This window comes from Streptomyces sedi (assembly GCF_006335015.1).
Classification (GTDB): Bacteria; Actinomycetota; Actinomycetes; order Streptomycetales; family Streptomycetaceae; genus Streptomyces; species Streptomyces sedi.
In genome coordinates this window covers 111,916-227,258 of sequence record NZ_VDGT01000003.1, presented here as the reverse complement: position 1 = coordinate 227,258, position 115,343 = coordinate 111,916, and the positions used below count along the sequence as shown (strand labels likewise).

Below are 115,343 nucleotides of genomic sequence, written 5' to 3'. Positions count from 1 at the left end.
GCCGATGACGCGAGCGCCGTCGGCGTCGAACACATTGCTTGCCTTCATTATCCCGCATGAATGGGTCCCGTGACCAACATTGGCCGGTCTCCCTTCGGCAACGCACACACGCAAAACCACTCAATTCGGGGACTGTCCGCGTTACCGGGGTTCTTCGGGGAGGTTCTCGGGACGCGCGGGTCACGGGCGGTTCGGCGGGTCCTCCGGGGGCCGCGTGCGCGGAAGACGAAGGAAGGGAGCGGGCGCGCGAGGGCCGGCACTTCCCGAATCCCGCAGGTCCGAACGGGGAATCCGATTCCTTCACCGCCGGGCGGGTCGGACGCCGATCGGCGGGCGCCTCAGTCGCGTTCGCCGGTCTCCTCCTGGCGCTCGCTCCTGGCCTTCTCCAGCATCGCCCCGAGGTCGGCGATCCTCGCGTCGCGCTCGGCGAGTTCGGCGGCGACACGGTCCAGCACGTCGTCCACCTCGACCATCCGGTAGCCGCGCGGCGCCACCGGCAGGCGCACCCGGATCAGGTCGGCCGGCGTCAGCGGGCGGTCCAACGGCAGCGGGTCCGCCGACCGCTCGGGCTCGGCGTCACGCAACCCGCCCGTCGCCGGCGCGCCGGAGCCGTCGCCGCTGCTGAGCACCGCGAGCGTGACCGCGGCGATCACGACCACCATCGCGACCATCAAGAACCAGAACACCGAAGCCTCTCCCCTGTGAGTCCTGCCCTGGAGTCTCGCACGGGGGGTGGCACCGTGGTCCGGGTAGGTTCAAGGGGTGGCAAAACCCGGGCCGACGCCCCGGTTGGGCCCGGCGGGGTGGCCGGAGCCGCCGGGAGCCGCGCCCGCGAGCGAGACCGCTTCTCCGTCGAGGGAACCCGAGAGAGGGCTGAACGTGCTGTTGCGCCTGGGCAAGCGGGAGTTCGCCGCCCACCAACCGGTGATCATGGCGATCGTCAACCGAACTCCGGACTCCTTCTACGACCGGGGCGCCACCTTCGGCGAACGTGCCGCGCTGGAGCGGGTGGCGAGGGCGGTCGACGAGGGCGCGGACATCATCGACGTCGGCGGGGTCAAGGCGGGACCCGGCGAGGAGGTGGACGCGGCCGAGGAGATCCGCCGCACCGCCGGCTTCGTCGCGGAGGTCCGCCGCCGGCACCCGGACGTGGTGATCAGCGTCGACACCTGGCGCCACGAGGTGGGCGAGGCGGCCTGCGCGGCCGGTGCCGACCTGCTCAACGACGCCTGGGGCGGCGTCGACCCCCGGCTGGCCGAGGTCGCCGCCCGGTACCGCGTCGGCCTGGTCTGCACCCACGCCGGCGGCGCGGAGCCGCGCACCCGGCCGCACCGGGTGCGGTACGACGACGTGATGGCGGACATCCTCCGCGTCACGGTGGGACTGGCCGAACGGGCGGTGGCGCTGGGGGTGCCGCGCGAGGGCGTGTTGATCGACCCGGGCCACGACTTCGGCAAGTCGACCCGCCACTCGCTGGAGGCGACCAGGCGGTTGCCGGAGATGACCGAGACCGGCTGGCCGGTGCTGGTCTCGCTCTCCAACAAGGACTTCGTCGGCGAGACGTTGGACCTGCCGGTGCGGGAGCGGCTGCTGGGGACGCTGGCCACCACGGCGGTCTCGGCCTGGCTCGGCGCGCGGGTGTACCGGGTGCACGAGGTCGAGGAGACCCGGCAGGTGCTGCGGATGGTCGCGGCGATCGCCGGCCACGGGGTACCTGCGGTGGCCAGGCGGGGTTTGGCCTGACCCCCCGCCGGGGTGCCCCCGACGACCCACCTTGCCGGTGCCCGACCGTGGTCGTCCGCACCTGAGCGCCAACGCCCACCACGACCAGGGGCGCGGGGAACTGCGCGGGCAACCCACCACCGGGCTGAGGACGACAACCCACCCAGCTCCGATGCTCCGTAGTCGGCCAACCCCCGCCACACAGCACTCGCGCAGTTCCCCGCGCCCCCAAGCCGCCCACCGGCAGTGAAGGGGCGCGGGGAACGGCGCGAGCAACCCACCACCGGGGCGCAGACGACAACCCACCCAGCTCCGATGCTCCGTAGTCGGCCAACCCCCGCCACACAGCACTCGCGCAGTTCCCCGCGCCCCCAAGACCGCCACCGGGGCGAGGACGACAGCCCACCCCGGCCGGGGAGACCTGCCCCGGACGGCTAGTCCTTCGTGACGAGGCGGATGGCCTCCTCCACGTCGTCCGTGATCCGGAAGAGGTCCTCGTCGTGGGGCGACGCCTTGCCCTGGGCGATGACCGTGTCGCGCAGCCAGTCGGCGAGGCCGCCCCAGTAGGCGGAGCCGTAGAGCACGATCGGGAACCTGGTCACCTTCCGCGTCTGGACCAGCGTCAACGCTTCGAACAGCTCGTCCATGGTGCCGAGTCCGCCGGGAAGGACCAGGAAGCCCTGCGCGTACTTCACGAACATCGTCTTGCGGACGAAGAAGTAGCGGAAGTTGATCCCCACGTCCACGTGCGCGTTGAGCCCCTGCTCGAAGGGCAGCTCGATGCCGAGCCCGACGGAGACCCCGCCGCTCTCGCTGGCGCCGAGGTTGGCGGCCTCCATGGCGCCGGGGCCGCCGCCGGTGATCACCGCGAAGCCGGCGTCGGCGAGGCCGCGGCCGATGCGGCGCGCGTCCTCGTACTCGGAGCTGCCGGGCGGTGTGCGGGCCGAGCCGAAGACGCAGACGGCCGGGCCGAGTTCCGCGAGCGCGCCGAAGCCCTCGACGAACTCCGACTGGATGCGCAGCACCCGCCACGGGTCCTGGTGGACCCAGTCGGACGGTCCCCTGGAGTCCAGCAGCCGCTGGTCGGAGGTGCTGGTCATCACCTGCTGCCGTCGCCGCACCACCGGGCCCAGCCGCTGTTCGCGCGGCTGGTCGTCCCCGCCGGTCCGCTCGTTCCGAGGCCCCTCGTCGGGCACATCCGTGCTCCCGCTCATCCCGCGCTCCTCACCTGTGATCGTTTTCACGTCCTCGTCTCCCGGCCGGGACCTCCGGCCGGGACGTGTTCTCGCCGGCCGGTCAGCCGCCCAGCCAGGCGCGCAGCCGGCGCTCGCAGGCCAGCACGGACTCCGTGGGGACCCGTTCGTCCTGGCGGTGGGCGAGGCTGGGGTCGCCCGGGCCGTAGTTGACCGCCGGGACGCCAAGCGCACTGAACCGGGAGACGTCCGTCCAGCCAAACTTGGGGCAAGGTTGGCCGCCGACGGCCTCAAGGAACGCCCGTGCCGCCGGGTGTGAGAGCCCGGGCAGCGCGCCCGGCGAGTGGTCGTCGACCACGAACTCGGCGACGCCGCAGTCCGCGAAGACCTCCCGGACGTGGGCCAGCGCCCGTTCCTGGTCCAGGTCGGGCGCGTAGCGGTAGTTGACGGTGATCTGGCAGGCGTCGGGGATGACGTTGCCGGCGACCCCGCCGGTGATGCCCACCGCGTTCAGGCCCTCGCGGTACTCCAGGCCGTCGATCTCCACCCGGCGCGGGCGGTAGTCGGCGAGCCGTTCCAGCACGGGGGCCGCCGCGTGGATCGCGTTGACGCCCATCCAGCTCCTGGCGGAGTGCGCCCGCTGGCCGGCCATCCTCAGCAGCACCCGGAGGGTGCCCTGACAGCCGCCCTCCACCTGGCCGTTGGACGGTTCGAGCAGCACGGCGAAGTCCGCTTCCAGCCAGTCGGGGTGGGCGGCGGCCAGCCGGCCGAGGCCGTTGCGCTCGGCCTCGACCTCCTCGTTGTCGTAGAAGACGAACGTCAGGTCGCGGTTGGGCCGGGGCACGGTGGCCGCGATCCGCAGCTGCACCGCGACGCCGGACTTCATGTCGCAGGTGCCGAGTCCCCACAGCACGCCCTCGTCGTCCAGCCGGGACGGGAGGTTGTCGGCGACCGGAACGGTGTCCAGATGGCCGGCGAGCACCACCCGTTGGTCCAGGCCGAGTTCGGTGCGGGCCACCACGTTGTTCCCGAAACGGTCCACCCGCAGCCAGTCGAGGCCGGCGAGGGCCTCGGCGACCGCGTCGGCGAGCGGCTCCTCGGTGCCGCTGACCGAGGGGACGTCCACCAACTGGGCGGTCAGGGCCGCCGCGTCGAGTCCGAGGTCGAGTCGCTGGCGGGGGGCGGCGGTGCCGGATGCGGGTCGTTCCATGCGGTCACGGTACCCGCGCCGAACGGTCACCGAGGGACAGCCGCTACTCTCATCGCGTGCCCGAACGGACGACCACCTCACGACGCCGGCGCCGTCTGTTGCGCGGCGCCTCCGCCACCCTGGTGCTGGCGGGCGTCGCCGCCTACGCCGTCGTCCAGTACGACTCGGGCAGCCGTGCCAGGCCACACTGCGAGTCGCGGGGCGCGGACCCGGAGTCCGAGACCCACTCCCTCACCCCGGCGCAGGCGGCCAACGCGGCCACCATCGCCGCCGTCGGCAACTCGCGCGGGCTGCCCGAACGGGCCGTGACGATAGCCCTGGCGACCGCGATGCAGGAGTCCAGCCTGCGCAATCTCGACCACGGCCACCTCGACTCGCTGGGTCTCTTCCAGCAGCGCCCCTCGATGGGCTGGGGCGACGAACAGCAGGTCCAGGACCCGGTGTACGCGGCCAACGCGTTCTACACGAAACTGCTGGAGATCCCCGCGTACGAGGAGCTGGAGCTGACCGTGGCGGCGCAGGAGGTGCAGCGCAGCGCCTTCCCCGACGAGTACGCCAAGCACGAGGACAACGCGACGCTGCTCTCCGGCCCCCTGACCGGTCGGGCACCCGCGTCGTTCACCTGCGTCACCGACAACGACCCGACGCCCGCCGATCCCGAGCTGCTGCGGGAGCGGCTGGAGGAGGTGTTCGGTGGCCGCGCCTCGGTGGAGCGGCGGGGCGACGACGACTTCGAGTGGGCGGTGACGCTGGACCGGGCGGGGGGCGAGGCCGACGGCTCCCCCGGGTGGGAGCTGTCGCACTGGCTGGTCGCCCAGGCGGGGGTGCTGGGGGTCGCCGAGGTCGTCCACGACGGGCGGCACTGGGTGTCCGCGCGCTCGGACCAGGGCTGGCGGACGGCCGAGGGGGGCACGGCCGATTCCGGGGCATCCGGGGATTCCGGTGACTCCGGGGGGAATTCACTCGAAACGGTCCTGCTTTCGCTGGTCCCGAGCGTGGAGTGACCGTCCGAATACGTTCGCCACACGTCCCCGGAAAGCGTCGGCTACCGCGCGGACTTTCGCGCGGGAAGCACGCGCGGCGACAACTCCGGTAGCGTTTACGGCTTTTGCCCGCGCGGTCGGCGAGCGCGTTTCCCGTTCCCCCGAATTCCTCCCCGAACGCCCCCTGGAATCTCCCCGAAACACCTTCCTCCCGTTCAACGGGGCGGCACCGTGCCGTGCTTGGGGGGCGGCCGGCGGGGCGTCGGCCGGCCGGCGTATTACCGATTCTTTACCCGGGCGGGCCGCAACCCGAGGCGGCCGGTGGCCGATAGGCACGGGGGACACACCGTGCTCCCGACGTCCACCACGAGGAGAGAAGCCATGTCGCACCCCGTTCGCAAGACCCTGGTCCGGGCCGCCCTCTGCGGAGCCGCCGGCGCCGCCGGCCTGTTGGGCACCGCGTCGGTGGCCCAGGCCGCGCCGCTGGCCAACCTCTCGTCCGACACCGAGCAGGCCGACATGGTCGGGGACACCGTCAACGGCCTGGGCAGGTCGGCCGTGGGCGTGGTGAACGAGGCCGGCGCCGATGTCGCGCCGCACCTCCAGGAGGGCGCGAAGGCCGGTGGCGCGCTGCTCGGCGGGGTGACCGCTCGCTGAGCGGGCTCGACAGCGGAACGCGGGAGGGGGTCGCCGGCGCGGCGGCCCCCTCCCGCGTGCGCGCGCGTGGTCAGGCCAGGCGGGCCACGGCGCCGGCGACGCGTTCGTCGGTCGCGGTGAAGGCGACCCGCACGAAGCGGTCGCCCGCCGCGCCGTAGAAGTCGCCGGGGGCCACCAGGATGCCCAGCTTGCTCAGCTCGGCGACGGTGTCCCAGCAGGGCTCGTCGCGCGTGGCCCACAGGTAGAGCGACGCCTCACTGTGCGCGATGGTGAAGCCGCGCGCGGTCAGCGCCGTGCGCAGCGCCTCGCGGCGGGCGGCGTAGCGGGCGCGCTGCTCGACCACGTGCTCCCGGTCGCCGAGCGCGACGGCCATCGCGGCCTGCACGGGGGCGGGGAGCATCATGCCGGAGTGCTTGCGGACCCCCAGCAACTCCCCGATGACCGCCGGGTCGCCGGCCAGGAAGGCCGCGCGGTAGCCGGCGAGGTTGGAGCGCTTGGAGAGGGAGTGCACGGCGACCAGGCCCTCGTGGCTGTCGCCGCAGACGTCGGGGTTGAGCACGGAGACCGGCTCGGCCTCCCAGCCCAGCTCCAGGTAGCACTCGTCGCTGAGGACCAGCACACCGTGCTCCCGCGCCCAGGCGACGATCGCGCGCAGCTCGGCGACGTCGAGGACCCGACCCGTCGGGTTGGCCGGGGAGTTGAGCCACAGCAGCCGCAGCCCCCGCGGGTCGAGCTCGGTGGGCGAGCCCCGGTAGGGCACGGGCTCGGCGCGGGCGAGGCGGGCGCCGACCTCGTAGGTCGGGTAGGCCGGCTCCGGGTAGGCGACGCGGTCGCCGGGTCCGAGGCCCAGCTGGGCGGGCACGGAGGCGACCAGCTCCTTGGAGCCGATCACCGGGAGCACGCCCCGGTGCGCGAGGCCGACGGCGCCGGTGCGGCCGGTCACCCAGGCGACGATCGCGTCCCGCAGCGCGGGGGTGCCCCAGACCGTCGGGTACCCGGGGCTGTCCGCGGCCCCGGCGAGGGCGCGTTGGACCAGCTCGGGAACGGGGTCGACCGGGGTACCGACGGAGAGGTCCACGATGCCGTCCGGGTGCGCCGAGGCGGTGGCCTTGTAGGGCTCCAGTCGGTCCCAGGGAAAGACCGGCAGTCGGGCGGAGACGGCGGACGGCACGGGTGGCACTCCTCGGTGGGGTACTGCGGGTGGCGCGTTGCTACCGGTGGAGGGGAACGGCCCCGGACGGTGCCGAGGCCGTTCCGCTCACTCGTCGTGGCTCTGCGGCGGCAGGGCGGCGACCAGCGGGTGGTCGCGCTCGATCAGGCCGAGCTTGCTGGCGCCGCCCGGGGAGCCGAGCTCCTCGAAGAACTCGACGTTGGCCTTGTAGTAGTCCTTCCACTCCTCCGGGGTGTCATCCTCGTAGAAGATGGCCTCGACGGGGCAGACGGGCTCACAGGCGCCGCAGTCCACGCACTCGTCGGGGTGGATGTAGAGAGCGCGCTGCCCCTCGTAGATGCAGTCGACGGGGCACTCCTCGATACATGCCTTGTCCTTGAGATCCACACAGGGCTCGGCGATCACGTAGGTCACGCTGTCAGTCCTCCTCGTCGTGGCGGTGGGTCCGCCGGCGCACGTGGGCGCGGTGTCGCTGATGCTCCGACCTAGTATCGCCGTTGCGGAGCCATGCGCACACCTGAGGGGTTGGCTAGCGGGATGGAATTCACTGCCGGGGCCCGACTTGAGGTTCGGATCACCCCCGATGACGTGGGCAAACGCGTCTCGGTACGCACCGCTACCGGTGCGGGCGAGGGCGGGGGGCGGTTCACCGACACCCTGGGGATTCTCACTTCGTGGACGGGCGGGGTGCTGACGGTGACCCGGCGGTCGGGGGAGACCGTGGGGTTGGCGGAGTCGGCGCTGGTCGCGGGCAAGGTGGTGCCGCCGGCGCCGGCGCGCAGGCGGGGCGTGCCGGCGGCCTCCGTCGCGGAGTTGACGCATGTCACGACGCGCGCCTGGCCGGCGCCCGAGACGGAACGGGTCGGCGACTGGCTGCTGCGGGCCGCGGGCGGCTGGACGCGGCGGGCCAACTCGGCGGTCCGCCTCGGCCCCGCCGATCCCGAACTCGACCGCGTGGTGGCCTGGTACGCGGCGCGCGGGCTGCCGCCGCTGGTGCGGGTGGCCACGGGCGGCGGCGAGGGGGACGAACGGCTGGTGGCCGCGTTGGACGCGCGGGGCTGGCGCCCGGTGGGGTTCGCCCTCCAACGGGTCGGGGCGTTGGCGCCGCTGGCCGACCGGGAGCCGGACGGGCGGGTGACGGTCGGCCGGGAGCTGACCGCGCGGTGGCTCGCGGGCAACCCGTCGGCGGGGCGCGATCCGGCCATGGCGCGGCGGGTGTTGGCCGCGGGCCCCTCGGTGCTGTTCGCCGAGGTCGCGGGCGGGGAGGGTGAGCCGCCGCAGGCCGTGGGGCGGTGCGTGGTGGACGGCCGGTGGGCCGGTTTCAGCGCGATCGAGGTGGCGCCGGCGCATCGGCGGCGCGGGCTGGGGACGGCGCTGATGGCGGAGTTGGCCAGGGCGGCGCTGGCCGAGGGCGCCTCGGCGGGCTGGCTCCAGGTGACGCCGGGGAACGAGGCGGCCAACGCGCTCTACGAGCGGCTGGGCTTCGCCGAACACCACCGCTACCACTTCCGGGCGGCGCCCACCGGCTGAGCGGTGGGCGCCGCCCGGTGCGGCGGTGCGTGCGGCGCGGTCAGCCGAGGGTGGCGCCCTCGACCTCGGCGACCCTGCGTCCCGGCCCCTCGTCGGCGGTGGCGGTCTCCCGCAGCACCGGGATCAGCGCGGCGGCGGCGTGCTCGGGGGTCATCTCGACGAGGCCGCTGCCGGCGTCGATCATCACCCCGTCGAACGTGGTGCCGTACAGCTCGGCGAGGCCGTCGGGGTCGAGCACCGGCTGGAGGTTCCCCTGGTCGCTGGGCTCCATGGTGAGGACCCCGCTGAGCGTCTGCTGGCTGATGGGGAGTTCGCGGTCGGCGGCGACCAGCCACACCCAGCCGGACATCGCCGGCTCGCCGAACTCCTCCAGCGCCTGCTGGACCTGCTCCTCGCCGACCAGCGGGTCCCGTTCGGCGACGGGGAGTTCGACCGGGGTGTTCTCCCCGCCGGCGGCGCGCTCGCGGAACGCGGCCTCGACGGCGTCGCCGGCGGCGACCGGGTCGATGGCGGCGCCCGGCTGGCCGGCGCGGCCGATGGCCTGGCCGTCCTCGAAGACGACGGTGCCGTCCACGGGGCCGGCGCCGCCGGCTTCGGCGGTGCGCTCCTGGAGGGCGACGGTGAGCTTCTCGCGGTCGACGGAGAAGACCGCCTCGGCCTCGTGGGTGCCGCCGAAGAGCGAACCGATCACGGTGACCGGGCTGTAGTCCGTGCCGGACGCCTCGCGGGCGGTGGCCTCGGTGTCGACGGCGAGGCCGGCGACGCTGGGCTTCAGCTCGATCTCCTGCCCGTCGACGACCAGGATCAGCGGCTCGTTGTTGGCCGCGTCCAGCCGCTCGTCGAGGGCGGCGTGCGCCTCCTCGGTCGACATCCCGCCGATGTCGACGCCGAGCGCCTGGGTGCCCTTGGGCACGTCGTCCTGGTTGAGGAAGAGGCCGGCGCCGTAGGCGACGACGCCGAGGCCGACCAGCGCGACGACCAGCAGCTTGACCTTGGAACGGCCGCGCGGCGCCGGCTTGGCCGCGGCGGGCGCCGGGGGTGGCGGCGGCTCCTCGTCGGCCGGCGGGCGCGGGCTCGGCGGCGGAACGGCGGGAACGGCGCCGGTGTCGTCGTCGAAGTCGAGGCGCGGCATGGGCCCGGTGGCCGCCGGGTCGCCGTCGTGGACGCCGAGCGGCGGGGCGGGCGGGAACGGGCCGCCGAGGTCCATGGTCGTGCCGACCGGGTCGTCCTCGGGGGGCCGGCCGCCGGGGCGGGGTGCGGGGCCACCGGAGTCCAGGGTCGGGATCGGGCCCTGGGGGGTGGGCGCGGGGCCCTGCGGCGGGATGGTGGGCGGGCGGTCGTCGCCCATCGGGGTGGGCGCCGGCGGCACGCTCATCGGGCCGGTGGCGGGGCCCGTGGTGGGGCCGGTGGGGCGGACGGGCAGCGGGCCCTGGGGGCTGACGGCGGGCGGCTCGTCGCGTCCGCCGGGGAACCAGTCGGACGCGGCGGCCCGTTCGCCGCCGACGCCTGGCGTACCGCCGGGCGGGGTGTCGGCGAGCGGCGGGTGGCCGCCGGCGCGCGGGGCGTCGGGACCGGCAGGCTCGTGCGGGGGCTCGCTCAGGCCCGGCTCCTCGGCGCCGGCCTGGGGCGTCGCGCCGGTCTTCGGCGGCGACTTGCGCGGCTCGAACCAGGAGCTGGTCTTCTTGCCGGATTCCCCGCCCGTGGCGTCGCCCTGGCTCTTGCCCTCGGTGCGGGCGCCCGGCGGCGGCTTGGGGGTCCGGGTCGGCAGCGGCGGGGGCGCGGAGCGCGCGGCCTCCTCGTCGACGGTCTCCCGCACCACGATCGGTGGAATAGGCCGGGAACCAGGGATGTTGATCCGCGCACGGGTCGTCATCGTGGTCTCGGTCTTCTTCTCCTCCGCCGGCGGAGGACCCGGACGGGCCGCTGCTTCCCCCTCGTTGTGCTGGGGGTCACCCCAACCCCGGTTGTTGGGGGAATTGTCAGTTTCACGACTCAAGGCAGGATCTCCCGGTTGGGCTTCACCAGCCGCCCCGGAACGCATCCGGGTCGCGGCGGCTGGCCCCACGATACTGGGGTCGGCGACGCGCGATGCCGCCCGCACAGGATCAGCACATCAGTGCCCCACCCCGACACCCGCTCTCAGCAGCGGCGTTACCGGCCCGTTCCGCCCTGTGGCACGGCGAAGAGCGGGCGTTCGCTCGGGGCGAGAGTGGCGCACACCACGGCGACCGTCATCCCACCGAGGAGGTAGACGTAGCTTCCGGCGCCCGCCGCGTAGACGAAGTCGCCCTGCGGCCTGGTCACGGTGAGCACCAGCACGGACAGCACCCAGCCGCCGGCCGGCGAGGCCGCGCCGATCCGGCTGCGGGTGAGCAGCGCCCCGCCCCAGAAGAGGCCGGCGCAGCCGGCGAGCGCCAGCAGCACGCCGAACGGGAACCAGCCGCCCTGCACCAGCGAGCCGGCGACTCCCGCGACGACGCCGAGCACGCCGAGGCCGGCGTGGGCGGCGATCCTCACGGCTCCTCGCCTTCGGGCAGTCCGGCGAAGACGTCGTCGACCGCGCCCGGCGGCGGGGGCTGCCCGTGGCCGAGGGTGAAGTGTTCGGTGCGCCAGAGCGGTTGGGCCAGGCCGTTGGAGAGCGCGAACGTCTCCCCCTCGACCTCGATCTGGGTGGCGTGGGCGGCCATCGCGGCGCGCTTGGCGGCGTACTGCGCCTCGGTGCCGCGGACCGCGAGCACCGCCTCGGCGTCCGGGACGACGCCCGGCAGGTCGGCGGCGGTGGCGACGGCGGGGAAACGGCCGGGGCCCTCGCTCCGCAGCCGGGCCAGCCCGCGCTCCACCTCGCCCTCGGGGAGGCAGGTCCACAGCACGCGTTCCACCCGGTGGCGGGGGGCGGCGAGTTCCACGGCGCGCATGGCGACGCGGTGGGCCTGGATGTGGTCGGGGTGCCCGTAGCCGCCGTGGGGGTCGTAGGTGAGGAGCACCCGGGGGCGGGTCTCGACGATGATCTCGACGAGCGCGGCGGCGGCCTCGTCCACGTCGGCCCGGCAGAAGGCGCCCGGCCTGTCGTTGCTCGGCAGCCCGGTCATCCCCGAGTCGCGGTGGCGTCCCTCGCCGCCGAGCAGCCGGTGGTCGGTGACGCCGAGGGCGGCGGCTGCCGCCGCCAACTCCCCGGCGCGGTGCGGTCCGAGGGCGTCGTCCCGGTCGGCGGCCAGGTGGCGCAGGGCGGTGCCGATGACCTCGCCCTCCTCCCCCAGCGTGCAGGTGACCAGCGTGACCCTGGCTCCCGCGGCGACGCAGGCGGCCATGGTCACGCCGTTGGTGATCGATTCGTCGTCGGGGTGCGCGTGCACCAGCAGCACCCCGGGGCGGCCGGAACTCATGGGGGCAGCCTACGTCGCCCCCGGGCGGCCCCGGCCGGCACGGTCGGGGCCCGGGACACGGTCAGAAGCTCAGGGAGTTGATCATGTCCCCGATGCTGCTGCTGAAGTTGTCGATGGTGGGGGCCATGTTCGAACTGGCGAGATAGAAGCCGAGAAGCACGCAGACGATCGCGTGCAGAACCTTGAGCCCTGCCTTTCTGACCAGCAGAAAGACGATGATCAGCAACAGCAGGGAAGCTGAGATGGTGAGGCCCACCAGGATCACCCTCCAGTGACTCGTGCCTTGTGCGGACACGGTGGGAGGACCACCCGGCGAGGGGCCCGGCTTCCCGCCGTGCGCCACGGATCATAACGGCCCGTCAGAGCCGCACGGCGCGGTGCACGGGAGCAGATCAGGGGCGCACGCCCCCGGCTCATTCGAGCAGGACGGTACCTGCCTCCGGAAAATGACAGGCGGTCATGTGGCCCTCCTCGTTGCCCTCGATGCGCACCAGCGGCGGCTCCTCGGTGGCGCAGCGGTCCTGGGCCTTCCAGCAGCGGGTGCGGAAGCGGCAGCCGGAGGGCGGAGCGCTCGGCGAGGGGACGTCCCCCTCCAGGCGGATGCGCTCGCGGCGCGGGGGTCGCTCCTTCGGGGTGTCCTCGCCGGCGTCCCGGTCCTCCGCCATGGCCGGCCCCAGGTCGACCTCGGGGACGGCGGAGAGCAGCGCGTGGGTGTAGGGGTGGCGGGGCCGTTCGTAGATCGCCCGGCGGTCGCCGACCTCGACGATCTTCCCGAGGTACATCACCGCGATCCGCTGCGAGAAGTGCCGCACCACGGCGAGGTCGTGGGCGATGAAGAGGAACGCGATGCCGTGCTCCCGCTGCACCCGGCGGAGCAGGTTGATCACCTGCGCCTGGATGGAGACGTCGAGGGCGGAGACCGGCTCGTCGGCGATGATCAGCCGGGGTTCGAGTGCCAGCGCCCTGGCCACGCCTATGCGTTGGCGCTGGCCGCCGGAGAACTCGTGCGGGAAGCGGTTGTAGTGCTCCGGGTTGAGGCCGACGGTGTCCATCAGCTCGCGGACCCTGGCCTCCCGGCCGCCGGGCGGGTTGACGCCGTTGATCTCCAGCGGGGCGCCCACGATGCTGCCCACGGTCTGGCGCGGGTTGAGCGAGGAGTAGGGGTCCTGGAAGATCATCTGGATCTCGGACCTGATGGGCGCCAGCTCCTTGCGGCCGGCGTGGCTGATGTCCCGGCCGCGGTAGGTGAGGGTGCCGCCGGTCGGCTCCAGCAGCCGGGCCAGCAGCCGCCCGGTGGTGGACTTGCCGCAGCCCGACTCGCCCACCAGGCCGAAGCTCTCGCCCTCGCGGACGACGAGGTCGAGCCCGTCCACCGCCTTGACCGCGCCCACCGTCCGCTGGAACGGGAAGCCGCCCTTGATCGGGAAGTACTTGGTCAGCCCCTCCACGGTCATCAGGGCCGGCGGGGTCTCCCCGGCCGCCCCGGCCGCCTCCTCGGGCCCGGTCGGCCCCTCGTGTGCTGTGCTGGCGGTGGTCATGGCGCTGTCCTTTACCTCACGTGTCTCACGGGCGTCACGGTGCCGCGTCGCGTCCCGGCGGGACCCGCGCGCTACGCGAGCCTGGGCCTGATCCGCTCGCCGAAGAGCGTCCGCTGCCGCGCCTCGGTGAGGTGGCAGGCGGCGCCGCGCCCCTCGGGCAGCGCGGGGCGTTCGGTGGCGCAGCGCCCGTCGCCGACCTCGTCGACGAAGGTGCAGCGCGGCGCGAACGGGCATCCGGGCGGCGGGGTGAGCAGGCTGGGCGGGGAGCCGGCGATGGGCACCAGCTCCTTGTCGACGTCGGCGGTCAGCCGGGGCATCGAGGTCAGCAGCCCCCAGGTGTAGGGGTGTCGGGGCGCGGCGAGCACCTCGTGCACGGTGCCGCGCTCCACGGCCCGGCCGCCGTACATCACCAGCACGTCGTCGGCGACGCCGGCGATCACCCCCAGGTCGTGGGTGATCATGATGATCGCGGAGCCGAACTCCTGCTGGAGCTCCATCAGCAGGTCCAGGATCTGGGCCTGCACGGTGACGTCGAGGGCGGTGGTCGGCTCGTCGGCGATCAGCAGGTCGGGGTCGCAGACCAGCGCCATGGCGATCATGACGCGCTGCCGCATCCCGCCGGAGAACTGGTGCGGGTAGTCGTCGACGCGCTGCGCCGGGTGGGGGATGCCGACCTTGCCCAGCATCTCGATCGCGCGCTCCCGCGCCTCGCGGCGGGAGGCGCCGCGGTGCTTGCGGTAGGGCTCGGCGATCTGCCGGCCGACGGTGTAGTAGGGGGAGAGCGCGGTGAGCGGGTCCTGGAAGATCATGGCCGCGGTGTTGCCGCGCAGCCGTTCCAGGGCCCGTTCGGAGGCCCCGGTCAACTCGTCGCCGTCCAGGGTGATCCGGCCGGAGACGTCGGCCGTCTCGCGGCTGTGCAGGCCGAGGATGGCCTGGGTGGCGACGGACTTGCCGGAGCCCGACTCCCCGACGATGCCCAGGGTCCTGCCGCGGGCCACCTCGAAGGAGAGGCCGTCGACGGCCTTGACGGTGCCGTCCTCGGTGGAGAAGTGGACCCGCAGGTCGTCCACGGTCAGGAAGGGGCTGTTGGTGGTCATGAGTGGTCAGCGCTCCTAGGCAAGCCGCACCCGCGGGTCGATCAAGGCGTAACAGGCGTCCACGAGGATGTTGAACAGCACGATCATCGTCGCGGCGAAGAGCATCACGCCCATGAGCATCGGCAGGTTGGACTTGGTGACCGAGTCCACGGCGAGCCGTCCCAGGCCCGGCAGGTTGAAGGTGAACTCGGTGATCATCGCCCCACCGAAGAGCGAGCCGAGGTCGATGCCGAAGATGGTGACGATCGGGATCAGCGAGCCGCGCCAGGCGTAGCGGAAGAAGACGGTCGACCGCGACATGCCCTTGGCCCTCGCGGTGCGCACGTGGTCCTCGCGCAGCTGCTCGATCAGCGTGGCCCTGGCCATCCTGGTGTAGTTGGCCGTGAAGATCGTCGCCAGCACCAGCCAGGGCAGCAGCAGCCCGCCGAACCAGGCCATCGGGTCCTCGGAGATCGGCTCGTACTTCGGCTGGCTGAAGACCTGGTTGTTGTGGACCAGCAGCGCCAGGGCGAGCGGGCCGAGGAAGTAGATCTGCATCGAACCGAGCACCAGCGAGGCGGAGCTGAGCGACTTGTCCAGCAGCGTGCCGCGCCGCCAGGCGGCCAGCATCCCCATCGCGAGGCCGACCACCAGGAAGACCACGGCGCCGCCGACGGCGAGCGAGAGGGTGGTGGGCAGCCGGTCCAGGATGGTCTCCAGCACCGGGCGGTTGTCCGTGAACGAGTAGCCGAGGCACGGCGCGGGGCAGTGGCCGATCGGGTAGTCGCGGCCGGTGAAGATGCCGACCATGTACTCCCAGTACTGCACGGGCACGGGCTTGTCGATGCCCAGGTTCGCCTCGACGATGGCCAGTTGGTCGGGCGTGCAGGTCTTGCCGCAGGCCAGCAGGGCCGGGTTGCGCGGGATCGCGTAGAAGAGGAAGAACGTGACCGCGCTGATGATCAGCAGGATGACGATCGCGCCCAGCGATCGCCGCAGCAGGAATCGGAGCATCGGGTAGCAGCCCTTTGGGTTCGGTCGGCCGGGGTCCGGCGGGGGCGCCCGCGCGTGGCGGACGCCCCCGTCCTGACGACCGTCAGCCCTCGTCCTGGATGACGTAGATCCGATGCATGTCCACGGTTCCGAGGTCGTCGTTGAAGTCGGCGCCGCCGATCAACGAACCATGCAGGACGTTCATCTTGTAGTAGTAGAGCGGGACCTGGGTGAGCACGTCCTCGACGATGTACTTGTTCAGCTCGAACCACTCGGTGGCGGCCTCGGCCGGGTCGGTGATCTGCCGGATGCGGTCGATCTCCGAGTTGATCCGCTCGTCGTCGACGTGGCTGTAGTTGTTGGCCCCGTCCTGGATCTGCCGGCCGTCGAACTGCGGCGGGATCACCGTGGCGCTGGAGAGCCAGTCGTGGCCCCAGTTGCTGCGGTAGATGTCGTAGCCGTTGTCGACGATGCCGATGGTGTCGTAGTAGGAGGTCTGCGGCACCTCGCTGCGGTTGACCACGAAGCCCGCCTCCTCCAGCGCGTCCTCGACGGCCACGGCGGCCCGCGCGTCCTCGGTGGCGGTGTGGTGGACGTAGTTCAGCTCGTAGCCGACCGCGTCCGCCTCCTCCAGCAGCTCCCTGGCCCGCTCGGCGTCGCCCTGCGGGTTGGCGAGCTTGCCGTAGGGGTCGTAGCCCTCCTCGTAGCCCGGCAGCAGCGGGCTGATCAGCCCGCCGGCGTACTCGCCGCCGAACGCGCCGCCGTAGGCGTTGAGCACGCCGTTGAGCGGCAGCGCGTAGGCGATGGCCTGGCGCACCTTGAGGTCGGTGACCCGCTCGGCGTTGATCGCCATGGTGGCGACGAACGGCTGGTAGCCCTGCGCCAACCGCTCCTGGTACTCGGCGTTGGACGACACCTCGGGCGCGTTGCCCGGGTCCACGCCGTTGTTGAACGTGAGCGCGTAGCGGTCGTCGCCGTTGTCCGCCATCAGCCGCTGGGTCGAGTCGTCGGTGGTGTGCCCGAACGTGATCTCGTACCGGTCCGGGTAGGCGTTGCGCGCCGGGTCGGTGGCCGGGTCCCAGTGCTCGTTGCGCACCAGCGTCATCGAGCGGTCGGGGCGGAACTCCTCGATCACGTAGGGCCCGCTGGCCAGCGGCTCCTGGTCGTAGGCCTCGCGGGTGTCGCCGTCCTCGGGGACCAGCGCGTAGCCGACCATCGCCAACGCGTAGGGCAGGTCGGCCTGCGGCTCCTCGAAGTGGAAGACGACCGTCCTTTCGTCCGGCGTCTCCAGCACGCTGTCCGGCAGGTGGTCGCCCTCGTACGGCCCCTCGGGCAGCAGCTCGCGGTACTCGGCGCCGCCGCTGTTGGCCAGCCACTGCTGGAGGAACGTCGGCCCGTAGGTGAGGAACGGCGCGAAGGTGCGCTCGACGCTGTGCCGCACGTCGGCCGAGGTGATCGGCGAGCCGTCGCTGAAGTGGATGTCCTCCTTCAGCGTGTACGTCCAGGTCCGGCCGTCGTCGGAGGGGGTGCCGGAGTCGGTGGCGAGGTCGCCGACGACGGAGTACTCGCCGTCGTTGTCCATGCGCACGGCGGTCAGGCCGCGCTGCATGAGCTTGGCTATGTTCGACTCGGCGGCGGAGTAGATCTGCCCCGGGTCGAGATGGGAGGGCGAGGTCTCCTGGAGCACGTGGACCGTGCCGCCGGGGGTGGCGTCCGGCACCTCCTCGGCCGGCCCGGTGGACGCCTCGGCGTCGGCGAACGTCACCGCCTCCAGCGTCTCCGCGCCCTCCGTCCCGCCGCCGTTCGAGCCCTCGCCCTCGGGGCCGCCGCCGCCACCGCTGCTACAGGCGCTGAGCAGCAGCGCCCCGGTCAGCGCGACGGCCGCCCCCGCCAGGCGCGCTCGCCGCTGTGGTCGTTCACTCATGGTGCACCTGCCCGGTTCGTAGTGTCAGCGGTTGGTCTTGGGGTCGAACGCGTCGCGCACCGAGTCCCCCAGCAGGTTGAAGGCGACCACGAAGACCACCATCGCCACGCCGGGGAAGAACATGTAGGTGAGGTCGGCGCGGTATACCTCGGCGCCGATCGCGAACATCCGGCCCCAGTCGGGGGTCGGTTCCACCAGCCCGACGCCGAGGAAGGACAGCGCGGCGGCCGTGGTCACGAAGTTGGGCAACATGTAGGTGGCCTGCACCAGCATCGGCGAGACGACGTTGGGCAGCAGCTCCTTGCGGATGATCCGCCAGGGCGAGGCGCCGCTCACCTTGGCCGCCTCGACGAACTCCCGTTCGCGCAGGGCCATCGTCGCGCCGCGCAGGATGCGTCCGAGGGTCATCCAGCCGAGCACCCAGAGCACCACGATGATGGAGACCACCCGCACATAGGTCGGTGTCTCCTCGCGTGGGTCGACGAAGAGGGTCGTCACGATGGGCAGGAACGCCACGAAGAACAGCTGGTTGGGGAAGGCCATCAGCAGGTCGATGAACCGGCTGATCAGGAAGTCCGCCTTGCCGCCGAGATAGCCGGCGGTGATGCCGAGCAGGATCGCGGTCAACGTGGCGAGCACCGTGACGGCCAGCGCGATCAGCAGCGAGGTGCGGATGCCGTAGACGAGCTGGGTGAGGACGTCGCGGCCGAGGAACGGTTCGAGGCCGAACCAGAACTCGCCGTCGATCCCGCCGTTGGGCTTGACCGGGTAGCCGAACTCGTTGAGCAGTCCGGGCTCGATCTGGCCGTAGCGGGTCTGCGGGTCCTTTCCGTACAGCCAGGAGATGACCGGCGCGAGGATCCCGACGGCGAAGAAGAAGAGCACGACGCAGCCGGACACGACGCCCACCCGGTCACGGCGGAAACGGCGCCACATCAGCTGCCCAGGGGAGCGGCCCACCAGTTCGGTGGCGACCTGGGTATCGCTGGACATCAGATGGCCCCCCGATGGCGCTCTCGCGTGCGATGCGTGTAGATCGCGACTTTGGCAAGGGCGCGAGTTTCCCGTCAAGGGATAACAGAGGTACACACCTTTGAAAGGCGATTAGTAAGCGAAGTGCCGATGAACTGACATCGCTTCGCGCTTGACGTGATCCCGGGGGGCCAGAAATGTACGGACAAGAGGGGCGCACCCGGAGACGGTTGCCGTTAACAAGGCGGCAACGCCCCCGACCCTACAGGGATATCCGCGCCTCCCAGACTGAGGCGGTACGGCCGTGCGGGTGCCGTGACCGGGGCGGTGCGGCCTGTCCGCGCCGCCCCGGTTCCCGCGGGACCGCGGCCCGTCCACGGCCCTAACCGGCCGTCACCTCGGGCTTCTGGCCGGCGAAGTGGCAGGCCGACGGGTGGGCGACCGGCAGCCCCGCCTCCCGCAGATGACCGGGAACGGCCAGCTCCGGGTCGACCTCGGCGCACAGCGGCTGGGCCTTCCAGCAACGGGTCCGAAAATGGCACCCGGAGGGAGGATTGGCCGGGGAAGGCACATCTCCGGCCAGAATGATGCGTTCCCGGCGTTCGCTGGCGACCGGATCGGGCACCGGAACGGCGGAGAGCAGCGCCTGGGTGTAGGGATGCGTCGGATACCGGTAGATTTCCTCCTCGGTTCCGATCTCCACCACCCGACCCAGATACATCACGCCGACGCGGTCGGAGATATGGCGCACGATGGAGAGATCGTGCGCGATAAACATGTAGGAGAGGTCGAACTCGTTCTGCAGCCTTTCCATCAGGTTGATCACCTGGGCCTGCACGGAAACGTCCAGCGCGGAGACCGGCTCGTCGGCCACGATGATCTCCGGGTTGAGCGCCAGCCCCCGCGCGATGCCGATGCGCTGCCGCTGGCCGCCGGAGAACTGGTGCGGATACCGGTTGATGTACTCGGGGTTGAGCCCGACCACGTCCAGCAGCTCCCGCACGCGCTTCCTGCGCTCCCCCTTCGGCGCCACGTCCGGGTGGATCTCGAACGGCTCCCCGATGATGTCGCCGACCGTCATCCTCGGGTTGAGCGAGGTGTACGGGTCCTGGAAGACCATCTGGATGTTCCGCCGCACCGCGCGCAGCGCGCGCCCCGAGAGCTTCGAGATGTCCTCGCCCTTGTACCTGATCGTGCCCGAGGTCGGCCGCTCCAGGCTCATCAGCAGCTTGGCCACGGTCGACTTGCCGCAGCCCGACTCCCCCACGACGCCCAGGGTCTCCCCCGGGTAGAGGCGCAGACTGACCCCGTCCACGGCCTTGACCGCCCCGATCTGCCGCCGGAAGAGGATGCCCTGGGTCAACGGGAAGTGCTTGACCAGGTCCCGCACTTCGAGGATCGGCTCGCCCCGCTGGTCACTCACCGATCGTCTCCTTCCAGAAGTGGCAGGCGCTGGCCCGCCCGGGCCCCACCTCGTACAGCGGCGGCGCCGGGTCCTCCCGGCAGACGTCCCTGGCCAGCGGGCAGCGCGGGTGGTAGGCGCAACCCGCCGGAATCCGCGCCAGGTTGGGCGGCAGCCCGCGGATCGCGCGCAGCTCGCCCCCCTTGTGGTCCAGGCGCGGGATCGACTCCAGCAGGCCCTTGGTGTACGGATGCGCCGGACGCTTGTACAGCTCGTGCACGGGGGCCGTCTCGACGATCCGCCCGGCGTACATCACGGCGATCTCGTCGGCGACCCCGGCGACCACGCCGAGGTCGTGGGTGATCAGGATCAGCCCCATCCGGTACTCGCGCTGCAACTCGTCGAGGAGGTCCATCACCTGGGCCTGGACGGTCACGTCCAGCGCGGTCGTCGGCTCGTCGGCGATGATCAGCTCGGGTTCGAGCGCCAGCGCCATCGCGATCATGATCCGCTGGCGCATACCGCCGGAGAACTGGTGCGGGTAGTCGTTGACCCGCTCCTTCGCCGCCGGGATGCGCACCCGGTCCATCAGCTCGACCGCCCTGGCCTTGGCCTCCTTGCGGCTCGTGCCCCGGTGCACCCGGAACATCTCGCCCAGCTGGTAGCCGACGGTCAGCACGGGGTTGAGCGCGGAGAGGGCGTCCTGGAAGATCATCGCGATCTTGTCGCCCCTGATCCGCCGGCGCTCCTCGGCCCGCATGGTCAGCAGGTCGCGGCCCTGGAAGAGCACCTCGCCGCCGGCGATCCGCCCCGGCGGGGAGTCGATGATGCCCATCACCGCCTGCGCGGTCACGGACTTCCCCGAGCCCGACTCGCCGAGCACCGCCAGGGTCCGGCCGGCCTCGACGGTGTAGCTCACCCCGTTGACCGCCCGCACCAGGCCGTCCCTGGTCTCGAACTCCACGCGCAGGTCGCGCACTTCGAGCAGCATCGCGTTCCCTTCCCTTCGTCCCTCAGCGGAGCCTGGGATCGAGGGCATCGCGGACCGCGTCGCCCAGCATGATGAAGGCCAGGACCGCGACGCTCAGCGCGGCGGCCGGGTAGAGCAGGATGTGCGGCGCGTTGCGGAACTGCATCCCGTCCGAGGCCGCCGAGATGTCCACGCCCCAGGAGACCGTGGGCGGTCGCAGCCCGACGCCGAGGAAGCTGAGGGTGGCCTCCAGCGCGATGAACGTGCCGAGCACGATGGTGGCCATCACGATGACCGGGGCGATCGCGTTGGGCATGATGTGCCGCAGCAGCAGCCGGGTGTTGCCGGCGCCCAGCGCGCGGGCCGCCTGGACGTAGTCGTTCTGCTTGGCGGTGATCACCGCGCCCCTGGCGATGCGGGCGATCGGCGGCCAGCCGAGGGCGGCGATCACCAGCACCACGGGCCAGATGCCGCGCAGCGTGATCATGCTGAGGAAGACGATGGCGCCCAGCACCATCGGGATGCCGAAGAACACGTCGGTGACCCGTGAGAGCAGCGTGTCCCAGAAGCCGCCGAAGAAGCCGGCGAGGCTGCCGACCACCGCCCCCAGCAGCGCGACGCCCAGCGTGGCGCAGACGCCGACCGCGATCGAGGCCCGCGCGCCGTAGACCGTGCGGGTGTAGACGTCGCAGCCCTGGGTGTCGAAGCCGAACCAGTGGCCCGCGCTGGGCCCTTCGAGGGAACGGCCCAGCTCGCAGTGGACGGGGCTGCGCGAGGCGATCAGGGAGGGCCACAGCGAGATCAGCACCAGGAAGAGGATCAGCAGCGCCGAGACCACGAAGATCGGGTTGCGCCGCAGGTCGTGCCAGGCGTCCGACCAGAGCCCGCGCGGCGCGCCCTCGACCTCCTCGGCGGTGCCGACGGTCAGCGCGTCGGCGCTCGCCCTCTCCTGGGCCCCCAGCGGGTCCGAGCGGCCGGATCGGTCCGAACGGCGGTCAGGCATAGCGAATCCTCGGGTCGAGCACGGCGTAGAGCAGGTCAACCAGCAGGTTGGCGAGGAGGAAGATCAGCACCAGCACGACGACGAAGCCGACCACCGTGGGCGAGTTCTGCCGCAGGATGCCCTGGAAGAGCTGGTAGCCGACGCCCTGGATGTTGAAGATCCGCTCGGTCACGATGGCGCCGGCCATCAGGTTGCCGATGTCGGCGCCGAGATAGGTGACGACCGGGATCAGCGAGTTGCGCAGCAGGTGCCGCACGGTCACCCGCCGCCTCGGCAGGCCCTTGGCGACGGCGGTGCGCACGTAGTCGGCGCGGACGTTCTCCGCGACGGAGGTCCTGGTCAGCCGGGTGACGTAGGCGAGCGAGACCAGGGAGAGGATCAGCCCGGGCACGATCAGCTCGTCGAGGCGTCCCTCGGGGCCGACGGCCGGGTCGATCCAGCCGAACTCGACGCCGAGGAAGAACTGGAGCGTGGTGCCGAGCACGAAGGTGGGGATGGCGATCACCACCAGCGTCAGCACCAGCACCGAGGTGTCCAGCAGCCGGCCGCGGCGCAGCCCGGTGATGACGCCGAGGGTGATGCCGAGCAGGATCTCGAAGAAGAGCGCGACCAGCATCAGCCGGGCGCTGATCGGGAAGGCCCGGCCCATCAGGTCGGTGACCGGCTCCCCGTTGAACGCGGTACCGAAGTCGCCGGTGAAGATCTTCCCCATGTACAGCAGGTACTGCTGCCAGACGGGCTTGTCGAGGTTGAACTGCTCGCGCAGCGCGGCGGCGGTCGCCGGGTCGGGGCCCCGTTCGCCGAAGAGCGCGGTGACGGGGTCGCCGAGGGCGTAGACCATCAGGAAGATCAGGAAGGTGGCGCCGACGAAGACCGGGATCATCTGGAGCAGGCGCCGGATGACGTAACGTCCCATGGGTCCTCCGGTGGGGAGCGGCGCGGCGGGCTGGGGTCAGCCGGTCAGGAGACGGTGATCTCGGTGAAGACCGGGACGGAGAACGGGTTGAGCCGCACGTCGCTGACCCGCTCGGAGAAGCCGGCGGTGCCGTTCTGGTACCAGAGGGGGATGGAGGGCATGTCGTCGACGAGCACCTGCTCGGCCTCCTTGAAGAGGCGCACGGAGTCCTCCTCGTTGTCCGCCGAGTTGGCCTGGTCGACCAGGTCGTCGAACTCGTCGCTGCTGTAGCCGCCGTCGTTGGAGGAGGCGTCGGTGTAGTACAGCGGCTGGAGGAAGTTCTGGATCAGCGGGTAGTCCATCTGCCAGCCGGCGCGGAACATGCCGCTCATCTCGCGGCCGGTGATCTGGTTGCGGAAGTCGGCGAAGGTGGGCACCGGGTTGACGGTGCAGGCGTTCTCCTGCTCCAGCGCGTTGTTGACGCTGTTGCAGACCGCGTCGAGCCACTGGCGGTGGGAGCCGGTGTCCACGTTGGAGGAGAGGGTCACCCGGCCGCCGGGGAGGCCGCCGGCGTCCTCGATCAGCTGGCGGGCGCGCTCGGGGTCGTACTCGCAGACCTCGCCGCAGAGCCCCTCCTGGAAGCCGCCGTCCTCGCCGAGCACGGGTGAGGTGAAGTCACTGGCGGGGGTGCGGGTGCCGGAGAAGATCCGCTCGGTGATCTGCTCCCTGTCGATCGCCATGGAGATGCCCTGGCGGAGCTTGACGCCGTCCTCGCCCGACCAGGCGTCGTCGTAGAGGGGGAAGACGACCGTCTGGATGATGCCGGCCGGCTGGTTGAGGTAGCGGTCGCCGAGGTCGGACTCGGCGTTCTTGAGCTGGGAGGCGGGCACGTCGTCGATGACGTCGAGGTTGCCGGCCTGGAGGTCGGTGTAGGCGGTGTTGTTGTCGGTGTAGACGCGCAGGTCGACGCCGTCGTTCTTCGCCTTGTCCGGACCGTCGTAGTCGTCGTTGCGCACCAGCCGCATGGACTGGCTGCGCTGGTAGGAGTCGATCTCGTACGGGCCGTTGCCGATGGGCTTGGCCAGCCAGCCCTCGTGGTCGTCGAAGAACGCCTGGGGCAGCGGGGCGTAGGCGGCGTAGCCGAGCGTCTCCGGCCAGAGCGCGAACGGCTCGGTGAGCCGGACGGTGAAGGTGTGCTTGCCGGTGACCTCCAGGCCGCTGAGCGTGTCCGCGGTGGCCTCGGCGCCCTCCTCCTCGGGGTGTACCTCGTCGTAGCCCTCGATGAACTGGAAGAAGTAGCTGGCGATCTGCGCGTTCTCCAGGTGGGCGCCGTAGTTCCAGGCGTCGACGTAGGAGTCGGCGGTGACCTCGGTGCCGTCCTGGAAGGTCCAGCCCTCCTTGAGGGTGACCGTGAACTCCTGCTGGTCGTCCGTCTCGATCGACTCGGCCATCATGTCCTCGGCCTCGCCGGTCTCCGGGTTGTAGCGCTTGAGGCCCCGGAAGATCATGTCGAGGACCTTGCCGCCCTGCACCTCGTTGGTGTTGGCCGGCTCCAACGGGTGCTGGGGGTCGCCCCAGGAGGCGCGGACCATCCCCGAGCCGCCGCCGCTGCCGCCCGAGCCGCCTCCGCCGCAGCCGGAGGCGAGCAGCGCCAGGGCGGTGGCGCCGACCAGGGTCGGGGCCAGTCGGGTGCCGGCGATCATGGGCGCCTCCTGGGCGAGGGGACGTCTGCCAGTGGAGGGGACCACTGGCAGGGAGCGGCCTGTGCATCCCTTATATCCCTATTTACAGGAAATCGGACACTTGTCGCTCCGGAGTGTTGCCCGAAAACCCCCATATGCCGGACCGGCCCGCTGCGTTATGGTCTGGCCATGCCTCGCAGGTCTCCTCTCCCGCAGGTCCTCGTCCTCACCGCACTGACGCTGCTGAGCTGCACCTCCGCCGAACAGGCGACCGACGACCCGGCCGCCCACGGCACGCCCGGCGCCACCCCCGCGCCCGAGCCCTCGGCAGACCCCCCGCCGATCCCCTCCCAACCGCAACTTTCCGGCCAGGTCGCGCAGCTGAGCTTCGCCGGCCCCGACCACGCCGCCGCGCTGCTCGTCGAGTGCCTCCACGGAGCCACCCGGCACGAGGGCAACTGCTCCTACCGGGTGGCGGTCCTCGACGAGGACGAGTGGATCACCCACGACACCCCGCTGCCCACCACACCCGCCGCCAACAGCCTCTTCACCGTGGAGGCCGTGGGCGAGCGCGGGGTGCGGGTCTCCTCGGGACAGACGGACTGGCTCTCCACCGACGGCGGCGAACGCTGGCAGTCCGACAGCCCCAGCGCCGGCCCCGACGGGCGGACGTCCCGCGCGATCCCCGAGGGCGCGGTGCCGCGCCCGGCCGGGCAGGACCCCGACGAGCGCGCGCTTGAGGTGCTCTCCCCCGACGACGCCCGGCCGCGCCGGCTCGCCGGCCAGCCGCCCCTCACCGAGCTGGGCCGCCCCGGGCGGCTGCCCGACGGCGGCTGGTGGGTGGCCGGGCTCGACCCGGAGACCGGGCGACCCGACATCGCGATCACGCTGGACGCCGGCCGCGGATGGGAGCGGCTGCGGCTCCTGGACGAGGCGCCGGAGGCCGACCGGCGCTCGGTCAACTCGCTGGTCCTGGCCGCGGGCCCCGACGACTGGTACGTGCTGGCCAGCGGCAGCGCCACCCTGGAGCCCGGCAGCAGCTCGGCGCTGGCGACCACCCTGCTGGCGATCTACCGCGGCTCCGAGGGGGGCACCGGCTGGGAGCGGGCCTGGTCGCCCTCGGAGGGCCCCGGGCCGCACTCGTTGGTGGGCACGCCCATCGCGGCGGACGACGGCAGCCTCACCGTCTACTCGTTCGACGCCATCTACCGCAGCGACGACCGGGGGCGCACCTTCGAGGTGACCCGCCCCGGCGCGCCGCCGGAGCTGCCCGAGCTGACCCCGGCCGGCTATCTGCTGACCGACCTGAGCCAGCCGGGCCACTACCGGATCTCGGCCGACGGCTTCACCTGGCGCACCGTGGTGCTGGGCCGGCCCGACGTCGCGGTGCCGACCCAGCCCTGACGGCGGGAACGCGCCTCAGACGTGGACGACGTCCCGCTCCTCGGCGAAGTGGCACGCCGAGGGGTGGGCGACCCCGCCCTTCTCCTTGGCGAACCGCTCGGGGATCGCCAGCACCGGCACCTCCTGCGCGCACCGGTCCTCCGCCTTCCAGCAGCGGGTGCGGAAGCGGCAGCCCGACGGCGGGTTGGCCGGCGAGGGAACGTCCCCGGCGAGGATGATCCGCTCCCGGCTCTCCCGCACCTCCGGGTCCGGCTGCGGCACCGCCGACAGCAGCGCCTGGGTGTACGGGTGCGTCGGGTGGTCGTAGATCTCCCCGTCCGTGCCCAGCTCGGCCAGCTTGCCGAGGTACATCACGCCGACCCGGTCGGAGATGTGACGCACGATCGACAGGTCGTGGGCGATGAACACGTACGACAGGGTGAACTCGTCCTGGAGCCGCTCCATCAGGTTGATCACCTGGGCCTGCACCGAGACGTCCAGCGCGGAGACCGGCTCGTCGCAGATGATGATCTCCGGGTTGAGCGCCAGCCCGCGCGCGATGCCGATGCGCTGCCGCTGGCCGCCGGAGAACTGGTGCGGATACCGGTTGATGTACTCGGGGTTGAGCCCGACCACGTCCAGCAGCTCGCGCACCTTCTTGCGACGGTCGCCCTTGGGCGCCACGTCCGGGTGGATCTCGAACGGCTCCCCGATGATGTCGCCGACCGTCATCCTCGGGTTGAGCGAGGTGTACGGGTCCTGGAAGACCATCTGGATGTTCCGCCGCACGGCCCGCAGGGCGCGCGAGGAGAGCTTCGAGATGTCGTCGCCCTTGTACTTGATCGTGCCCGAGGTCGGCTGCTCCAGGTTCATCAGCAGCTTGGCCACGGTCGACTTGCCGCAGCCCGACTCGCCCACGATGCCCAGGGTCTCGCCCTGGTACAGCTCGAACGAGACGTCGTCCACGGCCTTGACCGCGCCGATCTGCCGCTTGAAGAGGATGCCCTGGGTCAACGGGAAGTGCTTGACCAGGTTGGCCACTTCGAGAATGGGTTCGCGGTCAGCCATGGATCGTCTCCTTCCAGAAGTGGCAGGCGCTCGCCCGGCCGCCGATCGGGCCGCCGTCCTGCTCCAGCACCTCGGCCAGCGGCGGGGTGTCCGTGAAGCACACGTCCTGCGCCATCGGGCAGCGCGGGTTGAACGCGCAGCCCTGGGGGATCGCGGTGAGGCTGGGCGGCAGCCCCTGGATCGCGTACAGCTCCTTGCCCTTGTGGTCGAGGCGAGGAATCGACTCCAGCAGGCCCTTGGTGTACGGGTGCGCCGGACGCTTGTACAGCTCGTGCACGGGGGCCGTCTCGACGATCCGCCCCGCGTACATCACCGCGATCTTGTCGGCGACGTCCGCGACCACACCCAGGTCGTGGGTGATCAGGATCAGCCCCATCTCGAAGTCGCGCTGCAACTCCGCGAGCAGGTCCATCACCTGGGCCTGGACGGTCACGTCCAGCGCCGTGGTCGGCTCGTCCGCGATGATCACGTCCGGCTCCAGGGCCAGCGCCATCGCGATCATGATCCGCTGGCGCATACCGCCGGAGAACTGGTGCGGGTAGTCGTTGACCCGCTCCTTCGCCGCCGGGATGCGCACCCGGTCCATCAGCTCGACGGCCTTGGCCTTGGCCTCCTTGCGGCTCATGCCCCGGTGCACCCGGAACATCTCGCCCAGCTGGTAGCCGACCGACAGCACGGGGTTGAGCGCGGAGAGGGCGTCCTGGAAGATCATCGCGATCTTGTCGCCCCTGATCCGCTGCCGCTCCTCCTCGGACATCTTGAGCATGTCCTCGCCGCGGAACAGGATCTCGCCGCCGGTGATGCGGCCGGGGGGCATGTCCAGGATGCCCATGATGGTCTGCGCCGTCACGGACTTGCCGGAGCCCGACTCGCCCAGGACGGCCAGGGTCTCCCCCGCGTCCACCGTGTAGCTGACCCCGTTGACCGCCTTGGCCGCGCCCTCCCGGGTGTGGAACTCCACGTGCAGGTCCCGGACTTCGAGCAGCGGAACGCCGGGGACCTCCGCCTTGGTCATCTCTATCGACACGCGCGTATCTCCCACTCAGCGCAGCTTGGGGTCGAGGGCGTCACGCACGGCGTCACCCAGCATCAGGAAGGACAGGATGGTGATGCTCAGCAGGATCGAGGGGTAGAGCAGCACGTGCGGCGCCACCCGGATCTGCTTCTGCGCCCTGTTGATGTCGCCACCCCAGGAGATCGCCGGATCCGAGAGGCCGATGCCCAGGAAGGAGAGCACCGCCTCGGCCGTGATGTAGCCGCCGAGCGCGATCATCGCCACCACGATGACGGGGGCCGCCGCGTTGGGCAGCACGTGACGCAGCAGGATGCGTCCCGTGCCGGCGCCCAGCGAGCGTGCCGCCATCACGTAGTCCGACTGCTTGATCGCGATCACCGACCCGCGCATCACCCTGGCGATCGTGGTCCACCCCAGGAGGGCCAGGGCCACGGTCACCGTCCACACGGTCCTGGTGTCGAACGAGACCAGGAACACCATGGCACCCAGCAGGAAGGGGATGCCCATGAACGTGTCGGTGATCCGGGAGAGCAGCGCGTCCAGCCAGCCGCCGAAGTAGCCGGCGAGCATCCCGATGGTGCCGCCGAGCAGCACCACCAGCACGGTCACCGAGACGCCGATGATGATCGAGGCGCGGGTGCCGTAGATCATCCGGGCGTAGATGCTCTGGCCCTGCTGGTTGTACCCCAGCCACTCGGGCTGGAAGAAGTGCGTCAGCTCCGGCTTCTGGAGGTAGCTGGTGGTCAGGTCGCCGCTGCGGGGACTGACGCTGGTGAAGAGTCCCGGCCAGGCCGCCATGACCAGCAGCACCAGGATGATGGCGGCCGATATCAGGAACGACGGCTTGCGGCGCAGGTCGTGCCAGGCGTCCGACCAGAGGCTGCGCGGCTTGCCGGGGACGGGACCCGACGCCGCCATCTCCGCCGGCTGTCCGTCCTCGGTCACCGCCGTGTCGGGCTCGGGTGCCTCGGAGGCGCGCACGGCCTTGTTGACGTTCGTGGCTTCGGCTTCAGGCATAGCGAATCCTTGGGTCGAGGACCGCGTACAACAGGTCGACGATCAAAGTGACGATGAGATAGACCAGGATGACGAACGAGACGATCCCCACCACCGTCGCCCCCTCGCGGGAGGTGAGCGCCGTGTAGACGGCCTGGCCGATGCCGTGGATGTTGAAGATCCCCTCGGTGACGATGGCCCCCGCGAAGAGGTTGCCGAGGTCGACGCCGAGGAAGGTCACCACCGGGATCATCGAGTTCCGCAGCAGGTGCACCCGGACCGCGCGGGACGGGGAGAGCCCCTTGGCGCGCGCCGTCCGCATGTAGTCGGAGCGCCGGTTCTCCGCGACGGAGGTCCGCGTCAGCCGCGCCACGTAGGCCAGCGACAGCGAGGCCAACACGATGGCGGGGAGCAGCAGTTGGCCCCAGTTCTCGGAGTCCTGCACGTTGGGGCTGACCCATCCCCAGCGGACGCCGAAGTAGGTCTGGTAGAGGTAGCCGATCACGAAGACCGGGACCGAGGTCAGCAGCAGGGTGATGAAGAGGATCACCCGGTCGGTCTTGCCCCCGGCGCGCAGGCCGGCGACGAGACCCATCGCGATGCCGATGCACGCGGTGAACAGGAAGGCCAGCAGGGTGAGTCTGACGGTCGCGGGCAGCGCGTCCGTGATCACGTCGATGACTTCGCGTCTGCTGGCGATCTGGGTGCCGAAGTCCCCCTGGACCAGCCCGGTGAGGTAGTCCCAGTACTGCTTGAGGATCGGCTGGTCGAGCCCGAGATCCGCCTTCATCGCGGCCATCTGGGCTTCGTCGGGGGCGCGTTCGCCCCACAGGGCTCTGATCGGGTCGCCGGGTAGGGCGTACATCATCATGAAGATGATGAACGTCGCGCCGATGAACACCGGAATCATCTGGAGCAGTCGCCGCACGACATAGCGCCCCATGGTTCCTCCATCTAAGTCGGCGGGACCGACGGGCCGCTCCGTGGTGACGGAGTGGCCCGTCGGCCCCCTTGCGCTGCTGGTGCCGTGCTGGCCTTACTTGACCGTGATCTCGGTCAGCAACGGCTGGCCGGAGGTGTCGAAGGACACGTTCTCCACGTTGTTGGAGTAACCGGCGTTGATGTTCTGGAACCAGAGCGGGATGGCCGGCATGGTCTCCCAGAGGACCTGCTCGGCCTCCTGGTAGGCGGCGACGGTCTCCTCCAGGGAGGCGGCCTGGTTGCCCTCGTCGAACAGCTGGTCAACCTCTTCATTGTCGAAGCGACCGTAGTTGGTCGACGCGCGCGAGTGGTACAGCTCGCTCATGAAGTTGACGTTCAGCGGGTAGTCGGCGAGCCAGCCACCACGGTAGAAGCCCTCGACCTCGTTGGCGTCACGCGCCTCCAGGTCGGTGTCGAAGTCCGGCTTCACGTCGGAACGGCACTCGATGTCGAGGTTGGCGATCAGGTTGTTGCAGACCGCGTCGACCCACTCCTGGTGGCCGCCGTCGGCGTTGAACTGCACGACGACCTCGTTGTTCGGGACGCCGCCGCCCTCCTCGACCAGCTCGGCCGCGCGCTCCGGGTCGTAGGTGGTGATGTCGCCGGAGGCGCCCTCCTGGTAGCCCAGCACGCCGGGAGGCGCGAAGCTGTCGGCCGGGGTGCGCGAGCCGTTCAGCACCGTGGAGGTGATGGTCTCCCGGTCGATGGCCATCGAGATGCCCTGGAGCACCTTCGGGTCGACGTCGCCCCAGTCGCCGTACTTGACCGGCACGATGGTCTGGATGCCGTTGTACGGCTGGGTGACGGCGCGGTCGCCGAGGTCGGTCTCGTAGACCGGCAGGTCCTTCGGGTCGACCTGGCGGATCACGTCCAGGTTGTCCGAGAGGAGGTCCTGGTAGGCCGCGTCGAGACCGGTGTAGGCGATGATGTCGACGCCACCGTTGACCGGCTTGTTGTCGCCGGCGTAGTCCTCGTAGGTCCGCAGCTTGATGGACTCGTTGTGGTTCCACTCCTCGAACGCGTACGGACCCTGGCCGATCGGCGCCTCGCTGAAGGCCTCGGGGTCGTCGTAGAAGCTGTCCGGGAGCGGGGTGAACGGCGTGTACCCGAGCTTGTAGTCGAAGTACGAGACCGGGTTGCTCAGCTCGACCGTGAAGGTCAGGTCGTCGACGACGCTCAGGCCGGACATCTCCTCGGCGGTGGGCTCCTCGCCCTCCTCCGGGTGGACGTCGGCGTAGCCGGCGATGTCGGCGAACCAGAAGCTGGTCGACTGGTTGTTGTCGATGTGGGCGGCCCAGTTCCACGCGTTCACGTAGTGCTGCGCGGTCACGTCGGTGCCGTCGTGGAAGGTCCAGCCCTCCTTGAGCTTCACGGTCCAGACGGAAGCGTCCTCGTTCGGCTCCACCGACTCGGCGGCGACCATGTAGATCTCGCCCTCGTCGTCGAAGTCGAGGAGCTTCGAGAACACGTTGTCCATCACCAGGGCGCCGTACTGCTCCGTGGTGTCGGACGGGATGAGCGGGTTCTGCGGCTCACCGCCGTCGACCCGGACTATGCCGGCCGAGTCCCCACCGGAGGCGTCGCCGCCCGAGTCGTCGCCGTCACTGCCGCAGGCGGTCGCGGCGAAGGCCACGACAATCGCACTGGCGACCCATTTGGCGCTACGCGCACCACGCATGGGCTTTGCCTCCTTGGGAGTCCACTGTCACTGCAAGAGAGAACCCCGGAGCGAGGACCAAGGTCATCTACCCGCGTCACACGCGTCCGGATCGCAATGCCCACAACTATTGGGCATAAAACCCGCGCTAACCACCGGTTCGCTATTTCAGTTTGATGAAGATGAGGGGGAGCAAAGCCGTCAAAGCGGACATTCAGCCGATGCGGGCTCTCCGTTATCCGGACCGATGTGACACAGGTCGCGCACCATGCTCCGGATAACGGACGAGCCACCGCATAGCCCCCCACAAACGGGCTTGACATGACCAACGTAAAAGTCGGTCATGTCGTCGAACGCCGCAGCTCAGTTCAGTTTCGCTTGGCCCTGGCGGTGGCCCTGGCGCGGTCCCGCTGGTCCAACACGACCTTGCGAATGCGCACCTCGGTCGGCGTGACCTCCACGCACTCGTCCTCGCGGCAGAACTCCAGCGACTGCTCAAGCGACAGCCTGCGCGGCGGCACCAGGTTCTCCGTGGTGTCGGACGAGGCGGCCCGCATATTGGTGAGCTTCTTCTCCTTGGTGATGTTCACGTCCATGTCGTCGGAACGGGAATTCTCGCCGACGATCATGCCCTCGTACACTTCGGTGCCCGGCTCGACGAAGATCACGCCGCGTTCCTGGAGATTCAACATCGAGTAAGGGGTCGCGGAGCCGGACCTGTCCGCCACCAGCGAGCCGCTCTTGCGGGTACGCAGCTCACCGGCCCACGGCTCGTGCCGTTCGAAGATGCTGTGCGCGATGCCGGTGCCCCGGGTCTCGGTCAGGAACTCCGTCCGGAACCCGATCAGTCCGCGCGACGGCACCAGGAACTCCATCCGCACCCAGCCCGAGCCGTGGTTGGTCATCGTCTCCATGCGGCCCTTGCGGCTGGCCATCAGCTGGGTGATCGCGCCCAGGTGCTCCTCGGGGGCGTCGATGGTCATCCGCTCCACCGGCTCGTGCACCCGCCCGTCGATCTCCCGGGTGACCACCTCGGGCTTGCCGATGGTCAGCTCGAAGCCCTCGCGGCGCATCTGCTCCACCAGGATGGCCAGCGCCAACTCGCCACGGCCCTGCACCTCCCAGGCGTCCGGACGCTCGGTCGGCAGCACCCGGAGCGAGACGTTGCCGACCAGCTCCCGGTCGAGCCGGTCCTTGACCAGTCGGGCGGTGACCTTGTGGCCCTTGCCGCCCTTGCCCACCAGCGGGGAGTTGTTGGTGCCGATGGTCATGGAGATCGCCGGCTCGTCCACGGTGATCAGCGGCAGCGCCTCGGGGCGCTCGGGGTCGGCCAGGGTCTCGCCGATCATGATGTCCGGGATGCCGGCCACCGCGCAGATGTCGCCCGGTCCGGCGACCTCGGCCGGCTTGCGGGTCAGCGCGTCGGTCATCAGCAGCTCGGTGATCCGCACGTTCGCCGAGCTGCCGTCCCGCTTCAGCCAGGCGACGGACTGGCCCTTGCGCAGCTCGCCCTGCTTCACGCGGCAGAGCGCGATCCGGCCGAGGAAGTTGTCCGCGTCCAGGTTGGTGACATGCGCCTGGAGCGGGGCGTCCTCCTCGAAGACCGGCGCCGGAACGGCCTGGAGCAGGGTGGTGAAGAACGGTTCGAGGCTGTCGCTGTCGGACGGCACGGTCCCGTCGGCCGGCTGGGTCAGCGAGGCGACGCCGTCCCTGGCGCAGGCGTAGACGATGGGGAACTCGATCTGCTCCTCGTCGGCGTCCAGGTCGAGGAAGAGGTCGTAGGTCTCGTTCAGCACCTCGGAGATCCGGGCGTCGGAACGGTCGGTCTTGTTGACGCAGAGCACCACGGGCAGCCGGGCGTGGAGCGCCTTGCGCAGCACGAACCGGGTCTGCGGCAGCGGGCCCTCGGAGGCGTCGACCAGCAGCACCACGCCGTCCACCATGGACAGGCCGCGCTCCACCTCGCCGCCGAAGTCGGCGTGGCCCGGGGTGTCGATGATGTTGATGACCACCGGGTCGCCGCCGCCCTTGGGGTGGTAACGGACGGCGGTGTTCTTGGCGAGGATGGTGATGCCCTTCTCGCGCTCCAGGTCACCGGTGTCCATCACCCGGTCGTCCACCTGCTGGTGGGCGGCGAACGCCCCCGCCTGCCGGAGCATGGCATCCACCAGGGTGGTCTTCCCGTGGTCGACGTGGGCGACGATGGCGACATTGCGAATGTCGTGACGCGTAGGCATGACTGGGCAGTTCTCCCGGGTTCGTGGCTGGGGCGGCGCGGCGGACTGCGCCCCACCCGGGTGTGTCCGCTGGGCCCCCAGACCCGCGCGCCGGGCAGACCGTGGCACCGGCCTCGGGTGCCATGGTACGGGGCGCGCGACCCACCACGCGGCTCGCGGGGTGCCGGGAGGCGTGCGCCGGCCGGGCCGCGCCGCCGGACATGGCCGGTTCCCGCAGGTCGGCGCGGGGCACGACGTGCGGGAACCGGAGTCGGGGTGCCGCGGGGGCGGGGTCAGCGGCGGTGGGGTGGGGTCAGCGGCGGAACCCGATGTCCTCGAAGCGCGGGGTGGCCATGCCGAAGGCGCCGACGCCCGCCAGGTCCCGGTGCACGGCGACGAGTTGCGGCCGCTGGTAGAGGGGCAGCGAGCCGGCGGCGGCCCAGATCCTGGCGTCCGCCTCGTCGAGCAGTCGCTGGTACTCCTCCTCGTCGAGCGCGCCGGCGGCCCGGTCCAGCAGCTGGTCGATGTGGTCGGTGCCGACCCTCGCGTAGTTCTGCTCGACCAGCAGCTGACCGCCGGGGAGCGGGACCGGCTTGGTGAACAGCGGCCTGGCGTCGACGGCGGGGTAGGCGGTCGCCGGCCAGGAGTGGAGGGCGAGGTCGAATCCGCCGGAGGCGATGTGGCGGTCGAAGTACTCGTCGGCGGGGACCTCGCTGATCTCCGTGCCGATGCCGACGGTGGCCAGCATGGCGGCGATCCGGCGGCCGACCTGGCGCAGCGGCTCGGCGTCGGCCCCGTCGGGCAGCACGAAGCGGAGGCTCAGCGGCTCGCCGTCCCTGGTGCGGACGGGGGTCCTGGCGGCCTCGCTCAGCGAGCCGGCCTCCCTGGCCGCCTCGTCGGCGAGCCGTCGTGCCTCGGCGACGGCCTCGCTCTCCTCCGCCGCCCGCGCCCGGTCGTTCCGGTCGGCGGTGGGGAGCGGGGCGGCCATCGGGAGCGGGCCGGTGCCGGCGGGGGCCGGTGCGCCGTTGGCACCGTCGGCCGGCTCCGCCTCCGCTCCCTCCTCGTTCTTCTCGCTCTCCTCGTTCTCCTCGCTCTCCTCGCTCTCCTCGCTCTCCTCGCTCTCCTCGCTCTCCTCGCCGAGCGGTGCGTCGCCCGGCTCCTCGGCGGGCTCGGCGAGGACGTCGGCTGCCTGGGCCAGCAGGCCAGCGCGCTGGTGGGCCGCGGGCAGGCCGGGGCTCAGCGGGGCGAGCGCCGCCGCCCGTTCGCCGGTCGCCTTGTCGTCGCTGGTCGTGTCCTCGGCCGGCAGCCGCCAGCCGGCCTCCTCCAGCAGCTCGGCCGCGCGTTCGGCGCCGCCCGCGCCGATCGCGTCGCTGGTGTCCTCGTATCCGTGCTGGCCGACGACCCGCAGATGGCTGCCGAGCGGCGCGGTCGGCAGCCCGGCCGGGCCATGAACCTGGCTGGCCAGTTTCTCGCGGTCCAGGGCCCGGGCGATGGCCCACCGCACCTGTTCGTCCTCCAGCACCTCGGAGCTTCCGTTGAGGGTGAGCTGGGTGTCGCTCGGGTGGTAGGCACGATGCACGGTGAAGTCGCTCAACTGTTCGCGCAGGGCCTCCTCGCGGGTGGCGAAGGCACGTTCCCTGGTCCGGTCGGCGCCGGCCACCGCCGCCGCGTAGCGCCGGCTGGCCTCCGCGCTCTCCCCGGCCCCGTCCAGCCGGGCGACGGCGAGGTCGTGCAGGGCGTCCAGGGCGGGCGAGGCACCGCCGGGCGCGTTGAGTTCACCCTCCCCGAGCCCCTCGCCCTTGCCGTCGTCCGCGTCCGCGCCTTCGGCGCCCTCGGCCGCGCCGTCGGCCGCCTCGATGCGGGCCGCCTCGGCCGGGCTGACCTCGGCGATGTCGACCGAGCCCGCGCGCAGCGCGGCGGCGCGCTCGTCGCGGTCCACGGCCCGCAGCACCAGCTCGTCGAGGAGCGCGGTCTCCCCCCACCACTCGGGGTTGCGCGCCAGGGTGACCGAGCGTTCCTCCTGGTTCACCGACTGAACGGTGAAGGGCCCGGCGAAGAGCGGGAGTTCAGTACGGGAGCCCTCGTTGAAGAGCGCGGGGTCGCCGGTCACCTCGGCCGGGTAGAGCGGGCTGAAGAGCGCCCGCCACTCGGCGGTCGGGCGGGTGAAGACCACCTCGACCTGGTGTTTCCCCGGCCCCTCCGTGATCTCCTCGATCCGGTCGTACCCCTGGGCGCTGGCCGACCAGTACTCCGTCTCCTCGCCGCGCAGCGCCTGCCACTGCGCGGCGAAGTCCTCGGCGTCCAACGGGCTGCCGTCGCTCCAGGCAGCATCGGGGTTCAGTGTGTAGACCACCCGTTGGCGCGGCTCGGTCGCGGTCACCTCGGCGGAACGCAGAAAGTCCTCGTTGAGTCGAGGGCGCCCCTCCTCGTCGACGGTGTGGAGCATCGGCAGGGTCGCGGCGGCGATCCGCACGGTGACCTCGTCGGCCTCGAACTGGTAGGCGTTCAGCGTGGCCGGCAGGGCGTCGACCGCCCAGGTGGCGGTGCCGCCCTCGCGCAGCCCGGCGCGGTCGGCGCCGGCCACGGAACGGGCGGCGTCGTCGACGAGTGACGGCTCCTCCCCGCCCCCGCAGCCGGCGAGCAGCCCGGCCGCCAGCAGCGGTCCGACGGTGAGCGCGGCGGTCCATCGGCCGCCGGCCCGCCGGATCCGACGGCCGGTGGTGGCCGGGTGCTCGCTGTTCGCTGGGACGCCTGCCATGGCTCGTACCTCCGCCGGACCTAGTCCGTTAAGCCGTTCATCACACGTATCCACCACTGAACGGGACCGGCGCCCCCCGGCCGGACCGACACGGCGTCCCGCCCGGGCAGACCACCCGCCCGGCCCAAGCCCGGAGTCGGCGAGGTGGCCGAGACGACCCCTTCCCAAGCGGCTGTGGCGCGCGTCACACTCGTGGTGGCGATGCACCACCAACGGAGGTGGCACGTGAGCCTGTCGCACGACGAACTGCGAGCCGCGCAACGCTGTGTCGACCAACTGACCGTTCATATCGACCGTCTGGAGCGGGAGTTCGGCACCGGTCTTGAGACCCGGCGGCTGCGCGCCGACGCCCGGCACCTGCGGGAGGGCCTGGGACTGCTGGCCGCCTCCCACGGCGACCGGCCCGACGCGTCCGGCACGTCCGGCACGTCCGGCGCCGAAACCATCGCGGTCCCCGAGGCGCCCTACGACCGCGACCTGTGGCGGGACGCCGACGACGAGGGGCTGGGCGCGCGACACGGCCCCGCCCGCCCCTGAGGTTCCGCGCACGCCCCGCGGCGCGCGCCGGACCACGTTCCATGCCCGCACGACCCCGACGAGCATCGGGAGCAATCCGTGGCAACCGAAACCGCATCGAACGCCCCGGCGGGCCGCGCGGCCGTCGGGGCGCGCCATCTGCGCACCGACCGGTGGTGGCTGGCGCCGGCGGCGACCGCGCTGGCGCTGCTGGCGTTCGTCGGCTACGCCAGCTGGCGCGCGTTCTCCGAGGCCGACTACTACGCGGCGCCCTATGTCTCCCCCTTCTACTCGCCCTGCCTGGCCGAGGCGTGCGAGCCGATGCGGGACGGACCCAACTGGGCGCTGGTCGGGGAGTGGTGGCCCTTCTCCCCCGCGCTGGTGATCCTGGTCTTCCCGCTCGGCTTCCGGATGACCTGCTACTACTACCGGAAGGCCTACTACCGTTCGTTCTGGGCCTCGCCCCCGGCCTGCGGGGTCGCCGAGCCGCACCGCTCCTACTCGGGCGAACGGCGCTTCCCGTTGATCCTCAACAACGCGCACCGCTACTTCTTCTACGCCTCGGCCGTCATCGCCTGCGTGCTCACCTACGACACGGTGCTCGGCTTCCGCGACGACGAGTACGCCTGGGGCCACATGGGCGTCGGCACGCTGCTCTTCCTGGTCAACATCGTGCTGGTCTGGGCCTACACCCTCTCGTGCCACTCCTGCCGGCACGCGATGGGCGGGCGGCTGCGCAACTTCTCCCGCCACCCGGTGCGTTACCGGCTCTGGACCTGGGTCAGCCGGCTGACGAGCCGTCACATGGCACTCGCCTGGGCCTCGTTGATCAGCCTCGGCCTGTGCGACCTGTATGTCTACCTGCTGGCCACCGACGTCATCTCCGACCCGCGGCTCTTCTGAACGGGCGGAACGCCGCCCGGCCAGCCGTCAGGAACCGTCAGCCCACGAGCGAGGAGTGACCGGAGTTGAGCAACGTGGCACGGCAGACGTGGGACGTCGTGGTGGTGGGCGCCGGGGGCGCCGGGCTGCGGGCGGCGATCGAGGCGCGTGAGCAGGGGCTGCGCACCGCCGTGATCTGCAAGTCCCTCTTCGGCAAGGCCCACACCGTGATGGCCGAGGGCGGCATCGCCGCCAGCATGGGCAACGTCAACGCACGCGACGACTGGCGGACGCACTTCCGGGACACGTTGCGCGGCGGGAAGTTCCTCAACCACTGGCGGATGGCCGAACTGCACGCGCGCGAGGCGCCGGACCGGGTGTGGGAGCTGGAGACCTGGGGCGCGCTCTTCGACCGGACCCGCGACGGGCGGATCTCGCAGCGAAACTTCGGCGGCCACGAGTACCCGCGCCTGGCACACGTCGGCGACCGGACCGGGCTCGAACTGATCCGCACCCTCCAGCAGCGGGTGGTCGCCCTCCAGCAGGAGGACTTCGCGGAGAGCGGGGACCACGAGGCGCGGCTGCGGATCTTCCAGGAGTGCACGGTCACCCGGGTGTTGACGGAGGGCGGGGTGCCGGGCGGGCGGGTGGCCGGGGTGTTCGGCTATGTGCGCGAGTCGGGCACGTTCCTGGTGCTGGACGCGCCGGCGGTGGTGCTGGCCACCGGCGGGATCGGCAAGTCGTTCAAGGTCACCTCCAACTCGTGGGAGTACACCGGCGACGGGCACGCGCTGGCGCTGCTGGCCGGGGCGCCGCTGGTGAACATGGAGTTCGTGCAGTTCCATCCGACCGGCATGGTCTGGCCGCCGTCGGTCAAGGGCATCCTGGTCACCGAGTCCGTGCGGGGCGACGGCGGGGTGCTGCGGAACAGCGCGGGCCGGCGGTTCATGTTCGACTACGTGCCGGAGGTGTTCCGCGCGCAGTACGCGGCGGACGAGGCCGAGGCCGACGGCTGGTACGACGATCCGGAGCACCACCGCCGCCCGCCCGAGCTGCTGCCGCGCGACGAGGTGGCGCGCGCGATCAACGCCGAGGTGAAGGCGGGGCGCGGCAGCCCGCACGGCGGGGTCTTCCTCGACGTGTCGACGCGGCTGCCGGCGGCCGAGATCGAACGCCGACTGCCTTCCATGCACCACCAGTTCAAGCAGCTGGCGGACGTGGACATCACGCGGGAGCCGATGGAGGTGGGCCCCACCTGCCACTACGTGATGGGCGGCGTCGACGTGGACCCGGACACCGCGGCGGCCACCGGGGTGCCGGGGCTCTTCGCCGCGGGCGAGGTGGCCGGCGGGATGCACGGCTCCAACCGGCTGGGCGGCAACTCCCTCTCCGACCTGCTGGTCTTCGGCCGCCGCGCGGGGCTGCACGCCGCGCTGCACGCCGGCGGGCTGGCGCCGGCGCGCCGGCCGCGGGCGGGCGACGCGGAGTTGGCGGCGGCCGAGGCCGAGGCGCTGCGGCCGTTCGGCGGCGCGGAACCGGCGGGCGGCGGCGCGGAGCCGGAGAACCCGTACACGATCCACACCGCGTTGCAGCGCACGATGAACGACCTGGTCGGCATCATCCGGCGGGACGCCGAGATGGCCGAGGCCCTGGAGCGGCTGGCGGCGCTGCGCGCGCGGGCCGAGCGCGTCGCCGTCGAGGGCCACCGGCAGTACAACCCCGGCTGGCACCTGGCGCTCGACCTGCGGAACATGCTGCTGGTCAGCGAGTGCGTGGCGTTGGCCGCGAGAGAACGCACCGAGTCGCGCGGCGGCCACACCCGTGACGACCACCCGGCGATGGACCCGGCCTGGCGCCGGGTGAACCTGCTGTGCGCGCTGCCCGAACCGGCGGCCGGGGTGCGGCTGACCCGCCGCGAGCTGCCGGCGATGCGGGCCGACCTGCTCGCCCTCTTCGAGCGGGACGAGCTGGCCAGGTACCTGACCGAAGAGGAGCTGACATGAGCGATTCCACGGGCGAGGACACGGGCGAGGCGACGGCCGACGACGGAACGGGGACGGGCGCGGACGCGGGGACGGGCGCGGACGCCGGCGCGCCGCGTCGGGCGCGACTGCGGATCTGGCGCGGGGACGGGCCTTCGGGGCGGCTGACCGACTACACGGTGGACGCCCACGAGGGCGAGGTGGTGCTGGACCTGATCCACCGGGTGCAGGCCACCCAGGCCCCCGACCTGGCGGTGCGCTGGAACTGCAAGGCGGGCAAGTGCGGTTCGTGCTCGGCGGAGGTCAACGGGCGGCCCCGGCTGCTGTGCATGACGCGGATGTCCCTGTTCGCTCCGGACGAGGTGCTGACGGTGACCCCGATGCGCACGTTCCCCGTGGTCAGGGACCTGGTCACGGACGTCGCCTTCAACTACGCCAAGGCGCGGGAGATCCCCGCGTTCGTTCCGCCGCCCGGCCTCGGCCCCGGTGAGTACCGGATGAGCCAGGAGGACGTGGCGCGTTCCCAGGAGTTCCGCAAGTGCATCGAGTGCTTTCTCTGCCAGGACGTCTGTCATGTGGTGCGTGACCACGAGGAGAACAAGGAGTCCTTCGCGGGACCGCGCTTCCTGATGCGGGCGGCCGAGCTGGACACCCATCCGCTGGACGCGGCGGGTGAGCGGGGGATGGACCGTGCGCGCGGCGCGCAGGAGGAGCACGGGCTCGGCTTCTGCAACATCACCAAGTGCTGCACCGAGGTCTGCCCCGAGTCGATCAGGATCACCGACAACGCGCTGATCCCCCTGAAGGAACGCGCGGTGGACCGCAAGTACGACCCCCTGGTCTGGCTGGGCTCGCGCATCCGGAGGCGCCGGCGCGACGACTAGGACGCGTCCGGCGTGGGGGCGCACGGGGGGAGCACGAGGCGTGCGCCGGCGCATCGCACCAACGCTGTGGCCTGAACCGTGTGCGCTGGGTAAGGCGCTGGCGTAAGGTCGGGCATATGCGGAGGTGGGGTGAGGGATGAACGGCAGCATTTTGCACCCGTGGCAGGTGATCCGTCAGGAGAAGAACGGCAGCCGCTACCGGATAGGGAGGTGCGCCACCAGGTCCGAGGCTCAGCGCCTCATCGAGCGGTTGCGCGCCGGCGGCGCCGAGGCGCCTCCGGCGCATCCGGACGCCGACTACCTCGTGGAGCGGGTGGAGGCCCAAGGACGCGGGCGCCGCTGACCCCAGGCACAATCGGGTATAAGGGACATTCATCCCTGCTTCGTCGGGTCTGCCGGCGAAGGCACCCGACGGGGGACGTGGAGCGTTGCACAGAGAACCGGCCCACCCGGACAACCCGTCCGGCGCCCAGCGCTCGCTGCTGGACATCCTCCGCTTCGGCTTCCTGATGCTGGACGAGGCGGACCGGGTCGTGCTGTGGAGCCCCGCCCTCAGCGAGATCCTGGGACGGTCCCAACAGCGGACCCTCGGCACCCGACTGGCCGAGCTGCTCGTCACGGATGACGGCGATGACGACGGGGACGACGGCGGCGGGGACGACGGCCGCGGGGACGACGGGAACGGCGACGGCCGCGGGGACGGCGGGGGCCCGCCCCTCACCCACCGCGGGGTGCTGGCCGAAGGCGGCTGGCGCGGGATGCTGCGGATGCGCCACGAGAACGGTTCGGGCGTGCTCATGGAGTGCCGCGCCTACCCGCTGGGCGAGGACGACGAGGGCCCACTCGTTCTGGCCAATCTCCTCGAAGTCGGCGAGATGCTCGACGTGGAGCAGGACCTGGCCGCCCTTGAGGGCCTGTTCACCGCCTCGCCGCTCGGCATCGCCATCTTCGACACCGAGCTGCGCTACGTACGGGCCAACGACGCGCTGCGCCGGTTGCAGGACGTCGGCGACCGGGAGCTGCGCGGCCGGACCGTGCTCGACGTGCTGCCCGAGCCGACCGCCCAGGAGCTCTACCGGGTGCAGCGCGAGGTGCTGGTCACCGGCCAGCCCGTCACCAACCTGATCCTCTCCTCCCCCGACGGCCAGGGCGCCCAGTCCCTCTCCCTCGGCCAGCTGCTCGGCAGGGACGGCCAGCAGCTGGGCGTCAGTTGCACCGTGATGGACATCAGCGACCGGCGCGAGGCCCTGGACAAGATCGAACGGGCCCGCCAGCGGCTGGCGCTCCTCAACGACGTGGGCAACGCCATGAGCGACCTGCTCGACGTGCGCCGGATCGCGGAGTCCCTGGCCAAGCAGCTCGTGCCCCGGTTCGGCGACTACTCCAGCGTCCAGCTCCTCGCCCCCCTGGCGACCGGCGGCGACCCCGTCCCCGTCGAGGTGCTCGGCGAGGCCGAGCTGGTGCAACTGAGCGTCGCCGCCAAGCGCCACACCGAGGCCATCGACCGGCTGCTCGGCGTCGGCAGGTCCGAGTCCTTCGCCCCGACCCCGCTGCTCGCCGGGGCGCTCGCCCGGGGCGAGTCCGACCTGACCGAGTCCCAGGAAGCCCTGGTGGAGGGGTTGCCCGAGGACTCCCCGATGGTCGAGTCCGTCGTCGGACTCGGCATCCACTCCATGCTCACCCTGCCGCTGCGGGCCCGCGGCACCACGCTCGGCGTGCTGCTGATCAGCCGCGCCGGGAAACGCACCCCGTTCGACCGCGACGACCTGGCCCTGGCCACCGAGGTCGCGGCCCGCGCCGCCGTCTCGCTCGACAACGCGCGGCTCTACGCCAGGGAGCGCGAGGGCGCGCTGATGCTGCAACGCAGCCTGCTCCCCCAGTGGCTGCCCGAGCTGCCAGGTGTCTCGGTCAGCCACCGCTACGTGCCAAGCGCCAGCGGCGCGGAGATCGGCGGCGACTGGTTCGACGTGATCCCGCTGGCCGGCGGTCGCATCGCGTTCGTCATCGGCGACGTGACCGGCCACGGCCTGCGCGCCGCCGCCACCATGGGCCAGCTGCGGACCGCGGTGCGCACCCTGGCCACCCTCGACCTGGCCCCCTCCGAGCTGCTGCGGCGGATCAACGACCTCGGCGAGGACATCGCCCAGCACCCCGACGCCCCGATGATGGCCACCTGCGCCTACGCCGTCTACGACCCGGCCAGCCGCATCTGCACCATCGCCAAGGCCGGCCATCTGCCGCCGGTGCTGGTCGGCAGGGAGGACGGCGACACCTGGCGGGCCCGGCCGCTGGACCTGCCGGCCGGGTTGCCGCTGGGGGTGAGCGGCACCTCGTTCGAGGAACGCCGCATCGAGCTTCCCGAGGACACCCTGCTCGTCCTCTACACCGACGGGCTGATCGAGACCAGGGACGAGGACCTGGGCGTCGGCCTGGACCGGCTGTGCGGCCTGCTGGAGCGCGTCACCGGCGCCGACGTGCCGCTCGGCCTGGTCTGCGACCACCTGATCGGCGCGCTGCGCCCCCACAACCAGGACCACGACTCCGACGACGTGGCCCTGCTGATCGCCCGCCTCGGCGGGCTGGCGGCCGACCGGCTGGCGTCCTGGACGTTCCCCGCCGAACGCGCCATGGTCCGCGAGGCGCGCGCCGCCGTGGTGACGACGCTGCGCGAGTGGGGCCTGGACAACCTGGCCGAACAGGCGGAGCTGCTGGTCAGCGAGGTGGTCACCAACGCCGTCCGGCACGCGCGCGGCCCGGTCGAGGTGCGCGTGGTGCGCGGCTCCTCGCTGCTGGTCGAGGTCACCGACCCCGTGGCCGACCCGCCACGCGAGCGAACGGCCACCCCCGAGGACGAGGGTGGCCGCGGCCTGTCGCTGGTCTCCCGGGAGTCCCGCCGGTGGGGGACCCGGCGGGGGCCGGCCGGGAAGACCGTCTGGTTCGAACTCACCACCGGCCCCTGAGCGCTCCCGCCGCTCAGGCGGCCAACGCCGCCTCGACGGCGGAGGAGCGGCGCACCACCCGGCGGGCGGTGCCGATGCTGGCGGCCAGCGTCACCAGGAAGGCGACCGCGACCACCGCGCCCTGGATCACCCAGACCCAGCCGTCGTCCGGCACCCAGGCGTCGGCCCTGGCCTGCCCGAAGGGCAGCAGCCCCACACCGGCGGCGACCAGCCCGGCCACGATGCCCGTGCCGGCGACCAGCAGCGCCTCAAGACCCACGGTCAGAAACACCTGACGGGGCGTCGCGCCGGCCAGCCGCTGCTGGCCGAACTCCCGCCGGCGGAACGACGTGGCCGAGACCAGGGTGTTGACCAGCATGATGCAGCAGAAGGCGACGATGATGCCGACCACCACGTAGTTCATGGTCTCCATGGTCTGGCTCGACTCGTCCGCCACCAGGCCGTCGGCCCGCAGCCGGAGGTTCTCCACCCGCTGCATCGAGAGGGTGCCGGCCGCCGTCCCGGTGAAGAGCGCCACCGGCGCGACCGCGCGGGCCAACTCCCCCGTCCGCTGCCGCACGTTGCGCACCGCCAGCTCGCCGCTGACCCCGCCCAGCAGCCGCAGCGCCCAGCCGAGCGCGAGCGTCACCCCGCGCAGCAGCACCGGCGCCAGCAGCGCCATCGTGACGGAGGCGGCGACCACGGCCGGGCCGGCGCCGGTCATCACGTCGGTGCCCTCGCCGTCCAGGACGGTCAGCACCGCCGTGGTGGAGCCGGCGGTGGCCAGCAGCGCCAGCAGCGTCAGGACCCAACGGGCCCTGCCCATCAGCGGCTCGTCTCCCCCGGCGCCCGAGGCGTCGGCCATGGCCTCCGCCGCCCGCATCGCCGTCGCCCTGCGGGCCGTGATCAGCGCGCCGACCACGGCCGCGACCATCGCGTTGACCATGCCCATGGTGATCGCGACCGGCCCGAAGGCGTGGCTGACCCCCTCGTCGACCTGCCCGGTCTCCTTCAACGCCTCGAACAGCAGCTGCCCGAGCCCCATCGCCGGCACGATCGCGGCGACGGCGGCCAGCGCCGCCAGCGCCACCGTCTCCCCGACCACCAGCCGCCGCACCTGGGCCGGGGTGGCGCCGATGCTCTTCAGCAGCGCCATCTCCCTCGCGCGCTGGCGCACCGTCAGCGACATCGTGGAGACCACGGCGAAAACCACCAGCGCCAGCCCCCAGCCGCCGACGACGAACGCCATCGTCTCCAGCGTCTCCTTGCTCTGGTCGGGGACGCCCGGCTCGCCCGCCGTGTCCAGCAGCGACCCGAAGGCCATCACCATGGCGGCGCCGAAGAAGACCGCCAGAAAACCGGCCACGAAACTGCCCGGCCGCTTGACCAGGGAACGCGTCGTCAGCTGGAACACGTCAGACCCCCACACCGTGCGCCGCGACCGGGCTGTCCTCGGCGTCCCAGGCGCCCAGCCTGGTCATCCGCTCGGCGACCTCCTCGGCGGTCGGCCGCTGGAGCGCGCCGGCCAGCCGGCCGTCGGCCAGGAAGATCACCTGGTCCGCGTAGGAGGCGGCGACCGGGTCGTGGGTCACCATCACCACGGTGCGGCCGTAGTCCCGCACCGCCTGGGTCAGCAGCCCCAGCACCTCGCGGGCGCTGCGGGTGTCCAGCGCGCCGGTCGGCTCGTCGGCGAAGACCACCTCGGGCTCGGTGACCAACGCCCGTGCGATGGCGACCCGTTGCTGCTGACCGCCGGAGAGCTGCGCCGGCAGGTGCCGCAGCCGCTGGCCGAGGCCCAGCCGCTCCAGCACGGAGACCGCCTTGGCCCGGTTGATCTTGGTGCCGGCCAGCTTCGACGGCAGCAGGACGTTCTGCAGCACCGTCAGCGTCGGCAGCAGGTTGAACTGCTGGAAGATGAAGCCGATCCGCTGCCGGCGCAGCCGGGTCAGCTCCGCCTCGCTGTTGCCCGCCAGCTGGGCGCCCGCCACCACGACCAGCCCGGCCGACGGCTGGTCCAGGCCGGCGGCGCACTGGAGCAGCGTGCTCTTGCCGGAGCCCGAGGGACCCATCACGGCGGTGAAGGTGCCCGTCGGCAGGGAGAGCGTCACCCCGTCCAGCGCCTTCACCGCGGTCTCGTCGCCGCCGCCCCGCCCGTACACCTTGCTCACGGAGACCAACCGCAACGCCTCAGGCGCGCCCGCCACCGCCTCGTCCGTCACTCGGAACATCGCTTTCTGCCCTTCTCCGTCGCCGTGGCGGCGCGTCTGCCGTCACCCATGACGCTACGGAGAGCGGGGGGTGGTCACGATGGGCGCAGACACCGAACCACGGGGGGCCCTGACGACGCGCGGGGGTGTCGCTGGCACCACCCCGGACGGGGGGCGAGGCGCCGCGGGCCCGCCTCCGGCTCAGCGAACGGGCAGGTGGTAGGCGACGCGGAAGCGGTCGGCCGGGACCACCACGTCGGCCGTCTCCACCGGCAGGCAGCCCGCCCGGTAGGTGCGGCTGACCACCAGCACCGGATGGCCGGGCAGCCCGCCGAGCACCCGGGCCTCGGCCGCCAGCGCCGGCCTGGCCTCCACCTCCTCGGCGACGTTGTCCACGATCACGTCGATCGCGGCCATCCGCTCCACCACCCCGCGCCCGGCCAACGGGCCCTGCTCCGGCAGCATCACGGGCGTGCGCCCCGTCAGCCGCAGCGGCTCCCAGGAGGTGGAGGACATCGCCGGCTCGGTGCCGACCCGGAAGACATAACGCGTGCACATCACCGGCTCACCCGCGTCGATCGCCAGCCGCTCGGCGATGCCGGGCGCCGCCTCCACGCGCTCGCTGCGCGCCTCCCAGGTGCCGCGCACCCGTTCGTCGGCCTGCTCCTGCCGGAACGGGGTGCAGTCGCCCAACGTGCGGTACCCACTACGGGTGATCGTGCGCGGCACCGGCCGCTCGCGCACATAGGTGCCGGAACCCGAGCGCCCCTCGACCAGGCCCTCCGCCATCAGGACCTTCCGCGCCTCCAGGGCCACGGTGTCCGAGACGCCGTAGGTGGAGCGGATGCTGGCCTGGGACGGGAGCCGCGTGTGCGGCGGCAGGGTCCCGTCGGCGATCTGCTGTCGAAGGTCGTCCGCGACTCGCAGATACGCGGGCTGTTCACCGAATGCCACGAGCCCCTCCCACAGGTGCTGACGATTTATGCTGACAAACAGCAACAGCTTGACAACAGAAAGTTGTCGACCGCAAGGAACGGCCAAAGTTTCACTCGAAGTGATGACCGTGGCTTCACAGGGCCCGCTCCCCGTGCTCCGCTTCCCTTCCGATGGGCAAAGCTTTCGTGCGGAACTCCGGCGGGATCCGAACCGCCGCTCTCCGGCTGGCAGAATGCCGACGTTCAGAGCGGCCCCGCCGACCACCAAACCGGCCCGGCCCACGGGGAGATCGGGAAGGGGCGCGGCAGCATGAGCGCGTCAGGTGGTACGAAGGCGATCGTCGCGGCGCTCAGCGCCAACCTCGCCATCGCGGTCAGCAAGTTCACCGCCGCCGTGTTCAGCGGCTCGTCCTCCATGCTGGCCGAGGGCGTGCACTCCCTCGCCGACGCCGGCAACCAGGCGCTGCTGCTCCTCGGCGGCAAGCGCGCCAAGCGGGCCGCCAGCGAGGAACACCCCTTCGGATACGGCAGGGAGCGCTACATCTACGCGTTCCTCGTCGCCATCGTGCTCTTCTCCGTCGGTGGCCTCTTCGCCGTCTACGAGGGCGTCGAGAAGATCCGCCACCCGCACGAGATCGAGCACTGGTACTGGCCGGTGGGCGTGCTGGTCTTCGCGATCATCGCCGAGTCGTTCTCCTTCCGGACCGCGATCAGGGAGGCCGACGAGATCCGCGGCGGCCAGTCCTGGACCCGCTTCGTCCGCACCGCCAAGGCCCCCGAGCTGCCCGTCGTGCTGCTGGAGGACCTCGGCGCGCTGATCGGCCTGGTGCTGGCCCTCGGCGGCGTCGGCCTGGCGCTGCTCACCGGCGACGGCGTCTGGGACGGCGTCGGCACGCTGTGCATCGGCGTCCTGCTCGTGGTCATCGCGGTGGTGCTCGCCGTCGAGACCAAGTCGCTGCTGCTCGGCGAAGGCGCCGAACCGCGCTCGCTGCGCCGCATCAGGGAGGCGATCGTCGACGGCGAGACCGTCACCCGCGTCATCCACATGAAGACGCTCCACCTCGGCCCCGACGAGCTCCTGGTCGCCGCGAAGATCGCCGTCGACCACGAGGGCGACGCCGCCTCCGTCGCCCACGCGATCAACGCGGCCGAGACCCGCGTCCGCGAGGCCGAGCCGCTGGCCCGGATGATCTACCTGGAGCCCGACATCTACCGCGAGCGGCCCTCCACCCCGACCGAGGCCTGACCCGCCCTCACCCCGCCCCGGCCAGCAGCTCCCGCGCCTCCTCGGCGAACGGCGCGAAGCCGCTGGCCGCCGCCCGCCGCAGGGGGCTGCGGGCGGCCTCCCGCTCGCCCCGGTCGAGCAGGATCCTGCCCACCCGGTAGCCGGCCTCGCCGACCAACTCCGGGTCATCCGTGCGGTGCAGGGTGCGTTCGTACCACTCCAGCGCCTCGTCCCACCGCTCCAGCCAGAAGCACAGCTCGGCTATGTGCGCGGCGCACTCTGGCCCCTGCCTGTGCTTGGACTCGGCTATCGGCCGGAAGTGCTCCAGCAGCTCGGGCAGGTCGTGCTCCGCCTTGGCGACCAGACCCAGGTTGTAGACGGCCCGGTGGGACATCTGCTTGTCGCCCTTGGCCAGGGCTCGCCGCCACCACTCCCGCGCCGTCGCGTTGTCGCCGCGCCGGTGCGCCTCGGCGCCCATCGTGACGGCCGCGGACGCCGCGTGCTTGCCCTGCCCCTGGGCCACCCGCTCCAGCAGCCGCGACGCCAACTCCTCGTCCCCGGCCTCCAGTCGCATATGGCCGTAGAACGAGGCGGCGCGCAGCCGACTGCCCACGGCGGGGCCGACCTCCGCCCCGCGGTACCGCTTGCGGAACGACTCCTCCTTCGCCCCGGTGGCCGCCTCGTCCACGGCGCGCGCCGCCTCCTCGGCCCCCAGTTCGGTGAGGAGCGCGACGAGCAGCCGGGCCGAACCGGCGGCCGACCGCTCCGAGTCCACCCCCCGCGTCGTCAGCAGCGCGGAGCGCGCCCATGCCGCGAGCGCCACCGCGCCGTCCCCCCGCGCGTGCGCCAACGCGGCCCGCTGGGAGGCGGCCTTGGCGGCGTTCTCGAAGATCTCCAGCCCCGCCTCCGCCCGCGCGAACGCCTCCTCCGCGCGTTCGTTCTCCCCCGAGTCCCGCAGCGCGCAGCCGAGCCGAAAGTGGCACTGCGCGCGCAGGTCGTCGTCGACGCCCTCGACCGCCGCGCCATGCCCGAACCACTCCGCGGCCCGCGCGAAGTCGGAGCGCTGCCCTGCGGCGGAGCCGACGCGGAAGTAGCCTTCGGCGGCCACGCGCGGGTGAACGGGCTCGGCAGCCCTGGCCAACGCGACGCTCCCCGCCTCGTCGCCCCGGTCGTACAGGGCCTTCAACAGCTCAGCCGCCGCCGACCCCCCGCGCGGCGGGGCCACGAAGCCGTCGCGCGCGACGACCCGCGCGTAGCCCTCCGCCGCGCGGCCGGTGGCGAGCGCCAGTTCCAGCAGCCGCTTCGTCTCCGCCTCCCTGCTGTACTCGCGCCAACGGTTCATCGTGAGATCGACGAGAAAGGCCGCCATGTCGTCGACCTCGGCAGGAGCGTCGCTCTCGACGGACGCGGCCACGGCCGCCTCGGCCCCCTCGACGTCCCCAGCGAAGAGCTGCCCGGCCAGCTCGACGACGGCCCGCCCGTGCCACTCGGCGAGCGCCGCCATCGCCGCGTCCCGCGCGCCGTCGCCGTGGAGCCGGTCGGCGGTCTCCGCCGGGGACTCCGCGCCCGTCAGCCGCCGGGCCTCGGCGATGACGCCGAGGTCCATCTGCTGCTCCCCCCGGGCGACGGCCCTGCCGAACGCCTCCCGCGCGCCCTCCTCGTCGCCGAGCCGACGCAGCAGCGCGCCCAGCCGCAGCGCCGCCCGGGAGCGGTAACGCGCCCCGTACCGCTCGTGGTCCTTGCTCCGTTCGGCCCGCTCGTACAGGGCCCGGGCGGCCTCGTCGTCGCCCCCGGCCTCCCGCAGCCGCCCCAGATACAGCAGCCCCTTGCCACGCTGCGCACGGTCCTTGCCCTCCGCCACCCGCAGATAGGCTTCGGCGGCACCCTCGACGTCGCCCCGCCGCTCGTTCAGCCACCCGAGCGTGAAGCACGGCTCAGCCTCCGACTCGGCGCCCATGGCGCAGAACTCGCGCCAGTCCTCCCACGGATCGTCGCCGTCCTCCGAGTGACCGTCGGTCTGGTCCGCGTAGCTCGTCGTGCCCCAACTCTGGCCGATCCGCAGCGACTCCAGCCAGCGGGCGTCGGTGACATACACGTCGTAGTCGCCCTGGGCGAGCGACTCCTCGTCCTGCCAACCGCCGTCGCGCTCGTAGTAGAACGTCGCCAGCCGCTCGAAGGCCTCGTCACTCACCGGATGGTTGCGCCTGGCCACCCGCTCGTACCGCTCGACGAAGCAACGGTGATCGGCGCCGTCCAGGAAGTCGTCCAACGGCACCAGGTCCGTCAGCACCCCGAACCGGTGCTGGCCGAAATCCTCCGCCGCCTCCCACAGCACCCGGAAGAAGAAGCTCGGGTCCTCGGGCAGCAGCTCGGCCGTCCCCCAGCTGGGCTCGTAGTACACGACGAAGACACGAAACCGCACCCGTCGCCGCTCACGATCCAGATCGAGCACACGGACACCGAAGAGGTCGGTGGACATGGGGGGACCCTCCAAAGAGCAACACACGGTAAAACCACCCCGGGAAAACCCCGAGTGAGGAAACTCACCGTAGCCCCACCCACTGACAACGGCCCCGCACACCTCGCGCGTTGGCCTCGTGCCGTTCACGACCGCGCCCTCATCCCGCCGGCTTCAGATCGGACAGCAGGTCGCCGAGGACAGCCTCCTCCTCCACGCGCACACCCAGCTCGTCGAGCGCCACCGCGAGAGGCGGATCCCACGGTGCGTCGGTCGGCGTGCCGGTGAGTCCCAGCGAGCTGGCGCCCGCCGCGACGGCGGCACGGTAGTGGCTGGCCGTGAAGCGCCAGGGCTCCCACGGGACGCTCCGAAGCAGTGTCGAGGCGATGCGCAGGCCGCCCCAGTCGAAGTCCCCGTGGTACCGGAGGAACGCCCCCCGGTCGCACATCCGCCGCAACAGGGTGAGCGCCGCCGTGGACGGCTGGCCCTGGACACACACCATCGGTGGGCACTCCGCCCCGTACGCCCCCGCGCCTGCCACGAGAACCGCCGGATTCTCGCAGACATGCACCCGCGCTTCTCCGGCCGGCCGTCCGGCCGCCCCCGGGGCCGTCGGATGCCGAGCCAGCTGGCGCAGCGTCAACACCGCCGGCTCTCCCCTGTCCGCCATCCAGTCCAGGGCCGGCGTGCCACGCAGGTTGAGCGTGAGCACCGTCGACGACACGTCATCCTTCAGCAGCCCCACCGCGGCCCACGCCTCTCGCTGCGGGCCCGCCCCCCGTTCCTCCTCAAGGCCCGCGAGCGCTCGGGCTCCGGACAGCACGAGAGTCGCCAACGGCCGACCGTCGTCCAGCGCGTGGGCGTCTCCGAGAACCCGTGCGGCGAAGGCCGACACCGGGACGGCGGGAACGGCGGGCAGCGCGCCAAGGGCCACGACCGCGCTCTCCACGAGGGAACGCGCGCCGCGCGGGGTGCGGGCGAGGCGTCGTATGCGGCCCTCCTCCCTCATCCGCGCCGCCCACTCCGCGAGCCCGGCATCCAGAAGTTGCAGCGGCGAGAGCGCCTCCTCCCACGCCCGGGCCTCCTCGGCCCTCCGCGCCCCGAGCGGGTACACCGGTCCCGTCAGAGCGACAACCGCGCCGCCCAGCCCCTCCGCGCTCACCCCCGAACGACGCAGCACGGCGTCCACGTCCTCCAGCCGTACGCTCAGCGACCCGCCCACGGACGGGCCACGGCCCAACAGGCTCTCGACGGCGCGCCGCTGAGGGTCGGTGGGGGCCGTGAGGGTGACGGTGCCCGTGAGCGGTTTCCCGCCGGCCATGCGGTGACGGGCACGGCGCACGAGCCAGGCCAGCTCGGGGTCCCCCAGGAGCCGACGCAGACGGGCCTCGTCGACACCCGCGGACTCGCCGGCCCGAGGTCGGCCCGCCGTCTCGCCCCGGCGAGGGTCCGCCGCGCGCCGTCCGCCCTCCTCCGACGGCCCGCGCCCGGTGGGTTCGGTCATTCCCACAGCCCTTCCTGGGCCCGCGGGCCGACCGCCGCCCCGGCGCCGGGGGTCACCGGGCCCCGCCCCTCCGCGTCGTCGCTCTCCCCGGCGCCCGGGTGCGTTCCGTCCCACGGGTCTCCGCGGGAGTCGGGCTCGGCGCCGCGTGTCCGCTCGGTCCCGTCCCATTCCCACCGGGTGACCAGCACCGCCGCGATCCCGTCGACGCGCGAGAGCTGCGCGATGGCGATGCCGGGAACCTGCGGATAGCAGGCCCACTCACGTTCGCTGGTCATGACGACATCGAGGTCGAAGGCGTGCAGCAGGCCGAGACACTTGGCCCGGGAGTCGTCGTCCACCCCCGCGAACGCCTCGTCGAGCGTCACCAGTCGGGGGGCGTACGCTCCCCGAGCGCTCGCGTAGTGCGAGGAGGCCGCGGCGAACAGGGGAACGGAGGCGGCGAGCACGCGTTCCCCGCCCGAGGCAGGGCCCGTGGCGGAGACCCACTTGCCGTGCTGCTGCCGCTCGACGCCGAACTCGTGCCAGGCCCGGTAGTCGAGCGCCGCCGTCAGGTCCTCCAGCCAACTGCCCGAGCTGCCGTCGGCCTGCTGGCGGGCGATCTGCGTCTGGAGGAACTCCCCCACCGCCACTCGGTCCTCGGGAGACCAGGCGTCCTCGGACTGCCGCAGCCGCTCACGGACCTGGGTGAGCCCGGGAGGCGCCTTGCGGGAGCCCCGCCACACGAGCCTCAGCCTCATCCCGGTCGAGGTGGGCCGTTCGTCCAACTCGGCGTTCATGGAGCTGACCTGACGCTCCGCGGCCCCGATCAGCTCCCGGAGGGTGCCGGCCACCTCGGTGATCAGATGGTTTTCGAGGACCTCGCGTTCGTGCGCGGAGAGGATGCGGGTCAGCTCCTCGACCTCGGCGGCGAGCGCCTCGGTGAGCTCCTCGATGGCCCGTCGACGCCCCTGGTAGACGATGTCGACACGCATCCCGTCCTCGCTCGGATACCCCGAGGCGCTGTGCCCGTTGCGGGACAGGGCGTCCTGGAGTTTGACGAACTCCTCGCTGAGCCGCTTCTGTACGCGCTCCCAGGCGCCGTCCGAGTCGTCGACGCCGGAGAGCTCCGTCTCGACGGCGCGGGCCAGGGCGATCGCCGGAGTGGCCGCCCAGGTCTCGTTGTCCGTGTCCGGAACGGCGGCCCCCGGCAGAGCCACGTGCAGCAGTCCGGTCGCGGCGAAGCGCCGCAGGGCCGCAATGGCCCTTTCCCTGGCGGCGGTCGCATCGGTCAGCCCCTTGGCGAGCTGGTCGGCGCGGCCCTCGGCATGACTGGCGCGCCGGTCGGCCTCGGCGCGGGCGTCCTGGGCCGTCTTCAGCTCCCGGGCGCATGTCCGCGTCTCCTCGGCCGTCTCGGCGAGCCGGCGTTGGAGCTCGGCGACCGCCGCGCCCACGGTGGAGACCAGGGTGGCGTGCCGCGCGTCGGCCGCCTCAGCCGCCTGGGCGGCCTCGCCGGCCCGCTCGGCGAACTCGGCTCCGCGCGCCGCGGCCCGTTCCGTCTCCGCACTCTCCGTCTCGGCGGACCTTCGGGCCTCGGCCCGCGCCCGCAACGCGGGCCAGAACTCGGCGAGAAGAGTGGAGAGTTCGGCGAGCGCCCGCCGAACGACGGCCAGGCCGTCCCGGTCGGCCGGCAGACCGACGTCCGCGGCCGTGGTGTCCAACTCCTCCGTCGCGGCGTCCATGCCACGGACCGCCTCCGCGAGCTCCCGGGTCCTGCTCTCGTGGCGCGCGCGGGCCCGATGCGTCGCGTCCGTGGCCGCCGTGACCAAGGCGTGAGCGGTGCGCAGGGCGTCGTCGTCGGGGAAGGACGCCAGTTCGTCGTCCAGGGTGCGACGGAGGGACTCCGTCTCCCGCAGCTGCCGGTTCACCTCGTCCGTCCGCGCACCGAGGGAGACGAGTTCGACGCGTAGCGCCTCCATGCGTGCCCGGCGGGCGGCCTCCCTCGCCCCCTCCCCGACGTACTCGGCGGTCGTCTTGGTCCAACTGCCGGTGAGCGCACCGACCCGGAAACGGCCGTCGCCGGACACCCAGGTCCCCGCGACACGGGACTCGGGTGGTGCGCCACCGGTCGGGACCAGGCCGATCGCGGCCAGCAGCCGCCGGATCACCGGCACACCCACGGCAGCCGCCCGCGCGTCGGCCTGGTCCACCGACGGATTCAGCGCATCGCCCAGGCTCTGCCCGAGGGCCGAGGAGTCCGGTTCCAGGAAGATGTCGTGGCCGTCCGGGCCCATCGCCGTGCCGTCGGGCCTGACCCAGGCGTCCAGCAGGCCGGACGCCTCCAACGCCGCCTCCAGGCCCGCGCGTTCGCCGTCGGGGACGGCGTCCCGGAACTCGACGAGCCGCCACAACGGTGCCCCTTCCTGACCGTCCCGCACACCGGGCGATCGAGTCCTGGGCGCCTCGGGGGCGGCCTGCCCGCCTCGTTCCAACGTCGTGAGCTCCCGCTCGCACCGCGCCCGACCCTCGGCCAGCGCGTCGGCCTGACCGCTGAGCCCGGCTGCGTGGTCGGCGAGCTCGGCCACGCGCCCGCGGTGCGCGCGGGACACCGTCGTGCGGGCGGGATTGGGGCCCTCCAGCGTGGCCACCCACTCCTGGAGGCCGTCCAGCAGTCCGGGGAGGTCGGGGACGGGGAGCTCGACGCACGCCGCGAGGTGGTCACGCACGTCGTCGACCAGCGCCGCGCCCAGGCCCGCGACGTTCTCCTCGGCCTCGGCCAGCCGTGCCCCGCTGTGCACGACCTCCTCCTGGGCCTCGTCGACCCGCCGCAGCGACGCCCGGTGCTCGGCCTCCGCCCGGCTCACGCGCTCCAAGAGCTCTTCCAGGTGCTCGACGGTGCGACGTCGGCGATCGGTCGACTCAGCGGTCGTGCGGCGGAGTTCGGCCTCGGGAACGCCGTCCGGCACGAGCTCGCCGGCGAGCCTGCCGGCGCTCGCCGTCTCCCCGACGCGGATCCGCAGCCCACTCACCGCCCGCTCGGCGGCGGCGACGCGGTTCTCGGCCTCGGCCAGCCGTTCCACGGCGCGGCGGTGCGCGGCGTCGGCCTGCCCGAAGTCCCGATCGGCCCGCGTGCGTTCGGCCGCGGTTCGGGCGGCGTCCTCAGCCGCCTGTTCGAGCGCCCGCGCGTCGCGCATCTCGGGTCCGGCGCGCAGCGCGGCCTCCTGCGCGGAGAGGCGGACGGCCCGCTCCTCCAGCGCCGAGGCACTCGCCTCAGCCGCCGCCCCGTCCTCCACGGCGCGCGCCCGTTCGCCCTGGGCCTGAGCGAGGTCGCGTCGCAGTTGCTCGTACCGGGCGTGCTCGCTCCGTGGCAACCTGGCGCGCCTCCGAGTGGCGACGCGTGCGTAGCGTCGGTAGTGGTCGAGGAAGACGCTGGCCGCCCTCTCCGCCTCACTCGCCGCCACCAGCTCCGCCTTCTCCTCGTCGAGGGAACGGAACGCCTCGGCCACGTCGGCGATCACCGCCTGGTCGACGGGCGGGAGGGCCTCGGTGAGCGCACGGGAGAGCGCCGCCTCGTTGGGCCGCTTGGACAGCTGCGGCTGGCGGAGCTGGATCAACAGGTCCACCAGCGCGCCGTAGCGGCGCTCGCCCAACCCGAAGAGAGCCTCGTCGACCGCCCTGCGGTACGCCTTGGCCGTGTCGTGGACCAGGCCGTGTGAACCGATCGCCTCGGCGAGCCGGTCCCTGGACAGGGCCGTCCCGGTGGCGTCGAGGAGGCCGAGCAGCCCGGGCCCGGTCCCGATCCGCTGGTCGGTGACGGCGAACCAGTGGCGGGCGATGCCCCGCCCGCTCACCGCTTTCAGCCCGCAGAGCAGGGTGCGGAAGTGTTCCTCCCCGCTTGTCCCGTCCCGCCTCCCGAACTCGATCCAGGTGTATCCGAGCCGTTCCTGGTGCGGATGCTCCCCGCCGAGCAGCAGGTTCCACTCCATGCGTTTCCCGGGGTCGCCGTCGGGCTCCACGCGCCGCGCCGAGAGGTCGCCGTCGAGGAGGAACGGGAGAGTCAGCGCCAGGACCTTCGACTTGCCGGTGCCGTTGTTGCCTCTGAGTAGCAGTCTGCCGTCGTGGAACCAGAACTCCTCGACGTCGTAGTGGAAGAGATCGACGAGCCCGATGCGCAGGGGACGCCACCGGCCCGGCGCGGGGGCGGGCAGTGCGGTCACCTTCGGCCCCCTCGCCGTGCGGGTACGCGGTGGGCGTGCGGACGAGGAGTCATGGACGTCTCCCTCGCTCACGGCTGTCCTCCCTCACGGTCGCCGACATCGCTCCCCCTGAGCCGCGGGGCGCCGACCGCGTACCGCGCCAGAGCGGGGCGCGCACGGATGCCCTCGGCCGTCCTGGCCACCAGGCCGAGGGCGGCGAGCCTCTCCACGGCCCACTCGACGAACTCGGACTCGACGCCCGGCTCCCTGGCCGCCTTCGTCCAGAAACCGCCGTACTCGCCCGCCAGCTCGCGGACCCTCAGCTCCAGTTCCTCCGGGCCGACGACCCCGTGGCGGCCGGCCAGGTGTCCGGCCAGCAGCAGGGTGATGTGTCCGCGAGTGCCCTGCTCGGGCATGCGGATGTCGGTCAGGTCGTCCAGCGGGTCGACCATGGCGATGCCCTCGGCGCGCACCTCGGGGACCAGCCCGGTGAACTCGGTGACCCGTGCGGTGATGAACCCGCGTTGCCGGGTGAGATAGGCCAACTCGTCATCCGCCAGCTCGTCGTAGTACAGCACCGGGTCGTCGAGCAGGCGACGGGTGAGCTTCCAACGAATCGCGCGAAACCGGAGCTCGTCGCTGTCCAGAGCGGAGTCCGCGGTCAGCTCCGTCAGACGGTCTTCGAGACCGGCGTCCGTCACCATCGACGGGCCGCGCCTGGACGTGAGCAGCCCGGCCAGCACCCGACGCCGCACGTCGTAGAGCACGTCGCCCGCCCCGTTGACATACGCCTCCTCGTCGCCGGCCACCCGGTGCAACACCCCCAGCCGCAGCAGCAGCCGTACCACGGCCGCCAGGTCGAGGCGCTCGTCCCTGCGGTCCAGCGTGAACGTGACGCCCGCCTCGACGAGACAAGGGTCGGCAGCCGCCACCAGCACCTGCTCGGCGAGCCGCCCGAGGGCCACCTGTGTCTCGCCCCGCTCCAACGAGGCCAGGGTCAGACAGAACAACACGTAGCGGCGGCGGGTGAACGGAAGCGCCGCGCGACTCGGTTCGCGCGCCGGATGGCTGGCGTCGGCGAGGGACCCCGGGCTCTTGCGCAACCGGGCGACCTCGGCGTCGACGCGGAGCGACCAGCCGACATTGCGGTCGAACCACTCACGCAGCTCCGCCTCGTACCGGCGCACCAGTCGGAACTCGTCCGCGTACGGACCGCCATCGGTCAGCAGCGGCTCCTTGAGCAGAGCGCGCGCCGCCTTCCGGATATCGGCGGCCCGCTGCCCCTCCAGCACCTCTCCGAGCGGGTCAGCCATCGGACTCCTCCCTCGCACGACCGGACGCGGAGCCGGCCGGACGCCCCTCGGTGAGGTCGACGATCTCCACGAGGTGGTCGGGTCCCCGGAAGACCCCTCCGGGCGTGCGGATCTCCGCGCGCGTGCCGTCGTCGACGACGGCCAGCCGGATCTCCATCGCGCCGTCACCGCTGGTGGCCACCGTCCGGGCCATGCCGGGCCGCCATGTCGAGAGGGCGTCACCGAGCAACCGCAGGAACAGGTCGAAGGCGACCGGATCCAGCTCTCCGAGCCGGGACAGCCGCGTCGGACCGTCGGTCGCCAGCTCCGCGCGTGCTCGCGCCGTCTGCTGGACCTGTCGCGCGGTCAGCTCCGCGAGCTTTCGACGGGCCTCCGTCCTGTCGGCCACCCGACGAGGCCGGCCCCGGCGCTCGTAGCTGCCGGTGCGGCGCAACTGCGGGCTGATGCGAACCGGTTCGGAATCCGGCCACGGAGTGGCTGCCGGCACCGGGGCGACGCGGCGAGCCTCCAGAGTGTCGGCGTCCACGGTGAGGTGCCGCGCCGGGTACAACCCGAACGCCACCCTCCACAAGCGGTGCCGCGCCTCGTCGTCGGGGGCTTCGGCGAACCAGCGGGCCAACGTGCGGAAGTCCGCCGACCGGTCCGACCGGCCGGCCCGCCGGTCGTTCAACTGGCGCACCACGGACAGGAGCTGCGGAATCGAGCCAAGCGCGCGTCTGCGCAGCAGCCCGGCCTGCGACTCCCGCCCCTCCTCCGAGACGAACCACTCGGCCAGGCCCCGCCAGCGCACCTGCCAGCGTCGGTAGCCCAGCTCCGCGGCCTGTTCCGCCTCTCCGGGCGCCGCGTCCTCGGCCTCCCGAGCCGCCGCGAGACGCAGCAGCGGATCGACGTGGCCCTGCTCGGCGAGGGTCCCGATAAGCGAGGCGATCTGCCCACCCAGCGTGATCAGGTCCTGGATGAACCGCTCCAAGTACTGGATCAGGCGGTCCTTGTAGGCGAGAAAGGCTTCCACCTCGACGCCGTGCAGGTCGATGGTGCGTTGCAGGAAGCCCATGAAGGCACGCGCGTTGTCCGCGAGGGCGCTGAAGCGCTCGGTGAGCGCCACCAGGGTCAGGTGGGTCTTCGCCGGGTCGGGTACCTCCTCGTCGGCGATGACAAGCAGGACATGCAACTGGTCGACGATGTCGCGCAGCGCCACCGCCTGGAGCTCGCCCCGCCGGCCCAGCGCCGTGTCATACGTCCCCAGCGCCGCCTCGGCGGCCTCCCCGGCCTGGGTGAGCTGGTAGATGAAGCGCTTCCGGTAGAAGTCCTCCGGGGTCGTGACCCGGCCCGTGTCCGGATCGGCACGGAGATTGCCCCAGTGGGCCAGGCTGTCCAGCGCCTTGGTGAGGGCGTCGAGATCCGGGGGCCGTCGCGCCGCCGCCAGCCCCGCGTACACCTCCTCCGGCCGAAGATGCACCGCGAAGCGCTCCTTGGCCTCCGTGAACACGCCCATCACGCCGCGGTAGAGCGTGACGTTGGGGGCGGTGAGGTGTGCGAAGGGGCCGTAGTCGACGCGGTCGACGCGTCCTTCGGGACCGGTTGCAGGGGACGTCATGGCTCGTCCATGGTCCTCACACACCGGACGCGACCGCGCGCCATTGGCCGGATCTCGCCACCGCTCGCCGGGGAGCTGTCCGGATCGCGTCCCCTACGAGCGCGCGCGTCCATCACGCCACCGCCCCCGCTCGGGGGCGCGGAGCACTCGACCGGGCTGCAATGATCGACCTGGCGATCCCGTCTACGCTGGCGGAAAGTTCCGAACTCGGCTGTGACAGATCGAGAACATGCCGATGAAGCATGATCGCTCCCCCCGGGACAGCGACGCGTAGAGGATCACTGTCTGCTTCTCCCGACGCGGACACGAGGTGCCCTTCCGCCAAGCCGAAGCAGGTACAGTACGCCAGCATCTGGTACAGATTCTCCCGTCTGACACCTTGCTGGTACTTCGCGTCCACGACGATCACGGGATGAAGCCGCCCGTCGGCGGCGGATAGCCGGTGGACCAGGTCCGGCAGCAGCACGTGCTCGCCGGCATCGTCGAGGTGGTGGGTACGCGGATGAGACTGACTGCTTCCGCCGATGTGCCGTTCGATGGCCGCACCGAGGCTACTGGCGATGAAGTCCTCGAATATTTTCTCCATGTTGAACAACAGGCCGTCCACACCGGCATGGCGTTGTCCCTCGTACTCAAACGAGGAACCACGGAGAATGATCTCCGCGAGCCGCAGTGCGTCAACGTAGTGCCTGTTGAGGCGGTTCGGCACCCAGGAGGGCACGGCGACGCCGGGGAGAGGCGCTGCGACGCCTTCGAGTTGGGCGTCGATCCGACGCAACTGGGCGCGCGGGCCCGGCTGGATACCCGTCAGGCGAGCGAGCCGACGGGCAGCTCCGCGCAGGAGCTGGTTCTCAGGTATGTCAGGAGTGTGTTCCTCATAGGCGATCTCCAGCGGCAGGGCAAGACCGGGGCGCCGACGAAACTGTGCCGCAGCGCGGAAACGCCCACGCAGCATCATCGCGGTTTCCTCTCGGCCGGTGTATCCGAACAGCGGGCCGGTGCGCAGGGCCCGTTCGGCAGCACGCACGAAAAACGTCGCGATCGCGGGCAACAGCTCGTGGCGCACCGATGCGTCGATGGAGTGAGACTGCCAACGCAGCCGTCTCCCCTGAGCGTGCGACAGCAGGTAAAGCAGCCGGTCGATGGCGATCTTTGGGGCGATACGCAGCATGACAGCGCCATTGCCCCGGCCGAGCCTTACGGCACCAACGGTCCTTCTCGCCCGCATTTCCCAAAGGGCACCACCCAGTGGGCCCCCCGCGGGGCGAACTTCGACAAGCTTCCGGGCTTCCTGCGTGCTGAGGGTATTGACCTGGGCATGGGTCAGTGGCTGGGCGCACCAATCTGCGCCTTCCCTGAGGACTACAGGCTGGCTCGGATCAGGTGGGACCGAAGCTTCGAGAGCCAGCGGAGGCGTTGCGGTAGGTGAACCGTCCGATCCGCAGACCGCCGTCCTCGTGCCTACCGGATTCACCTTCACAGCGTCTCCCGAAGCGGTCACTCGGTAGCTCCGGGTGCTGCCGTCGGTGCTCCGGCCGGTGAATCGGCCCTCACCGCACCGTGGCCAGTCCCCGCGGCAAGACTGGTCTCCTGGCGCAACACGTCCAAGCCGTACTCGGCCTCCACGTCCACGTCATCACCCCAGTGAAGCTCCGTGAGAAGTGGAAGGATCTGGTATCGCCAAACACGATCCAACCCTCTGGAATGGGTGTGCACGGCAGGTCGCATAAAATATGAGGGGCCGATCCGGAAGTCCCGGTCGTCAAGCCGGGCACGCTCGATTCGAGTATTGAGGGCATCGAGCAGGATCGCCGCGTCGAGCGGGAGCTTCCTCTTCTCCAGCCAATCCCGCAGGAGATATCTCACTGGCTTTCGGGCCGGATGAAGTTCCATGAAGGAGAAGCGCCGACGCATCGCAGCATCCATGAAGGAAATGGATCGGTCACTGGTGTTCATCGTCCCGATGATGACCAGATTCGGAGGTAGACGGAACCGGCGCCCCTCATCGGAACCGTAAAGCAGGTGCACGTGCTCCGCACGGTACTCAAGCAGGAAATACAACTCACCGAATACTTTCGCGAGATGACCGCGGTTTATCTCATCGATGACCAGGACGAACGTCTCGCCCTTGCTCCTCTCCGCGTCTTCAGCGAGCGCCTTGAGCGGCCCCGACACAAGTTCGAAAACGATGTCCGGCCGGGTATCGACCGGCCCGCCAGAGGATCGGTCGCGCCCGGAAAGGGATCCGGCCATCCCTTTCTCCCCCTCCTGCTTTGCGGAGGGAAAAGCGCGAGGACGAAAACCTTCGAAGAAGTCCTCGTAGGAGTACGAGGGATGGAACTGTACCAGTCGAATGTTTGCCTGGCGGTCTCCGGTGAGATGGCGGGCCAGCGCAAGGGCGGTGTAGGTTTTTCCGGTGCCGGATGGACCGTAGAGAATCAGTTGCGGCCGGTCACGAAGCACTTCCACGCATTCTTGCAGCCACTCGGGATCCGGCATGGTCAATTTTTCAGCCAACTCTTGAGTGGCGTCTGGGAGTTCGGCGTCAGCAACCGAACCGCTTGGAGTCCGACTGGGGTCCTCGTCCAGGAGAACCTCAAGGTCCGCAATAGAATCGGACAGTTCCAGCAGACCAGCGCTCGGGTTCCCCAACGGACCGGTCAGGTGCCGGGGCAGGTCATCGACTGTGAGCGGGGTATCGACATTGACCCACTTTACCGGCCGCTGCAACACCGTCCCATCGCCGGTGGACACGTACGTAGCCGCGCCCTCCGCGAACTCGCCGAGGTAGACACTGTCGCCGTCCGTTGTGACGATGACGTCGCCCCCCTCCATCCGCGAAAGAAATATGTGAATGGAAACGGCAATCTCATTGCGGCGAGATGCACTCAGATCGGCGCAGTAGGTGTCGATGACCTCTCGAATCCCCTTCGGATCCGTCTCGGATTCGAGAGCAGGGAGACGATCCACCGAGAGTGTGCAGACGCTCTTGTCCCGCCAAACGGAGCGGATGAGGGGCACTCCGGCGAGGTCCACGCCTCGAATCAACCAGGCATGACGGGGCCGTTCAGATTCCCCGGTTGTGATGCCCTGCCCGGCCACCATCTCGAACAGTTGCTCTTTCGGCAGCCTTCGATTAAGCCCCGCCCTCACCGCTCGACTTTCGGAAGCCGCGGCGTCATAGACGCGGCTCTCCTTCAGAAGTGCGCGCCACTCATCGTATTCACCCTCCGCCAGTTCAAGCTGCTCGGGCACCTCTCCGTCCTGCCCCAGGGCGAGATGCCAGCCACGTACAAGTGCGGCCTGGATCCACGACCGCAACGGCTCCTCTTTCAGCCCCACAGCCTCTGCGAGCTCGGCTGTCACGACCCACTGGTGGGAGTCAAACAGCACGTCCAGCACGTCCGCCGCCTGGTTGAAGGCCACGCGCTCGGCACTCCAATAACCGTACCGTTCCAGAGCACGTGACAGGAGGGCTTCCCTATCCCCCTCGTAAGCGGTGAACGCCTGGCGTCCTGGGCCGGTCAGTCGCCACTTTCGGCCTGCCTTACAGAGCCAACCCGCTTTGCCGAGGTTGATGCTGTCGTATCGCAACTTGGTACGCGCGGTGGTGGCTATATCCGGAAACGTCTCCTCCCACTCCCTCTTCAGACCGGGATCAACTTCCTGCACTCGCTCCCACACTTCGCTGAAGGCGAGTCCCTGCCCAGCTGGCAGTCGGTGCAGAACCTTCATGGCGGCATGCACCGCCCGCGCGCTCAACTCGGTCGCGGCACTCACAGCATCCCCTCCCCGTGGGCTGCGCCCCACGCGGCTTCCCGGCCAGATCAACCTCAACGTATCCAAAGTAACCGCCGCGACTGATACCCCTTCCGCCTCGACGGCGAACCTGGCCAGCCGGCTCCTTGCATCCCATGTTCTGTCCCGAGGCGGCATCGAGTAGGACTCAAGCCGCGCGCCACGCACCCGACCCGGCAGCCTCCGTCATCGAATACCGGAGGGGTCTGCGCCTCAGCTGCCAGCTCACCCGTCGCGGCAAGCCCACGCACGGGAGGCGAGCCGAACGGCCATCCAGGGCCGCTGGACCCTCGTGCGGGACGGTCGGCTCCGGCCAAGTTGGTCCTCGAACGAAGGTTCATTCGTCTTCCTCCGTCTCGGGTTCCACGGCCAACCCGGCGGCGTCCATCAGGTCCGGGTCGAGATCGTCCCCCGTCGTGCTCCACCGCTCTCGTTCCTCAGCCGGCCCCGTCGCCTCCCCTCCTGGGCCGTCGTCAGTCTCCGTGAGCATCGGCAGCACATATGCCTGCGCAAGCCCCGCAAGGTGAAGTGGAAGCGGCAGAGACAACGCTGCCCCATAGTCCGGCGCTTGACGCAGTTGGTGTACGGCGAGGGCTAGAGCCTCGGCCTGGTCCGGCTTACCCAGTGCTGGGACGGCCGGGTCGCCGTCCGCGTGACAGCCGAGAACCGCGATCTCGACCAGAGTCGGGTTCCAGGCGCTGGTGCCCGCCTGTGAGGTGAGATTGCCCGCGGCGTTGACTCGCGTGGCCAGGCGGTCGAGGGCGGGTGACACCGCATGAGTACCGGGGCGTTCCGTGGTGCTGTAGAAGATTCGGTCGCGTGCAGAATCCATGCTCTGCGTCACGGCGGTCTGGCCCCAGAAACCTGCTGGCTGCCCGTGCGGCTTACCGGGATTCGCCAACCCCCACCACTGCGCGGACTCCCGTCCGCCATAACCGCGGACCCGCACCAAGCGGAGTTCATCGTCGAGCCGACCCGCGGGAGCGTGGCCAGCCCGAATCAAGTCCCGCTCAATCTGCCCGTCCTGCAGCCACGGCCAGTGAAGCCTGCTGTTTTGTGCATGAGTGATCAGCGCGGTTGGCTGACCACGCAGCGAGTGCAGTACGCGCTGGAGAAATGTCGCCGTCTCCTTGCGCTGCTGGGCGAGGTTGGTGCGCCACTGTTTGCCGGTCACACGGAGACTTCCGGTATGCGGGGCGGTGTTTTCCGGAGTGGGCTCCGTGAATGTCTCGGGCTCGATCTCGGCCTGCTTCACCAGGCCGAGAAGGAAGCGTGGATACGTCACCCACTCCCCCGCGGCATCGTCCCAGCCCTGGACGGCCGCCAAACCCACCGCGCCCGGCAGCGGGGTAACCAGAACGGCTACGGGCAGATGTTTGGGCAGCCGGGTCGGACCGTCTTTTCGACGCTTCACCATCCAGATCGCGGCATACTGAAGTCGCTCGGGCAGGTCGTCGCCGAGCGTGTGCTGCGGCAGTACACGTACACCGAGTTGGCGCAGACCGTCGAGCCAGGAGCTGCGGGTTCGATGTTCAACGCTGTCCGCGTTGTCAATCTGTCGGTCGGTGGACGGGGTCACGACGAACTGAGTCAGTACACCCGCGTCGGCACACCCCAAGCGGACGGCGAACTTGGGGTCGGTCGTCGACGGGCGGAAGGTACTGCGGTGAGCGATCTCCACCAGGGCGAGTTCAGGGCGATCTGGGTCAGCGCCGTCCGCGATCAGCCACGAGCGAAGGTCTTTGCGGCGTTCACCGATGGCTGTCGCGATGGCCGTGCCCTTCCCCCTGGCGGCTGGATCGGGCGACAACCGGTCTCCAAGTCCCTCGGTCAGGGGCAGGCAACGCAGTCGCACGGTGAGCTCTTCCGTCCGCCATTCGAGGACGACCGGTTCTCCGGGCCTGGCCTCGTCGAAGTCGCGGTCCGTGATCGCTGATTCAGACGCGCCACCGTCCCCATCCAGACCAAGGACGTATGCGAACTGGGCCACAGCCTTCTTCCGGACCTCTGGTGACTGCCACAGCAACCGCACCTCCACCAGCGGCGGGCCACCGCAATGCTGGGGACGTCCGGCGATCCGCACCTGGGTCGCCAGGTTTGCCCTGCGTGCCTGTGTCTCGCGCAGCAGCTCGGCTTTCTTGGCCTCGTCGGTCCTCGGTTTGGGCCGCCGGTTCTCCGGTGCGCCGATGCCCCTGCCACGTCCCCGCGCTAGATCGGGTACGCGCACCACCATCTCCGGGAGGGCCTGCTCGGCCCATTCGGTCAGCTGGGCTCGCTGGTTGGACATGAACCCGGTTCCGATCTCGTGCTTGCCCATCCTCGTGCTGTGCACCACCGCGGCGCGGACGCCGCGGCCCTCACCGATCCAGGATTCCGGTTCGGTAAGGAGTTCTTCAGGGGCGGGGAAGTTGCCGGCAAGGCTGAGTCCACGCAGAATGCCAGCGGGGTCGTTCTCCGACCACGCGAAAGTGTCGGCCTCCCGGTCCCGGCGGAGTCTCGCGAGTGCGTGGCGCTCGGTGACCGGTGCACCGGGAAGCCAGGGGATGGTGGGCTGCAAGTAGACGGTGGTGGCCTCCCGGTAGGACAGGTTGAGTCGTTTGGTGGCTGCCCGCGGATGCGTTGCCCATCGGCGCACGCTCCAGTGCAGATGAAGGCGCGGCCACGGATCGAACGGCGTGGTGTGAAGGGAAATGTTGAGCACGACGGAGAACCACCACTCCTTGCGCTTGACCGTCCGGCACAGAGGCTGCGACATCAGCTCGGCTCCCTGGTCACGAGGTCCCCGAGGCACAGCACGAAAGCGCAGCTCACCACCTTCGAAGCAGTACGGAGGGAGGGACAGGATGCGGCGGGCCAACGCGTCGGTGGCAAGCTGGAACTGCCGAGGATCGGGGGCGGCGGTACCGCCAGTGGTGACGGAAGCGGTGAGCAGTTCGACGCCGGTGACCGACTGCCATTCGGGCAGGTTCCTCTTGAGGCTGGCGCTGCTCGCGAGCAGCAGCGAGCGGAATCCGGGATCCTGCCCGGCGTGCTTGGGGCCTAGTGTACGGAGCCAGGCATCCAGAAGCTGTTGGATGGAGCGTTCCGGGAGGGGGTCGGGCACTTCCGCAGGAACGTACATCCAGTAGTCCTCGGCGATTGGGTGGCCCTGCTCCGGCCCCGGCTCGACAGGGACACGGGGACGGGGGCGAACGATTACGTCAGGAGCGAGGGTCTGCAATACGCCGTCGAGCCGGCGTGTGGGCAGGGTGAACCGCCGTTTCTCCTCGTCCCGCGCATGGTTGTGCAGATCAAGGAGGTCCGCGTGCCAGTGTTCTGGAAAGGAGAGTGCGCGGAAGTCCGCGGTCCACGGCTCACCGCCTTCGGCTAGGCGGTACGCGGATCGGCGGATGTGCTGGTACATGCCCGTTCTCCCTGAGGTGTCGTAGATAGTCGGTCGCGTGCCGTGTTTTCAGCAGCTGGAGATGACGGGGCTCGGTATGCTCAGTCGGTGCCGTGCGGCTCGCGCGGAGCGTTCAGGCCGCACAGGGCCTCGTAGAGCGGCCGGTAGAGGAGCTTGACTAGTTCGCTGTCCGCCGGGTCGGCATCAATGTCGCGGACGGCGCTTCCGGCTAAGTGCGGGGCGAGGACATCTCGAAGGCGCACCAGCAGTCCCGGGTCGTTGGCACGAGACAGCCCGCTCCGGTCGGCGCCAGGCGCCTGCGCCGCCGCCAGGCGCGGTGCGAAGGCCGCGTCGACGAACACGACGCGGGCCGGTACACCACCACGAACGAGTCGACCGATGACCTGCCAGATGGTGACGAGCTGGTCCCAGACGAAGGATTCCTTCTCGTCGTCTGAGAGTGAGGAGTAGATGTAGGGGCGGGACAGCACGTGCCGCCAGACACGGCGAGCCAGAGTCCGGAAGGCGCCGCCCGCCGCGTCGAGACCGTCGGCCTTCGCGACCAGGTCGCCGAACCTTCCTTCGGAGCTGGTCAGTTGACCGCGTACGAATCGACTAGCCCAGTCATTGATGGCGAATACCGCCAGTGACAGGTCATCGGGCCGAGGATGAGGGCGGGCCAGGAAGAACACCGTTCCAAACGCAGCCACCCTCTCCTCACCAGCGCGTTGAGGAGAGGTGAGGACGTTGTGTCCTCGCTCGACTGCGAGTAGAGGGGCGACGAGGAGTTCGGCGTCCGGGTCCTCGGCGAAGGAAGCGAGGTCTCCGCGCCGCACCGCCGCCGTACTCCGTGTCCGGCTTCCCCTCGTCACCGCGCCATTGACCGCGGTTTCCAGTTCCGCGTCGTCGGCGGCAAGGACACGTACCCGGCCACGCCAGCGCGGAATCTCGTCCAGGGCCGTGGCGGCTACGCCCGCCTCCGCGTAACTGCCCACCAGGAGCAGTGCACGCCTACGACGCTGGTCGGAGATCTGGGCAAGCTCGCTCTGCAGCGGTGAGGTGGTTCCGTCGCTGCGGGGGCGGGCCAGTCGGCCGATCATCATCCGCAGGACATCCCCGCGTTTGTCGGGGTCCTGCCCGGAGAGACGGATCGCCTGTCCAGCAGCGTCGTGCACGAACTCGGTGCGGAACACGGTATGACGGATGGACCGCAGTGCCTTGTTCTGCGGTTTGAGTACCGCCCGGACGGGAGCGAGAACGTGGGCGCGGGTGGACGTGCCGGCCCAGCTGGTGCCTGACATCAGCAGAACGTGAGGGCCGACCTCTCCCCTACTGGGATCCGCACCAAGCTGGGGCAGGCCTAGGAGCAGCTCGCGGCCCACACCGGCGCAGCGAAAGAATCGCAGAGTTCCCGTGCGGCGGCCGTCCTGGTCTCGGGCGGCGGCACGTTCGTCGATCAGGTACTGGAATCCGAGGACGTTGCCCATGGGAGCTTCGGGCAGGAGCGGCGCGTAGTCGAGCGGCGGACGGCGGGTCAGTTCGTGACTCGCCGCGTCGAGCCGCAGCGCCGCCTCCACCTGGGGCCACAGGAATGTCACCCGATCCAGACGCTGGTGCAGCGCGGCAAGCACGAGGGTGAACTCCAGGCGCCGCGCGTTCAATTCACGCCACTCCTCGGTGAGGGGAACCTCCTCTCGCGCCGGCTCTTTGCCCTGTTCGGCAACGGTCTGTGGGCGCTGCTGAGGCCCCGGCGCTCCTACGAGAAAGGAGTCGAGGAGTGCGCGGACGCGCCTGCGTGTCTGCTTCTCATCGAGGGTGTGCAGGACATCGTGAGTGAGGGCGGTGAGCTCGTCAGCTGGTGACAGATAGGGTCCCCCTCCACCAAGCGGATCGTCCCGAAAGACATCGAAAAACCCGGTGATCTCACTCCGGCGACGCGCCCAGGGAACGTGCGGTCCCGGGCCTCTACTCCCTCCTGGCTCGTCCTCGCCTCTGCTCTCGTCCTCCTCGTCCTCGTAGAGCGCACTCTCGTCCTCGACGTCCGCAGTTTCCACGCCGTCCGAACCACCGACGGACCGGCCGAGCGCCAGCGGGTACCAAGCGGTCAGCAGCTTCTCCTGCAGGGTCCATGCGCTGAAGTAGTCGATCTGCGCCCAGTTCCTCAGCCCTTCATCGTCGATGAGCATGGCGTACAGCCGGTCCGCCGCAGAGCCGACAACGTCCAGGGCTGCGGACCACCGCTCCACGTCTTGGTCGGAGAGCTGCAGCCGTCCCTGCCGGGCGAGTTCAGCGATCTCATGGGTCTGCAACTGGTCGAGCCAGGATTCGGAGACACCGGTGGTGACAAGGGTGGCCGACGGCGCGAACATCTGGTCCAGCTGCATTTGCACGCGGTCGGCCTCGTCGACGACCACGATGTCGCTGCGCAGGCAGGCGAGTTCCAGGTAGCGCAACCGTTCGGCGTTGAGCTGACGCGGCACTGCCGTCTGGACAAGGCTGGCAGGGTTCGCCACCCAGATCAGTGCGTCTACGAGGTCGCGCGCGGCGGAGTGGCGAGGGCAGGCGCTCCACAACGGGCAGGCACGCGGAACGCCCCACGTCTCCTCTGTGTCGCTGTCGTCTTCATGCGACTGCTGCCCAACGGCGCCGCGGGCGCGTTCGAGCTCCCGCACGGCATGCTCGGCCGACAGCTGTGCGGCGGCATCGCCGGGTTCGGGTGACCTTTCTTGGCGCACGGGATGCAGTCCCCCGCACGGTGCGTCGTTGTAGCGCAATGGCTCAGATACGTCGAGCGCGCGCAGACCGTCCAGCGGGCAGGCTGTGCTCAGATGCCTGAAGGCCACGTCGGTGTGGGCGAGGAGCGAGTGCATCCCCCGTGCGGCGAGCCTACGGTGTAGTCGCTGGGTGTGCTGAGGCCGCGTTGTGCTGCCTTGAATCAAGGCGGCGTTCAGGCCCAGCCCGCGGAAGAGTTCGGTCAGGGACAGTTGTTCAGCCACATCACCGACGACGAGAGTGATGCGCCGTCCGTTGTTGTGCGCCCAGACCGCGAGAAGGGTCATCAGGGTCGACTTGCCGGCCCCGACCATGCCGACGAGGTGGGTGAGCTGATCGAGCGGCAGCGCGGACGCCGGCGCGAAGGCAGTCCCGTCCGCGGTACGAGCATCGAGGTCAAGGTCGTCGAAACGCTGCGCCCAGTTGCCGGCCTTCCGGCCGCGATGCTGCTCCTCCCTGTCCATCCACCGTGCCACGTCGGCGAGTTCGGCGAGCGGTACTTCCAGAGGCCCCGCACTGGTGGGACGTTCAGGGGTGAGGCTGTGGCCCGGAAGAGAATCTTGTACGAGGTCGGCCGGGATGAGGACGGAGGTGCGCCGGTGGCGACGGTCCATGAAGCGATGCTCGCCCGCCGCCGCCTGCTCCAGCGGTTTGACGGTGAAACCCGGCAGGCGCGCGAGGGCTTCCTCGTACACGGTGAAGCGGTCCGCGGCGACCACGAGAGGGAGCCGATACGCCGGTTCCCCGTCCGGGACGCGATACGCGCGCAACCGCTCCGGAAGTCGCAGGTAGGCGTCCAGGCACTGTCTCCACATCCTGCCCCGACGCATTGGCCAGAGCAGGTGCCGGGCCGCGACGAGCGCGACCTGTTCCGTCTCACCTACGGACAGCCCCGCGGCGCGCGCGAAGACGGGACCGTAGCCGCCCAATAGCGTCCACGCCCCGTCGGCGGAGTGGCCGGGCGCCACGGTTTCCATGAGCCGAAGCGCGAGCTCTACCTGGCAGAGCAGGGCGGGTCGGGTCCTCGCGTGTTCTTCGGGCCAGGGCCCCAACGCCGTCACGACCGGTTGGTACCAGCTGCTACGGTCACGCACCGTCGGCTCCGTCCTGTCTGGCTTCCTCGGTCGGCCTCGCGTTGTCCGCGGGACGGTTCCCTGACGCCTCTCGGCCAGGGCCCGATGGTCCGCCCGCTCGGGTGGGGCACGGGCCGATGAAGACATCCGGCCCCCGGCTGCCGGACAATCGCAGCTTCGCTGCCCTCACCAGCTGTCTGTCTGTCAGCAACCGCAATCCCCCCGCCTGCGGACCACGTTCCCTCGCATAGCTGCCTAGGTAGTCGCGACGTGCGCGGACCCTGAATTCCGGGACGACCCAGCAGGCTTCGTCGTAAGGCGGTTCGGCGCGCACCTCAGTCGCACTGCGGCCAAGGAAGGCGGGGTGGGCCCAGTCCTTGACGTCGATGGCCCAGACGTGTCCGTCCGGGAAAGTGACGCGTACGTCATACGAATCGAAGTTGGGCCACATCTCGACGGTGAGCCCCAGCGCCCGCAGCTCACCTTCCAGGGCGGTCTCCGCCTGTCCAGGACCGGTGACGAACAAGCGCAAAGGTTTACGCAGTTGACGCAGCTCTCCGGCCTCCGCCGCAACGAGCTCCCGGCCATGTGGCGCGGGCCCCCGGTGCCGGCACTGGTCCCGCTCGCACCACCACTCGGTGTCGGATACCGGGTGAAGCAAGGTCCGGCAGCGATGACAGCACAGGTATGAGCCATCCCGCCGGAACCCGGCCGGGACAGGCGCGTAGATCTCCTCGACTAGGAACCGGACCGGGTCGAGGAAGAGGTCACAGCTGATCTCCGCCCATTCCTCCTCAGTGAGGACGGGCCGAGTGACCAGAAGGCGACGGAATGCCGTGTATGACTCGGGTGCTGACATGGCGCGGCAGGCCCGAAGAGCTTCGTGGATGACCAGGCGGTCGTACTGGCGCCCAGTGCTGTCGCCGAACCCCCGTACGGCGAGTTCGTGACACAGCTGTGCGGGTTCCCCCGAGGCCTCGTCGATCAGCCGGTCTGCGGCATCGAACAAGTCGTGGGGCAGCTGGTCGAAGGGCCAACTGCTGAGCGGCCGGGCACGTGCCCAACGCATCATCTCGGGTACGCCGGCCGGAGGCATGGCCCCGTTGCGCAAACACCGCAGGACCAGCGCGTCCAGGGCACGCTGCGCGCTGGGAGGATAGGGCAAGGTGAAGGCATCGAGGTCGCCGACGGCTGCCAAATGCAGAACAGCGGTGGCGACGTCACGGAGCAGAACGACGTCCGGAGTGGACAACCAGTCCGGTACGAGCTGTCGGTCAGTCATAATCCGGAGTACCTCCTCACCGCTGCGGTGGCGCATGTACCGTCGGACCGTCGGCGCGTGAGGACGCGTCAACGTGCGCCAGCGGCTGGTCGAGGACATACGCGGTGCCCGGTCGACACCAGGTGCGCGCCCGGCAGCCGTGGCAGTGGCGCCCAGTCCTCGGTTCGTATGTGGTGTCATCCAGGAGCGGCTGAGCAAGGCCGGCGATGACGTTCCGAGCTTCGTCGACGACCTCAGCGCGGCCGGGGTCGAGGTGTTCGAGCCTGCTCTTTCCGCGGCTCTCGCGCAGATGCTCCAGTTCGACCCAGGAACGGCGCGGGTCATCTCCCAGTGCTCCGGCGTGGAACAACAGAACCGCGAGGGCCAGTTGCGGGTATGTGCGGAGCAGCGACTCCCGCTCCCACAGTGGGCGGGCAGATGTCTTCGTCTCACGCCAGATCCATCGACCGCGATGGGTGTACAGCAGGTCAGGTACAGCGAGGACGACGACATCGAGTTCCGGCACATAGGCCGCCACCCGGTGCTGCACGAGTACGCGTTCGTCGGCGTCAAGACCGTTGAGCGGGCACAGCAGCCTGTGCTCGGCCAGCATTTCGACGGCTTCACGCGCTGACGCGTCATCCAGGTCGGTGCTGGACCGCAGCGCGGCCGGATCGGGAGCGGCGCGATCCCGGCAGCCGCGTACCGGCTGTTCGCCGTGCCGCGCGTCCAGCCAGGAGTCGACGGCCCTGCCGCGCCGCGCTCCCTGGTTCTCGGTGGAGAGATCGTTGAGGTGCAGGCGCCGCACCAGGTGGTACTGGGCGGGACATTCGGCATACAGCCTCAGATCCCAGACGGAGACGGAGCGGCGCTTGCGTGCGGCAGACGGGGGTCGCCCTCCCCACAGGCTCGGAGTGCGCCTCAGGTCAGCACAGCCGACGATTGCTTTGCAGTCCACGCAGCTCTCGCCCGGCTGGGTGCCGGTCGCGGTCGTGGCGGCGAGAAACGCCGGCACCGCATCGGCCTCGAACCGCTTCCTCGCCTCGACGGGCCCCTCGCCGAAACGCGGTGCCGCGCCTAGTAGCGGTTCCACCGAACCATCCGCGCATCCCACGTCGAAGACGCGGACCAGGACAGGCGGTCGGACGGTGTCAGACGCCTCGGCGGGGGGCTCGTCTCGCGCTCTGCGCCGGCGGGTGGGTGCGCCATACGCCATCACCTGTGCCACGGCCCCGATCTCGGCGTCGGGGCGACTGGGCTTGGCCCGCCCCAGCGAGGGAATCCACAGGTCACGCACCGTTCCGTCGTCGGAGGCGTACACGCGCCCCCACAGGGTGTGTTCGTACTGCCGGGCGCCACGGGAGTCGGGTGAGTCCGAACGGCGGGTGCGCCACGTCCACGGGTGCTTGATCGCCGCGGTCGGCGGTAGCCCAGACTCCTCGGCAGCGGCCTGCTCGCGGGTACGTGCCGCGACATACCGTTCCAACGCGTGCGCTGTCCACGCGAGGTGCACCGGGTGGACCGACGCACCATGTCCACGGAAAGGCCCACGGGTACGGCGTATTTCTGCACGCACCCGCTCGATCGACCAGCCATGGTGTTCCACAAGGTCCAACGCCGTGAACAGTGGCCCGAACGTGAACTCCTCATACGGCGTGGGCAGAAACGGCACCGCCGGTTCGGCCATGAGCTGGGGCCGCATCGCCACGCGGCGGTGCGTGGGGCACGCTACGGCGTCGGGGCGAGCCATCCGGGGACTCGCCCTGATCAGCCAGTCGTCTCCGGCAACGCCCGGTGGATTCCGCATGATGACCTCCGTGGAGGGCGGCATGGACAGGAGGACGTCCAGGACCGTCGACGACACTCGCACACGATGCCCGGACACGACCTCAGCATGACATAACTTTGTGAACTGAGTCCACGAACGTCACGCGGATTGGCCAATTCACGCTACGCTGTGTGCCGAATGACGCGGGAGGCGAAGGAGCGGCGTGGCGTGAACGCGGATCCATACGCGGAGATCTACAAGCCCGGCGCGGGTGATCTGGTCGCCGGGCGCTACGAGCTGACAGAGTCGCTCGGCAAGGGCGGGATGGCCCACGTCTGGCGTGCCCATGAAGCCTTCCCGGGCCACGAGCATCCTGAGAGGCACGAGGCTCCCACGGGGCGTGAGGTCGCGGTGAAGTTCCTACGCTACGACTCCGAAGCTCTGTATGCCTTGGACTCGGAGGAGAGAGCGACCGAACTCGCCGTAAGGGGTGCTCGGTTCCGACGCGAGGCCACGCTGTTGAGCACACTTGATCACCCTGGTATCACGAAGCTGTACACCAGCGGATCGCATCGGGGTGTGCCGTACATCGCCATGCAACTGGTGACCGGCGTCAGTCTGCGTACCTTCCTGGACGAGCACGCGCCGCTGCCGCTGGCAACGGCGATCGCCGTTGCCGTGCAGGTGGCGGAAGCACTGGCTTGCGCACATACATTGCCTGTCGTGCACCGGGACCTCAAACCTCCCAACATCATGATCGACGACGAAGGGGCAGTCGTTCTCATCGACTTCGGCATCGCCAAGCCACTGCGGGCCGACGCCACCCGATACACGGCACACGGCTCCACGCTGGGCACCCGCGGCTACCTGGCCCCCGAGCAGCTCCTGGAACGCGAGCCAACCGCGCGTACGGACGTGTATTGCTTCGGGTGCGTCTTCTACGAACTGCTCACCGGACGCCCACCGTTCCCGCTCGGTGCGAACTCCGGACTGACCGAAAGGCACCTCTATGAGGAGCCCCTACCGCCGAGCGTGTACGCCGCGGGCATTCCCGCGCCGATCGACAACCTGGTGGTTCGCATGTTGGCCAAGCAGCCCGGACAGCGTCCGCCCGTCGACGAGGTACTGGCGGTCCTCACTCCGCTCGGCCCTCAACCCGGCGCCCCCGAGCCCCGGCCGCGCACCTACCCGGACCCCACGACCCCACTCCGCCGGCCCACGGACCGGGTCTCACGCACGCGTGACGCTCCCGCCCCCCGGTCCGTCGCCTCTTCGGTGTCAGAGGATGAGGAATGGCTGGACGCTCACGCAACGGAACAGCTCTGCGCGCAGGCCGAGTCGGAGATCGCCCTCGGCGACCCGGGAGCCGCGGCCAACCGCCTGCGTGAATTGGCGCAACGCGTGCGCGCGGAGTGGGGAGCGCGCCGCCCACTGGTGTGTCGTGTGTGGCGGGGAGCAGCGGACGGACTCCGACTGACCGGGGACTTCGGCTCCGCGGCCCGTCACTACCACGTCATTGACGACGCTCTCCTGCACGGCGACGGTCCCGCCGAACGGGCTGAGCGCGCGATAGTCCGGCTCCGGCTGGCTGAATGCCGCCTCGCCTTCGGCGAGCTGGATGCCGCCTTCAACGCGGTAGACGACGCAGGACGTACGGCATCGAGCCTGCCGCGCGAATACGCCATTCAAGTCGACTTGGTGCGCCGCGAGGTCGATGACCAGCTCTCGGCCCGGCACGCGGGCTCGGGCGGCCGAAGCGAGCGGCGAACCTGATCACGCGACAGCGCCAAAAGAAGCTCCCCTCGCCACAGCGGTCCTCCGCCCGGGCGCTCTACACACCGCCCGCCAACCGCCCGGCAGCCAGTTCGTCACCCAGATCGTGGACGAGGCCCGCACTCAGCTCAGCCGTGCGGCGCACCAGCTGTTCGAATGCGACGAGCTCCCGGAACGCCTCACCATAGCGGCGCTGTTCACGAAGCGGCACCTGACGAACGTGCAGTCGCCGCACATCAATGCGGGAGGAGCTCGTCGCGTGCGTCCCAGCCTGCCGAGCGTTGGCCGGGGCTCGCAGCGAACCGGCGAGGAACCAGGCATCGAGCTGTTCGGGCTGCACCCGCAAGGCATGCAGTTGAGGCCCCAACGCGGTCGGCGGTCCTTCGTGGACCCAGGCAGAGAACGCACGCGCCACCCCCACCATCACGATGTCACCGGGTTCAACAATCACGGCCTCGCGCACCGCGGGGTCGCCGGCAGCGAGACTCCCCCTGGGATCGCCGCCTGTCAGAAGGTCGGGAACCGTCAGAAGTGGAACGTCGTCAGCGGACGGCGGACCGGTGCGGACCGCCGTCTCCGGAGGTTGTTGGCCGCCACGCAAGGTGAGCGCCCCTGCTCGCGCCAGTTCCGCGATGGTGGTCGCCGTCGGCGAGTCCTGTACCGCAGAGGTCAGTTCGAGTGCCGCAAGCAGTCGAGCCGACGTGGTCATCCGGGCGGCGAGGTTCTCGAATTCCTTCCAGGACTCACGCAGTTGGGGTGCGGTGTCCGCGAGGGACACGTGACGGCCCGGGGTGAGATCGACTTCGCCGTCGAGGAGCTCGATAACGGGCACGTGTCGCACAAGGCGGGAGTCCTCGGCCGGCTCCGTCCGCCCGACGGCCTCGCGCACGAAGTCGCCGATCGCCGCCCAGTCTGGGGCCCAGTCGCGGCCCTGATCTCGGGGAAAGCGGGACACACCGTCGGCTACCCGCAGATGGCCTCCGGCGGGCGCCTCCTCACCCGGTAGGGGAGCCCGCAGCGCCCACAGGTGCAGGGAGACGCTGTGCGGCGCGGCACACCCCGGCGGCAGCGCGACAACGGCCTTCAGCTGGCCGGTGCGCAACAGCGATCTGCGGATACGTCGACCAGCCTTTCGCGCCGCCACGGCCGGGGGCAGCAGCAACACAGCCGCACCACCGGGCCGCAGCCTGGCCAGACAGTGCTGAACCCAGGCGAGTTCGGGTTCGGTGCGTGGCGGCAGCCCGTGGCTCCAGCGGACGTCAGTGGCCAATTCCTCGTATCCCCAGTCCCGTTCGTTGAACGGCGGGTTACACAGGACGATGTCGGCGAGGGCTTCGGCAAACAGGTTCTCGCGCAGCGAATCTCCTTCGCGCACGTCGATGCGCGCCGGTCCCTCCGCTACATCCAAGGCGAGGCCGAGTCGGGCTTCGGCAAGGGCGACGAGTACGGGGTCACGGTCGTCGCCCAACAGGTTCGGCAGCCCACCGCCCACTTCTTCGACCACGCGCGTCGCAGCCATGAGGAGGTGGCCGGTGCCGCAAGCGGGGTCCAGCACCGTGACGTCGCCCTCCACATCCGTCATACCCGTGGCGAGCTCCGCCATGATGGCGGCCAGCGGCTCAGGGGTCGTGGTGATCTGGCGGACGTGCACGTCGAGCCAGCGACGCAGCAGAAAGGCGAACGTGCCCGAGCCTCCCTCGCGTTGTCCGAGGTCCACGGCCTGCTCGATGAGCGCCGATGCCTCCTCCGGGAACGCGGGCCCCGGTGCCGCACTCCGCCCGGCGAGCCTCCTGCCCACCTCCGCGACCGCCGTCCCTGTCTCATCACGCCCCCCGAGCGCCTCGAAGCGGGGCCAGAGCCACTCGCGCTCAACGGACTTCTTGAGCTTCTTGTTGTCGCGCAACCAACTCTCGATGTCGGTGAGCGAGAACTGGGGGTTGACGTCCGTTCCGGCGATTCGAGCGGGAAACGACGGATGGCGCCGTCGCCAGTTGCTGACGGCGGCCCGACCGACGCCCGCGAGGCGAGCGATTTCCGCCAGAGACACGGGTACGGCACGAGGCGTGGACATCTGCAACTCCCTGGGTGTTTCTCGGTGAAAGCGGACTTCCCTCCACCTATAGGCGCGTGATCAAGCCACTTTTCGCCTCCCACGCGTCGGGAAGACTACTATGCCGAACACAGGCATTGACGCAGTTCACAGGCCCAGGCGCGGACCGACATCCAGGGCCTTTCCCTTACCTCACGCCGTCGAGAAAGGCGCTCGGACGTCCGCTGTACGACACGTACAGCGCCTCTCTCGCCCGGGTACTCGCCACGAACAGCAGGCACCGTTCAGCCGCGAGGTCCGTGGCGTTCTGCAGCGGATCAACCTCGGCCGACGTCACCGCCGGCCGGAACGGAAAGGCCGACGCGGTAACCCCTGCCACGGCCACGCAGCGGAACTCAAGGCCCTTCAGGCTGTGCAGGCTCGACACTCGTATCCCGGCCACGTCGTCGGATTCGGCGCCCTTGACCCGCACCGTCGGCAACCCGACCCGGTCGAGCCGGTCGGCGATCCGGGCGGTCTGTGTGTGAAACCGGGCACAGACCGCGATCTCGGATGGCGCGACCCCCGCCGCCACCCATGCCTGCACCGTGCGCACAACGGCATCCGCCTCCTCCGCCTCCGTCTCGTGCCCTTCACACACGGGCCGCTCCCCGTGCAGCAGCGACCGGTAACCGGAGAGCGAGTCCGGCGTGTCGCCGGTCAGGTCCGCCACGCGCTCACCATCGAGCAGCGCGCGCGACCAGCGCAGAATCTCCTCCGTGGAGCGGTAGTTGAGCCGCAGTCGCGCGCCACGCCCCGCGACGGAGATACCGAGGGAACGCAGCGAGACCCGGGAGTCGTAGATTCGCTGGTGCGGGTCACCCGTGAGAAAGAGATCGTCTGGCCCCTCGGGCACCAGGGCTCGCAGCAGCCGCCACTGGGCAGGATGAAGGTCCTGCGCCTCGTCCACCACCACGTGGTCGTAACCAGGCCCCTCGCCCGGCCTGTCCCGCAGCAGCCGGACGGCCCTGGCGCACAGCTGCAGCCAGGTACAGGCGCGGTCACGCGCGAGCTCCTCCTCGAACAGCGTCATCGCCTCCCACAACTGCGGCCGCTGGCTGGCGGCCAACCTGCTGCCACGCCCGTGCCGACGACACTTCTCGTACTCCTCGCGGCTACGCAGATCCTGGGCAAGCAGCACGTGCCGGTATTCCTGGGCCAGAAAGGCATCGTTCCAGGGCAGTTCGAGCCTGCGAGCCAATCGCTGCCAGCGCCACCGCTCATCCTTGTCGTTAAGGACGTCCCCCGGGTTACCGTGCAGTTGGCGCACAACGCGGTGTGCGGTGGCATCGACCGTGGTGACGGTGACCCGCTCCAGGAGCGTCTGGTCGTGGTCGAGGAGCAGGGCAAGCCCGGATCGCAACGAGCGGGCGAGCGCGCTGGTGTAGGTGGTGAGCAGGACGCGCGTATCGGCTGCCCTCGCGAGGAGATGCTTGACACGATGCAGAGCGACGACAGTCTTACCTGTGCCGGGGCCACCGGTGACTTGGGCGGGGCCGCCGTACGCGGGCCGGTAGGCAACCCGTCGTTGGGCGGGGTGCAGAAAGATCCGCCAGGCGTCGAAGGGCTTGGCGAGAATGTCGGCGAGCTCCTGGGGCCCGGCAACGAGGGTGATCCGGCTGCGCGTACGGCTGACAGCGGCCGCCAGCCCGCCCCGGCTCTCCACGGCAGCGTCAACGACGACCGCCTTCCGCGCCGCGACAAGGTCACGGTAGACATCGTCGGGGTCGAACCCCTCCGCTAGCAGCCACAGCGCCTCGAACTGGTCCTCCGGCATCAACGACCCGAACGCTTCCAACTGCGCCTTGTCAGTGATCACGCGGGCAGCGCGCAACGTGACGTCATCGACCCCGAGATGGCGCAGCACGGTGTCCGACCAGTTGGCGAAGAGGAGCTTCGGCGCGGCCTCAGCCTCCTGAGCGAAGAGCGGGGTGATCTGCTCGATAGCTGTGAGATCACGCACTTCGAGACAGCGAGTGACCGCGTTGACGGAGTACAGCCGCCGCTTGGCCCAGGAGTACGCCTTGTCGTGAGAGACGACATGGACGAAGACGAACACATCGCTGCCGGCGTCGGGCGCAAGCAGGACGATGCGCTGTCCGTCATCGACCCGGATGGTACGCATGCGCGGATCGCGGGAACCGACCACGGACTCCAGATGCAGCCCCTTGTCGACGTGCAATTGATGAACCGTCAACCGTTGGAACTTGCCCATCGCCTTGTGAACCCGGGCGCGGGACGGTTTGTCGAGCCGGTCAACGCCCTCCCAGAAGGTGTTGGTGATCGCGATTTGCGGCATTGCCACCCCGCTTTGCGTTGCATCAACCGGTCACACGTTAACTCAGTTTACACACGTGTCACCAACTTCGGCCAGCACCCCGACGCCCGCGCGACAGGGCCGCCTGACCACTTTGGCGAGGCGGCCGGGGGGTGAACCTCCCGGGTCACCCCTCGTGGCGAGGCCCCTTACCGGGCGGCGGATCCAGTAGCGTCTGATAAACGCCACCGCTCTCACGAGCCTCCGCCATCCGGTCGTAGGCGTCGAGAATGAGCCCCTTGGTACGGAAGGTGCCGTGGACGGCCTCCTCCCTCTTCTTCACGGTGGGAAAGGTCTCCATGACATAGTCCGCGTCGTCACGACTGACCCCGTAGGCGTGAAAGAGCGCGGCGTCCAACTCAGCTCGGAGTAGCTCGCGGCGGGCCGTCTGCCAGCGGTACGGTGCGCCCTCGTCACCGTGGTACGCGGCAAAGGCAGACATGTCTTTCGACGTGTACACAAGCTCCATCGAACACGCTACGACCCAACTTGCCGCGTCATCAGCCACAAGCCCATCCAATCTGCGCAGCTCTTGCGTGGTGACCGCTGGAAGCTGTCGCACCGTGAAGTACTTGAGCGCCGTGCCGGACGCCTTCTGTCGCGTCACGTAATCGAAGACGAAAGAGTCGAAGATCGCCAGAAGGATGGCCGGCGCCTGCGGTGCAAGTGCGAGCAGGAACTTGTCTCCCACCCCGTACTCGGGCAGGGCCGACCCGATCATCGTCCGCGTGTCCGTGGATCGAGCAATATCCCGCCATCCCATCAACCACCCCTTCCCCCACTCCCGTTCAGCCAGCCGCGAAGCCACCCCCGGCCACATGATCCGGTTGCCCTTCTTGTCCCGTTTCCCCGAGTCCACGTCGAGCTGCGGCACCCAGTACCGCGGCATCGGCACGAACTCCGGATCGTCGTGCTGCTCCGCCGTAACCCTTGGCAGCGTCCCTACATTGGCCTGCGCCTGAGTCTGCCCCTGGTACGTACCCAGCCGGTGGTCGAAATGGTGAAGCATCTTCGCCTCGTACAGCGGAAGGTAGCGCTGCTCATCGGACGGGTGCGTGAAGATGTTGCCCTTCAGCTTCCAGCCCCCGGCCTCCAGCTCTACCCGGCCACGGAACAGGTGCGAGTCGTTCGACATGTGGAACATCGTCATGAAGGTCAGACCCCACGGGTTCGTGCCGCCCTTCCCCTCCGCGTCCGGTTCCCGTCTGAGGACCGGGACCCGCCGGTAGATGCCCAGCGTGATCTCCGCGTCCCTGCGGGAACGGAACACCGGCAGCGTGCCGGTGTTGGGATTGACCAGAAGGATCTCCTCGGGCGGCATCGCGAAGCGCCGCTCGTCAAGGTCCTCCATGTACCGGGTGCCGAACGCGAAGGAAGCAGAGTCCACCCGCTCACCCCGGCCGGTGGCGGTCAGCAGGGAAAATCGGACCGAGTGGTGCACGTCCCGACTGAGAATGAAAGCCTCGTTCTCGAAGTCCAGAAAGGAGGCGAGCCGCGAGGTGCGCACCAGATCGGAGAAGAACGGCGCGGTCGTCGCATCGGTGGCGATGCCGGTCGGGAGGACGAGGCCAAAGCGCCCCGTGGGCGCGACACCGAGCGAGGCGGCCTCGGCGAAGACGGCATAGGTGTTGACGTCGCCACGCCCGGCCAGAGGGAAGCGGCCCGAGTCGCGCAGCAGGTGGCTGACGCCGTCGGAGAGACGGCGAGCCGCGATGAACTCGGCGTGCAAAGCTCTGTCGGCCTCCTCCTCGCTGGCGGCCAACGCGACGATCCGCCGCTCACGGGCCGCCTTGTTCGCGGCGTTCGCGACCGAGGTGTCACGAGTGGCGAAGAACTCCTGCTCCTGTAGCTTGACCCGCTCCCATGGTGGGTTCCCCAGCACACAGCTGAACCCGCCCCTCCACCCGGACCGTTCATCGACCCCCGGCGCCTGTGGATCGGCCGGCACCCGAAACACCTCCGGGAACTCCAGGTGCCAGTGGAAGAACTGGTACTCCTCGCGAAGGCGTGCCACCTTTTCCGCCGTGCCTGCTGGAAGGCTCGTGCTCCCGTCGGCGTGCAGGGCGAGCAGGGAGTCGGTGGTGAGCGCGAGCGGACTGGTCTCGTCCGCCCGCCTGGTTCCATCCGTCCGCTCGGTTTTCTCCCAGACGAACGCCGCGCACCACGCGTCAGCGAGTTCCAGCGCCCGCAGATAGCGCGGGGAAGTGGTGAGTTCGCGGTATGCGTGAGCCTGGTTCTGGACGTCCTTGAGTTTCTCGGACCGTGCGGTCGTGATGTCCGACGTCCGCCTGCTGATCGCCGCGTTGGAGATCTCCAGCGCGTGCTGCTCGGAGAACAGAGCGTCCTGACTGGCGCGGTGCCGCAGCGCCGCCACCCATCGTTTCCGTTCGCTCGCGTTGCGGGCTTTCAGCCTCCTGACTGCCTTGGGCTCGTCGCCGTCCAGGGCCTTGAACGCTTCGTCGGGCAGACCACCCGCGAGGAGCTTAGGAGTCGTGCCGAGCAGCGCGTTGCCGTGCTTGATGTGCGCGTCGAGGAAGGTGAGCGGCCGGCCGGGCTTCATGGCCTCGATCCACAGGGACACCTTGGCGAGTTCCACGGCCATCGGATTGAGATCGACACCGTACACGCATCGAGAGATGACCTCGCGCAATGCGTCCCTCACATCCTCGGCGCTCGGCTCGGGGTCATCGGTCTCGATCTCCGCGAGCCGGCGAGCGATGCGGCGGGCCGCGGCGACCAGGAAATGGCCACTGCCGCACGCCGGGTCGCAGACCGTGAGGGCGAGCAGCGCGGCCTTGCGCTCCTCCTTCGTCGTGCCCGAGCGGACGGCCCGCTCGATGACGGGATCGAGAGCCGAGTCCAGGAGGCAGTCGATGAGCGGCGAGGGAGTGTAGTACGAGCCTGAGGTCTTGCGGTCGTTACCGTCCAGCTTTATCAGGACGTACGCGCCGTCGTCGTCCTGGCGGGGTTCCAGTTCGAGGAGCGACTCGTAGACCGATCCGAGTTCGTCCGCGCCCAAATGCCGGTAGTCGACTTTGCGGGGTCGGCCGAGCTTGGCGTCGAAGATGACAGCAAGGGCGCGCACCGCCTCGTACAGGGACTCGTTGGAGAGGGCAAGGCCGTCCAGCCTTTCGTCCACGGGCGTGGTTTCGAAGAGGCCGCCTAGGGCGGGCAGCCCCAGTTCGGGACGTCCGTCGGGCTCACCGAGGCCCTTGACAACGAGAGTGAGGGCTTCCCACTGGTCACCGTGCGGACTGCCAGGGCGTCGGGCGAGACGACGCAGGCGGTCCGTGGAGAAGTACTTCGCGTACCGATCCCGTGCGGCATCGTCGGCGTCCGGGTGGAGGAGCAGTCCCCGGTCCTCGGCGACGAAGAGGAAGAGGAGCCGGTAGACGAGCCGCAGCAGGGCGGGGTGTAGGCCGCGAACGGTGAGGTCGCGGGTGCGCAGGGCCTCGCGCAGCTCCGCGTTGTCGGGGTGCGCCACAAGCCCGGAGCCGATCACGGTAAGGGCGGTCTCGACCCCCTTGCGGAGCTCCTTGAGGGCGCGGGTGCCGGAATCGATAGCGTCGGTGCGCCACTTCTCCAGTGGGCAGGAGGAGACGGAGGCGCCCTCGAAGCGGGTGCGGTGGAGCAGGCGCCAGAGGAGGACGAAATCGTCGGAGCGCTTGCCCTCGAAGATCGCCTGAAGGTCGAACTCGATAAACGCGGCGCCGGTGAGCGACGCTGACTCGCGCAGCAGCCGCAACTGGCGTCCGTTGGACAGTACGCCCCACAGGGCCTTGTCGCCGGAGCGGTTGAGGTACTCCTGGACCATGGACTGCGGTGCCTGCGGGGCCACTTGCGGAGTGCGGGTGTCCAGCGGAACGTTCCAGCCGGTAAGGTGCACGGGCACGTGCTCCCACGCGTGGCTGACCGGGAAGTCTTTCGCCTGGTCGCGGGCGGGCAGCCCGGGCCCCGGCACTGCCGGCAGCGCGCCGAAGCCGAGCTGTTCGAACAGAGGCAGCAGCCAGCGTTCGACGGTGAGCCCCACAGCGTGCACGCCGGGATCACCGTCCGCTCCGTCACGGGCGAGCGCGTCCTGGTAGGCAGCCCACACACCGCGTAGATAGGCCCAGGAACGCTCGGCGGCATCCCGAACGGACTCGCCCTTGGCGAACAGCCGGTAGTCAGCGGGCTTCGCGCCGGGCTGCGCTCTGTCCTCCTTGATGCGGACTAGGAGGTCGTACGGCAGCAGCCCACCGACAGTGGCGACGGTGTCGGTGACCAAGGTCCTGGTGGCGCTCATGCGTCGGCTCCCAGCTGGATTGTGGCGGCCGGGCGGTAGTGGAAGACACCGAGGATGTCTGGGGCGCCCTGCGGGACGACCTTCAGGCCGGCAAGGCGGGCGCGGGCGGCGGTGCGGACCCGGTGGTGCGACGCCTCCAGCTCCTTCGCGGCTGTTCTGGATCGCAGTCGTACTTCATCCATCAGGCCGGTGTCGAGGGCATCGAGAATCGACGCGATGTGGTCAGCAGCGAAGCCAGGGTCGGAGTTGCCGGTGGCGCGCGCCTCCAGCAGGGCCAGAGCCTCCTCCTCGGGCAGCCACTGCGGCGCCTCGGGTTTGCCGCGGAAGGCTGCCACCCGCGCGTCCTCGGCAAGTTGAGTGCGCACGCCGCCGTCGCGGGTGGGCAGGCTCAGTTGAAAGCGATGCCGTACGAGAAGCATCGTGGTGGGCCGTCGTACGGCACTCGTACGGATCACCCCACAGCGGCGGGCCGGGCGCTGCCAGGCGGGAAACTTCTCGTCCAAGGCTGTGTCCAGGACGAAGCGGGCAGTTGCGGCCACCACCGGGTCGGTGCGGGTGAGAGCCACCTCGCCGCGCGGCGCGCTCGGGGCGTCGTGAAAGATGACCGGGCGCGGATGGCGGGCCCCGAGCGCCGCGGCCACTGCGTCGCGCAGGGCCAGTGGCAGGGCGTCGGTGTGCGAGGTGAACCCGCCCTGCTTGCGGTCGACAGGCGCCCCGCGCAGCGCGCCGAGCGCGCGGCGGGTGAAGTCCCTGACTTCCTCGCTGGTGCCGAGCGCGGCGCGGATCTCGGCGACCTCGGCGGCCACGTCCTCCTTCTTGATCCGGTTCTGGGCATAGAGCGACCGAGATGCCTTCTCGCGCTCGGCGGAAGACTCCCAGAGCAGCTCCAACTGCTCGGCGGCGGGCAGCCGTTCCCGCTCGAACAGTTCCTCCTGTTCGAAGGAGGGAGTATCGCCCCGCAGGATCAGCCCTTCAAGGACCGCCTGCACGGCGCTTTCCGCCTGCTGCGGCACCGGGACGGAGATGCCTGTGGCGCGGCGGATTTGGTCGTGCTTACGCAGCAACACCTTCAGGACGATGTCGTCGACCGGGTTGTCCTCGCCGTACAGGGTGAGGGCCTTCACGGAGTCGGTTCGCTGCCCGAAACGGTCAACGCGGCCTTCTCGCTGTTCGTGGCGGGTCGGGTTCCAGGCCAGGTCGTAGTGGATGACGGCGTCGAAGGACTCCTGGAGGTTGACGCCCTCGGACAGGCAGTCGGTGGCTACCAGGACACGCCGCTCGGGAGCCGGGTCACCGTTCTCTTCGGTGCCAGTGAGTTCGGCGATCCGGTTCAGGCGCATATCGGGGGAGAGTTCGCCGGTGACCGAGGCGACGCCCACGGGATACTCGGCACCCTTCTTGTTGAGCACCTTCATCAGATGCTTGGCGACGTAGTCGGACGTGGCGATATAGCGACAGAAGACGATCGGCCGGTAGCCGGAGTCGAGAAGGTTGGTAACCGTCGCCACGAGCTTCTTCAGCTTGCTGTCGCGGCTGGGCCCGGCGAGCCTGCGGGCAGCCTCGGCCATGGCGACCAAACGCGTTCTCTCCTCGGCACCGAGCACGTCCTCGCCGTCTTCCTCAACCGCGGGCGTGATGACGGGCAACAGGCTGCCCGGGACCTCGTCGGCGGAGTCCGCGCTGTCCGTGTCGGCGGGGTCCGAGACGGTCGACTGCCCGGTGTGGTCGGCTTCCTCGGGAGTATCCGCCTCCTGGACGCCAGCTCTGGTGTTCAGGGACCGGACAGCGGCCTCGGGTGAGGAGGACAGCGTGCGCAGCAGTGCCAGCGTCGACCACCAGCGCTGCCGCTGCTGGAGCGCTCCATCGGCGGAGCGCACCGTCTCGCGGGCGTACGCGAGAACCTCGGCGAGTAGGGCACGGTAGTCGCGGTGCAGGGTGTAGGAAACCTCGGCGCTGTCCCGGCTGGACGGGAAGTGCGCCCCGTCCTGGAAGTCCTCACGGATGTCAGCACGGCGGCGCTGCACGAAGAACTGGGCGAGTAGCTCACGCCCCGCGCGAGAACCGAAGCTGACGGTGGCGAGACGGGGGTCGAGGAGCCCCAGCAGCCGCCGGAAGGGCTCCTCCTTACCGCTGTGCGGGGTTGCGGTGACCAGGAGGAGGTGGCGGTCCGGGTCGTCGGCGAGCGCGCGCAGCAATCGATAACGTTGCTGCGAGGTACGGGCCGATGCCTGCGCAGTGGAGTCCGCGACGCAAGTGTGTGCCTCGTCGACGATCACCATGTCGGGACAGTTACGCAGGAAGTCCTCGCGGTGGCGGGGCGACTTGATGAAGTCCGTCGATACGACGTAGGCACCATCCGGGCGGAACACCGACTGCCCGTAAGGCGTCTCGCGTTCGAGTCTGCCGATCGTGGCAGGCAGCACCAGGCGCGCGTCGACACCGAACTTGCCCTGCAACTCGGCCCGCCACTGCTCAGCGAGCGCTGGGGAACACAAAACGACCAGGCCACGGGCGTCACCCTGCGCGAGCAGTTCGGCCGCGACGAGACCCGCCTCGACGGTCTTGCCGATACCCACATCGTCGGCGATGAGCAGCCTTACCGTGTCCTGGCGCAGCGCCATCATCAACGGCACCAGCTGGTACGGGCGCGGATCCACGGCGATTGAGGCGAGGGATCGGAAGGGACCGGCCCCGGCTCTGAAGCCGATCCGCAGGGCGGTACGCAGCAGACCGGCGGTGTACTGGTCGCCGAGATCACCGGGCGTGGGCGGGGCGAACGTGGCAGGCACCACCGTCTCCAAACCGGGCAACACGCCTGCTACATCGACATCGGCGCCGCCCAGGGGGCGCAGCACGAGAAGCTCCGCGGTCGAGTCGGGGAGCACCACCCATTCCCGGCCCCGGGCGTGGACGAGGGAACCGACGGCGTACTTGGGTGCCGGCGCGGCGGCGGTGGTCATACGGGCCTTCCGGATGAGTGCGGGCGGGAACGGGAAGCACGAACGTAGCGGAGCGATGGCCGACGAATAGTGGTAGCTGTCGGCCCATATGCCTGGAGACCAGGTCAGCGGCGGGGTTCGCCGAACACCTGAGGGTACTCGGCGACCTTCTTGGCCCAGTCGTCGTCGTAGCGGACACGGACCACTTCCCAGCCGAAATCCTTGAGCCTTTCCTCCGCCTCCTCATCGCGCAGTGCGATGTCGTCGTAGTCATGGTGCGGGCCGTCGACGAAGATCGCGATCGGGCCAAACCCGGTGTCGTAAGCGAAGTCCGGCTTGGACAGGGCCTCGCGCACTGTGACCTGCTGGTGGTCCGGCAGCCGATGCCCGTGTGACCTCAGGTACTCGACGAAGCGTTCCTCCAGGCTGGAGTCGGCCCCCTGCCGCAGTACGTCGGCGTGCTCATCGCGCGAGCGCCCCGGGGCACTGGCACCGACCGTGCCGTCCGCGAAGGCTTCGAGGAGTCCTCGTACCAGCTGTCGGTCAATAACGCGGTGGTGTCGCTGGTTGCCGAAGGAGAGCAGACAGTCGTAGCAGCCCTTCTCACACGGGTCGCCGTTACTCTTCTCTTCTCCCCGGTCCCGGCCCAACTGGTCGAAGTGGGCGATCTCCAGGGCCTTGCGCGCAGCACGAGCCAGAGCTCCGGGCTCGGCCTGCAGACGTCGGAGGACGCCCGCGCCACCTTCAGCGCTCTCGATGAACAGCAGCCGCTCGCGCGGACCCTCGTCCGGCGGGAGCTCCTCGGTGTCCAGCTCGGCGTCCTCCAGTTGAAACTCCGCTTCGATGCCGCGTTCCAGGGCGTACTGGAGAGTGATGGCGGTGTCCGAGGTGACCGGTTCAGCCAACCGAAGGACGAGGATGTTGCGGGTGTCCTGCACATACGGGATCACCGGCATCTTGCGATTCACGTTCTCGGCGTCCGCGAGCCCCTCCTGTTCCTGGGGGGCCTCCCGACCGCCTTTCTTGGCCGCACCGCCAGCCAGCCAGTCACCCGTCACCGGGTCCATCCAGAAGCCGATCTCCCCTTTGGCGACGGAGCGTCGGTAGCCGAGGTTGGTGAGCCGGACGGTGGCGCTGTCGCCGTAGGCCAACTCGGCGAGGGGACGGCCGGAGGCGTTCTGCGCCATGGCTCGCAGTGATCCATCGCGGCCGTCCTCGTGTTTCTTGAACCGGTAGGAGATCTCCACCTTGTAGCCGGTGCGCTGGCGCTCCTCCTCGTCGGAGGAGATCCGGTCGCGGCGGTGCGTAAAGACGGTGTGTAGGTGCAGCAGATCGGTTCGCGCGTCGCCGAGGCTGCTACCGCAACCGCCGCAGACGTCCTCGCGCTGTTCCTCCGGGGACAGATAACCGCAGCGTCCACAGACCTTCGCGCTCTCGGTGGTCAGCTCGCCCGCTGTGTCCGGCGGCAGCTGCACCCGGTCCACCTTGTAGCGGCTGCCCTCGTGGTAGATCAACGCGCCGGGTCCGAACTCTCGAATGGCGATGAACCTGGAGCGCTGAAGATAGTCGCCGTCGTAACCACCGCGGCTGGTACGGCCAGTACCCGGAATGTAGGCGGCGAGCGGCAGTCGGGGGAAGGAGTAGCCCGGCAGGAATCCCTCGGAGGCGAAGTAGCGGTACGGGAAGAAATCCGACATCACGGTCCGCTCGCCACCTTGCTCGTTGCGCAGCAAGGCAAGCTGACTCTCGGCCTGGGCGCGGCGGCGCTTGGCCTGGTCCTTGGAGCGACCGGTGGCGGTGCGGTTGAGAATGTTGCGGTGCTGGCTCTCGCGCTCTTCGAGGGCCCGCCTGAAAAGGTTCCGCCAGCGTTCGCAGGCCCTGCGGAAGCTGCCCGGCGCGGCCTCCACCGTCTGTTCCAACCATTGCTCGTGCCACCAGGACGTGGCACGTAGCAGATCACCGGAGCCGTCAAGGACGGTGCGTGTCCGCACCAGGGCTCGGCGTCGGGCGGCCGGCTCGTCGATAGCCCCGGCCACCGATGATGCCAGTTCCAGCGAGGGCTGATCACCATCGGACTCGATCAGCCTGGCCATGCTGGTACCGAGGTCGAGTCGGGTCTCGGCGAGCCAGATCGCATGTACGTGAGAGGCGAGCAGGTCCTCGTTGGCCAGGTCGAGCCGGGGCGGTGCGACGGCGCCGGAAACCATCTGCGCACGTCGGGAGAAGTAGTACTGGTCATGGCTGTTACCGGTCGCGCAGTACGTGGTGACGAGCGCGGGCTGCCCGCTGCGGCCTGCGCGACCCGACCGCTGTGCGTAGTTGGCGGGGGTCGGCGGCACATTACGCAGATTGACCGCGTTGAGGCTCTTGATGTCGACGCCGAGTTCCATCGTCGGCGAGCAGTACAGGAGTGGAAGCCGGGTGCCCTCACCGAACAGGTCCTCGCGTTCCTGTCGAATGTCGGGGGGAACCTGAGCCGTGTGCTCGGCGGCGTGCAGACCGGCGAAGGTGGCGGCAATGTCCTGGTAGAGCCGCTTGAAGAAGGCGTTGACGCGAGGTCCGCGCTCGTCGCGGTAGGTACGGCGCAGACGGTCCACGGCACCGTGATCATCGTCGCGGGCGTGCCAGCGGATGATCGTGTGGTTGATCTGGTAACCGGGCTCCTCGCCCCGTCCCTGGGAGACTTCCGTGAGGACTCCACCGTCCGCCAAAACCTTAAGAAGATCGCGGATGACGTCCTGAGCCTCGTCTAGGGACAGCCCCCCGCTCCAGTCAGGAAAGGTGCCGCTCTTACGGACGTGGCGACCAAACGCTCCACGGCCGGTGAGGTTCAACTCGCTGCGACCGCGCCCAGTACGGCCCGGGCGTCCTGCGCGGGCAACGGCGACGCCTGCCGGAGGCGGCGCCGCTTCCGTGTCGGCGATCCCCCAAGCGTCGTTCAGCCGCGCCGATTCCTTCCGGAGTTCGGCGAACTTGGCCTCCGTGAAGTAGGGCGTGTCCACAGCTCGCTGACGGCGCAACTCGTCCATGAGAACCGTCGACAGCCGATGGCGCACGCCGGGGGTGGCCGTACGCAGCGGCCCCGCGGTGCGCCGCCACCGACCCTCCTCACCGGCGATTGCCTCCAGGCCCGCGTACTCCAGGCGTAGCAGCCCGGTCTGCTCCAGGTTGGGCATGGTGACGCGCCAGCCGCGCTCCAGGTCGAGGAAGAGGCGGTACTCGGCGATCGCCGCCAGCGCTTCCTGCGTGCTCTCGGCGAGTTCCTCGATCTCGGAGGGCTTGGCCGCGTATTCGTGTGGGGAGAGCCCCATCGCCGCCACCACTTCCTCGCCCAGCCGCTTCCAGCGCAGTCCCTTGTCACCCGCCGCGACCATCGCCCGGTAAAGGGCACCACGCAGCTGTGTGACCATGACGAAGTCGTTGAAGTGCCCCGACTGCAGACTCGCGTCCTGCCGGTTGTCGACGAAGGTGAGCAACTTCCGTGCGTCCTCGTTGAGTTCCCCCCCGGGGACACCCTTGAGGTGGCGCACGATCGAGGCGCTGATGACGGAGGTGGCGGTCGAGCGACCCTCCTGGTCGAGGGTCATCAGCTTGGCAAAATCCCGTTCCTTGACTTGTTCGTACCCGACACCGCACTCCAGACAGAAGAGAAACGGGGCCGGCAGATAAGCCGCGTAGATTCCACCGTTCGCGCTTCCTCCGGCGGTGCCATCCGGGCGCACCCACACCGGCTGCGGCGCCCGCTTCCTGCGACTCGCGGTGAGTACCGGGGCTCCCCTGCGCTCGTCGAAGGTAAGCCAACTGTCGGGAAAACGTCGCTGCTCGATGGCGTCACCGACCTGCTGCGGCCACGGGTTGGCGGCCGAGATGTACAGGTACCCCTGCTCGTCGTCCTCGTCCTCGCGCGTGCGAAAGGCGATGCCGGCGTCGCCATCCTGATCGCGCGCGACCATCAGGTACTCCTGACCGCATTCGCGGCAGAAGGACAGTGGCAGCAGCAGCTTCTGAGGGGCGTTCGGTACACGCTGCTGGTAGGTGCGGGTGATGTGGCGGTCGGCCTCTCCCTCCAGGGAGACGTAGACGGACCCGCCCTTGGACAGGAACTGGTGCAGCCTGAAAGCGAACAGCGGGCGGTCGCCCTCCTCGCGGCGAGCGGCCGCCCCGGCCTGGAGGGTGGCTCGGATGGCCTCCGCACACGCCTCGTACCAGCGCTTCTCCGGGTCGGCCTCCTCGAAGCCGAACGCTTCGGAGCGCAGGCGCAGAGCGGCGGCCTCCACGGTGACCGGTTCAGCACGCACCAGGATCTTGCTGCCGTCATCATCCTCAGTCTCGACCAAGCCGAAGGTGGTCTCGATCCAGCGGGCCAACGGATCAGCGGCCAATTGCCCGTGCTCCGCCGGCGGGGCGTTCTCCCTCACTCGCGTCGCGAGTTCGGACGGGGTGGGCACGGCATCCCCGGTCGCTCTTACCAGGGTCTCGCCGACCACCCGCTCCGGGGAGATGTCCGTGTCGAAAAGGATGGAGGCGACCCGGGCCACCTCGCGACGACGCGCGGTAGGAGTACCGCCAGTGGCCATCGTCGCGGACGTACCCACACACTGAAGGTCAGGCGACTGGCATGCCTCGCGTACGCGCCGCACCAGCATGGCGACATCGGCACCCTGCCGCCCTCGGTAGGTGTGCAGCTCGTCCAGGACGAGGAAGCGCAGCCCCTTGGCCGCTCCGATGAGCTTCTCGCGCTCCTTGGGCCGGGTGAGCATCAGTTCCAGCATCACGTAGTTGGTGAGCAGGATGTCGGGCTTGGACTCGCGAATGGCCTCCTTCTCGTCTTCCCTCTCCTGACCGGTGTAGCGGGCATAGGTGACCGGCTCGCCCCCCTCGCCGAATCCAGCGGTGAGGAACTTCGCCAACTCCCGTTCTTGGCTGTTGGCGAGGGCATTCATGGGGTAAACGATGATCGCCTTGATCCCGGGCGCTGCGCCGGCATCCTTGTCCCGCAGCACACGGTCGACGATCGGCACGATGTAGCCGAGGCTCTTGCCGGAGCCGGTTCCTGTGGTCAGGACGAAGGAGTCCCTGGAGTCGGCTGCCTTGATCGCCTCCAGTTGGTGCCGGTGAAAGTGGACCGGGCGAACGGTGGCACCTCGCTCGCCCTTGCCCGTACGGAAAATGTCCGCGCACACCGGGTGCAAGAGCCCCCCCGGCCGCGCGAGGGACTCAACCGAACCGCCGGACGCGAAGCTCGGGTTCAGAGAGAGGTAGGGGTCGGGCCACTGGTCCCCATCGGCGAGCGACTTCGACACCTGAGCGTCGATGCGACGGTCGTCGATCACCACTGACCCGGACGTGTACTCCCTGTAGTCCTGGATGAGCCGCTGGTGCACCTTGAAGACGTCCACGTTTCCCCACTTGTTCCCGAGATGGTCCGGAGCCACGGTAGCTACCCACCGGCCGCGGTACGCCACACTTTCCCTTAGGCTCCACATCACAGCATAGGGTTGTGAACTCAGTCAACAGACTGATTCCTTCTCGGGTAAGGTTCACGAACCCAGGTACCCATGCCACACTCTCCTGCGATGCGCCCACCTGCGGACGCGCGGGACACTGAGACAGCCCCCGGACGGAGCCGCCCCTCACATGGACATCGGACCTGTGATCGCCAAGCGCTACCGGATCAAACGGGAAATCGGATCCGGCGGCATGGGTGTCGTCTGGCTCGCCCACGACGAACACCTGGGCCGCGATGTCGCGCTCAAGACAATGAATACGCCTCCCGGACTGACGCAGGATCAACGCGCGCGGGACGCCGAACGCTTCCGACGCGAGGCCCGCGCCGCCGCACGGCTCGACCACACCGGCATCGCCACCGTCTACGACCTCGGCGAGGAAAATGCCACACGGTTCCTGGTCATGCAGTACGTGACAGGCATCGACCTTGAGGATCGGATCGAGGAACAGGCGCAGCTGAGCATCGAGGAGGCAGCCTCGATCGGAGTACAGATCGCTTCCGTCCTAGGCTCCGTGCACGCCCGCGATGTCGTCCACCGAGACCTCAAGGGGCGTAACGTCATCATCCGCACCGACGGCGTGGTCAAGATCCTCGATTTCGGCGTCGCCGCCTTCCTCGAACCTGGCACCGCCAGGCTCACCGCCACGGGCGAGCGCCCGGGGAGCCTGGAGTGCATGGCCCCCGAACAGATCCTGGGTAAATCGGTCGACCAGCGCACCGACCTGTACGCGCTCGGCTGCCTGCTCCACAAGATGCTCACCGGCGACCCCGTTTTCGAGCACCACTCAGAGCTCATGCTCCCCGGCCTGATCCTCGACCACCCGCCGATCCCCCTTCGTGACCTGCGCCCCGACGCCCCTGAGGATTTGGAAACCCTCGTACTCGAACTCCTCGCCAAGGCACCGGACGACCGCCCGCCGCACGCCGGCGAGATCTGGCGGCGGCTTGCCCCCTGGCTCCCCGCACGCGGCGACCCGGCGACCGCCCTCACTCCTTGGGCCGAGGTCGATCCGCTGCGCCCCTTCCGACACCCGATGGGGCCGGAAGCGCGTCCCGTGCGCTCCTGGGCAAGGACGCGGCGGCTGGGCACACCGGGCTAACATCCATGTCTGCCTCACACCTCCCTGTACGACGAGCACGCGGTGCGCTACGGGACTTACGACTCTCCGGAGGACAATGCTCAGGAGGGCCGAGGCGTCCGCTAACACCCTGCGCACCGCGACGCAGATCGTCGAGATACTCCTCGACAAGAGCACAGTCGGACGAAGTCCCTGAGACGGCGACGCCAAACGGCAGCTGGGGATGGCCGCTTGTGACACCGAGGCGTCTGGATATCTCCATTGTCGCTGCCAGCACCTCCCTTCCCTTGCCGCAAAAGGAACCTCAATCGCCGATTTCCGGACTCACCAGCCACCTGTGCGCCCTCTGGGACGTCGCTCTTAGCTGCGGATGCTCCTGCACGATCTCGCGTTGCCGCTCTGCGGGTAGCCCGAGCTCGTGCAAAACGTTGAGAATGACGACGGCCGTGGTCACATCCACGACAGCGATCAACTCATCCATGGAGTGATCAGAAGTCCTGCCCTCGTGCGCGAGGTCGTTACGTGCTCGCGTGGCACGGTTCGCCCACCTGCCTACATCAGGCATGAGCAGAGTGATGGCTTCCTGATCGGGCCGCGCCGCGAGCGCGTGAAGCCGATCCCGAAGTGTCGGATCGTTGCGAAGCGATCTCTTGAACGTGTCTCGAAACTCCTCAGGGACCTGCGCGAGCATCGCGTCGCGCATGGCCTTGAAGGTGCCGGCGGGGAACGGACGCTCGTCGATGCGCAGGCCACGATGCAGCACTTCGGCCGCACCGACGGCTGTCAAGAGATTGTTCTCGATATAACGAGCTGGCGCATAGCGCAGACCGAGGATCATGTTGGTCGCCGCCTGCAACCGTCTATGGGCCTTGCACCAGCGGGGCATGATCTCCTCGAACGGGAGCGAGGCGCATGTGAAGAGGACCCGGTGATGATCGACGGCCTTTGCATCGTGCTTGCCGAGCGCAGAGGGTGAGTAGAGCACATCAACGTTTCGCCGCGACGCAAGGCAGCCATTCTGCGGCGCTGCACTGTTCCTTACTGACTCCAGTCGCAGCCAAATGACCCCGGCAGCCCGATGCGTCGCAAGTGCGATCAGGTCCTGCACCAGACTGGCAGATCCCAGCGCATCGCTCAACGAGAATGGTTCTGGAGGGACCACTCTCATGAACGCGGTATCACGCATCCGCCCAACGGTCTCACCCTTACGCCGATCGAAGAACGGCAAGGTGTGCCGGTGCGTGACACGGAACTCGGTTCCCTCGGCCACGACCGACTGGGGCTCCACCGGCTTCACGGAGATTCCTCCGCTCCCGTCCAGCTTGCCATCGGGAGCGCCAACGAACCCGTCGAAAACCGACGAAGCCACCCAGAGCCCAAAGTCCTCAACTGATACCTCAGCCGCAGAGAACGCTGGTTCGTCTTCCCCCCTGGCGTGGACCCCGATGAGCGCCGTCATTACCGCCACCGTCTGCTTGTCGGGGCCTTTCACCCGCCCGCCAATGCTGCGCCTACTGTGGGTCGGAACGCAGTCGAGAAGGGTGATCTCGAATCGCTCAGCGGCACCGTGGATCACCTCCCACGTGCGCTGCCCCCCATGAACCGCGACCCCCGAGGACGAGGGGCTCGACATCACGCGATCCTCGAACGTACCGATCAGCGAGAGCTCCAGGCCGCGCTCCGGCTCGTAACGGAGGACACCGGGGACCTGATCGGCGGGGGCACTCGGCAACCACCACTCCCCTACCCACTCGCCGGACTCATCGAGGTTCAGCGGATCGTTGACCACGGCGTGCCCCTGTCGAACGTCAGATCGGCCACTCCTCGCAGCTCCCGGTTCGTCAGGCCGAGCCTCAACCGGACGGCACGCTCACACGTTGAAGCGGAACTCCACCACGTCCCCGTCCCGCATCACGTAGTCCTTGCCCTCCATCCGCGCCTTGCCGCGCGCGCGGGCCTCCTGGACGGAGCCGGCGTCCATCAGGTCGTCGAAGGAGATGACCTCGGCCTTGATGAAGCCCTTCTGGAAGTCCGTGTGGATCACGCCCGCCGCCTCCGGCGCGGTGGCGCCGCGGCGGATGGTCCAGGCGCGGGCCTCCTTGGGGCCGGCGGTGAGGTAGGTCTGGAGGCCGAGGGTCTCGAAGCCCGCGCGGGCGAGGCGGGCCAGGCCGGGCTCGTCCTGGCCGACGGTCCCGAGCAGCTCCAGCGCCTCCTCCTCGTCCAGCTCGGCGAGGTCGGCCTCCAGCTTCGCGTTGAGGAAGATCGCCTCGGCCGGCGCGACCAGCGCCCGCTGCTCCGCCTGGAACGCCTCGTCGGTCAGCTCGTCCTCGTCCACGTTGAAGACGAAGAGGAACGGCTTGACCGTCAGCAGGTGCAGCTCGCGCAGCGGCTCGGCGCGCTCGCCGCCCTGGGCGATGCCGGCGGAGAAGAGGGTGCGCCCCTCCTCCAGGATGGCCTTGGCCTCCTCGACCGCGCGGACCGTCGGCTGCTTGTCCTTCTTGACCCTGGCCTCCTTCTGGAGCCGGGGCAGCACCTTCTCGACGGTCTGGAGGTCGGCGAGGATCAGCTCGGTGTCGATGGTCTCGATGTCGCTCTTCGGCGAGACCCGGCCGTCGACGTGGACGACGTTCTCGTCCTTGAAGGACCGGATGACCTGGCAGATCGCGTCGGACTCGCGGATGTTGTGGAGGAACTTGTTCCCCAGGCCCTCGCCCTCGCTCGCCCCGCGCACGATGCCCGCGATGTCGACGAAGTCGACCGTCGCCGGCAGCTGCCGCTGGGAGGAGAAGACCTCGGCCAGCTTCCCCAGCCGGGGGTCGGGGACTCCGACGACGCCGACGTTGGGCTCGATGGTCGCGAACGGGTAGTTGGCCGCGAGCACGTCGTTCTTGGTCAGGGCGTTGAACAGCGTGGACTTGCCGACGTTGGGCAGGCCGACGATACCGATCGTGAGCGACACGTGAGACTTCCCGGAACGAGTGATGGGGTGCGGCGAACGAGTGAGGTCCGAACGCCGCCCACCAGTCTAAGGGCGACCCGGGTGCCGACCTCCGGGCGCGGTCATATCGACCGTTAAGCGTGTCCCTCCCGGCAGGGCCAGGGCAGCGGCTTACGTTGGATCGGTGGAACACAGTACGCACACAACTCGGCACCCTCGGCAACGTTCGGCCGAGATGCACCGGAGGGTGCCCCGGCCCGCCGGCGCAGCGCCGGCCTCGGCGCGGGCCAGGGCGGGCGGGACGGGGCGCGCACCGGTCCTGGTCGCGCTCGGCCGGCTGCCCAAGCCACGGCTGACCGGCCTCGGCTGCGGGGTGCTGGCGACGGGCGCGATGGTGCTCGCCGCCTGGTTCTGCGAGCTGGTCGGCGGCGCGCCCACGCTCTACGGGGTGCTGTTCGTCCTGACCTCGCTCGTCGCCGCCGGCTGGGTCCGCCCGGCCGAGGTGATCTGCGGGCCGATCGCGGCGCCCATCGCGTTCGCCCTCGGGCTGCTGGCGACGAGCGGGCCGATGGCCACCGTCACCGAACTCGCCCTCCGCGCGCCCTGGCTCTTCGCCGGCACCGGGGTCGCACTGTGGATCGCCCTGGTCCGCAAGGGCCTTCAGCTGCTCCGCCGCCGGCTGCGCCGGAGCCGCTGAGGCCGTTTCGAGCCCGAGGTGTTCGGGCCCGTCGCACCGGGTGAACCGGCTGAACCGTTGAACGGGGTGAACGTGTCCCGGCGGGCGGACGCTCAGCCCTCCAGCTTGGCCGCGGCCTCGGCGCGCAGGTCGCGGCGCAGCTCCTTGGGCAGCGAGAACTGGATGTGCTCACTGATCGGCTGGACGACCTCCACGTCGTCGAAGCCCCGCTCGGCCAGCCACTCCAGCGCGCCGTCGACCAGCACCTCCGGCACGGAGGCCCCCGAGGAGAGCCCCACCGTGCGCACGCCCTCCAGCCAGGACTCCTCGATCTCCGAGGCGCTGTCCACCAGGTAGGAGGCGCGCGCGCCGGCGCCCAGCGCCACCTCGACCATGCGCGCCGAGTTCGACGAGTTCTTCGAGCCGACGACCAGCACCAGGTCCGCGTCGGCAGCGACCTGCTTGATGGCGGTCTGACGGTTCTGCGTGGCGTAGCAGATGTCGTCGCTCGGCGGGCTGATCAGCTGCGGAAAGCGCTCCTTGAGGGCGCCGACGGTCTCCATCGTCTCGTCGACGGACAGCGTGGTCTGGGAGAGCCAGACGACCTTCTCCGGGTCCCTGACGTCGACGTTCGCCACGTCGTCCGGGCCGTCGACCAGGGTGATGTGGTCGGGGGCCTCGCCGCTAGTGCCGATGACCTCCTCGTGGCCCTCGTGGCCGATCAGAAGGATGTCGTAGTCGTCCTTGGCGAAGCGGACGGCCTCCTTGTGCACCTTGGTGACCAGCGGGCAGGTGGCGTCGACGGTGGCGAGCCTGCCGCGCTCGGCCTCCCGGTGGACCTCGGGGGCGACCCCGTGGGCGGAGAAGATGACGATCTCGCCCTCGGGGACCTCGCCGGTCTCCTCGACGAAGACGGCGCCCTTCTTCTCCAGCGTGCGGACGACGTACTTGTTGTGCACGATCTCGTGCCGGACGTAGATCGGCGGGCCGTACTGCTCCAGCGCCTGCTCCACGGCTATGACGGCACGGTCCACCCCCGCGCAGTAGCCCCGGGGGGCGGCCAGCAGGACGCGGCGGCGGTCGGTGTCTTCAGCCATGTCCCCATCGTAGAGGCGGTGCGGAGGGGCGCGGGAACGGCACTGTCAGTGGTCGGGGTTAGCGTGACTCCATGGCAGCGACGCAGACTTCGGCGGAGACGCCGATCCCGGTCGGGGAGGTCTCCCGGCTGATCGGCGGCTGGATCGACCGGCTCGGGGCGGTGTGGGTGGAGGGGCAGATCACCCAACTCTCCCGCCGGCCCGGCTTCGGGGTGGTCTTCCTCACCCTGCGCGACCCGGCGCGGGACGTCTCCCTGCGGGTGACGTGCTTCCGGGCGGTGTTCGACCGGGTGGCCGACGTGATAGTCGAGGGCGCCCGGGTGGTGGTGCTGGGCAAGCCCGAGTGGTACGCCCCGCGCGGGGAGTTGTCGCTGCGCGCTTCGGAGATCCGTGCGGTGGGGGTCGGCGAGCTGCTGCTGCGCCTGGAGCGGCTGAAGCGCGCCCTCACCGAGGAGGGGCTGTTCGCCGCGGGGCGCAAGCGTCCGCTGCCGTTCCTCCCGGGGCGGGTGGGCCTGGTCACGGGCCGGGCCTCCGCGGCCGAGCGCGACGTCCTGGAGAACGCGAGGCTCCGCTGGCCGGCGGTCCGCTTCGCGGTGCGGAACGTGGCGGTCCAGGGGGCCCAGGCGGTGGCGCAGGTGGTCGACGCCGTGCGGGAGTTGGACGAGGACGAGGAGGTCGACGTCATCGTCGTGGCGCGGGGCGGGGGCAGCGTGGAGGACCTGCTGCCGTTCTCCGACGAGCGCCTGGTGCGGGCGGTGGCGGACTGCCGCACCCCCGTGGTGTCGGCCATCGGGCACGAGCCGGACTCGCCGCTGCTGGACCTGGTGGCGGACGTGCGTGCCTCCACGCCGACGGACGCGGCCAAGCGCGTCGTGCCGGACGTGGGCGAGGAGGCGTCCCGCGTGCGGGAGCTGCGGGACCGGGCGCGGCGCGGGGTCGAGACGCTGCTGGCCAGGGAGGAGAACGGGCTGGCCGGGGTCAGGTCGCGGCCGGTGCTGGCGGAGCCGCACCGGATGGTGGACGAGCGCGCGGCGGAGCTGGCGACGCTGGTCGAGCGCTCCCGGCGCACGCTGGGGCATCGGCTGGACGCGGCGCGCGCGGACCTCGCGCACACCAGGGCGCGGGTGGTGGCGCTGTCGCCGGCGGCGACGCTGCGCCGGGGGTACGCGGTGCTTCAGCGGGCGGACGGCGGGGCGGTGCGCGCCCCGGACGACGTCGCGCCGGGTGAGGCGCTGCGCGCGCGGGTGGCGGAGGGCGAGTTCGGGGTGACGGTGGCGCGCGGGCCGGTGGAGCCCGGCACGGAGGCGGAGTCGGCGGCTGCCGAGGGAAGCATAGGGTGACGGCCATGACGGAACCGGACGCGGGCGCGACGCTCGGCTACGAGCAGGCGCGGGACGAGTTGGTCGACGTGGTCCGGCGGCTGGAGGCCGGCGGGGTGACGTTGGAGGAGTCGCTGGCGCTCTGGGAGCGCGGCGAGGAGTTGGCGCGGATCTGCGGCCGTTGGCTGGACGGCGCGCGGGCCAGGCTGGACGCGGCGTTGGAGCGGGAGTCGGAGGGCGAGGCGGGCGAGGCGGAGGAGGAGTGAGCCGGCGCGCCCGGGCGGCGGGTCAGCCCTCGGTCGTCGGCTCGGTCTCCCTGACCTCAAGCGTGCCGGCGAGTTTGGCGAGTTGGCCGAGCGGGGCGGTGCCCATGACGACGGTGGTCACCTCGGGCTCGGTCAGGACCAGGGCGTCGTACTTGGGGCCCTCCCAGACCGTCCACTCCTGGTCGCCGACGCGTTCGGTCCTGTCGGTCTCGGCGGCGTTCTGGGTGACGGAGGGGACGAAGTCCGCCGGTTCGCCGTCGGACTGGGCCAGCGCGGCGTAGCGCTCGTCCGGGTCGAGGAAGCCGAGACGCCAGGTCGCGCCGTACTCCCCCTGCGGCTCGTAGCGCACGGAGGTGGCGCGCCAGTCGCCGGCGAGCCCCTCGGGCACCACCAGCGGGTACGGCGCGGCGCGGGCGGCGGTGGCGGAGGCGACCTCGTACTCCACGCTCCGCACCTGCTGTTCCGTCTCGCCGTTGGGCGTGAGGAAGTAGACGGCGAGGGTGCCGAGGGTGATCAGCGCGGTGGAGATCACCATGTTCTGCACGCTCTGGAGGCGGAGCCGCTTCAGCCGCCGCGCCCTGGCGTCGTCTCCGTCGGCCGCCGCGGGACGCTGGTCCTCGGGCCGGGGCTCGGACGGGTCCGCCTCCGCCGCGGGGGCGGCCTCCGTTACCTCTTCTTTCGCCACCCCGCCATGGTCCCGCACCGGTTTCACGGCGCCGCAGCCACCCCCTCGTTCGCTCATCAGATAGGCGGTCTGCTCATCTGAGGATGAGCGGGCTAGAGTCGAAGCACCCTCAACCCGGCACGAGTGCGCCCGGCGCGCTCGGAAAGGTGCGTCCCGATGACCGAACACCACCTCCCCTCCGGCCTGGACGTGGCGCCCCAGGCCCCCGACCGCAACCTGGCGCTCGAACTGGTCCGCGTCACCGAGGCGGGGGCCATGGCCTCGGGCCGCTGGGTCGGCAGGGGCGACAAGAACGGCGCCGACGCGGCGGCGGTCCACGCGATGCGCGCGCTGATCTCCACCGTCTCGATGAACGGCGTGGTGGTCATCGGCGAGGGCGAGAAGGACGACGCCCCGATGCTCTACAACGGCGAGCGCGTGGGAGACGGCACCGGCCCCGAGTGCGACGTGGCGGTCGACCCGGTGGACGGCACCACCCTCACGGCGAAGGGCATGGGCAACGCGGTCTCGGTGCTCGCGGTGGCGGAGCGGGGCGCGATGTTCGACCCGAGCGCCGTCTTCTACATGAACAAGCTGGCCACGGGCCCGGAGGCGGCGGAGTTCGTGGACATCGACGCGCCCCCCGAGGTCAACGTGCGCCGGGTCGCCAAGGCGAAGGGCGGCTCACCGGCCGACGTGACCGTGGTGATCCTGGACCGTCCGCGCCACACGGACCTGGTGCGGCGGGTGCGGGACAGCGGTGCCCGCATCAAGTTCATCCAGGACGGCGACGTGGCCGGCGCCATCATGAGCGTCCGCGAGGGCACGGGCGCCGACCTGCTGCTCGGCGTCGGCGGCACCCCGGAGGGGGTCATCGCCGCCTGCGCCATCAAGTGCCTGGGCGGCACGATCCAGGGCAAGCTCTGGCCCAAGGACGAGGAGGAACGGCGGGCCGCCCTCGACGCCGGCCACGACCTGGACCGGGTGCTGCACACCGAGGACCTGGTCCACGGTGAGAACGCGTTCTTCGTCGCGACCGGGGTGACCGACGGGGAGCTGCTGCGCGGGGTGCGCTACAGCGCCGCGACCGCCACCACCCAGTCGCTGGTGGTCCGTTCGCGTTCGGGCACGATCCGGCAGATCGACTCCACGCACCGGCTGGCGAAGCTGCGGGCCTACAGCCAGGTCGACTTCGAGCGGCCCTGAACGGCCCTGAAGAACGGCCCCCGCACCGCGGCGGGCCCTGGTCGGCCCGCGCGGTCTCCCGAGAGCGGCTCTCGACGGCGGCTCTGTGCGGCGGCTCCCGAAAGCGGCTCCCGAAAGCGGCTCCCGAAAGCGGCTCCCGAAAGCAGCTCTCGGCGGGGCGGCGGCGCGGCCGGTGGGGGGCCGCCGCCCCGGTGACCGGGAACGACCGGGAGCGGATGGTGGCGCGCGCCGGTCGGGGTGGGAGGCCGCCGGCGCGGAGGGGGGTGCTCAGGCGATGCGGGTGATGTCCGCCTGGCGCCCGCCGGAGGTGGCCTCACGGCGGCGCCGACGGCTGAGCACCACGCGGCGCTCGGCGGCGGTCAACCCGCCCCAGACGCCGTAGGGCTCGGGTTGCAGCAGGGCGTGCTCACGGCACTCGATCAGCACCGGACAGCGGGCGCACACCGACTTGGCGGCCTGCTCGCGGGAGAGTCGCGCCGCCGTCGGCTCCTGGGACGGGGCGAAGAACAGCCCCGCCTCGTCGCGGCGGCAGGCGGCCTCCGAGTGCCACGGGCCCGCCAGGTCTCTGGGACGGGGCTGGGCGGAGCCGGCTGGGGACCACGGGGACTCGTGTGGCGGTGACGGTTGCAGCACGGTCAACTCCTGACGACGGCTACCGGGGGGTCGCTCCTGGCTCGACCCTCACCCGTCGTGGGAGCACCCACGTCCACTTCCCACCTGCTCGGCCATACGAGTGACGGTCCCCCGAGCCCTACCCGCTGTGCGCACGCTTATGCACAACGCGACCACGCACCGCCCGCGAGTTGACCTCCGGGGGGCGGGTGGACGTCCGGCTCTCAGCCGTTGCCGAGGTCGCGCAGCCGCTTGCCGTCCACCGCCTTGACCTCGACGCTTCCCACGACCGCCGCGCCCTGGACCGTGATCACCGGCGCCCGCAGGTCGGTCGCCTCACGCTCCCGCACCTCGAAACCGCCCATCACACCCGAGCCGTTGCTGCGAAGGGTCACGTTCTCCGGGACGCGGATCTCCACGCCGCCGAAGACGGAGGTGGCGTTGATCGTCACATGCTGCTGCTCGAAGAGCGCCTCGGTGAGGTCCAGTTCGACGTAGCCGAAGACGGCCACCGCGTTGACCTTGGAGCCGACCCGCCAGGTGCCGGCGCGGTTGGCGCTGCTGAAGACGGCCACCACGTTCTTCGCGCCGGCCACGCGGATGCCGCCGTGCTTGTGGCCGCCGAAGCTCATGTCACGGCCCCGGCCCGGGCCGGCACCGGGGCCGGGCGCCACCGGGCCCGGCGGCTGGGAGCGCTGCCCCGCCGGCAGGTCGCCGATCAGGGGCTCCAACTCGCCGAGCGTCTTGGAGCGGTAGAGCGCGTCCAACCGCTCCGCGTGCTCCTCCGGCTCCAGCCGCCCCTCCGCCAACGCCTCCCGCAGGATATCGGCGATCCGGTCCCGGTCGGCGTCCGAGGCGCGCACCGCGCCCGGACCGTGGGCCGTGACCGGGGCGGGGGACGGGGCCCCCGCGGCCGGCGCGGGCACGAGGGGGTCGGGCTCGGCGGACTTCTCCAGGGACACGGAGGGCGGCTTCTCTGCGTTCACCCCTTCAGCGTACCGAGTCGCGATACATCGCGACCAGAGCCCGCGCGCGATCGCGCCGCGCCGTCGCGGACCGCCGGCCCGACGTAAACCGAGACACCCTCAACTCGCAGGAAAACCACTCGAAGTGGGTATTTCCGTGAACGGCTGGCATGGGGAGAAGCACCGTGTATGTCACCGTTACCACCGACCCTCATCCCGCGATCTGACCATGATCAGGAGCAGCCACCTTGCTTACCATCGGTGACAAGTTCCCCACCTACGAACTGACCGGCGTCGTCGGCCCGTCCGAGGAGCTGCGGTTCGAGACCTTCACCAACAAGGACCGGCAGGGCAGCTGGTCCGTGGTGTTCTTCTGGCCGAAGGACTTCACGTTCGTCTGCCCGACCGAGATCGCCGCCTTCGGCCGGCTGAACGGCGAGTTCGCCGAGCGCGACGCCCAGGTGCTCGGGGTCTCGGGGGACTCCGAGTTCGTGCACCACGCCTGGCGCCGCGACCACGAGGACCTGCGCGCGCTGCCGTTCCCCATGCTCTCCGACCCCAAGCACGAGCTGATGAGGGCCTGCGGGGTGCGCGGCGAGGACGGCTTCGCGCAGCGGGCGGTCTTCCTGGTGGACCCGGACAACGAGATCCAGTTCGTCATGGTCACCGCCGGCTCGGTGGGACGGAACCCGGAGGAGGTGCTGCGGGTCCTCGACGCCCTCCAGACCGACGAGTTGTGCCCGTGCAACTGGTCGAAGGGCGAGCCGACGCTGGACGCCGAAAAGCTGCTGGCCGGGGTGTGACCCGGTGGCCCTCGACGCGCTCAGGGCGGCGCTGCCGCCCCACGCCAAGGATCTGAGCCTGGCCCTCGGCTCCCTCACCCGCCACGGCGAGCTGACCGAACAGCAGCTCTGGGGAACGCTGTTGGCCTGCGCCGAGGCCACCCGCTGCGCGCCGCTGCTGCGGGAGACCGAGGCGGAGGCGCGCAAGCACCTGACCGAGGACGCCCACCGGGCGGCGCGCACGGCGGCGGCGCTGATGGCGATGACCAACGTCTTCTACCGCGCCCGCCACCTGCTCGACGACCCGGAGTACGACGCGCTCCCGGCCGGGCTGCGGATGAACGCGCTGCGTGATCCGGGCGTGGAGCGGGTGGACTTCGAGCTGTGGTCGCTCGCGGTCTCCGCCGTCGGCGGCTGCGGCCGTTGCCTGACCGCCCACGAACGCACCCTGCGGGAGGCGGGGGTCAGGCGCGAGGCGGTGCAGGACGCGATCCGGGTGGCGTCCGTGCTGAGCGGCGTCGCCGCCACCCTGGACGCGGAGGCCGCGCTGGCCGGCTCGGCGCCGGGCTGAGGGCCTCGGGGGCCGCCCGGCGTCGCCCGGGCGGCCCGGCTTCCGTTCCCTCAGGCCGCCTTGTCGCCGGCCACCTCGAACCAGACGAGCTTGCCGGTGGACAGCCGGGTGGCGCCCCAGTCGCGGGCCAGCCGCTGCACCAGATACAGCCCGCGGCCACCCTCGTCGGCCGGTCCCGCCTGCCGCAGCCTCGGCAGCTGCGGGACGTCGTCGCCGACCTCGCAGCGCAGCACGTCGGTGCGCAACAGCCGCAGGGTGACCGGACGTTCGGCGTACCGGACGGCGTTGGTCACCACCTCGCTGACCAGGAGCTCCACCGAGTCCAGCAGATGCTCCAGGTCCCAGCGGGCCAGGTTCTCCCGGACCATCCGCCGCGCCTCGCGCACCGACTCGGCGCGCGGGTCCAGCCAGCGGAACGCGACGTCGTCCGGCGCGATGCCCTCGAAGCGGGCGGCCAGCAGCGCGATGTCGTCGTCCCGGTCGCCGGGCCCGACGATGTCCAACACCTCGTCGCACAGCGGCTCCAGCGGCGCCGCGGCGTCCGGCCTGGTCAGCTGGGAGATGACCGCCAGCTTCTCCCGCAGATGCTCGACGCCGGTCCACACGTCGCGGGTGCGCGACTCGACCAGACCGTCGGTGTAGAGCAGCAGCGTCGCCCCGGCGGGGGCCTCCACCTCGACCATCTCGAAGTCGACGCCCCCGACGCCGATCGGCGCGTTCGGCGGCAGGTCGACCAGCTCCGTCGAACCGTCGACGTGCAGCAGCACCGGGGGCGGATGGCCCGCGTTGGCCGCGGTGATCCGGTGGGCGACCGGGTCGTAGACCGCGTAGAGGCAGGTCGCCATCCGGTCCTGGCCCAGGCGTTGGGCCTGCTCGTCCAGGTGGTGCAGCACATCCAGCGGCGACAGGTCCAGGCCGGCCAACGTCTGCACCGTCGTCCGCAGCTGCCCCATGATCGCCGCCGAGGTCGTCGAGTGACCCATCACGTCGCCGACCACCAGCGCGACCCTGCTGCCCGGCAGCGGGATGGCGTCGTACCAGTCGCCGCCGACCCGCGCGGACTGCGCCGCCGGCAGATAGCGGCTGGCCAGCCGCACGCCGGTGGGCTGCGGCAGGTCGTCGGGGAGCATGGTGCGCTGCAACTCGTCGGCGATCGACGCCTCACGCCCGTAGAGCACCGCCTTGTCGACGCCCAGCGCCGAGTGCGTCGCGAGCTGCTGGGCGACCTGGAGATCCTCGGCGGCGAACGCGTCGCGGTCCGGGCGGCGCAGGAAGATCGCCGCGCCGATCACCCGGCGCCGGCCGCGCAGCGGGGTCAGGATCGCCCTCCGCCCCTCGGGCAGCACCGAGGCGCCGGTCAGCTCGCGCATCGCGGCCTTCGGCACCTGGGTCTCGATGAAGACCGGCCGCACCCCGCGCAACACCTCGGCCAGCGGCCCGTTCCCCCGCACCTCGACCAGGGGCGTCGCTCCGGAGAGCAGCGGCATCTCGCCGCCGGCGTCGTCCGGCGGCGGGTCGTTCAGCGACTCCAGGGTGAGCGCCTCGGGGATGCGGTCGGTGCGCCGCAGCTTGAGGACCCACGGGTTGACCGGCTGTTCGTCCCCCACGGGCAACGGGTGCCGCAGGTAGACGAGGATCGCGTCGGAGAACGTCGGCACCGAGGCCCGGCACAGGCCCAGCACGATCTCGTCCAGGTCCATGCCGCGTGCGATGCGCCGCGTGGCCGAGCCCACGAACCGCAGCCGCTCCAGCTCGCGCATCCCACCGGTGGGGATCTCGTCGGTCGCTGGACGGACGAGGGGCGCTTCCGTGGTGTCCGGCTCGGATCGGGCGTGCGGCAGCGCCGGGCTCTCGGCGCGCGGTGCGTCCGCCGTGCGAGCCAGGGGCTGCGGAGGGGTCGGGTCCGTCACGAGGGGCTGTCCATCCAGGCGGGAACTAGCGTGCGGGGTCAGGATGTTGGGTTGTGTGTCCGATGAGGGTTGATCCTACGTTTGACGCCCCGGGGCGTATCAAGAGGCTCTTGGGTGATCGGGGAGCCGATCGGGGCGGGTGGGGGCGAGTGCGGAGGGCGCGGGGCGGCGCCAGTCGGCGGGGAGTCGGGGGCGCCGCCAACGGGGGTCGGGCCGCCAGGACGGCCAGTTCTCGGAGAAGGGCAGGCCCCAGGCGGTGATCAGCCGTAGCGCCTCCTGACCCGCGGCGCGGACCCGTGCCACCTGGCCGGCGTCCAGCAGCCCCGCCATTTCTGCCTGGGCGAATTCGTCCTCGTCCCGCCACTCCCAGCTGCGGTCAGCGTAGACCACGATATCGAGAAAGTGATCCTCGGAATCCACCCCGCCGGACCACCGGCTCCGGGGCTCTTCAAGATTGACGTACCAGTTCCTGAAGCGCCAGTCCCGGTCCCAGAAAAGCCAGACCGACCACGGTTCTCCCGGGCGGGCCAGCTTCAGCAGGCCGTTGCCGAGCCAACGGCAGCGGTCCGTGGTGCGTGGCTTGGTGTAGCGGGTGGCCAGGGGTTCGAGATGCGGAGGGGTGCCGTCCGCGAGCACGGGGCGTACGCACTCCGTTCCGGGGGCGAGCCAGACGGCCAGCAGCTCCGGGGTGTCCCTGACAACGGTGACCGGCCTACAGATATGGAAATGTCGGGCCCCATTGGCCCTGTACCGCCACAAAATGTGGTCGCCCGGCCGCCAGCGATGCACCCCGCCCGTTCCGCCGTTTCCCGTCTCCATTCACACATGGTATTCGGGTCACGGCGCCGGGCGGGGGCATCCCGCTGACGCACGGTCAGGGGTGCGTCACGGGCGGGTCATGCGCAGCACGTCGAGCGCCTCGTCAAGCTGCTCGACCGTCAGTTCACCACGCTCGACATATCCGCCGTCCAGCACGGCCTCGCGGATCGTCTTCCGCTCGGCCAGCGCCCGCTTGGCGACCTTGGCGGCCTCCTCGTAGCCGATGTACCGGTTCAGCGGGGTGACCACGGAGGGCGAGGACTCGGCGTACTCCAGGGCGCGCTCGGCGTTGGCGGTGATGCCGTCCACGGTGCGGTCGGCCAGTAGCCGGGAGGCGTTGGCCAGCAGCCGCACGGACTCCAGCACGTTCTTGGCCATGACCGGCAGCATCACGTTCAACTCGAAGTTGCCCGAGGCGCCGGCGGTGGTGACCGTCACATCGTTGCCGGTGACCTGGGCGGCGACCATCAACACGGCCTCGGGGATCACCGGGTTGACCTTGCCGGGCATGATCGAGGAGCCGGGCTGGAGGTCGGGGAGCGCGATCTCGGCGAGGCCGGTGCGCGGGCCCGAGGACATCCACCGCAGGTCGTTGCAGATCTTGGTGAGCGAGACGGCGACGGTGCGCAGCTGGCCCGAGGCCTCCACCAGGCCGTCCCGGGCGCCCTGGGCCTCGAAGTGGTCGCGGGCCTCGGTGAGCGGCAGGCCGGTGGCGCGGGCCACCTCGGCGATCACGGCGGCGGAGAAACCGGGCGGGGTGTTGATCCCGGTGCCCACGGCGGTGCCGCCGAGGGGCAGCTCGGCCAGGCGCGGGAGGGAGGCGTTGAGCCGCTCCACGCCGTAGCGGATCTGGGCCGCGTAGCCGTCGAATTCCTGCCCCAGGGTGACGGGCGTCGCGTCCATCAGGTGGGTGCGGCCGGACTTCACCACCGTGGCGAACTCCTGGCCCTTGCGCTCCAGCGCCTCGGCGAGGTGGTCGAGCGCGGGGATCAGCACCTCGATCACGGCGCCGGTGGCGGCGATGTGGATCGAGGAGGGGAAGACGTCGTTGGAGGACTGGCTGGCGTTGACATGGTCGTTGGGGTGGACCGGCCGGCCGAGGCGCTCGGTGGCGAGGGTGGCGAGCACCTCGTTGGTGTTCATGTTGGACGAGGTACCCGAACCGGTCTGGAAGACGTCGATCGGGAAGTGCTCGTCCCAGCGGCCCTCGGCGACCTCCTCGGCGGCGGCGGCGATGGCCTCGGCCATGTCCTTGTCCACCACGCCCAGCTCGGCGTTGACCTTGGCCGCGGCGGCCTTGACGCGAGCCAGGGCGGCGATGTGCGCGCGCTCCAGGCGCTGGCCGGAGATCGGGAAGTTCTCCACCGCGCGCTGGGTCTGGGCCCGCCACCTGGCGTCGGCCGGAACCCGCACCTCGCCCATCGAGTCGTGCTCGACGCGGTATTCGTTGGTACCAGTCATGGGGTCGAATCTACCGGGCCGCCCCTGAGCACCGACCGGCCGGGCGGGGCCGGCCCGGGCGGGGCGCCGTGGCGCCGCCCGGGACCGCTCCGGTCACTCGGTGCGCAGCCCGTCCGGGCGCATCAGCCGCCACAGCAGCGGGAAGCTGCCGAGGGTCACCAGGGCTATCACCCCGGCGCCCGCGCCGGCCATCGGGAGGAAGGCCAGCCAGCCGTCCGGCGATATCCGCACCAGCGACATCAGCATCGCTCCCAGCAGCAGCCCGACCGCGGAGGCCAACGCGATGCCGAGCACCACCGGCACCGCGGTCTGCCACAGCACCGAACACCCCAGGGTGGTGCGGCGGGCCCCGACGGCGACCAGCGCGGCGAGCAGCCGCTTGCGCTCGCGCAGCTGCTCCAGCGTGGTGATCAGCATGCTGCAGCCGATCAGCGCCAGCACGCCGGAGGCGCCGATGACCATCCATGTCTGGATGGTGACGAGCTGGGACGAGATCCGCTCGCTGACCAGCGTGCTGGCGTCCCCCTCGGGGAGGTCGGCCATCGCGTTCCGGACCAGCTCCAGGGTGTCCCGGTCGTCGAAGTCGGCGCGCATCAGGATCGCGACCGACCCTTCCGCGGGCCACAGGCCGTCGAGCGCCTCGGGAGTCATCAGCAGCCCGCGGACCGGCAGCCCGTTCGGGGAGTCCCTGGGCTCGACCTCACGCATCTCGGGGACCGTCCACAGTCCGCGGGCGTCCGCCATCTCTTCCGCGGAGGCTCCGACCGCCACGACATCGCCTGGCTCCGGGACGGACGCGGTGACGTCGCCGTCCTGCGGGGCGAAGTAGACCTCGCCCTCGGCGCAGCTCTCCATGTGGGCCAGCTCGACCAGCGTCGAGCAGTCCGCCACGACGATGTTCGCGGTCTCCTGCGACGGCCCCTCCGTCCCCTTCCGCCAGAGAGTGCCGAAGGACTCGACGTAGTGCAGGACGGTCTCGACGTCGGGTATCTCCTCGATCTCACCGACGGCCCGGTCGATCGACTCCCGGTCGGTGGTCCCCGCGTGCGCGTCGCCCTGGGCGCGCTCCAGGTCCGCGTGCGTCTGGACCGAGTTCTCCGCGCGGACGCCGTCGAAGAGCATGTAGAGCGCCGTGGCGCCGGCGACGGCCACCATGATGCCGCTCACGGCGCGCACCGCGGGGCCGCTGCTGAGCTGGAGCCGACGCGTCGCCAACTGCCAGGAGGCCGGGCCTCCTCGGAGCCGGCCCGTGACGCGCTCCACCAGCCAGGGAAGCAGCGCGGTCAACGCGACCAGCAGCAGCATCACGCCGGTCGCCGCCTGCACGATCGCGATGCCCGAACCGGAGAAGTCCCCGCCCAGCATGAGCGCGAGCAGGCCGGCCCCGAGCAGCCCGGGCACCAGCCGCCACAGCAGCCGGCGCGGGCGCTCCCGGGACTGCCGGACCACGCCCAGCGGCTCCACCACGATGGAGCGCATCGCGAACAGCGTCGTCCCCACCGCCAGCAGCGGAACGGCCAGCAGCACGATGAGGGCCAGCGTCGGGCTGGGGATGATGTCCTCGACGAAGGTGCTGGTCTCGTCGACCGAGATCCGGGCCAGCGGCGGGCGGACCGCGAGGAACAACAGCCCGCCGGCCACGACCCCGAGCAGCGCTCCGACCAGGCTCTCGCCGGCGGCGATCCGGCGCGTCATCCCGGAGTCGGCACCGACCAGCCGCAGCGCGGCCAGCCGCCGGTCCCTGCGTTCGCCGCCGAAGCGGGCGGCCGTGGTGATCAGGATCGGCACCGGCATCAGCAGCACCACGGCGATCACCAGGATCAGCAGCAGCAACGCCGGGTGCAGCTCGCCGTCGTCCGACGACTGCCCGAAGCCGTCGATCCGCAGGGCGCCCTGCTCCGGCATGTCGTCGACCCCGGCGTAGAAGTACAGCTCCTGGGAGCCGACCAGCCCCTCGTCGCCGATCACGCCCACCCGGCGCATGTCCATCCGCTCGGCCAGCAACTCCCCCTCGGGGGAGTCGAGCAGCCGGTCCAGCGCCGGGGAGACCACCATCTCGCCCGGGCCGGGGAACGCGCTCAGCCCGGGCGGGGGCTCGGCCGTCGTCCTCTCGCCGGCGTCGGGCTGGAGCTCCATGCCGGAGATCCGCACCCCGTGGTACTCCGTCCCCTCGCCGCGCGCCAGCAGCGTGTCGTCCCCGCGCTCCTCGACCGAGTTCCCGAAGATGGACCGGGCGTCCTCGCGCTCGGCCCCACCCTTGACGACCTGCGGGACGGACGCGGCCAGGAGCAGGGTCGTCACGCCCAGGGCGATGCCGACCGTGGTGAGCGACGTGCGGATCCAGGCGGAGGGGCCGCCGGTCACCGAGAGCCGGACGCCGAGCCACAGGTCGCGCGCCCAGCCGCGGACGCCGGCGCTCACAGCGCCCCCGCCAGGTCGCGCACGCGGCCGTCGCGCACCACGACCTCCCGGTCCGAGTAGGCGGCGACCCGGGTCTCGTGGGTGACCAGGACGACCGCGGTGCCCGACTCCCGGGCCGCGGCGACCAGCAGGGTCATCACCCGCTCGCCGTTGAGCGAGTCCAGGGCGCCGGTCGGCTCGTCGGCGAAGAGCAGCCGGGGGCCGTTGACCAGGGAGCGGGCGACGGCGACGCGCTGCCCCTGACCACCCGACACCTCCCCCGGCCGCTTGCCCGCCAGGTCCTCGACCTCCAGCCTGGCCAGCAGCTCCCCCGCCTTCGCCTCGGCCGGCCCCCGCCGCCGGCCGGAGAGCCTGAGCGGCAGCGCCACGTTCTCCAGGCAGGTCAACTCGGGGACGAGCTGGCCGAACTGGAAGACGAACCCGAACTCCTCCCGCCGCAGCGTGCTGCGCTCGGCGTCGGTGAGCGTGAGCATGTCCCTGTCCCGGTACCTGATCTGGCCCTCGTCCGGGGGGACGATGCCGGCCAGGCAGTGCAGCAGCGTCGACTTGCCCGAGCCCGAGGGACCCATGATGGCCACCACCTCGCCGGCTGCGATGGCGAAGCCGGCACCGTCGAGCGCGGGTGTGGCGCCGTAGGTCTTGCGCAGCCTTTCCGCCGTGAGCAGGGCGGGCGGGGACACCGTGGTCATGAGCGCACCTCCGAGGCGAGCCGGTCGAGGCGGGCGGCGGTCAGCTCAAGCCACCGCAGGTCGGCCTCCAGATGGAACAGGGCATGGTCACAGACCAGTTGGTCGGCGAGGTCGCCGGCGATCTTGCGCCGGGTCAGCTCCCGCATCAGCCGCAGATGCTCGGCGCGCTGGGTGTCCAGCAGGTCGTCGGCGCTGCGGTCGGTCAGCAGGGCGAGCACGACCTTGTGGTAGAGGACGCTCTGGAGGTAGGGCTCGGGCTTCTCGGGGCGGGCGAGCCACTGCTCGACATCGGTCACACCGGCATCGGTGATCGCGTAGCGCTTGCGCTCCGGTCCCCCGCCGGTCTCCACCCCATCGACCTCCACCAGGCCGTTCTTCAGGAGCCGGGACATCGTCGCGTAGACCTGCCCGTAGTGGAGCGGGCGGTCCTGGCCGAAGTGCACGTCGAACGTGCGTTTCAGGTCGTAGCCGTGGCGTGGGCCTCCCTCAAGAAGGCCGAGCAGCGTGTGACTTATGGACATGCCGGAGACTATACATGCGATGTATACGCACCATGAATAGCTCTCCCGAGTGAACTCATCGGGCCACGGTTGACGTTGTTCGGACGGGAGGGAGACCCAGGCCACACGGCCGGGGCCCGAGTCACCCTCGCGGCACGGAAAGGTGGAGACCAGGCAACGCCGCGCGCGCCACCCGCGTCTGATCCCCTAGCGTGACCACAGCGAGTACCGCGCGGGTCAAAGGACCGGCGCGCTGGAGAAGGCCGGGGAGAAGTCGATGCCGCAGAGCGCCGACGGGCGGAGCCGTTCCGTCGGGCACCCCCGAGGTGCGGCATGAGCGAACAGCCCACGCCGGGCGCCGAGTCGAGGCGCCCCGCCCCCGCCGAGGACGAGACGACCGACGGGCGCGCCCCCGGCCCGCCCACGCCCCCCGCCGAGTCGGGCGCGGCGGCCGGGGCCCCCGGGCGGGAGCCGGGAGCCGGGACGGAGAGCACGCCCGCCGACGGCGCGACCGCGCGGACCGCCACCACCCCGCCCCCCGAGGCCGCACCCCGGACGGACACCCCCGAGGACGGCCGAAAAGCCCCCGCCCGCGGGGCGCGTGGCGCGGCCGACGCCACCGGCCGCTGGCTGCTGCGCGTCGCCCGCCGCCCCTACTGGGAGCGCCCGCGCTCCAGTTGGCTGGTGCGGCGCTGGCCCGACCTGACCGCCTGCCTGGTGGCCACGTTCTTCTTCTGGCTGTCGCTGACCCCCTCGCTGGTGCCGCGCCCCTGGTACTACCAGGGCGCCATCGGCGGCATCACCGCCGCCATCGGCTACGGGCTCGGCGCGCTGCTGAGCTGGATCTACCGGCTCGCGCTGCGCAGATGGGTACCGGGCGAACGCGTCAGGGCCCGCGCCTGGCTGGTCTACTGGCTGCTGCTCCCGTGGACGGTGGCGCTGATGCTCAGCCAGAGCGCCGACATGCAGCGGGAGCTGCGGCAGCTCCAGGGGATGCCGCCCACCCTGACGTGGCACTCGATGATGATCGTCCTCATCTCGCTCGCCGTACTGGTGTTGCTGCTGGTGGTGGCGCGAACCGTCCGGCTCTTCACCGGGCTGCTGACCCGCCTGTTGAACCGTTTCGTGCCCTGGCCGGTCGCCGTCGCGCTCGGGCTCGCGATGAGCACGGCGATCGTGGTGATCGGCACCAGGGACGTGGTGTGGGACCGGGGCATCCTGGAGGTCGCCGACCGGATCGCCGCCGCGAAGGATCGTTCCACCGACCCCGGCGTGATGCGCCCCTACTCGCCATTGGTCTCCGGCAGCCCCGACTCGTTGATCCACTGGGACGACCTCGGCAACAAGGGGCGGACCTTCGCGGGCACCACCCTCTCCAGCGACGAGATCTCGGACTTCACCGGCGAGGAGTCGCTGGACCCGGCCCGCGTCTACGTCGGCCGGGCGTCCTACGACGACTACGCGGACGGCGCCGAGTTGGCGGTCCGGGAGCTGGAGCGGGTGGGCGCGTTCGACCGCCAGGTGCTGGCCATCACGGGCACCACCGGCACGGGCTGGGTCAACCCGACCACCGTCGAGGCGCTGGAGTACATGAACGGCGGGGACACCGCCGTGGTCACCATGCAGTACTCCTATCTGCCCAGTTGGGCCTCGTTCATGGTGGACAGGAACGAGGCGGGCATCGCGACCAAGGCGCTGGTGGACGCGGTGCACGCCCGGTGGCAGCAGGAGCCGGAGGAGGACCGGCCCAAGCTGTTGATCTTCGGTGAGAGCCTGGCGGTCTCGGCCATCGAGTCGGCCTTCGACGGGCTGGACGACCTGCTGGAGCGCACCGACGGCGCGCTGTTGATCGGTCCGCCGGACTTCAGCCCGATCCATGACGAGCTGACCGAGCACCGGGACCCGAGCAGCCCGATCTGGCGGCCGATCTACGACGACGGCCGGCACGTGCGGTTCGCCCAGTTCCCCGAACTGGACCTGACCAGACCGTCGGCTGAACCGTGGGAGTACCCGCGGGTGGTCTACCTCCAGAACGCGTCCGACCCGGTGGTCTGGTGGTCACCCAACCTGTTGTTCGAGCGGCCGGAGTGGTTGAACGAGCCGCTGGGGCCGGACGTGACCACCGCGATCGACTGGTTCCCCTTCGTCACCTTCTGGCAGACCACCGTGGACATGGCGGTCTCCTACGGCTCGCCCGCCCCGCACGGCCACCGCTACGGCTCCAACCCGGTCAACGCCTGGGCCGCCATCGCCCCACCCGACGGGTGGAGCACCGTGGACACCGAACGGCTGAGCTGGCTGCTGGAGATCCGCCACCCGCCGAGGCACGGCTGGGCCGGCTAGGTCGTCTCCGTCACGCGTCGAGGCCGCCTCCCTCTCGGGGGAGGCGGCCTCGACCGCTACGGGAACCGGTGCGCCGGCCGGGCGCTACGGGCGCTCGCGCGGCCCGTCGCCCTCGTCGTGCGGCGGGGACGGCGTGTCCGTCCGACGCGGCTCCTGGCCGGTGGCGTCGGCCCGCTCGTCGGGCAGGGGTGCCTGCACCGGGGCCAGCTCCGCGACCGTGGCGCCGCTGCCGTCGAAGCCTGCCCTTCGATCGGCCTCCTCCTGGTAAGCCCGGAGGTAACCAACCACCGTGTTGACCACCGCGACCAGCGGCACCGCGACCACGGCGCCGGGAATGCCGGCGACCATCGAACCGGCGGCCACCGCCAACACCACGGCCAGCGGGTGCACGCGCACCATCCGCCCGAGGATGAACGGTTGCAGCACGTTCCCCTCGATCTGCTGGACCAGCAGGACCACGCCCAGGACCAGCAGCGCGTCCACGATGCCGTTGGTGACCAGTGCGACCAGCACGGCCAACGCGCCCGAGGCGATGGCACCGACCAGTGGCACGAACGAGGCCAGGAAGACGATCACCGCCAGGGGAACGGCCATCGGCACGTCGATGACGAACAGTCCGATGCCGATGCCGATGGCGTCGATCATCGCGACTATGACGGTGCCCCGCACGTACCCGGTCAGCGCGATCCAGGCCCGGGGGCCGGCGCCGGCGACCGCCGGCCGCGCCGCCCTGGGCACCAGCCGCAGGAACCACTGCCAGACCCCGCCGCCGTCGTAGAGGAGGAAGAGCACCACGAAGAGCGTCAGACCGGCGCCGGTGAGGAACTGCACGGCGTAGTTGACGCCTTCGAGGCCGGCCGAGGTCAGCTCGTCGCTGTGGCTCCTGATCCACTCGTTGATGTCCTCGACCCACTGGTCAAGGTTCTCCTCGGTGATGTCGAACGGCAGCTCAAGGACCCAGTCGCGGAGCTCCTCGATGCCCTCCTGCACCTGGTCGACGAGGCGGTCCGAGTTCTCCAGGACCTGCCAGACCACGAACCAGCCGGTCAGCCCCATCACGCCGAAGC

General features: G+C 70.6%; 79 protein-coding genes (1 of these 79 running past the window's edge). 21 read left to right on the top strand and 58 right to left on the bottom strand.

Annotated features, from left to right (window positions below; all coding sequences use genetic code 11):
* Window positions 1-338: 338 nt before the first annotated feature.
* Window positions 339-686 carry a DivIVA domain-containing protein gene (locus FH715_RS05735; protein ID WP_139641361.1) on the bottom strand — a complete coding sequence of 116 codons (348 nt, stop codon included), beginning with the start codon at window positions 684-686 and terminating at the stop codon, window positions 339-341.
* Window positions 687-882: 196 nt separating this feature from the next.
* On the opposite strand from FH715_RS05735, the gene folP reads away from it, so the two are divergent.
* Window positions 883-1,743: a dihydropteroate synthase gene (folP, locus tag FH715_RS05730; protein ID WP_139641738.1), complete on the top strand. Its 861-nt coding sequence runs from the start codon at window positions 883-885 to the stop codon at window positions 1,741-1,743.
* Window positions 1,744-2,156: 413 nt separating this feature from the next.
* Here the strand turns inward: folP and FH715_RS05725 are convergent, their stop codons facing one another.
* On the bottom strand, window positions 2,157-2,936 hold the full coding sequence (locus tag FH715_RS05725; protein ID WP_139641359.1) for an LOG family protein: 780 nt from the start codon (window positions 2,934-2,936) through the stop codon (window positions 2,157-2,159).
* A gap of 82 nt (window positions 2,937-3,018) precedes the next feature.
* Complete coding sequence (gene dapE, locus FH715_RS05720; RefSeq protein WP_139641357.1) at window positions 3,019-4,125, bottom strand: succinyl-diaminopimelate desuccinylase; 1,107 nt, start codon at window positions 4,123-4,125, stop codon at window positions 3,019-3,021.
* Window positions 4,126-4,181: 56 nt separating this feature from the next.
* Here dapE and FH715_RS05715 point away from each other — a divergent pair, with 56 nt between their 5' ends.
* A complete protein-coding gene (locus FH715_RS05715) occupies window positions 4,182-5,129 on the top strand; it encodes a VldE C-terminal domain-containing protein (protein ID WP_139641356.1) in 948 nt (315 codons plus the stop codon).
* 360 nt (window positions 5,130-5,489) lie between these two features.
* On the top strand, window positions 5,490-5,765 hold the full coding sequence (locus FH715_RS05710) for a hypothetical protein (protein WP_139641353.1): 276 nt from the start codon (window positions 5,490-5,492) through the stop codon (window positions 5,763-5,765).
* A 70-nt stretch (window positions 5,766-5,835) separates the two neighbouring features.
* Here the strand turns inward: FH715_RS05710 and dapC are convergent, their stop codons facing one another.
* Window positions 5,836-6,936, bottom strand: a complete 1,101-nt coding sequence (dapC, locus tag FH715_RS05705; protein WP_139641351.1) for a succinyldiaminopimelate transaminase — start codon at window positions 6,934-6,936, stop codon at window positions 5,836-5,838.
* A gap of 87 nt (window positions 6,937-7,023) precedes the next feature.
* A complete protein-coding gene (gene fdxA / locus FH715_RS05700; protein ID WP_097229824.1) occupies window positions 7,024-7,350 on the bottom strand; it encodes a ferredoxin in 327 nt (108 codons plus the stop codon).
* 123 nt (window positions 7,351-7,473) lie between these two features.
* Between fdxA and FH715_RS05695 the strand changes: the two genes are divergently transcribed.
* Window positions 7,474-8,466, top strand: a complete 993-nt coding sequence (locus tag FH715_RS05695; protein ID WP_139641349.1) for a GNAT family N-acetyltransferase — start codon at window positions 7,474-7,476, stop codon at window positions 8,464-8,466.
* A 40-nt stretch (window positions 8,467-8,506) separates the two neighbouring features.
* Here FH715_RS05695 and FH715_RS28085 read toward each other — a convergent pair whose 3' ends face one another.
* The 14 genes from FH715_RS28085 to FH715_RS05625 all read right to left on the bottom strand — a co-directional run bounded on the left by FH715_RS28085 (window position 8,507) and on the right by FH715_RS05625 (window position 24,325).
* Window positions 8,507-10,339, bottom strand: a complete 1,833-nt coding sequence (locus FH715_RS28085) for a peptidoglycan binding domain-containing protein (protein ID WP_170184642.1) — start codon at window positions 10,337-10,339, stop codon at window positions 8,507-8,509.
* 278 nt (window positions 10,340-10,617) lie between these two features.
* On the bottom strand, window positions 10,618-10,983 hold the full coding sequence (locus FH715_RS05685; RefSeq protein ID WP_139641347.1) for a DUF6113 family protein: 366 nt from the start codon (window positions 10,981-10,983) through the stop codon (window positions 10,618-10,620).
* Window positions 10,980-11,849, bottom strand: coding sequence for an N-acetyl-1-D-myo-inositol-2-amino-2-deoxy-alpha-D-glucopyranoside deacetylase (gene mshB / locus FH715_RS05680; RefSeq protein WP_139641345.1), 870 nt, complete (start codon window positions 11,847-11,849; stop codon window positions 10,980-10,982). Before mshB ends, FH715_RS05685 begins: the two co-directional genes overlap by 4 nt.
* 61 nt (window positions 11,850-11,910) lie before the next feature.
* Window positions 11,911-12,105: a hypothetical protein gene (locus tag FH715_RS05675; RefSeq protein WP_139641343.1), complete on the bottom strand. Its 195-nt coding sequence runs from the start codon at window positions 12,103-12,105 to the stop codon at window positions 11,911-11,913.
* A 157-nt stretch (window positions 12,106-12,262) separates the two neighbouring features.
* Window positions 12,263-13,303 (bottom strand): ABC transporter ATP-binding protein, encoded by a 1,041-nt coding sequence (locus tag FH715_RS05670; RefSeq protein ID WP_246108598.1) that lies wholly within the window; start codon window positions 13,301-13,303, stop codon window positions 12,263-12,265.
* A 155-nt stretch (window positions 13,304-13,458) separates the two neighbouring features.
* A complete protein-coding gene (locus tag FH715_RS05665) occupies window positions 13,459-14,484 on the bottom strand; it encodes an ABC transporter ATP-binding protein (protein WP_139641338.1) in 1,026 nt (341 codons plus the stop codon).
* Between the two features lie 15 nt (window positions 14,485-14,499).
* Complete coding sequence (locus FH715_RS05660) at window positions 14,500-15,477, bottom strand: ABC transporter permease (protein ID WP_139641336.1); 978 nt, start codon at window positions 15,475-15,477, stop codon at window positions 14,500-14,502.
* An 82-nt stretch (window positions 15,478-15,559) separates the two neighbouring features.
* Window positions 15,560-17,380 carry an ABC transporter substrate-binding protein gene (locus tag FH715_RS05655; RefSeq protein WP_139641334.1) on the bottom strand — a complete coding sequence of 607 codons (1,821 nt, stop codon included), beginning with the start codon at window positions 17,378-17,380 and terminating at the stop codon, window positions 15,560-15,562.
* Between the two features lie 24 nt (window positions 17,381-17,404).
* Window positions 17,405-18,373, bottom strand: a complete 969-nt coding sequence (locus FH715_RS05650; protein ID WP_170184641.1) for an ABC transporter permease — start codon at window positions 18,371-18,373, stop codon at window positions 17,405-17,407.
* A 361-nt stretch (window positions 18,374-18,734) separates the two neighbouring features.
* Window positions 18,735-19,775 (bottom strand): ABC transporter ATP-binding protein, encoded by a 1,041-nt coding sequence (locus FH715_RS05645; protein WP_139641332.1) that lies wholly within the window; start codon window positions 19,773-19,775, stop codon window positions 18,735-18,737.
* Window positions 19,768-20,745, bottom strand: coding sequence for an ABC transporter ATP-binding protein (locus FH715_RS05640; RefSeq protein ID WP_281290703.1), 978 nt, complete (start codon window positions 20,743-20,745; stop codon window positions 19,768-19,770). The genes FH715_RS05645 and FH715_RS05640 overlap by 8 nt, the downstream gene beginning before the upstream one ends.
* A gap of 22 nt (window positions 20,746-20,767) precedes the next feature.
* Window positions 20,768-21,727: an ABC transporter permease gene (locus FH715_RS05635; RefSeq protein WP_139641328.1), complete on the bottom strand. Its 960-nt coding sequence runs from the start codon at window positions 21,725-21,727 to the stop codon at window positions 20,768-20,770.
* The gene (locus tag FH715_RS05630; RefSeq protein WP_139641326.1) at window positions 21,720-22,643 is read right to left on the bottom strand and encodes an ABC transporter permease; all 924 of its coding nucleotides are present in this window, start codon (window positions 22,641-22,643) and stop codon (window positions 21,720-21,722) included. Before FH715_RS05630 ends, FH715_RS05635 begins: the two co-directional genes overlap by 8 nt.
* A gap of 44 nt (window positions 22,644-22,687) precedes the next feature.
* Window positions 22,688-24,325 carry a peptide ABC transporter substrate-binding protein gene (locus tag FH715_RS05625; RefSeq protein ID WP_139641324.1) on the bottom strand — a complete coding sequence of 546 codons (1,638 nt, stop codon included), beginning with the start codon at window positions 24,323-24,325 and terminating at the stop codon, window positions 22,688-22,690.
* Between the two features lie 168 nt (window positions 24,326-24,493).
* Here FH715_RS05625 and FH715_RS05620 point away from each other — a divergent pair, with 168 nt between their 5' ends.
* Window positions 24,494-25,708 (top strand): beta propeller repeat protein, encoded by a 1,215-nt coding sequence (locus FH715_RS05620; RefSeq protein ID WP_139641322.1) that lies wholly within the window; start codon window positions 24,494-24,496, stop codon window positions 25,706-25,708.
* Between the two features lie 15 nt (window positions 25,709-25,723).
* Here FH715_RS05620 and FH715_RS05615 read toward each other — a convergent pair whose 3' ends face one another.
* The 7 genes from FH715_RS05615 to FH715_RS28080 form a co-directional block, all read right to left on the bottom strand.
* Window positions 25,724-26,755, bottom strand: coding sequence for an ABC transporter ATP-binding protein (locus FH715_RS05615; protein WP_139641320.1), 1,032 nt, complete (start codon window positions 26,753-26,755; stop codon window positions 25,724-25,726).
* Window positions 26,748-27,770, bottom strand: coding sequence for an ABC transporter ATP-binding protein (locus FH715_RS05610; protein ID WP_139641732.1), 1,023 nt, complete (start codon window positions 27,768-27,770; stop codon window positions 26,748-26,750). Before FH715_RS05610 ends, FH715_RS05615 begins: the two co-directional genes overlap by 8 nt.
* A gap of 27 nt (window positions 27,771-27,797) precedes the next feature.
* Window positions 27,798-28,787: an ABC transporter permease gene (locus FH715_RS05605; RefSeq protein ID WP_425472680.1), complete on the bottom strand. Its 990-nt coding sequence runs from the start codon at window positions 28,785-28,787 to the stop codon at window positions 27,798-27,800.
* The gene (locus FH715_RS05600) at window positions 28,780-29,709 is read right to left on the bottom strand and encodes an ABC transporter permease (protein ID WP_139641318.1); all 930 of its coding nucleotides are present in this window, start codon (window positions 29,707-29,709) and stop codon (window positions 28,780-28,782) included. Before FH715_RS05600 ends, FH715_RS05605 begins: the two co-directional genes overlap by 8 nt.
* A 93-nt stretch (window positions 29,710-29,802) precedes the next feature.
* Complete coding sequence (locus tag FH715_RS05595; RefSeq protein ID WP_139641316.1) at window positions 29,803-31,425, bottom strand: peptide ABC transporter substrate-binding protein; 1,623 nt, start codon at window positions 31,423-31,425, stop codon at window positions 29,803-29,805.
* A 347-nt stretch (window positions 31,426-31,772) separates the two neighbouring features.
* Window positions 31,773-33,641, bottom strand: a complete 1,869-nt coding sequence (gene typA / locus FH715_RS05590; protein ID WP_139641314.1) for a translational GTPase TypA — start codon at window positions 33,639-33,641, stop codon at window positions 31,773-31,775.
* Window positions 33,642-33,933: 292 nt separating this feature from the next.
* Window positions 33,934-36,378, bottom strand: a complete 2,445-nt coding sequence (locus FH715_RS28080; RefSeq protein ID WP_170184640.1) for an ABC transporter substrate-binding protein — start codon at window positions 36,376-36,378, stop codon at window positions 33,934-33,936.
* Between the two features lie 225 nt (window positions 36,379-36,603).
* Between FH715_RS28080 and FH715_RS05575 the strand changes: the two genes are divergently transcribed.
* The 6 genes from FH715_RS05575 to FH715_RS05550 all read left to right on the top strand — a co-directional run bounded on the left by FH715_RS05575 (window position 36,604) and on the right by FH715_RS05550 (window position 43,602).
* Window positions 36,604-36,915 carry a hypothetical protein gene (locus FH715_RS05575; protein ID WP_139641312.1) on the top strand — a complete coding sequence of 104 codons (312 nt, stop codon included), beginning with the start codon at window positions 36,604-36,606 and terminating at the stop codon, window positions 36,913-36,915.
* 78 nt (window positions 36,916-36,993) lie between these two features.
* The gene (locus FH715_RS05570) at window positions 36,994-37,797 is read left to right on the top strand and encodes a hypothetical protein (RefSeq protein ID WP_139641310.1); all 804 of its coding nucleotides are present in this window, start codon (window positions 36,994-36,996) and stop codon (window positions 37,795-37,797) included.
* A gap of 65 nt (window positions 37,798-37,862) precedes the next feature.
* Window positions 37,863-39,779, top strand: a complete 1,917-nt coding sequence (locus tag FH715_RS05565) for a fumarate reductase/succinate dehydrogenase flavoprotein subunit (protein ID WP_139641308.1) — start codon at window positions 37,863-37,865, stop codon at window positions 39,777-39,779.
* Window positions 39,776-40,642: a succinate dehydrogenase/fumarate reductase iron-sulfur subunit gene (locus FH715_RS05560; protein ID WP_139641306.1), complete on the top strand. Its 867-nt coding sequence runs from the start codon at window positions 39,776-39,778 to the stop codon at window positions 40,640-40,642. The genes FH715_RS05565 and FH715_RS05560 overlap by 4 nt, the downstream gene beginning before the upstream one ends.
* A gap of 136 nt (window positions 40,643-40,778) precedes the next feature.
* Window positions 40,779-40,985: an SPOR domain-containing protein gene (locus tag FH715_RS05555; protein WP_139641303.1), complete on the top strand. Its 207-nt coding sequence runs from the start codon at window positions 40,779-40,781 to the stop codon at window positions 40,983-40,985.
* 85 nt (window positions 40,986-41,070) lie between these two features.
* Window positions 41,071-43,602: a SpoIIE family protein phosphatase gene (locus tag FH715_RS05550; protein WP_246108580.1), complete on the top strand. Its 2,532-nt coding sequence runs from the start codon at window positions 41,071-41,073 to the stop codon at window positions 43,600-43,602.
* Window positions 43,603-43,615: 13 nt separating this feature from the next.
* Here the strand turns inward: FH715_RS05550 and FH715_RS05545 are convergent, their stop codons facing one another.
* From FH715_RS05545 to FH715_RS05535, 3 genes are all read right to left on the bottom strand, one after another.
* Window positions 43,616-44,995: an FtsX-like permease family protein gene (locus tag FH715_RS05545; protein WP_139641301.1), complete on the bottom strand. Its 1,380-nt coding sequence runs from the start codon at window positions 44,993-44,995 to the stop codon at window positions 43,616-43,618.
* A 1-nt stretch (window position 44,996) separates the two neighbouring features.
* Window positions 44,997-45,809: an ABC transporter ATP-binding protein gene (locus FH715_RS05540; RefSeq protein ID WP_139641299.1), complete on the bottom strand. Its 813-nt coding sequence runs from the start codon at window positions 45,807-45,809 to the stop codon at window positions 44,997-44,999.
* 180 nt (window positions 45,810-45,989) lie between these two features.
* Entirely contained in the window at window positions 45,990-46,742 is a 753-nt protein-coding gene (locus FH715_RS05535; RefSeq protein ID WP_139641297.1) for a GntR family transcriptional regulator, read from the bottom strand.
* A 291-nt stretch (window positions 46,743-47,033) separates the two neighbouring features.
* Here FH715_RS05535 and FH715_RS05530 point away from each other — a divergent pair, with 291 nt between their 5' ends.
* On the top strand, window positions 47,034-47,969 hold the full coding sequence (locus FH715_RS05530; RefSeq protein ID WP_139641295.1) for a cation diffusion facilitator family transporter: 936 nt from the start codon (window positions 47,034-47,036) through the stop codon (window positions 47,967-47,969).
* 7 nt (window positions 47,970-47,976) lie between these two features.
* Here the strand turns inward: FH715_RS05530 and FH715_RS05525 are convergent, their stop codons facing one another.
* The 11 genes from FH715_RS05525 to FH715_RS05475 all read right to left on the bottom strand — a co-directional run bounded on the left by FH715_RS05525 (window position 47,977) and on the right by FH715_RS05475 (window position 72,980).
* Window positions 47,977-50,427: a tetratricopeptide repeat protein gene (locus tag FH715_RS05525; protein WP_139641293.1), complete on the bottom strand. Its 2,451-nt coding sequence runs from the start codon at window positions 50,425-50,427 to the stop codon at window positions 47,977-47,979.
* A 139-nt stretch (window positions 50,428-50,566) separates the two neighbouring features.
* Window positions 50,567-51,910, bottom strand: a complete 1,344-nt coding sequence (locus FH715_RS05520; protein WP_139641291.1) for a TIGR02679 family protein — start codon at window positions 51,908-51,910, stop codon at window positions 50,567-50,569.
* Complete coding sequence (locus FH715_RS05515) at window positions 51,907-56,103, bottom strand: TIGR02680 family protein (protein ID WP_139641289.1); 4,197 nt, start codon at window positions 56,101-56,103, stop codon at window positions 51,907-51,909. The genes FH715_RS05520 and FH715_RS05515 overlap by 4 nt, the downstream gene beginning before the upstream one ends.
* A 68-nt stretch (window positions 56,104-56,171) precedes the next feature.
* Window positions 56,172-57,395, bottom strand: a complete 1,224-nt coding sequence (locus tag FH715_RS05510; protein WP_139641287.1) for a TIGR02678 family protein — start codon at window positions 57,393-57,395, stop codon at window positions 56,172-56,174.
* A complete protein-coding gene (locus FH715_RS05505; RefSeq protein ID WP_139641285.1) occupies window positions 57,388-58,992 on the bottom strand; it encodes a TIGR02677 family protein in 1,605 nt (534 codons plus the stop codon). The genes FH715_RS05510 and FH715_RS05505 overlap by 8 nt, the downstream gene beginning before the upstream one ends.
* A 112-nt stretch (window positions 58,993-59,104) precedes the next feature.
* The gene (locus tag FH715_RS05500; protein WP_139641284.1) at window positions 59,105-60,220 is read right to left on the bottom strand and encodes an McrC family protein; all 1,116 of its coding nucleotides are present in this window, start codon (window positions 60,218-60,220) and stop codon (window positions 59,105-59,107) included.
* A 269-nt stretch (window positions 60,221-60,489) separates the two neighbouring features.
* The gene (locus FH715_RS05495) at window positions 60,490-62,772 is read right to left on the bottom strand and encodes an McrB family protein (protein WP_246108578.1); all 2,283 of its coding nucleotides are present in this window, start codon (window positions 62,770-62,772) and stop codon (window positions 60,490-60,492) included.
* 355 nt (window positions 62,773-63,127) lie between these two features.
* The gene (locus tag FH715_RS05490) at window positions 63,128-66,193 is read right to left on the bottom strand and encodes a pPIWI_RE module domain-containing protein (RefSeq protein ID WP_139641282.1); all 3,066 of its coding nucleotides are present in this window, start codon (window positions 66,191-66,193) and stop codon (window positions 63,128-63,130) included.
* Between the two features lie 80 nt (window positions 66,194-66,273).
* Window positions 66,274-70,005: a pPIWI_RE_Z domain-containing protein gene (locus FH715_RS05485; protein ID WP_281290701.1), complete on the bottom strand. Its 3,732-nt coding sequence runs from the start codon at window positions 70,003-70,005 to the stop codon at window positions 66,274-66,276.
* 25 nt (window positions 70,006-70,030) lie between these two features.
* Window positions 70,031-71,299: a pPIWI_RE_Y domain-containing protein gene (locus FH715_RS05480; protein WP_170184639.1), complete on the bottom strand. Its 1,269-nt coding sequence runs from the start codon at window positions 71,297-71,299 to the stop codon at window positions 70,031-70,033.
* Window positions 71,300-71,315: 16 nt separating this feature from the next.
* Window positions 71,316-72,980, bottom strand: coding sequence for a PD-(D/E)XK nuclease family protein (locus FH715_RS05475; protein ID WP_246108596.1), 1,665 nt, complete (start codon window positions 72,978-72,980; stop codon window positions 71,316-71,318).
* Window positions 72,981-73,274: 294 nt separating this feature from the next.
* Here FH715_RS05475 and FH715_RS05470 point away from each other — a divergent pair, with 294 nt between their 5' ends.
* A complete protein-coding gene (locus tag FH715_RS05470; RefSeq protein WP_246108576.1) occupies window positions 73,275-74,819 on the top strand; it encodes a serine/threonine-protein kinase in 1,545 nt (514 codons plus the stop codon).
* 58 nt (window positions 74,820-74,877) lie between these two features.
* Here FH715_RS05470 and FH715_RS05465 read toward each other — a convergent pair whose 3' ends face one another.
* From FH715_RS05465 to FH715_RS05445, 5 genes are all read right to left on the bottom strand, one after another.
* Window positions 74,878-76,890, bottom strand: a complete 2,013-nt coding sequence (locus tag FH715_RS05465; RefSeq protein ID WP_139641276.1) for an N-6 DNA methylase — start codon at window positions 76,888-76,890, stop codon at window positions 74,878-74,880.
* A 166-nt stretch (window positions 76,891-77,056) separates the two neighbouring features.
* Window positions 77,057-79,207 (bottom strand): DEAD/DEAH box helicase, encoded by a 2,151-nt coding sequence (locus FH715_RS05460; protein WP_139641722.1) that lies wholly within the window; start codon window positions 79,205-79,207, stop codon window positions 77,057-77,059.
* Between the two features lie 145 nt (window positions 79,208-79,352).
* On the bottom strand, window positions 79,353-83,510 hold the full coding sequence (locus tag FH715_RS05455; protein WP_139641274.1) for an Eco57I restriction-modification methylase domain-containing protein: 4,158 nt from the start codon (window positions 83,508-83,510) through the stop codon (window positions 79,353-79,355).
* Window positions 83,507-86,470 carry a helicase-related protein gene (locus tag FH715_RS05450; RefSeq protein WP_139641271.1) on the bottom strand — a complete coding sequence of 988 codons (2,964 nt, stop codon included), beginning with the start codon at window positions 86,468-86,470 and terminating at the stop codon, window positions 83,507-83,509. Before FH715_RS05450 ends, FH715_RS05455 begins: the two co-directional genes overlap by 4 nt.
* 104 nt (window positions 86,471-86,574) lie before the next feature.
* Window positions 86,575-91,848, bottom strand: a complete 5,274-nt coding sequence (locus FH715_RS05445; RefSeq protein WP_139641269.1) for a DEAD/DEAH box helicase — start codon at window positions 91,846-91,848, stop codon at window positions 86,575-86,577.
* Between the two features lie 238 nt (window positions 91,849-92,086).
* Between FH715_RS05445 and FH715_RS05440 the strand changes: the two genes are divergently transcribed.
* Window positions 92,087-93,058: a serine/threonine-protein kinase gene (locus tag FH715_RS05440; protein ID WP_139641268.1), complete on the top strand. Its 972-nt coding sequence runs from the start codon at window positions 92,087-92,089 to the stop codon at window positions 93,056-93,058.
* 283 nt (window positions 93,059-93,341) lie between these two features.
* On the opposite strand, the gene FH715_RS05435 is transcribed toward FH715_RS05440, so the two are convergent.
* Together FH715_RS05435 and ychF are read right to left on the bottom strand one after the other, a co-directional pair.
* Window positions 93,342-94,826, bottom strand: a complete 1,485-nt coding sequence (locus tag FH715_RS05435) for an ApeA N-terminal domain 1-containing protein (protein WP_139641267.1) — start codon at window positions 94,824-94,826, stop codon at window positions 93,342-93,344.
* An 81-nt stretch (window positions 94,827-94,907) separates the two neighbouring features.
* Window positions 94,908-95,996, bottom strand: coding sequence for a redox-regulated ATPase YchF (ychF, locus tag FH715_RS05430; protein WP_139641265.1), 1,089 nt, complete (start codon window positions 95,994-95,996; stop codon window positions 94,908-94,910).
* 214 nt (window positions 95,997-96,210) lie between these two features.
* Here ychF and FH715_RS05425 point away from each other — a divergent pair, with 214 nt between their 5' ends.
* The gene (locus FH715_RS05425) at window positions 96,211-96,672 is read left to right on the top strand and encodes a DUF6542 domain-containing protein (RefSeq protein ID WP_139641263.1); all 462 of its coding nucleotides are present in this window, start codon (window positions 96,211-96,213) and stop codon (window positions 96,670-96,672) included.
* 92 nt (window positions 96,673-96,764) lie between these two features.
* On the opposite strand, the gene FH715_RS05420 is transcribed toward FH715_RS05425, so the two are convergent.
* Entirely contained in the window at window positions 96,765-97,748 is a 984-nt protein-coding gene (locus tag FH715_RS05420) for a 4-hydroxy-3-methylbut-2-enyl diphosphate reductase (protein WP_139641261.1), read from the bottom strand.
* Window positions 97,749-97,819: 71 nt separating this feature from the next.
* Here FH715_RS05420 and xseA point away from each other — a divergent pair, with 71 nt between their 5' ends.
* Complete coding sequence (xseA, locus tag FH715_RS05415) at window positions 97,820-99,088, top strand: exodeoxyribonuclease VII large subunit (protein ID WP_139641259.1); 1,269 nt, start codon at window positions 97,820-97,822, stop codon at window positions 99,086-99,088.
* Between the two features lie 5 nt (window positions 99,089-99,093).
* Window positions 99,094-99,333, top strand: a complete 240-nt coding sequence (locus FH715_RS05410; RefSeq protein ID WP_139641257.1) for an exodeoxyribonuclease VII small subunit — start codon at window positions 99,094-99,096, stop codon at window positions 99,331-99,333.
* 22 nt (window positions 99,334-99,355) lie between these two features.
* Here the strand turns inward: FH715_RS05410 and FH715_RS05405 are convergent, their stop codons facing one another.
* The gene (locus tag FH715_RS05405) at window positions 99,356-100,018 is read right to left on the bottom strand and encodes a DUF4245 domain-containing protein (protein WP_246108575.1); all 663 of its coding nucleotides are present in this window, start codon (window positions 100,016-100,018) and stop codon (window positions 99,356-99,358) included.
* 156 nt (window positions 100,019-100,174) lie between these two features.
* Between FH715_RS05405 and glpX the strand changes: the two genes are divergently transcribed.
* Complete coding sequence (glpX, locus tag FH715_RS05400; protein ID WP_139641252.1) at window positions 100,175-101,203, top strand: class II fructose-bisphosphatase; 1,029 nt, start codon at window positions 100,175-100,177, stop codon at window positions 101,201-101,203.
* 267 nt (window positions 101,204-101,470) lie between these two features.
* Here the strand turns inward: glpX and FH715_RS05395 are convergent, their stop codons facing one another.
* Both FH715_RS05395 and FH715_RS05390 read right to left on the bottom strand, forming a co-directional pair.
* Window positions 101,471-101,836, bottom strand: coding sequence for a WhiB family transcriptional regulator (locus FH715_RS05395; RefSeq protein ID WP_425472678.1), 366 nt, complete (start codon window positions 101,834-101,836; stop codon window positions 101,471-101,473).
* Between the two features lie 203 nt (window positions 101,837-102,039).
* Complete coding sequence (locus tag FH715_RS05390) at window positions 102,040-102,801, bottom strand: DUF1707 SHOCT-like domain-containing protein (protein WP_425472677.1); 762 nt, start codon at window positions 102,799-102,801, stop codon at window positions 102,040-102,042.
* 227 nt (window positions 102,802-103,028) lie between these two features.
* Between FH715_RS05390 and FH715_RS05385 the strand changes: the two genes are divergently transcribed.
* Window positions 103,029-103,583, top strand: a complete 555-nt coding sequence (locus FH715_RS05385; RefSeq protein ID WP_139641251.1) for a peroxiredoxin — start codon at window positions 103,029-103,031, stop codon at window positions 103,581-103,583.
* 4 nt (window positions 103,584-103,587) lie between these two features.
* The gene (gene ahpD / locus FH715_RS05380; protein ID WP_139641249.1) at window positions 103,588-104,133 is read left to right on the top strand and encodes an alkylhydroperoxidase, AhpD family; all 546 of its coding nucleotides are present in this window, start codon (window positions 103,588-103,590) and stop codon (window positions 104,131-104,133) included.
* Between the two features lie 50 nt (window positions 104,134-104,183).
* Here the strand turns inward: ahpD and FH715_RS05375 are convergent, their stop codons facing one another.
* The 6 genes from FH715_RS05375 to FH715_RS05350 all read right to left on the bottom strand — a co-directional run bounded on the left by FH715_RS05375 (window position 104,184) and on the right by FH715_RS05350 (window position 111,954).
* On the bottom strand, window positions 104,184-106,043 hold the full coding sequence (locus tag FH715_RS05375) for an ATP-binding SpoIIE family protein phosphatase (protein WP_246108574.1): 1,860 nt from the start codon (window positions 106,041-106,043) through the stop codon (window positions 104,184-104,186).
* A 99-nt stretch (window positions 106,044-106,142) separates the two neighbouring features.
* Window positions 106,143-106,862, bottom strand: a complete 720-nt coding sequence (fomD, locus tag FH715_RS05370; protein ID WP_139641247.1) for a cytidylyl-2-hydroxypropylphosphonate hydrolase — start codon at window positions 106,860-106,862, stop codon at window positions 106,143-106,145.
* A gap of 66 nt (window positions 106,863-106,928) precedes the next feature.
* Window positions 106,929-108,323 (bottom strand): class II fumarate hydratase, encoded by a 1,395-nt coding sequence (locus FH715_RS05365; protein WP_139641245.1) that lies wholly within the window; start codon window positions 108,321-108,323, stop codon window positions 106,929-106,931.
* 93 nt (window positions 108,324-108,416) lie between these two features.
* Window positions 108,417-110,744, bottom strand: a complete 2,328-nt coding sequence (locus tag FH715_RS05360) for an FtsX-like permease family protein (RefSeq protein ID WP_139641243.1) — start codon at window positions 110,742-110,744, stop codon at window positions 108,417-108,419.
* Window positions 110,741-111,433 (bottom strand): ABC transporter ATP-binding protein, encoded by a 693-nt coding sequence (locus FH715_RS05355; protein WP_211367454.1) that lies wholly within the window; start codon window positions 111,431-111,433, stop codon window positions 110,741-110,743. The genes FH715_RS05360 and FH715_RS05355 overlap by 4 nt, the downstream gene beginning before the upstream one ends.
* Window positions 111,430-111,954 (bottom strand): PadR family transcriptional regulator, encoded by a 525-nt coding sequence (locus FH715_RS05350; RefSeq protein WP_139641241.1) that lies wholly within the window; start codon window positions 111,952-111,954, stop codon window positions 111,430-111,432. Before FH715_RS05350 ends, FH715_RS05355 begins: the two co-directional genes overlap by 4 nt.
* A gap of 312 nt (window positions 111,955-112,266) precedes the next feature.
* On the opposite strand from FH715_RS05350, the gene FH715_RS05345 reads away from it, so the two are divergent.
* A complete protein-coding gene (locus tag FH715_RS05345) occupies window positions 112,267-114,276 on the top strand; it encodes an alpha/beta hydrolase (RefSeq protein ID WP_139641239.1) in 2,010 nt (669 codons plus the stop codon).
* A gap of 84 nt (window positions 114,277-114,360) precedes the next feature.
* Here FH715_RS05345 and FH715_RS05340 read toward each other — a convergent pair whose 3' ends face one another.
* Window positions 114,361-115,343, bottom strand: the 3' portion of a protein-coding gene (locus FH715_RS05340; protein WP_139641237.1) for an AI-2E family transporter. It continues 559 nt past the right edge of the window; only the last 983 of its 1,542 coding nucleotides appear in the window; its start codon lies off the right edge, out of view; it ends in the stop codon at window positions 114,361-114,363.

What these genes read in the sequence shown, in the direction of transcription:
- FH715_RS05600 (WP_139641318.1), bottom strand. Translation starts at nt 29,709, where the DNA reads ATGGGGCGCTATGTCGTGCGGCGACTGCTCCAGATGATTCCGGTGTTC.
- FH715_RS05480 (WP_170184639.1), bottom strand. Translation starts at nt 71,299, where the DNA reads ATGACTGACCGACAGCTCGTACCGGACTGGTTGTCCACTCCGGACGTC.
- mshB (WP_139641345.1), bottom strand. Translation starts at nt 11,849, where the DNA reads ATGAGTTCCGGCCGCCCCGGGGTGCTGCTGGTGCACGCGCACCCCGAC.
- FH715_RS05650 (WP_170184641.1), bottom strand. Translation starts at nt 18,373, where the DNA reads ATGTCCAGCGATACCCAGGTCGCCACCGAACTGGTGGGCCGCTCCCCT.
- FH715_RS05450 (WP_139641271.1), bottom strand. Translation starts at nt 86,470, where the DNA reads ATGACCACCGCCGCCGCGCCGGCACCCAAGTACGCCGTCGGTTCCCTC.
- FH715_RS05510 (WP_139641287.1), bottom strand. Translation starts at nt 57,395, where the DNA reads ATGGCTGACCCGCTCGGAGAGGTGCTGGAGGGGCAGCGGGCCGCCGAT.
- FH715_RS05625 (WP_139641324.1), bottom strand. Translation starts at nt 24,325, where the DNA reads ATGATCGCCGGCACCCGACTGGCCCCGACCCTGGTCGGCGCCACCGCC.
- FH715_RS05530 (WP_139641295.1), top strand. Translation starts at nt 47,034, where the DNA reads ATGAGCGCGTCAGGTGGTACGAAGGCGATCGTCGCGGCGCTCAGCGCC.
- FH715_RS05490 (WP_139641282.1), bottom strand. Translation starts at nt 66,193, where the DNA reads ATGTACCAGCACATCCGCCGATCCGCGTACCGCCTAGCCGAAGGCGGT.
- FH715_RS05595 (WP_139641316.1), bottom strand. Translation starts at nt 31,425, where the DNA reads ATGCGTGGTGCGCGTAGCGCCAAATGGGTCGCCAGTGCGATTGTCGTG.
- FH715_RS05455 (WP_139641274.1), bottom strand. Translation starts at nt 83,510, where the DNA reads ATGAGCGCCACCAGGACCTTGGTCACCGACACCGTCGCCACTGTCGGT.
- FH715_RS05520 (WP_139641291.1), bottom strand. Translation starts at nt 51,910, where the DNA reads ATGACCGAACCCACCGGGCGCGGGCCGTCGGAGGAGGGCGGACGGCGC.
- FH715_RS05655 (WP_139641334.1), bottom strand. Translation starts at nt 17,380, where the DNA reads ATGAGTGAACGACCACAGCGGCGAGCGCGCCTGGCGGGGGCGGCCGTC.
- FH715_RS05500 (WP_139641284.1), bottom strand. Translation starts at nt 60,220, where the DNA reads ATGCGGGCGAGAAGGACCGTTGGTGCCGTAAGGCTCGGCCGGGGCAAT.
- FH715_RS28080 (WP_170184640.1), bottom strand. Translation starts at nt 36,378, where the DNA reads ATGGCAGGCGTCCCAGCGAACAGCGAGCACCCGGCCACCACCGGCCGT.
- FH715_RS05725 (WP_139641359.1), bottom strand. Translation starts at nt 2,936, where the DNA reads ATGAGCGGGAGCACGGATGTGCCCGACGAGGGGCCTCGGAACGAGCGG.
- FH715_RS05635 (WP_139641328.1), bottom strand. Translation starts at nt 21,727, where the DNA reads ATGCCTGACCGCCGTTCGGACCGATCCGGCCGCTCGGACCCGCTGGGG.
- FH715_RS05505 (WP_139641285.1), bottom strand. Translation starts at nt 58,992, where the DNA reads ATGACGTCCCCTGCAACCGGTCCCGAAGGACGCGTCGACCGCGTCGAC.
- FH715_RS05610 (WP_139641732.1), bottom strand. Translation starts at nt 27,770, where the DNA reads ATGACCAAGGCGGAGGTCCCCGGCGTTCCGCTGCTCGAAGTCCGGGAC.
- FH715_RS05345 (WP_139641239.1), top strand. Translation starts at nt 112,267, where the DNA reads ATGAGCGAACAGCCCACGCCGGGCGCCGAGTCGAGGCGCCCCGCCCCC.
- FH715_RS05630 (WP_139641326.1), bottom strand. Translation starts at nt 22,643, where the DNA reads ATGGGACGTTACGTCATCCGGCGCCTGCTCCAGATGATCCCGGTCTTC.
- typA (WP_139641314.1), bottom strand. Translation starts at nt 33,641, where the DNA reads ATGCCTACGCGTCACGACATTCGCAATGTCGCCATCGTCGCCCACGTC.
- FH715_RS05710 (WP_139641353.1), top strand. Translation starts at nt 5,490, where the DNA reads ATGTCGCACCCCGTTCGCAAGACCCTGGTCCGGGCCGCCCTCTGCGGA.
- FH715_RS05355 (WP_211367454.1), bottom strand. Translation starts at nt 111,433, where the DNA reads ATGACCACGGTGTCCCCGCCCGCCCTGCTCACGGCGGAAAGGCTGCGC.
- FH715_RS05660 (WP_139641336.1), bottom strand. Translation starts at nt 15,477, where the DNA reads ATGCTCCGATTCCTGCTGCGGCGATCGCTGGGCGCGATCGTCATCCTG.
- FH715_RS05420 (WP_139641261.1), bottom strand. Translation starts at nt 97,748, where the DNA reads ATGGCTGAAGACACCGACCGCCGCCGCGTCCTGCTGGCCGCCCCCCGG.
- FH715_RS05670 (WP_246108598.1), bottom strand. Translation starts at nt 13,303, where the DNA reads ATGACCGTGGAGGGGCTGACCAAGTACTTCCCGATCAAGGGCGGCTTC.
- FH715_RS05475 (WP_246108596.1), bottom strand. Translation starts at nt 72,980, where the DNA reads ATGCGGCCCCAGCTCATGGCCGAACCGGCGGTGCCGTTTCTGCCCACG.
- FH715_RS05555 (WP_139641303.1), top strand. Translation starts at nt 40,779, where the DNA reads ATGAACGGCAGCATTTTGCACCCGTGGCAGGTGATCCGTCAGGAGAAG.
- FH715_RS05425 (WP_139641263.1), top strand. Translation starts at nt 96,211, where the DNA reads ATGCACCGGAGGGTGCCCCGGCCCGCCGGCGCAGCGCCGGCCTCGGCG.
- FH715_RS05350 (WP_139641241.1), bottom strand. Translation starts at nt 111,954, where the DNA reads ATGTCCATAAGTCACACGCTGCTCGGCCTTCTTGAGGGAGGCCCACGC.
- fomD (WP_139641247.1), bottom strand. Translation starts at nt 106,862, where the DNA reads ATGGAGACGGGAAACGGCGGAACGGGCGGGGTGCATCGCTGGCGGCCG.
- FH715_RS05665 (WP_139641338.1), bottom strand. Translation starts at nt 14,484, where the DNA reads ATGACCACCAACAGCCCCTTCCTGACCGTGGACGACCTGCGGGTCCAC.
- FH715_RS05365 (WP_139641245.1), bottom strand. Translation starts at nt 108,323, where the DNA reads ATGACTGGTACCAACGAATACCGCGTCGAGCACGACTCGATGGGCGAG.
- FH715_RS05695 (WP_139641349.1), top strand. Translation starts at nt 7,474, where the DNA reads ATGGAATTCACTGCCGGGGCCCGACTTGAGGTTCGGATCACCCCCGAT.
- xseA (WP_139641259.1), top strand. Translation starts at nt 97,820, where the DNA reads ATGGCAGCGACGCAGACTTCGGCGGAGACGCCGATCCCGGTCGGGGAG.
- glpX (WP_139641252.1), top strand. Translation starts at nt 100,175, where the DNA reads ATGACCGAACACCACCTCCCCTCCGGCCTGGACGTGGCGCCCCAGGCC.
- FH715_RS05465 (WP_139641276.1), bottom strand. Translation starts at nt 76,890, where the DNA reads ATGTCCACGCCTCGTGCCGTACCCGTGTCTCTGGCGGAAATCGCTCGC.
- FH715_RS28085 (WP_170184642.1), bottom strand. Translation starts at nt 10,339, where the DNA reads ATGACGACCCGTGCGCGGATCAACATCCCTGGTTCCCGGCCTATTCCA.
- FH715_RS05640 (WP_281290703.1), bottom strand. Translation starts at nt 20,745, where the DNA reads ATGCTGCTCGAAGTGCGCGACCTGCGCGTGGAGTTCGAGACCAGGGAC.
- FH715_RS05440 (WP_139641268.1), top strand. Translation starts at nt 92,087, where the DNA reads ATGGACATCGGACCTGTGATCGCCAAGCGCTACCGGATCAAACGGGAA.
- FH715_RS05410 (WP_139641257.1), top strand. Translation starts at nt 99,094, where the DNA reads ATGACGGAACCGGACGCGGGCGCGACGCTCGGCTACGAGCAGGCGCGG.
- FH715_RS05460 (WP_139641722.1), bottom strand. Translation starts at nt 79,207, where the DNA reads ATGCCGCAAATCGCGATCACCAACACCTTCTGGGAGGGCGTTGACCGG.
- FH715_RS05540 (WP_139641299.1), bottom strand. Translation starts at nt 45,809, where the DNA reads ATGTTCCGAGTGACGGACGAGGCGGTGGCGGGCGCGCCTGAGGCGTTG.
- FH715_RS05525 (WP_139641293.1), bottom strand. Translation starts at nt 50,427, where the DNA reads ATGTCCACCGACCTCTTCGGTGTCCGTGTGCTCGATCTGGATCGTGAG.
- FH715_RS05560 (WP_139641306.1), top strand. Translation starts at nt 39,776, where the DNA reads ATGAGCGATTCCACGGGCGAGGACACGGGCGAGGCGACGGCCGACGAC.
- FH715_RS05620 (WP_139641322.1), top strand. Translation starts at nt 24,494, where the DNA reads ATGCCTCGCAGGTCTCCTCTCCCGCAGGTCCTCGTCCTCACCGCACTG.
- dapE (WP_139641357.1), bottom strand. Translation starts at nt 4,125, where the DNA reads ATGGAACGACCCGCATCCGGCACCGCCGCCCCCCGCCAGCGACTCGAC.
- FH715_RS05615 (WP_139641320.1), bottom strand. Translation starts at nt 26,755, where the DNA reads ATGGCTGACCGCGAACCCATTCTCGAAGTGGCCAACCTGGTCAAGCAC.
- FH715_RS05605 (WP_425472680.1), bottom strand. Translation starts at nt 28,787, where the DNA reads ATGCCTGAAGCCGAAGCCACGAACGTCAACAAGGCCGTGCGCGCCTCC.